Source organism: Xanthomonas hortorum pv. pelargonii (genome assembly GCF_024499015.1).
Taxonomy (GTDB): domain Bacteria; phylum Pseudomonadota; class Gammaproteobacteria; order Xanthomonadales; family Xanthomonadaceae; genus Xanthomonas; species Xanthomonas hortorum_B.
In genome coordinates this window covers 3,623,111-3,738,453 of sequence record NZ_CP098604.1, presented here as the reverse complement: position 1 = coordinate 3,738,453, position 115,343 = coordinate 3,623,111, and the positions used below count along the sequence as shown (strand labels likewise).

Genomic DNA, 115,343 nt, shown 5'->3' with positions numbered 1-115,343 from the left:
TTGACCTGCTCCACCACATCGCTCACCGCAGCGGTCAGCGCTACCGATTCGCGCGCACGCACGGTGGCGATCGACTGCACGGTCGAGTTCCAGGGCTGGGTGGTCACCGCCTGCACAGAGACCGGAATGGGTTTGGCAACGGCGGGCGCCGCAGCCTGACGGCTGCAGCCGGCCAACGCAGCGGCCAAGAAGAGCGCGGCACAAAAGCGCGCGCTGGGCAGAACAAGCATCAGAACATCCTGGCGAGGTACGTCGAAAGTTTAACGACCTAGCCGCCAGGGTGTTGACAGAAAGGCGTGCTTTGCACCATGACCAAAGACCCTTGCCGTCGTCAGCGCGATGCGCTGGTCAACGTTCCAGTTCAAGAAACTTGAGGACATGGCGCGCCAGCGCCTCTACATTCTCACCATCGGCGTGAAGATGGATCTCCGGCGCTTCCGGTGCCTCGTACGGCGAATCGATACCGGTGAAGTTGGGAATCTGCCCGGCCCGCGCCTTGCGGTACAGCCCCTTCACATCACGCGCCTCGGCGACCTCGAGCGGCACGTCCACAAACACTTCGACGAATTCACCCTGATCGAAGCGCTCGCGCGCCAGTTGCCGCTCGGCACGGAACGGCGAGATGAAGCTCACCAGCACGATCAGGCCGGCGTCGGCCATCAAGCGCGCCACCTCGGCCACGCGGCGGATGTTTTCCACGCGGTCTTCGTCGGTGAAGCCCAGATCGCGGTTGAGCCCGTGGCGCACGTTGTCGCCGTCCAGGATGAAGGTGTGATACCCCAGCGCATGCAGCCGCTTGTCGACCAGATTGGCAACGGTGGATTTGCCCGCGCCCGACAAGCCGGTGAACCACAGCACGCGCGGGGTCTGGCCCTTGATGCGCGCACGCGCGGCGCGATCCACATCCAGATGCTGCCAGTGCACGTTGCCGGCGCGGCGTAGCCCGAACTCCAGCGTGCCGGCGGCCACCGTGGCATTGCTCTGCCGGTCGATCAGGATGAAGCCGCCCAGCACGCGGTTGCGCGCATACGGCGAGAACGCGATCGGCTCGTCCAGCGCCAGATTGCAGTAGCCCACTTCATTGAGCTCCAGCCGCTTGGCGGCCAGCCGCTCCTGCGTGTTCACATCGACCTTGTGCTTGATCTCGCTGATGCTTGCGGTGACCGTGCGTGTGCCGATCTTGAGCCAGTACGGGCGGCCCGGCAGCAACGCAGCATCGTCCATCCACAGCAGATGCGCGGCGAACTGGTCGGCCACTTCCGGCGGGTCGTCGACCGCGGCGATGATGTCGCCACGGCTGATATCGATCTCGTCGCGCAAGGTCAGGGTGACCGCCTGGCCGGCGCGTGCGCTATCCACGTCGCCATTGGCATCCAGCACCGATGCCACCTGCGTGCGCCGCCCGGAGGGGACTACCACCACCGCATCGCCAACCCGCACCTGCCCGGCCGCGATGGTGCCGGCATAACCACGGAAATGCTGGTTGGGACGATTGACCCACTGCACCGGCAAGCGGAACCCGCTGCCCGCTTCCGGCGCCTCCAATTGCACGGTGTCGAGATGCTGCAACAGATGCGGGCCGCTGTACCACGGCATCCGCGTCGAGGCGCTGGACAGATTTTCGCCATCCAGCGCCGATAGCGGAATGCACTGCACATCGGCAATGCCCAGCTGCGCGGCCAGCACGCGATAGGCATCGGCGATCTCGGCGAATACCTGTGCGTCGTAGTCCACCAGATCCATCTTGTTGACCGCCAGCACCACATGCCGGATGCCCAGCAACGACACGATGTAACTGTGCCGGCGCGTCTGCACCAACAAGCCCTTACGCGCATCTACCAGGACTACCGCGACATCGGCGGTGGATGCGCCGGTGGCCATATTGCGCGTGTACTGCTCATGCCCTGGGCAATCGGCCACGATGAACTTGCGTTGGTCGGTATCGAAATAACGGTACGCCACATCGATGGTGATGCCCTGCTCGCGCTCGGCGGACAGGCCATCCATCAACAATGCATAGTCGATGCCCTCGCCCTGCGTGCCATGCCGGCGGCTATCGCTTTCCAGCGCGGCGAGCTGGTCGTCGAACAAGCGCTTGCTGTCGTACAACAAGCGCCCGATCAACGTGCTCTTGCCATCGTCCACGCTACCGCAGGTGATGAAGCGCAGCAGCGGCTTTGATTCGTGTTGATGCAGGTAGGCGCCGATGGCGCCGGGAATCGGGAGTGGGGAATCGGGAATCGCAACGGCGGTCTCCTCCCTCATTCCGTGCGCGGTGAACTGCTGTTCCGATTCCCCATTCCCGACTCCCCATTCCCGGCCCACTAGAAATACCCCTCAAGCTTTTTCTGCTCCATCGATGCACCCGGCGCATGATCGATCATGCGGCCCTGGCGCTCGGAGCTGGTGCTGACCAGCATCTCGGCGATCACCGCTTCCAGCGTGTCGGCGGTGGATTTGATCGCACCGGTCAGCGGATAGCAGCCCAGCGTCCGGAAGCGCACCGAGCGTAGTTGCGGCGTCTCGCCTGCGTGCAACGGCAGGCGATGGTCATCGACCATGATCCATGCGCCGTCGCGCTCCACCACCGGGCGCGGTGCGGCGAAATACAGCGGCACCACCGGAATGCGTTCACGGTAGATGTACAACCAGATATCCAGCTCGGTCCAGTTGGAGAGCGGAAACACGCGCACGCTTTCGCCGGGTTTGGTACGCGCGTTATAGAGATTCCACAGCTCCGGGCGCTGGTTCTTGGGGTCCCAACGATGCCGCGCATTGCGGAACGAGAACACACGCTCCTTGGCGCGCGATTTCTCCTCGTCGCGGCGCGCGCCACCAATGGCCGCATCGAAGCCGCCTTGCTCCAGCGCCTGCTTCAGGCCCTGGGTTTTCATGATGTCGGTATGCACCGCCGCGCCATGGCTGATCGGGCCTATGTCCTGGGCAATGCCGTCGGGGTTGATGTGCACGCGCAGGTCCACGCCGGTCTCGGCCGCACGGCGGTCGCGGAAGGCGATCATCTCGCCGAACTTCCAGCGCGTGTCCACGTGCAACAGCGGAATCGGCGGCGGCGATGGCGCGAAGGCCTTGAGCAGCAGATGCAGCAGCACCGAACTGTCCTTGCCCACCGAATACAGCATCACCGGGGCCCGGAACTCGGCGGCGACTTCGCGCAGGATGTGGATGCTTTCGGCTTCGAGCCGGTCGAGGTGAGACAGGGGCTGCAGAGTCATCGGGGTATCGTGGCGTCGGCGGGCAGACCAGCCGATGGTAGGGCAAGGCGCCGCAGTGTGTGGCGCAAGCAGCCCGCACCCAAATAAGCAGCCGGCATAACGCGATAACGGCTCATCCTTTCTGGCCGCCGCAACGTTTCCATAACATCACTGGTCTCATCAACGCCCCCGGATCCAAATGACCGCCGCCAGTTCCGCGCTACCGCCCAGCCCCTTGCCCGACGAGCGCAAGGCGCTGCTGGAACGGTTGGTGGATGGCCTGGATTCTGCGTCACTGTGGTGGCTGTCTGGTTACACCGCCGGGCTGGCGCATGGCCAGCCGCCGCGTTCGCTCGCCGTCTTGCCGGGCGGCCAGCCCCACGCGATCGCGCAAGCGAGCCAACGCCTGACCGTGCTGTACGGCAGCCAGACCGGCAATGCGCGCCGCGAAGCCGAACAAATCGCTGCCGAGGCAGAGGCTGCGGGCTTGAGCGTGCGCTTGCTGCGCGCCGACACCTACGCCACCCGCGAACTGGCCAGCGAGCGCTTGCTGTATGTGGTCATCAGCACCCAGGGCGAAGGCGACCCGCCGGACGATGCGATCGGGCTGGTGGAATTTCTGGCCAGCCGGCGCGCGCCCAAGCTGCCCGAGCTCAAGTACGCGGTGTTGGGGTTGGGCGATTCCAGCTACGCGGATTTTTGCGGCATTGCACGCCGCATAGACGAGCGCCTGGCCGAACTCGGCGGCAGCCGCGTGCAGCCGCGTGGCGAAGCCGATCTGGATATCGACAGCGTCGCCGCGCCCTGGCGTACGCAGGCACTCACGCACGCACGCGAGCACCTCAAGAGTGGCCCGCCTTCGGCCACCATCACGCCATTGCGCAGCAGCGCGGCCGCAGCAGTGTGGTCGCATCAGCACCCGTTCGCTGCAGAGGTGCTGGCCAACCAGATCATCAGCGGGCGCGACTTCAAAGGCCCGCAATTCCGAGTTTATGCATTGCCCGGCAAGCGCGTGCGTCATCTGGAATTTTCGCTGGAAGGCAGCGGGCTGAGCTACGAGCCCGGCGATGCGCTGGGCATCCGTCATCGCAATCCGCCCGCACTGGTGGATGCAGTGCTGGAGACGCTGCGCCTGGATGGTCATGCCGCGGTCACCATTGGCGAAGAGACTCTGGCCTTGAACGAGTGGCTTGCCACCCGGCGCGAACTCACCAAGCTGTCGCGGCCGCTGTTGGCCGCACACGCCGAGCGTGCGCGCGCCGAGGAGCTGCAGACGCTGCTCACCCCGACCCAGACTGCCGGCCTGGCGTCGTTGCTCTCCGATCACCAGTTGATCGACGTGCTGCGACGCTGGCCGGCGGATTGGGACCATGGCGGCCTGCTGGCCGCCCTGCGTCCGCTCACCCCACGCCTGTACTCGATCGCCTCCAGCCGCAAGCGCGTGGGCGAGGAAGTGCACCTGGTCGTGGACGAACTCACCTACCAGGCGCATGGGCATGCGCATTTGGGCTCGGCCAGCGGCTTTCTTGCCGCCCTGCGGGAAGGCGACACCGCGCCGGTCTACGTCGAGCCGAACGAACGCTTCCGCGTGCCGGCCGACCCCGATCGCGACATCCTGATGATCGGCCCGGGCACCGGCGTGGCACCGTTCCGCGGCTTCGTGCAGGAACGCGCCGAAACCGGCGCCAAGGGCCGCAACTGGCTGTTCTTCGGCGCCCAGCATTTCAATACCGATTTCCTGTATCAGGCCGAATGGCAGCAGGCCCTGCAGCGCGGCGAACTGCATGCATTAGAAGTGGCGTTCTCGCGCGACCAGGCCGAAAAAATCTACGTGCAACACCGCCTGCGCGCACGCGGCGCCGAGGTCTACGCCTGGTTGCAAGGCGGCGCGCATGTGTATGTGTGCGGCGCCATCGGCATGGGCAAGGACGTGCACGCCGCCCTGCTCGACATCGTCGCTACCCACGGCGCACTCGATGCCGAAGCCGCCGCTGCGTATCTCACCCAGCTGCAGGTGGAGGGGCGGTATGCGCGCGATGTCTATTAGTGCCGGGAATCGGGATTGGGGAATCGGGAATCGGTACAGCCCGCAACTGACCTTTCCTGGCAGACCAATCAGCTTTTTGCGATTCCCCATTCCCGACTCCCGATTCCCATGACTCACTCCGTCGAAGACATCAAATCCGAAAGCCGTCGTCTGCGCGGGTCGCTGGAACAGAGCCTGGCCGATGCGGTGACCGGTGCGTTGCGCGAGGACGATCAGACACTGATCAAGTACCACGGCAGCTACCAGCAGGACGATCGCGATATCCGCGATGAGCGGCGTCGGCAAAAGCTCGAACCGGCGTATCAGTTCATGATCCGCACGCGCACGCCGGGTGGGGTGATCTCGCCCACGCAGTGGCTGGCGCTGGATAGCATCGCCACGCGTTACGCCAATCATTCGCTGCGCATCACCACGCGCCAGGCATTCCAGTTCCATGGCGTGATCAAGCGCGAACTCAAGGCGACCATGCAGGCGATCAATGCGACCTTGATCGATACGCTGGCCGCCTGTGGCGATGTGAATCGCAATGTGCAAGTGGCAGCCAATCCTCTGCTGTCGCAGGCGCATGCCACGCTGTATGCCGATGCTGCGCGCGTGTCCGAGCATCTGCTGCCGAATACACGCGCGTATTACGAAATCTGGCTGGACGAAGAGCGCGTCTCCGGCTCCGGCAGCGAAGAAGAGCCGATCTACGGCGACCGGTACCTGCCGCGCAAGTTCAAGATCGGCTTCGCCGCGCCGCCGCTCAACGATGTAGACGTGTTCGCCAACGATCTGGGCTTTATCGCCATCCTGCGCGAGGGCCAATTGCTCGGCTACAACGTCAGCATCGGCGGCGGCATGGGCGCTAGTCATGGCGATGCAGACACCTGGCCGCGCGTGGCCAACGTGATCGGGTTTGTCACCCGCGATCAGTTACTGGATCTCGCGACCGCCGTGGTCACCACGCAGCGCGACTTCGGCAATCGCACAGTGCGCAAACGCGCACGCTTCAAGTACACCATCGACGATCATGGTCTGGACACCATCGTGGCCGAGATCGAACGCCGCGCCGGTTTCGCGCTGCAGCCGGCGCAGCGGTTCGCCTTCGAGCACAACGGCGATCGCTACGGCTGGGTCGAAGGCGAAGACGGGCTGTGGCATATGACTCTCTCGCTGCCGGCCGGGCGCATCGCCGATACCGAGGCCGCTGCGCACCTGAGCGGCCTACGTGCGATTGCGCAATTGAACGTCGGCGAGTTTCGCATGACGCCCAACCAGAATCTGGTCATCGCCGGTGTGCTGGCCAGCGAGCGCGCGCGCGTCGATGCCTTGGTTGCGCAGTACGGCCTGGATGCCGGCAATCGCGCGCCCACCGCACTGGCACGCGGCGCGATGGCCTGCGTGTCGCTGCCCACCTGCGGCCTGGCGATGGCTGAGGCCGAGCGGTATCTGCCCGACTTCAGCGCGGCCTTGCAGCCGCTGCTGGAGCAACACGGACTGGCCGACACCCCGATCGTGCTGCGCCTGTCCGGCTGCCCCAACGGCTGCTCGCGCCCGTATCTGGCCGAGATCGCACTGGTGGGCAAGGCGCCCGGTCGCTACAACCTGATGCTGGGCGGCGATCGCCGTGGCCAGCGTCTGAACACGCTGTATCGCGAGAACATCACCGAAGCGGACATCCTCGCCGCACTCGAACCGCTGCTGGCGCGCTATGCGGCCGAACGCGACCAGGCCGGCGACGAAGGCTTCGGCGACTTCCTGCATCGCAGCGGCCTGATCGCCCTGCCGCCCTACCCCACCCACCGTCACCTCGACCTGGAATTGCTCGCATGACCGCGCTGCCTGCTGCATCGATCGCACCTTCCGCGCTGGACGACCTGGACGCGCTCAACGCGCAGCTGGAAGGCCTGCGTGCCGACGAGCGTGTGGCCTGGGCACTGCAACACGGCCCGCAGGACGCGGCGCTGTCGTCCAGTTTCGGCGCGCAGTCGGCGGTCACGCTGCACCTGCTCACCCAGCAGCGCCCGGACATTCCGGTGATCCTGATCGACACCGGTTACCTGTTCCCGGAAACCTACCGGTTTGCCGACGCGCTGGCCGACCGGCTCAAGCTCAATCTCAAGGTGTATCGCCCGTTGGTCAGCCGTGCCTGGATGGAGGCGCGCCACGGTCGCCTGTGGGAACAGGGGATGGTGGGCATCGACCAGTACAACAACCTGCGCAAGGTCGAGCCGATGCGGCGCGCATTGGACGAGCTCAATGTGGGCACCTGGTTCACCGGCCTGCGCCGCAGCCAGTCCGGCGGCCGCGCGCAGACGCCGATCGTGCAAAAGCGCGGCGAGCGCTACAAAGTCAGCCCGATCGCCGACTGGACAGACCGCGACGTGTGGCAATACCTGCAGGCGCACGATCTGCCGTATCACCCACTGTGGGAGCAAGGCTACGTGTCGATCGGCGACTTCCACACCACGCGCCGCTGGGAACCGGGTATGCGCGAAGAAGACACGCGTTTCTTCGGATTGAAGCGCGAGTGCGGCATTCACGAAGATATCTGAGCACAGCAGCGCGTCGTGATTTCTTCGCGAAAGTTTCAAGCGCTGTGGCGCGCTGAATGTTTCTGCTGGCCATCCCAAGAAGTAAGGCCTCGCCGCAGCGAATGCTCAGCGCGATGCAGCCGCAGACACGCCGACCCTCATGGCGCTGCGATGCCAGTTTGATCGCGCTGCATCCAGTAGCGATCGAACAGCCACATCAACAACAACGACAGCCCGACCAACGGGAAGATCAGCCCGCATAGCACCAGCAGCACCATCAGACCGCGCAGCGTACGTGGATCTGCCGGCAGCGGCGGCACGCCCAGCCCGCCGGCCGGGCGGCGCTTCCACCACATCACCGCAGCGCTCACGCACAACAACACGATCGCCGCGCACGCCAGCAACAGGATCAACTGATTGGCCGTGCCATATTGCTGGCCCAGGTGCACGTTGATGCCCCATTCCAGCGCGCGCCCTATCAGCCCGTAATCGCGATAGGTCATGTCCAGCAGCACCGCACCGCTGTACTGATCCAGATGGATCACGCGCTGCCGTTGCAGGTCGGCCGGATACACCGAGGCGGTGTACACCCCGGTAGCGCCACGCGGCGGCGAGATGCTGTAGCCCGGCACGATGCCGAGCGCATCGAAGCGCGCCATCGCCGCATCCAGCCCTATCGCACCATGACCGGGCGCAGCGACGCTGCCGGTGCCGCCGTGGGCTGCATGTTCCGACTGGCTTGGGTGTTCGGAGTGTTCGGAGTGTTCGGAGTGTTCGGGTGTTCGGAGTGTTCGGAGTGTTCCGGGTGCTCCGGGTGTCCCGGGTGTCCCGGGTGTTGTGAGTGCGCTATGTGCGCTATGTGCTCTATGTGCTCCAGATGTTCTGCATGAGCAGGATGGAAGTTAGCCCCTCTCCCCTCGGGGCGATCAGGCACCGCTTGCGCGCTACTGGCGGGCGAGCCTTGGAGCGCCGGCGCTGCTGGCGCGGGCCGGGGCGCGGAGCCGGGGTTGGAGTGAGGGTCGACCGCACGCACCGCATCCGCCCGCGGCACACGCACCCGCCCGTCATGCAAACCCTCATCCACCCCCACGGCTCCACGCCCAGGCACAACAGACTCCGGCACGCGCGCCTGCCGCAACGACCACGCCGGATCGGTCGTCTCGGTCAACCGCTGCTGCGACATCGGCTGCTGCACCCGCAGCCCTGCCGGATACCCGAAATCATGCCCATTGACCCAGCGATTGACCTGCGCGCCCCACAACCACGACCACGGCATGCCGGTCAGCGCCAGGAACAGCAATACCGCGCCCACACTCGCCCCGGTGACCGCATGCAGATCGCGCCAGAACAGCCGTTGCGCCGGCTTGCCGCGCACGCTGACCACCCCGCCGCGACGCCCGCGCGGCCACCACAGATACACACCGGTCAGCACCAGCACGATCGCCCAGCCCGCCGCCATTTCGATCAACCCGCGCGCAAACGGCCCGATCAACTCCAGGCTGTGCAGCCGACGAATCGTCCAGGCCAGGGTGCCATGCTCGGGCAGAGTGCCGAGCACGCGTGCCCGATACGGATCGACATAGACCACCTGCCGCATGCCGTGCGCATCGACCAGCCCGATCTCGGCGCTGGCATCGGCACGACTCGGCGTGGTGTAACGGAACAAGGTGCCGCCATCGCTGCGCTGCGCCGCATCGACCAATTGCTGCGCAGACACCCGCAGCGCGCCCACCGGCACGACCTTCAACCCGTGGTGCACGCTACGATCGATCGCGTCCTGATACAGAAACGCCGCACCGGTCAGCGCCAGCCAGATGATGAAAGGCAGCACCAGCAAGCCGGCATAGAAGTGCCAGCGCCACACCGCGCGATAGAAGCGCCAGCGGCTGTCCTGACGCAGCTCGGCACCAGCACCCCGAGCAGTCGATACGCGCATCAGAAGCTCCAATCCCACGACAGCGACAACGCACGCCCATCGCCCGGCGAATAACCGGAACTTCCGGTGTCGTACCACGCGTACACATATGCACGATCGGTCACGTTGCGCAGCTGCAGGCTGAGCGCATTGCGCGCATCCACGTTCCAGCGCGCGCCCAGATTGAGCAGGGCGTAACCACCGGTGCGGCCCAGCGTATTGCTGCGCTCCAGATAGTAATCGCCTTGCGCATTGCCCCAGGCGCTCAGCTGCACGGCAGAAGTGAGCTGCCACTCCAGCCCGGCAGTCGCCAGCCAATGCGGCACGTTTTCGATCTCCTTGCCGCGCGTGGCCGACGCGCTCGGGTCGGGCGTGGCGATGCTCGCCTTCTGCCGCGAATACGAGACCCAGGCACGCCAATGTTCGGCCGGCTGCAGATTCAGTTGCGCATCCCAGCCGCGCCGCAGCGTGCGCCCCACGTTGGCCACATCGCCGACACCGGCCACGCCGTTCACTCCCAGAATGGTGGCGACTTCACCGGACGCGCGCTGTTCCCAATACGCCAGGCGCCCGTCCATTACAGCCGATGGAGCGAACTTGAAACCGGCCTCCCAGCCATCGTTGATCGATGGACCCAGATTGCCGGGCTGGCGACGATACGCGCCATCGCCGCTGCCGATCTGGAAGCTGCGGCCCCAATTGGCGTACATGCTGCTCTGCCCGACAAGCCGATAGCTGGCGCTGAACTTGGGCTGCTTGATGGTGCCGTAGTCGTAGGTGGGCGCGTAAATGCCGGCGCGCACATCGTGCAGCTGCCCATCGACGCGATCGATGCGATAGCCCGGCACCACCTGCAGGCGCTCGAACGGTGTCAGCACCGCCTGCACATAAGCTCCGCGTGTGCGCAGGTCGTAATCCCAATCGCGCAATTGCGCACCGCGCACGCGCGCCACGGTGCGGTAACGCTGCGACTGGTTGTCCTGCCACTGCGCATCCACACCGGCTTCCAGGTTGGCGCTCAGCGCGCCCCAATCCGGCTGCCAGTTGCCACGCAACAGCAGGCCGCGATGGGTTTCGTCGGTATCGCGTTCCTGCTGCAGGCCGGCTGCGGAAAACCGCACCCAGCGTCGATTGCGATAGTCGTTCTGGTAGGCCTTTGCGCTCCACTGCGCATCGGCGCCCAGCGTGCCGTCCGCATGCAATGCGGTCTGCCGTAGCTGGCGTTCGCTGCGATCGTCCTGCGCATAGTCCGGCGAACTGCGCGGCGCAGCGCGTGCGCTTGCCGCATCCAGATAACCCGCTTCCAGCGCGTGATTGTCGTAGTAACGCGTGGTGAGCCCGGCACGGAACGCACCATCCGGGTCGGTGTAGAACCACTTGCCGGCCACGCTGCGCTTACGCGCGTCGGCATGGTCGCGATAGCCATCGGAATCGCGCCACGCTAGTACATAGTTCTGGCTCCATGCGCCATGTTCGAAGCCCTTGCCCAGCTGCACCTCGCGCGCACCGAAGCTGCCGCCCGTCACGCTCAGGCGGCCATCGTTGCCGCCGGTGCGGGTCAGCACGTCCACGCTGCCGGCAATCGCATTCAGACCGTAGCGTGCATCGTTGGTGCCGCGCACGATCTCGATCGCACTGATGTCCTGCGGAAACACCGCATCCAGATACGGCATGCCACCGGCATTGTCGTTGCTGGGGATGCCGTCGATCAGCAGCTTCACCGCATTGATCCGCCCCTCGCCGTTGAAACCACGGAACGAGAACCGCCCCGCATCGGTGCCCATGCGGAACTGGGTGACCTGCACGCCCGGCGCGCGCATCAACAGCTCCCAGCTGTAATCCACGTGCTGATCGTGCAGCAGCTCGCCGCCGATCACATCCACCGAACTCAGCACGCGCGCCTTGTTCGGGCTGCGCTGGGTCTGGCTCACCTGCACCTTGCCCAGCGTCAACGCCGCATCCTGTGCCTGCACCTGGCAGGCAGGCCACCACACCAACGCCAACGACGGCGCATACCACATCGTTTTCAATAACCGCAGACGCATGACCAACCCTTCGCCGTGCCGGCACGGCAACACCGCCATGCGCCGCGGCATAGCAGCGGGCACAGGCATCACTTCAGGAAAGCGGGCCGTCCATGCAGCGGCAGGCGGGCACGCCGGAAGACCAGGCGTGCAATCAACACAACGCAGCGGACGCCCGCGATGGGGCCAGACTCACGCGTGCAGCGGCGGCCCACGTGCCCCGAGTGCGGCCCAGCGCACGACCGACCACGCCCGTGCATGGGTGTGCATGGGCGCCGGCGCCGACCGGAGTTGCAGCAGACACAGCACCAGCAGCGCCAGCCACGGCAGCAGCCGCGCGGCCAGCACGCAGTAATCGCAAGCTTCGCCGTGCATGCCGGCAGCGTGTTCGCCAGATGGAGGCTTGGCTGACGACGCGGCGCTGTCGTGATGATGCGCGGCAGTCTGCGCCGGCATGGCCTGGTGGCCTGTGTGCGACGAACCGCCTGCGTCCAATGCCGGCCCGCTCATGCACATCGGTTCGACCGACTGCGCCTGGCTCCAACGGCTGATCAGCGGCGCCACCAGCATCAGCGCCACCGCCAGACAGACAAGCAGGTGCAGCCAACGGTGATGAGGTAACGAACGCATCGCGCGAGTGTAAGCCGCCGCCCGCCGCGCGGCGATGCTTGCGGCCGGTGCGCGACCGGATGTCGCACCCTGATGTCGCATCCTTGAGTCGTCGCACCCCCTTCGTACTGATCCTTGCTCCGCCGCAACACACCGCGCAATCTGCATCACGACATCGCAAACAAACCAAAACGCCACCCCTCCACTGTCGAGGCCGGCAGTCACAGTTCCATCCACGAGCGTGATCGCACCCACATGCCAGCCCCTGCCATGCCCTATGCTTATCTCTTATCCAATTAATTCTGCGCGCGCATGAGCGTCTTGTTCGATCCAGCGGCTGAGCCCTTTCCCTGCGCGCCCAAACCAGTGAGCGAAGCGTTGCGCCTCCAGGCGCTGCGCAGCTACGGCATTCTCGATACGCCGCGCGAGGCGGCATTCGAAGACATCACCAAGTTGGCCTCGATCATCTGTCAGACCCCGATCGCGCTGATCAGCCTGGTGGACGCCGACCGCCAATGGTTCAAGAGCGAGCGCGGCATGGGCGAGCGCGAGACGCCGCTGTTCAAGTCGATGTGCGCGCATGCGCTGCTCGACAACGACGTGCTGGTGGTGCCCGACACGCGCGAAGACATCCGCTTTGCACGCAACCCGCTGGTCACCGGCGAGGTGCCACTGCGTTTTTATGCCGGTGCGTTGCTCAAGACCAGCGAAGGCCTGTCGCTGGGCACGGTCTGCGTGCTGGACCGGCAACCGCGTCAACTCACTGACGAACAGGTCGAAGCGCTGCGCGCACTGGCACGCCAGACCATGGCGCAGCTGGAACTGCGCCGCGCGCTGCAGACTGCCGAAGAGTCCGACCGCTATCGCAGCCGACTGATGGCGATCGCCGGGCACGATCTGAAAACTCCGCTGCGCACTGCGGCCTATGCCATCGACAAGATGCGCCGGCACGCCAATGTCGATTCCATTCCCACCCTGGTCACTGCACGCGATGCGATCGGCGTGGTGGCACGCAGCCTCGACGAACTGGCCACACTGGCCGCCGCGAGCAAGAGCTCCACCCCGGATCTGCAGCCGCTGGCACTGGAAGACGTGCTGCACGCGGTTCTCGGCGTGTGGCGGCAGCCGGCGAGCGACAAATGCCTGGCCTTGCGCCACGTGCCCACTTCGCTGCGCGTGCGCAGCCACGCCACGCTGCTGACCACGCTGATCGGTAACCTGGTCGGCAACGCGGTCAAGTACACCGAACGCGGACGCGTGCTGGTCGGCGTGCGCCGCCGCCCCGGCTATGCCGAGGTGGAAATCATCGACAGCGGCATCGGCCTGAACCTGGACCACCCCGAACAGGTGTTCCAGGCGTTTCGCCAAGCCGACCCGAACAGCGAAGGGCTGGGCATCGGTCTGTGGATCGTGCACCGCACTGCCGAAACCCTGGACTGCGAGGTGGATGTGCGCCCACGCCCGGCAGGCGGCACCTGTTTCTCGGTGCGCATCCCGCTGGCCTGAGCGCGGCAATGCGTCGCGCATAAAAAAAGGCGGACCCGGGCTCCCGACCCGGATCCGCCGCCAAGCACGCCAGGTCTCTCCCCAGGGACCCGGGTGCGCCAGCCGCGCCATCGCGCAGCCTCGCGCAATGGTGATGCGACAGCGCTGGCAACCCCTCGACGACACCGCCAAACACACCGGCCATGCGATCACTGCATCGCCGGTCCTGCGCCGTCCACCCCTAGACGTCCGAAAGTGTCGCGTTATGGTTGCTATAAGGATTTACGACAGCGCAGCGCGCAACTTGATACGGACCGATGACGCCGATCCGGCAGCCCTGACACGTGTAGGGAGAATCACTGACAGCGTGTTTCCGGGTAAGTGCAAGCCTGCGCGCAGGCTGTTGATCGCATTGGGATTTTTCGCAACCACGTACGCTGCAGTGCAGCATCCAGAGCAGTCGCGCGTGCAACAGATGAGGCCGTCAAAGCTCAGGTTCGGCCGCATCCTGCCGCGCAAACCACTCGGCCGAATGCACCTCTTCGGCTGCGACCTCCAACAGCTGACGCAGCACCGCCAGCGGAATCTGCACCCGGGTGTCGCCGGCCTGCACTGCCACCCATAACGCTTCGTCGTGCGGGTCGGCCAGTACCGTCAGCAACGCATGCTCGCGTCCGTCGACGTTGGCCGACAGCTGCAACGACATGCCGCCGTCCTGGTCGGGCGACCACAGCCGGCTCAGAGGCGGACGCAGTGGCTCGGTCAATCGCTCGGTCATCGGTTGCAGCGCCTCACAGTGGCGAACGGGGATCTCGCGCGCGCAGCAAACCGGAATCGGTACACCCCGCGCGCAGACCGCAGTGTACGAACAGTCCCTACCGATTCCGAACACCGACCGCCAGCATGATGCAGTTGCAAGGTTTCGACGTGGACGTACTTGCGGTGTGTCTCATTCTGGTTACGCATGCAAGCGCCATTAGTGACCGGAGCATTCGCGTAAAACTGGCAGGCACCGTGAGCGGCGATAGTCGATGCGCAGTGCCGCATCCGGGAGCGGGACACGCCGCAAGTACGTCCATGTAGGCTCGGTGGCGGCATCCATGCCGCCACACGGTCCCGCACCCGGATACGGCACCACGCTTCCACTCTTTGCGGCTGCTGATGGGCAAGCAATGATTTCAGGTACGCATAATGCTTGCGGGTTCCACAGTCGATTTCTGCAGTCGATGTAGTTGGCATCCATCCATCGTTTCGCCATTGTGAGGTCATGATCCGAAGAAGGGCCAGTGAACCAGACACCGTTTTTCCTTCAACCACCGACAACACCTGGTGGTGCTTGCGCGCGTACCGGCGTGGGACCTTACGCGGCATGGATGCCGCGTAAGAGCCTACATGGACGTACTTGCGGCGTGTCCCACGCTGGTACGCGAGCAAGCGCCCTTTAGTGACCGAAGCACTCTCACAAAACCGGCAGACGGTGGGTGGGGGATTGGCCTGTGCGCGGCCGCTGATCGGCAGGTAATGCCTTCGCTTTCCTGCAGAACATGCATCGCATCGATCCGGCAAACATGCAGCTTTCGATAGCCGCTCAACCAGCGCTCATGCGGCCGTCGCCAGCCGCTCAGCTGGTAATGGTCTGGGTCAGCGATTCCCAAGTCGGCGGCAGCGGCCAGTTCGGCGCCTGGTTGCCATCCAGCACACGCCGCAGATCGCGCTTGTCGATCTGCGGCGCCAGCACATGCACCAGATCCAGCGCGTAATCGCGCAGAACGCGGTCGCGCGGCAGCACCGCCCAGGCGATGCAATCGGCAATGGGCGCCGGCGCTGGCCAGGCGCGCAGATCCTCATCGTTGGCGCTGACCGCCATCTCCGCCACCAGGCCAACGCCCAGGCCGGCACGCACATAGGTCTTGATCAGGTCCGCATCCAGCGCGGTCAACGCGATGCTCGGCTCCAGCCCGACCTGCGCAAATGCCCGCTGCAACGACGAACCTGGCCGCGTGGACGACTCGTAGCTGATCAACGGGTATTGCGACAGCGCCTGCATGTCCGGCGCGGTACGCGCCTGATCCAGCGGATGACCGCGCGGCACGATCACCAGCCGACGCCAGCGATACAGCGGCACCGCAATCCCGGCGCTCGGCTCGCCACCAGCGGTGCTGACCACCGCAATATCCGCATCGCCCTGGCTGAGCAGATCCAGCGCCGCACTTTCGGCGGCCTGCTGCAGATGCACGCTCACCTGCGGGTAGGCGTGCTTGATCTGCGCCACCGCCGGCGGCAGCACGAAGCGCGCCTGGGTATGGGTGGTGGTCAGGGTCAGCTGGCCCTGGCTCTCGCGGCGCTGGTTGGCCGCATAGGTGCGGATGTTATTGGCTTCCGACAGCACCGAACGCGCACGCTCGATCACTTCCACGCCCGCCGGCGTGACCGCATCCAGGCTGCGCCCCTTGCGCACGAACAACAGAAAGCCCAGTTCGTCCTCCAGCTGTTTGAGCTGCTTGGACAGACCGGGCTGGGTGGCATGCACACGCGCGGCGGCCAGCGTGATGTTCAGCTCGGCATCGGCGATGGCGACCAGATAACGAAGTTGGGTCAGCGTCATGGGCTTATATCCAAAAAAGCGCGAGGCGCCACAGGGACTCGACTGTAGAGGAGTTCTATGGGCCAGCTTATAACCGAACGCTATTTCCAGGGTGTATGAAGTCATTTCCGACGGCTATATGCCGGCGTTACGGTCTGGCCCTCCCTTCTCGATGCCCCTGCCGTGCCCCCTGTGTTCCCGCTCATTGCCGACCTGCGTGGCCGTGCCGTCTTGGTGGTCGGCGGCGGCGCCGATGCCGAGCGCGCCACCGCCGGGCTGCTGCAGGCCGGCGCGCTGCCGTTGGTGGGTGCACCGGAACTCACCATGCAATTGCGCAACTGGGTGCAGGCCGGGCAGGTGCGCTGGCTGCTGGGCGGGTTCGACCCGGCGTGGCTGGAACTGCCCGACCAACCGGTCTGGCTGACCATCGCCGCCAGCGCGACAGCCGAACTCAACGAAGCCCTACGCGCTGCAGCCACCGCGCGCCGCCTGCTCACGCACGACGCTACCCCGGCCGCTTCAGCAGCGACACCCGCAGCATCCCCCACGCCCCGTACCGCAGTCGGCACGCTGGCCCCCGGCAGCGTGACCCTGGTCGGCGCCGGCCCCGGCGATCCCGGCCTGCTCACCCGGCATGCGTTGCGCGCACTGCGCCAGGCCGATGTGCTGCTCTACGATCGCCTGGTCAGCCCACAGATCCTGCGCCTGGCACGTCGCGACGCACTGCGCGTGGAAGTGGGCAAGGCCGCCCAAGGCCACAGCACCCGCCAGGAGCAGATCCACGCGCTAATGCTGGAGCACGCTCGCGCCGGGCGCCGCGTGGTGCGGCTGAAAGGCGGCGATCCGTTCGTGTTCGGCCGCGGCGGCGAAGAGCTGGAGTTCCTGCGCGCGCACGGCATCGGCTTCCAGGTCATTCCCGGCATCACCGCCGCGATCGCCTGCGCTGCCTACGCAGGCATTCCGCTCACCCATCGCGACCACGCGCAATCGCTGCGGCTGATCACCGCGCACTGCAAGGATTCGCTGGACACGCTGGACTGGCAGGCGCTCGGCCAGGAACGCCAGACCCTGGCCTTCTACATGGGTGTGGCGGGCCTGGACGGCATCCAGCAACGCCTGTTGCAGGCCGGCCGCGCGCCCGCCACACCATTCGCGCTGGTGGAAAACGGCTCGCGCCCGCAGCAACGCGTGATCACCGGCACCCTCGCCAGCCTGGCCGCCACCGCGCAGCAGCACGCCGTGCGCGCACCGGCCTTGCTGATTCTGGGCGAGGTCGCCGGGCTGGCCGCCAGCCTGCACTGGTTCGGCGCACCGCCGTTGACCGCCCGGCCGCCCCCGCACTCACCCATCGCAACGCCCGACGCGCCCACACTCGCCCACGCAGCCTGATTCCGACGGAGACCCCATGGCCCTGTACGACAACATCCTCGACACCATCGGCCGTACCCCGGTGGTCAAGCTCCATCGCCTCGCGCCCGAGCACGTGACCCTGTACGTCAAGGTCGAGGCGTTCAATCCGGGCGGCTCGGTCAAGGACCGGCTGGCGCTGGCGATCGTCCTGGACGCCGAGCAGCGCGGCCTGCTCAAGCCCGGCGACACCATTGTCGAGGCCACTTCCGGCAACACCGGCGTGGCGCTGGCAATGGTCGCCGCCGCGCGCGGCTACAAATTCGTCGCCACCATGGTGGAAACCTTCTCCATCGAGCGCCGCAAGCTGATGCGCGCGTATGGCGCCAAGGTGATCCTGACCCCGGCCGCCGAGCGCGGTAGCGGCATGGTGCGCAAGGCCAAGGAACTGGCCGAGCAGCACGGCTGGTTCCTGGCCAGCCAGTTCGCCAATCCGGCCAATCCGGCCTACCACCGCAACACCACCGCGGCCGAAATCCTGCGCGATTTCGCCGGCCACCGGCTGGACCATTTCGTCACCGGCTGGGGCACCGGCGGCACGCTCACTGGCGTGGGCGAAGTGCTGCGCGTGGCCCGCCCGGAAGTACGCATCACCGCCACCGAGCCGGCCGGCGCCGCCTTGCTGCAGGGCCAGGACTGGAAGCCGCACAAGATCCAGGGCTGGACCCCGGACTTCGTGCCGGAGGTGCTCAATCGCGATGTCGCGCATGAAGTACTGAGCGTGGAAGACACCGATGGGATCACTGTGGCCCGTCGCCTGGCCGCCGAGGAAGGCATCTTCACCGGCATCTCCGGCGGCGCCACCGTCGCCACTGCATTGCGCGTGGCCGAAAGCGCGGTGCCCGGCGCCGTCATCCTGGCAATGCTGCCCGATACCGGCGAGCGTTACTTCTCCACGCCGCTGTTCGCCGACATCAACGAAGGCTCCGACGACGATTGGTTGGCCGGTCTGCCCTGATCGTCGCGTTGTGTCTGCATGCAAGGCCGCGCCCACAGCGCGGCCTTTTTGTTTGTGGTCGGTCCAATCATCGGCCTCGCCTTCCTCGGCATGCGATCGCGTCATGCAATCGCATGGTGCCGCAGATACCTCGGACATCGCAAAGCTTTTTGTAGATCGTTGTGTGCGGAGCAGCTCGCACTACGGCACCCGTGCACTCCCGTCCATATCAAGGAAACGTTAGGATGGCGGCCGTGATGCAGGGAGACACAGTGTGAGCAACCGGCCGTACGGACACAGCGACACCCGCACCGCGCGGGCGCCATGGCTGGTCAAGATCACCTCGCCTGCTCATTTTGCGCTGGCACTGGGCCTGGGTGCCTGGCTGCAAAGCGCATTGAACCTGCCTGTGCCTGCGCCAATCCCGTTGGCGTGGATCGAGCTGGCCGGCGGCGGCATCGCCGGTCTCGGGCTGGCGCTGGCGGTGAGCTGCTTCATCCTGTTCGCGCGCCGGCGCACTACCATCATGCCCAGCGGCCATCCCTCGCGGCTGGTGCTGGACGGCCCGTATCGCTTCACCCGCAATCCGATGTATCTAGCGCTGGTGCTGAGCTACGTCGGCCTATGTCTGCAGCTGGGTCTGCTGTGGGCGGCTGCGCTGTTGCCGCTGCCATGGCTGGCCTTGCAGCTCTACGTCATTCCGTTCGAAGAAGCGCGCCTGCGCAGTGAATTCGGCCGCCATTACAGCGCCTATTGCGCGCGCGTGCGGCGCTGGTTGTAGCTCTCGATTGTCGGTGACATCTGCGTTGCGATTGATCCGATCGATCACATCGGTACCTTCGCACAGTCGCAGCATGCCATCGACGCGCGGCATCGACGTACGCGCGCCGGGCGGTCGCAGCAGATGAGATGAATGGGCGATAGCGTGCCTATTCCGCAACGCGCGCCCCATCACGCGTTCCTCATGCAAATCCGTTAACTATCGCGCTATGAAGATCGAAGTCTGGCAAGGCGACATCACCGAACTCGACGTCGACGTCATCGTCAACGCCGCCAACGAATCGTTGTTGGGCGGCAGTGGCGTCGATGGGGCCATCCATCGTGCTGCCGGCCCGCGTTTGCTGGAAGCCTGCGAAGCGTTACCGCAAGTGCGCCCGGGCGTGCGCTGCCCGACCGGCGAAATCCGCATCACCGACGGCTTCGATCTGAAGGCGCGCCATGTGTTCCATACCGTCGGTCCGGTGTGGCGCGACGGCAAGCACAACGAGCCGGAACAACTCGCCAATTGCTACTGGCAGTCACTGAAACTTGCCGAGCAGATGATGCTGCATTCGATCGCCTTTCCGGCGATCAGTTGCGGCATCTACGGATACCCGTTGTATCAGGCCGCACGCATTGCCGTGACCGAAACGCGCGACTGGCAGCGCTCGCACAAGGTGCCCAAACACATCGTGCTGGTGGCCTACAACGAGGCGACCTTCAAGGCGTATCAGCAGGCATTGGCCGCGCAGGAAATTGCGGCTGCCTGAGGCGCGATGCAAAGGTTGAAGTGACGAGCGCCGCGAGGCGCTCGTTGCGTTTTGGCAAGGCGATTGACGTGCAGAGCCATCACTGCCGCCGACAGTCTTTCAACGACTTCAGTGCCGTATGAAGGTGTGGCCCGGAATCGCGCCCGATCAGCGCTATCGCTCCTGATCGAGGCAAATAAAAACGCCGGCATTGCTGCCGGCGTTTCGTCTTATCGATGCGACGGCCTTGCAGCCGTCGTCAACCGATCAGCCCTTCCACTTGCCCAGCGCGGCCAGGCCATTTTCCTTGGCGCGCTCATAGATGATCTGCTGCGCCTTGGCGAAGTTGCCGGTCATGTCCTTGGCCCACAGCTTCAGTGCGGCCTGCTGCATCGCACGGCCGTAGGAGAAGCTCAGCGGCCACGGCAGATTGCCGAGCTGGTGCATCTCGTTGAGGTGCGCGGTGGACTGCTCGTCGCTCTGGCCGCCGGACAGGAACACGATGCCCGGCAGGATCGCCGGCACGGTCGACTTCAGGCACATCACGGTGGACTCGGCCACTTCTTCGATGCCGGCCTGCTCTTCGCAGCCCTTGCCGGAGATGACCATCGAGGCCTTCAGGATGGTGCCTTCGAGCACGACATTCTGCTCATACAGTGCGCCGAACAGCGAACGCAGCGTGGCTTCGGTGACTTCGTAACAGGTCTCAATGTCGTGGCTGCCGTCCATGATCACTTCCGGCTCGACCATCGGTACCAGGCCCTGCTCCTGGCACAGCGCGGCGTAACGCGCCAGCGCATGCGAATTGGCCTCGATGCAGGTGCCGGACGGGATGTCTTCGCCGATGTTGATGACCGCACGCCACTTGGCGAAGCGTGCGCCCAGCGTGTAGTACTCCTCCAACCGCGCGCGCAGACCGTCCAGGCCTTCGGTGACCAGCTCGCCCGGCATGCCGGCCAGCGGCTGCGCACCCTTGTCGACCTTGATGCCCGGAATGATGCCGTGGGCGGTCATGTACTCGGCGAACGGCACGCCGTCCTTGGTCTTCTGACGGATGGTCTCGTCGAACAGGATGGCGCCGGAGATGTAGTCGCTCAGCTTGGGCGTGGTCAGCAGCAGTTCGCGGTACGCACGACGGTTTTCTTCGATGTTCTCGATGCCGACGCTGGCAAAACGCTTGGCGATCGTGCTGGTCGATTCGTCGATGGCGATGATGCCCTTGCCCGGGGCGACCATAGCCTGGGCGGTTTCGGCAAGCTGTTCGATGCTCATGTAGTTCCTGTGGCAGCTGCGGGGGAGAACGAAAGTATAGCGACGAAAGTCGCAGACATTCCTTCACGGAATGTCTGCAACCGATTACACGTGTCCTGCGTGACAGGATGTGTGGCGCGGCGCGCATCGCGATGTGCACGCATGCCGACGATGCCGGTGGCCGCGCATCGGGCGGATGCGCGCATGGGTCTTGTCTGGCGTCTTGCGTGCGCAAACGGTCCGCAACAGACCTCACCCGAACATGCCACACAGCACAACGGCGACCCGCAGGCCGCCGTTGTGTTTGTCCTCGCGATCACCACACAGCGCGCGTTTCGCACGCGCGCTGCGGCATCACCAAACAGGCGTGACTACAGCTCGCCCAGTCCGCTGGCGCGGCCGTCTTCGCCCACTTCCAGCAGGCGCAGCGTGTTGGTGGCGCCGTGGGTTTCCATATGCTCGCCGCTGGTGAATACCACACGGTCGCCAGGTCCCATGCGCTCGTTCTCCACCAGCAGACGGATCGCCGCACGTGCGGCTTCGCGCGGGGTCAGGCCGCGGCTGTCGAAGCTGATCGGGAACACGCCACGCATCATCGCCATGTGGCGGCGCGCGCCATCGTGACGGGTGAAGGCGTAGATCGGCATGTTGGAGCGGAAGCGCGACAGGTAACGCGGCGTGCCGCCGGATTCGGTCAACGCGACCACACCGGCCAGACCGATGTGCTCGGACAGGAACATGGTCGCCATCGCGATCGCCTGGTCGGCGCGCTGCAGGTTGCGTTGCGCGGCTTCGAAGTCGGTGTCGAATTCGAACTGGCGCTCGGCACCCAGACAGATGCGCGCCATCGCTTCCACCGCACGCACCGGATAGGCACCGGCCGCGGTTTCGGCCGAGAGCATTACCGCATCGGTGCCGTCGATGACCGCATTGGCAACGTCCAGCACTTCGGCGCGGGTCGGGATCGGGCTTTCCACCATCGACTGCAGCATCTGCGTGGCAGTGATGACCACTTTGTTCTGCGCCAGCGATTCGCGGATGATCTTCTTCTGCAGGCCCGGCAATTCGGCATCGCCGATTTCCACGCCCAGATCGCCGCGCGCCACCATCACCACGTCGGAGGCTTCGACGATTTCGACCAGGTTCTCGATCGCTTCGGTGCGCTCGATCTTGGACACCAGCGCGGCATCGCAACCGTGCTGACGCGCGATGCGGCGCGCATCGTTCATGTCTTCGGCGTTGCGGCAGAACGACACCGCGATGAAGTCCACGCCGATCTTGGCGACGATGCCGATCAGTTCCTTGTCGCGCTCGGTCAGCGCGCCGAGCGACAGGCCGCCGCCCTGCTTGTTCAACCCCTTGCGATCGGACAACACGCCATCGTTGAGCACGGTGGTGACGATGCGCTGGCCCTGCACTTCGGTGACCTGCAACTGCACCAGGCCGTCGTCGAGCAGCAGCACGTCGCCTGCAGTGACGTCCTGCGGCAGGCCCAGGTAGCTGACGCCCACCTGATGCTGATCGCCGGCCGGGGCATTGGCATCGGCCACCAGGTCGAAGCGCTCGCCCATGATCAGCTTGATCTTGCCTTCGGCAAAGCGCTCGATGCGGATCTTCGGGCCCGGCAGGTCGGCCAGGATGCCGACCTCGGCACCGACACGCACCGCAGCGGCGCGTACTTCGGCCGCACGCTTGGCCTGGCCGGATGGGTCGCCGTGGCTGAAATTGAGGCGCACCACGTTGACGCCCGCCTTGAACAAAGCGTCCAGCACACCGGGCGGATCCGTGGCCGGTCCGAGCGTTGCGAGGATCTTGGTGCGGCGTTGACGTTCTTTCATGATGGCCTCCCTGTAAAAGCCGCGAAACTTAACACACGCGTCACGTACCAAGGATGGCATTGCGGCATAGCCACCCTTGCATTCCGGCATGTCCTGAAGACAGTGCGGGACAGTACGTACGCTTTCCGCACCACGCTGACGCGCTGCGGGCTGAAACTGTGGGCTGCCACCGTAACGCGGCGGCGGTGAAGAACAGACTTTTCAAGCGTCACTTAGTTGCGTCGATCAATTCAGGCAACTCGGCCGGGCTGTGTGCGATTGCGCCGGCACCGGCGGCGCGCAGTTCGGCTTCGTCGCCGAAGCCCCACAACACGCCGATGCTGTGGATGCCGTGGTGATTGGCGCCATCGATATCCATGCGGCGGTCGCCGATCATCACGCAGCCGGTTTTTTCGATCTGCAAACGGCGCAATGCTTCGGCGATCAGGTCGGGCTTGAAGCGGCGCTCGCCGTCTTCGCTGGCGCCGATCACGTTCTCGAAGCACGCACCGAAGGGCAGATGCTCGACGATACGGCGCGCGTAGCGCTCGTTCTTCGAGGTCACGACCGCCAGGCGATGGCCGGCGCGCTGCAGGTCGATGACGACCTCACCGATACCGTCGAACACGCTCAGTTCGGTCCAGCCCACCGCGTCGTAACGCGCGCGGTAGGCGGCCAAGGTGCGCTGCACCAGCTCCGGATCATCCGGAAAGCACTCGGTGAAACTGTCGCGTAGTGGCGGGCCGATCCAGGCGCGCAGGGTCTGCGGCGACGGACGCGGCTGGCCCACCTCGTCGAAGGCATGCACGATGCTACCGACGATGCCCGGTTCCGAATCGACCAGGGTGCCATCCAGATCGAAGAACAGCGTGGCTGCACTCACTTACCGCGCGCCTCGAGTGCGGCCACCGCCGGCAGGGTCTTGCCTTCCAGGAACTCCAGGAACGCGCCGCCGCCGGTGGAGATGTAGGTGACGTCTTTGGCGATGTCGTACTTGTCCACGGCGGCCAGGGTGTCGCCACCGCCGGCAATCGAGAATGCCCTGGAGCTGGCGATCGCACGCGCCAGGGTTTCAGTGCCATGGCTGAAGGGCTCGAATTCGAACACACCCACCGGGCCGTTCCACACCACGGTGCCGGCGCTGGCGATCAGCTCGGCGTAGCGCTTGGCGGTCTGCGGGCCGATATCCAGAATCAGATCGTCGGCCTCCACGGCATCGAGCGACTTCACGGTGGCCTGCGCATCGGGCAGGAACTGCTTGGCAACCACCACATCGGTGGGCAACGGAATCTCCGCGCCGCGCAGCTTGGCATCGGCCACGATCTGGTTGGCAGTGGGAATCAGGTCCGGCTCGTTCAAGGACTTGCCCACGTCATGCCCGGCTGCGGCGATGAAGGTATTGGCGATGCCGCCACCGACGATCAGCTGGTCGACCTTGTTGACCAGGTTGGACAGCAGCTCTAGCTTGGTGGAGACCTTGCTGCCGGCCACGATCGCCAGCAGCGGCTTGGCCGGGTTGTCCAGTGCCTTGGCCAGCGCATCGAGCTCGGCCATCAACAGCGGGCCGCCTGCAGCCACCGGAGCGAAACGGATCACGCCATGCGTGGAGGCCTGCGCGCGATGCGCGGTGCCGAAGGCGTCCATGACGAACACATCGCATAGCGCGGCGTACTTGCGCGACAGGGTCTCGTCGTCCTTGCCCTCGCCGACATTCATGCGGCAATTTTCCAGCAGCACCACCTGGCCCGGCGCCACCTCGACCCCGTCGACCCAGTCGCGCACCAGCGGCACGTCCACGCCCAGCAGCGCGCTCAAGCGCGCCGCCACCGGCGCCAGCGAATCTTCTTCGGTCCAGCTGCCTTCCTTGGGGCGGCCCAGGTGCGAAGTCACCATCACTGCAGCGCCCTTTTCCAGCGCCAGCTTGATGGTGGGCACCGAGGCGGTGATGCGCTGCTCGGAGGTGATCTGGCCGTTGTCGATCGGCACGTTGAGATCCTGGCGGATCAGCACGCGCTTGCCGGAGAGATCGAGGTCGGTCATGCGGACGATGGACATGGGGTCAGCTCGCTAGGTCTGGGGAATGGAGAATCGGGAATGGGGAATCGAAGAAGCCGCCAGTGCGCAGAGCGCTGACGTCTGCGCGCTGCGCAGGTAGGTGGCTTGGTTGGGACAGCCGTTGCACGCTGCCGTTGCGTCCCCGTGCAGATCGCTGGGATCGCACATTGCCTGTCACGCATGTCGCTGCCAACAGGGCTGGCGACGCGGGAGGTGGTCGGTCGAAGACGACGGGCAATGCGGATGCCTTGGCGACGGGGAACGCCCATTGTCGGACCTTCGCGCCGCAGCGGCAAACCGCAGTGCGGCGCACCTCGTTATCAGGCGTTGCGATTGGCCGCCGAGCTACGCAGCAGACTCACTGCGAAACCGCCCACCAGCAAGGCGCCGCCAACCAGTAGGCCCCAGAGCAACCACTGCTTCCAGTCGCGTGGGGTGGCGGCCGGCTGCAACGCCACGTCACCAGCCAGCGGCTGTGCCTGCGCAGCGACGCTGGCCTGGGCCGGTTGCCACTGCGCACCGCGTTCGCGGCGCAATGCCTGCAGCATTGAGGCCAGCGGCGCTTCACCGCGTTGCACGCGCGCGCTGCCGGCAACCACGGCATACGGCGGCTGGCCCTGCGCGAGAAACATCACCCGCTCCGGCTGGTAGCCCACACGCAGCGTCGGCACCGCAGTACTGCGCCCTTGTGCGGCGAGCAGCCGCCACTGACGATCGCGCACCGGTGCAGACAGCACTTGCGGCGGCGAGGCGGCCGCCGCGCCATTGCCCAGGCGATAGGCCAACCACGGCCCGGCCCGGCGCTGCCACGGCGCATCGTCGGCGTCGCGGCTTTCCACGATCCATTCGACCGCTTCGGCCTGACCACCGCCGACATCGATCTGGGTGATCGGGAAGCGCCCCGGCAGGACGTAGACCACGGCTGCGTCCTGCGCAGTGCCCGGCAGCTCCAGCCATTCGGAGTGGGTGGGCGCGGCGATGCCGTCCAGTTCTGCATCGACCACCCGCAAGGCCGGCAACTCGCCCGACACCGGCACGATGCGCAGATAACGAGCGCCCTCGTCCAATGCGATGCGCCGTTGCTGCAGGCGCTGCGCCTGATTGTCCAGCGCCATCACGGTGGCGTCGGAAGCGAGCACGCGCCAGTCGCGCAGATCGTCGCTGCCTTCCACGCGCAGTTGGGCTTGCACCGGTGTGTTGCCGTCCCAGTCCAGCCACAGCGCACGCACACGATCGCGCAATGCGCTGGCATCGATCAGCCAACTGCCGCCGGCGCCCGCAGCTACCGATGTGCCGGTGGCAAAACGGCCTTCCAGCCGGCGCACCGCGCCACTGGCATCGCGCTCGGCAATCAGCTGCAGATCGCCGTTGGCAGGCGCCGCACCCGCCGGTAGCGCAAACAACGGCAAGCGCTGCCGGCGTGGCGCGACGGCTGGCGCTGCGTCCACGGCGAGTAATGCAGTTGGCACCTCTTCGCCACGCGCATCGATCACCGTGACATCACGCAACCCTGCGTCATCTGCGCTGCGATAGAGCGCATCGTTCAAGCTCAGCTGATACATGCCGGCATCCGAGCCGGCCACCTGCAACGGCCATTGCTGACGATAGTCCTGGCGCACATCGGCTGCTTGCGCCATCAGCGGCACCAGCAGCAGCCATCCCCATTGTCTCGCTTTCATGCCTGATCCTTTTCGACGCCATCGTCTGCGACAGCATGTTCTTCAGCAACCGCCTGACGCGGCGGCGCCGGTGCCAGATAGCCCACCACGGTGCACAACAGGCCGTAGGCCATGAACGAGCCGATGCCGAGCAAGTTGCCCAGATGCTGGCGATCGACCAACACCAACTTGGCCAATACCAGGCCCATCAACAACGCCCCACCCAACCACAGACCGCGTTGACCGCGACGCGAGCCGATCACCCAGCCCAGCACGCCCAGCACGCTCCACACGATGGTCAGGCTGGTCTGCGACAAGGTGGCGTTGATCAAGGACACATCCCACGCCACACCACCCCAGTGATGCACGCTGTGCAAGGTGCTGCCGGTGATCAACACCCAGCCCAGCACACCCAGCGCCGTCACACGCCACCGTTGCAAGGCCAACGGCGCTTGCGCAGACCATGCCCAACGCGCAAGCAAGGCCAGCACGGCCAGTTGCGCCAGCTCGGCCGGGTTGAGTACGGGCAGCCACGGCAATGGCGCGGCGCTCACCGGATCCAGCAACACGATCAACCAACCGATGCCCAGCACTGCGAACACACAGCTCAGCAAGGCATTGCGCGCAGGATCGAAGCTTGCCCCCTGCGGCCACGCCAGCCACGGCCAACGCAGCAGACCCACGGCCGCCACGGCAAGCCAGGGCGCGGCGAGCAATGAGCAGCGCCAGCCGTTGGCAAGCAGGAATGCATCGGCCAACCAGGCTGCGCCCAACGACACCACCAACGGCCACAGCAACCACCAGATGAACTGCGCGGCCACAGCGCCGGCACCGTGCTGCATGCGCAAGCACCACAGCGCACGCGCACCGGCCAACGCAAACGCCAACCACGCCAACGCGCCCCAATGCGCGAACGGCTGGGTATGCGCATGGCTCTGCCAAAGCGCCAGCGGCACGGCCAGCGCCAGCCCGGACATCACTGTCCACACCAACGCCGTTGCGGGGCGACGACGATGCACTTCGGCCGCAATCCACAGCGTAAGCGCGGTAAAGCCCAGCAGCAGATCCGGTTCGCTGCGCAGATCGCCAGCAAAACTGAAGATCTCGTGCATGCCAAAGAACGCCCACCAGCCCAGCCCCCACAGATACGCAACCAGTGCACGCCGTGGCTGCCCTGCATCGCGCAGGAACCAGGCACTGGCGCAGCCGGCAATGGCAAGCAGCAAGGTGCTCATGCAGGTGGCATTTGCAATGGCCAACACGTCGTAACGCCACGCATCCACGCCGAAGGCGACGCCGACCGCCGCAAGCAACTGCAGCGCCACACCGCTGAACTGCGAGATGCGTCGCTGCTGCCGCAAGCCCCACCACAACAAGCCCACACCTTCGAGTGCGAACACGCTGGCGGTGGCACGCGCCGACAATGCCAACGGCACCGCCAGCGTTGCAAAGCCCACCGCCAGCATCGCGTGTGCTTCGCCCAGCAAGCGCGTGGAGGCACGCCGCAGCAGCCAGCTCGCCAGACCTGCATACAGCACTGCCACGGCCAGCGCGCACAAGGCCAGCGGCAACCGATCGCCTTCCAGCAGACGCGCCTGCAACGCGAACGCCACCAGCGGTGTGCCGAACAACAGGCTGCCGTCGATGACCTTGCCTGCACTGCCATCGCCGCGACGCGCATGCAGCACCGGAATCGCCACATACATGGCGAAGAACAGCAGCAGGAACGGCTCGGTACTGGCGAATTTTGCCGGGCTGTATTGCAGCGCGCCCCACAGCGTGCCGATGCCGAAGGTGAAAGCGAATCCGAGCAGGTTCAGCACCCGCCACGGACGCGTCCAGGCGATCGCCACGATGCCGGCGTTGAGCACGGCGTAATACGAGAACAGTGCAACATGATTGCCGCTGCCGGTTGATAGCCAGATCGGCGCGAGGAAGCCGGCCAATACACCGAGCACCGCCAGCGTGCGCGAATCCTGCACCACCGCCAGCACGCACATGCCGGCAATCAGCACCACGCTGATCCCCATCGCCAGGCCGGCGCCCAGCAATCCATACAACTTGAAGGCGGCGAACACGGTGAGCAACAAGCCGCCGATGGCGCCACCCTGCAAGGCCAACGCAAAGCCCGGGCGCTGCAGCCGTTGCTTCCAGCCGAACACCAGGCCGGCCAATGCCAGCACGCTGATCCCGGCCAGCCGCAGCTCGACCGGCATGCGCATCCAGCCCTGGTCGCTGGCGTACTTCAACAGCGACGCCACACCGGCCAACAACACCAGCATGCCGACCTTGACCGGCACATTGCCTTCGGTGAACCAGCGCTTCACTGCGCTGGCGGCACGCGAGATCGGGCCGGGTTCGGATGGGATGTAGTGCGGTTGCTGCTGTGGATCAGACTGTGCAGGCGCAGTGGACGAAGTCGGCGCATCGCCAGTGCTGCGCGCTGCCGAAGACGCGAGAGCTTCTGCCGGCAATGATGGCGGCATCGTCACGACAGGCACCGGTGCAGCTTGCAGGTCTGCTGCGCGAGGCGAGTCGGGTTCGCCAAATGTAGACACACCGACGTCGGATGCGTCTTGCTGCGGCTCCCACGCCCTGAAAGGCGTTGGCATTGGCGAATGCACCGCCGCCGCATCCGCGGCCCCCGCCCCGTCCGCTGGCCTGCCACTGCGCAAGCCGCTGCTCCAGCGAATCCACGCGTCGCCGCAACCCGGCAATCCACACCAGTGCGATCACCAATCCCACCGGCAACGCAAGCAGAAACAGCACTACCAGCCCGATCATCGTTTCCAACGCAGCAACCCCCTGAGTCGGCATCCGGCCGAATGCGCGAACCATACAGGCTCAGGACGCGTCTGGGCAGCCAAGCCGGGGGGAAAGCCCTGCAACGCGATGACGTCAGCAGCTCCGGGACGCAATGGCTGCACGTACGCAAGCGCGCCAAAAAAAACGCCCGGAGAACCGGGCGTTTCAAACTTATTCGCGGTAGCCGCTGTCGTTCTTGTTATGGATGATCCAGACCAGGTTGCCGCCGGTACCCATCGACTTGCCGGCAAACACCAGACGGCCCTGGCCCTTGTAGGCCATCTCGTACCGGTAACGGTCCCCACCGAAGAAGAACGGAATGAACGCCTTGCCAGTCACATAGGAACCCTGGTCGTCCGGCTGCCCGATCAGATCGGTCACCTGCTTCATCGGCATGCCGATCTGCAACTGGGTGAACTTGCTGCCCGGCGCAGGCTTGCCGGTGATTTCGCCTTCGTAATCGTTGACGCCCTTGACGGTCTCGCCATAGCCGGCCTCGACGTCGGACGACTTGATCACTTCACCATCGGCATTCATCCAGGCCGGCGTACCGCTCTGCTTTTTCGCCGCCCAGCTGTTCAACGGAGCCGAAAACGCAATCACCACACCGAGCGCCAATGCGCCCGCCAGAAATTTATTCATCGTTATGTTCTCTCGATCCATGGAGTTCCCCGATCCTTCGTACACGACACGGGAACGGCCGCCGTGCGCGCAAATTAGCGCACGTGAGCCTCTCAAAGTCCACATCTTGTACTGGCGACGAAGCGGTGACGGCGCATGTGCACATCACATTCCGACAGACAAAAAACGAAAGGCCCCGGCATGCCGGGGCCTTCAACGCGTCGCCTAAGCGCGCGATTTACTTCGCCACAACCCGCACCATTTCCAGGCACTTGTTGGAATAGCCCCACTCGTTGTCGTACCAGGACACCAGCTTGACGAAGGTGGAATCCAGGGCGATGCCGGCGTCGGCGTCGAACACCGAGGTGCAGGTCTCGCCGCGGAAATCGGTCGCCACCACCTTGTCTTCGGTATAGCCCAGCACGCCCTTCAAGGCGCCTTCGCTCTGCGCCTTCACTTCGGCGCAGATCTCGGCGTAGGTGGCCGGCTTTTCCAGTTCGACGGTGAGGTCGACCACCGAGACGTCGGAGGTCGGCACGCGGAAGCTCATGCCGGTGAGCTTCTTGTTGAGCTCGGGAATCACCACGCCCACGGCCTTGGCAGCGCCGGTGGAGGACGGAATGATGTTCTCCAGGATGCCGCGCCCACCGCGCCAATCCTTGTTCGACGGGCCGTCCACGGTCTTCTGCGTTGCAGTGGCCGCGTGCACGGTGGTCATCAGGCCGCGCTTGATGCCCCACTTGTCGTTGATCACCTTGGCCAACGGCGCCAGGCAGTTGGTGGTGCACGAAGCGTTGGAGACGATCGCCTCGCCCTTGTAGGTCTTGTCGTTGACGCCGAACACGAACATCGGCGTGTCGTCCTTGGACGGTGCCGACAGGATCACCTTCTTGGCGCCCGCGTCGATGTGCTTCTGCGCGGTTTCCTTGGTCAGGAACAGGCCGGTGGATTCGATCACCACCTCGGCACCGACGGCATCCCACTTGAGGTTGGCCGGGTCGCGTTCCTGGGTCAGACGGATCTTGTTGCCGTTGACGATCAGCGTGTTGCCGTCGACCGATACATCGGCCTTGAAGCGGCCATGCACCGAATCGTACTGCAGCATGTAGGCCAGATAGTCGGGCTCGAGCAGGTCATTGATGGCCACGATCTCGATGTCATTGCCGAAGTTCTGCACCGCAGAGCGCAGCACGTTGCGGCCGATGCGACCGAATCCGTTGATGCCAACCTTGATTGCCATGTTCACTAGCTCCTGCGGCCGCGACAGCGCGGCGGATGGAAAGGGACGGCTATTCTAGCAGCGTCGCACTCGCGCAGCCGTGCGCTTGAATGCTGCGCAGTACAGCGTGCAAAGACGTTGTGGTCAGGTGCAGCCGCACCCGTCGCAGTCATCCCCGAACCACTGCCGGTAGACGCGGTGCCGGCTCTGGATATCTGCGCTCGCTGCATGCGCGATGCAAGGCCCCACATGCAACGAGAGACCTGCTGATCCAGCGCCAGCATGCACCGCACTGGCAGCGGGCTCGGCAATAGCCTGTGTCCTTTAAGAAGGCAACGGCGCATCGCTCTCAAATGGGCATCCGCACGCGTTGCTCAGCGCTCGACGCTCGGCGCAACGAACATTTGTCCGCACAACAGGCAAAACCTGAAGATGGCCATAAATCCTCATTAAATTATTTATTTTCAATCTCTTAGAAATATCCAAACTACGCCATACAGCATACTCAAGACTATGCCGAACAGCAGAATTTCGGCGCTCCGTGGATTTCGATACTGGCCCTGCCTGCTGAGGCACCCATCAATCACAACGGAGATTCCCCCATGCGTCGCACCCTTCTCTCTCTGGTTCTGGCTCTGGCCGCCACCCCGGCGCTGGCTGGCGGCGTGATGCATTACACCGAAAAGGCAACGCTGCCCGCCGATGGCGAAGCGCGCGAAGTGGCTGCACTGTTCGACACCTGGAACGCGGCGCTGGCCACCGGCAACCCGCACAAGGTTGCCGACCTGTATGCACCGGACGGTGTGCTGCTGCCGACCGTCTCCAACGAAGTGCGCGCTTCGCGGGCGCAGATCGAAAAGTACTTCGAGATGTTCCTGACCAAGAAGCCGCAGGGCGTCGTCAACTACCGCACCGTGCGCGTACTCGATGAAGACAGCGCGGTGGACGCCGGTGTCTATACCTTCACGCTGACCGACAAGGACGGCAAGAAGAGCAAGGTGCAGGCGCGCTACACCTTCGTGTACGAAAAGCGTGACGACAAGTGGCTGATCATCAACCACCACAGCTCGGCGATGCCGGAAGTGGATGCGCCCCAGGTCGCCAAGGTCAAGTAAGTGCTCGATCCCTGCAGCCATCCGCTCGCGGCCTGCTCCATCGCGCACGCAAGCGTCGGCGCTCCTCCCCCGCCGCCGCTTGCGCCAAGCGCATCGCGTTGCACCTCGGACGCGATGCGCCGGTGCGATCACCGCCACGGCGCGCACCGCTGTTGTCAATGCCAGCTCCTGCTCACACCGCTGCATGACCCACAGCGTCATGGCGCCAACGGATTGATCAGGATCAAGGCAGCCGTCGGGCAAACCCACAAGACTTACTCCATCTTCTGCACACAACGAGAATTTCTATGCGCATGCGCTCTACCCTTCTGCTCGCCGGCCTGGCCGCCAGCTTTGCCAGCGTCCCCGCATTGGCTCAATCCAAAGGCGACTGGACGGTTGCCGTCGGCGCCCACCAGGTCGCGCCCAAATCCGATAACGGCCGTCTGGTCGGCGGCACGCTCGAAGCAGACGTCGGCAAGGACATCAAGCCGACCTTCACTGCGGAATACTTCATCGCCGACAACCTGGGCATCGAAGTTCTGGCTGCGCTGCCGTTCGAGCACGACATCGCGCTCCGCGGCATGGGGCGCGTCGGCAGCACCAAGCATCTGCCGCCGGTGATTTCGCTGCAGTACCACTTCAACAGCCAGGGCAAGCTCTCGCCGTTCGTTGGCGCGGGTATCAACTACACGCGGTTCTTCAGCACCGACACCCGCGGCGCGCTGGCCGGCAGCGATCTGGAACTGGACGATTCCTGGGGTCTGGCGCTGCATGCAGGCGTGGACTACAAGCTCAGCGAGCGCGGCGCACTGCGCGTGAACCTGCGTTGGATCGATATCGACACCGAAGCCAGCCTCGATGGCAACCGCATCGGCACGGTCAACATCGACCCGCTGGTCTATGGCGTGGCGTACGTGCACCGGTTCTGATCCACTGCGTACGCGGTGCATCTCTGGCACACTGGGCGTCCAGGGACGTGCATCCACCGCCGGAGTTGCGGACAGGTTGGTCACGTCGACCGCCTGTCCGACCTACCGGGGATTCCATGAGCATGCTGATCCGTACCGCCCTCGCCATCGCACTGGCCGCTTCGGCCACACCCGCCCTTGCACAGTCGGCCGGCCACTGGACGACCGGCTACGGTGCCGGCTATGTCTCGCCCAAATCCGACAGCGGCACCTTCGGCGGCACGCGTGCCGAGATCAAGGGCGCACCAGCGCTGTCGTTCACCTACGAATACTTCATTCGCAACAATCTCGGCATCGAGGTGCATGCCGCCGTAGCGGGCAAGCACGATCTGGAACTCGACGGCATCGGCAAGGTAGGGAGCTACTGGTCGGTGCCGCCGAGCGTGCTGTTGCAGTACCACATCAACGGCTACGGCACGGTGTCGCCGTTCGTGGGTGTGGGCATCAACTACACCACCTTTCTCGGTGAAGACGTCGATGATGCATTCGGCAATGGCGATCTGAGCTTCGACGATTCGGTGGGCGCCACCGCGCATGTCGGCGTGGACTTCATCTTCAACGAACGCAGCGGCCTGCGCGTGGATGCGCGCTGGGCCGGCTCGCAAAGCAACGTCGACTTCAACGGCGCGCGGCTGGGCAAGGCGAAGATCGATCCGCTGACCTACGGTGTGTCGTATCTGGTGTATTTCTGATCGTATTGCAGACGCCGCGCTGAGGCGTGGCTGTCGTGCGATGGGGACGGCCATCAAACCGTCCCAAAGCGATGCGTACAATTACGGGATGAAGACTTTCTCCCCTTATGTTGTCGTTCTTGCCGCCGCCGTTGCGGCACTCCAGCCCATCGCCGCATTCGCCTGGGGCCCGCAGGGTCACCGCTTGGTGGCGCGCGTTGCAGAAACCGAACTGACGCCGCAAGCGCGTGCGCAGGTGGCGCAATTGCTGGCAGGCGAGTCGCATCCGAGCCTGGCCGGGGTCGCGACCTGGGCCGATGAACTGCGCGAACACGATCCGGATCTGGGCAAGCGCTCCGGGCCCTGGCATTACGTCAACCTGGGCGAACACGAGTGCGGCTACGTGCCGGCGCGCGACTGCCCGGATGGCAATTGCGTGATCGCCGCGCTCGAGCAGCAAACCGCGTTGCTTGCCGATCGCAGCCAGCCGTTGGACGTGCGGCGGCAGGCATTGAAGTTCGTGGTGCATTTTGTCGGCGACATCCACCAGCCCATGCATGCCGGCTACGCGCACGACAAGGGCGGCAACACGTTCCAGCTGCAGGTCGATGGCAAGGGCAGCAACCTGCATGCGCTGTGGGACAGCGGCATGCTCAACGACAGCCACCTCAGCGACGATGCATATCTGCCACGTCTGCTGGCGTTGCCGGCTGCCGCTGCAATTTCTCCGGTGCTGCCGCCGCCCGCTGCTGCCTGGGCGCAGGCGTCGTGCAAGATCGCGATCACGCCGGGCGTGTATCCGAGCGAGCATGTATTGCCGGATAACTACATCGCCACCTATCGTCCGATCGCCGAGACGCAATTACGGCTTGCCGGCGACCGACTCGCCGCCGTGCTCAATGCGGCGCTGGCTACCCCCTGAGATGGAGACGCCGATGCAGCCCGAAGTCCTTGCGTTCTTCCACGCCGACAGCAATACCTTCACCTATGTGGTCGCCGATGCGGCAACCGGTGCAGCGGCGGTGATCGACCCGGCGCTGGACTATGCGGCCGACACCGGCGAGGTCAGCACGCACGCCGCGCAGGCCATCGTCGATGCCATCGCCGAACACGGCTGGCAGGTGCAATGGCTGCTGGAAACCCACGCGCATGCCGATCACCTGTCTGCCGCGCAATGGCTCAAACAACACTGGCCACAGGCGCGCATCGGCATCGGCGAAGGCATTCGGGATGTGCAACAGACACTCGCACCGCGTTATGCCTTGCCAGAGGACTTCCGCGCCGATGGCTCGCAGTTCGATCACCTGTTCGCAGATGACGAACGCTTCCAGCTCGGCGGCATCCAGGCGCGCGTCATCGCGGTGCCCGGGCATACCAGCGACAGCATTGCGTATCTGATCGGCGATGCGCTGTTTCCCGGCGATTCGTTGTTCATGCCCGACGCGGGCACGGCGCGCTGCGATTTCCCCGGTGGCGATGCGCGGCAATTGTTTGCCTCGATCCAGCGCCTGTATGCGCTGCCGGAAGACACCCGTGTGTTCGTCTGCCACGACTACGGCCCGGGCGGCCGCGCTGTGGCGCATCAGACCAGCATTGGCGAACAGCGGCGCGGCAATATCCATGTGCGCGATGGCGTCGAGATCGAGGCGTTCGTGGCGCAGCGGCAGGCGCGCGATGCCACCTTGCCCGAGCCCAAGCTGATCCGGCCGGCACTGCAGGCCAATCTCCAGGCTGGCCGATGCGGTGGCGTGGATCGGTAACGTTCCAGTGCGGTCGCCACGCGGCGCACGGGGTGCAGCCGCTATGATCGGTGTCTGACCCTGCTGGAGCTCACCCATGCGCACGATCGGTTTTTGGCAGCGCGCGCTCTGCGTGCTGATGCTTGCCCTGCCCGTCCTGGCCACTGCGCAGACCGCGCCGGTAACCGTGTTTGCCGCGGCAAGCCTGAAGGAATCCATGGACGAGGCCGCGGCCGCTTACGAAAAGGCGACCGGCACGCCGGTACGCGTGTCGTATGCCGCCAGCTCCGCACTGGCACGCCAGATCGAGCAAGGCGCACCGGCAGACGTGTTCTTCTCGGCCGATCTGGAATGGATGGACTATCTGCAGCAGCGCGGCCTGGTGCTGCCGGCGCAGCGTCACAACCTGCTCGGCAACACGCTGGTGCTGATCGCCCCGGCTGCCAGCAAGATGCACGTGGACCCGCGCAAACCTGGCGCGATTGCCAAGGCGCTCGGCGACAGCGGCCGGTTGGCGGTTGGTCAGACCACCAGCGTGCCGGCCGGCAAATATGCCGCCGCATCGCTGCGCAAGCTTGGCCAGTGGGACGGTTTGAGCAACCGCCTGGCCGAGTCGGAGAGCGTGCGCGCGGCGCTGATGCTGGTCTCGCGTGGCGAGGCGCCGCTGGGCATCGTGTACGGCTCTGACGCACGCGCCGACCCCAAGGTGCGCGTGGTCGCCACGTTTCCCGACGACAGCCACGATGCGATCGTGTATCCGGTCGCTGCATTGAAGAACAGCAGTAATCCCGACACCGTCAAGTTCGTGCAATGGCTGAGCAGCAAACCGGCCAAGGCGATCTTTAGCCGCCGCGGTTTTTCGTTGACCGATTGAGGCGCGCCGTTGTCGATGTTCACCCCGCAAGAGCTGACCGCGATCGGCTTGAGTCTCAAGGTCGCGATCGTTGCCGCCATCGCCAGCCTGCCGCCGGGTATTGCCTGCGGTTGGTTGCTGGCGCGGCGCCGCTTTCCGGGCAAGGCCCTGTTGGACGCGTTGCTGCACTTGCCCTTGGTGATGCCGCCGGTGGTGACCGGCTACGCGCTGCTGGTGGTGCTGGGCACGCAGGGGCCGGTCGGTAGCTGGCTGCTGGAATACTTCGGCATCCAGTTCGCGTTCCGTTGGACCGGCGCGGCGCTGGCATGCGCGGTGATGGGCTTTCCGTTGATGGTGCGCGCCATTCGCTTGTCCATCGAAGCCACCGATCGCCGCCTGGAAGCGGCCGCCGCCACGCTCGGCGCCGGTCCGTGGCGGGTGTTCTTCAGCATCACCTTGCCGCTGGCCTGGCCCGGTCTGGTCGCTGGCACGGTGCTGGCCTTCGCCAAGGCCTTGGGCGAGTTCGGCGCAACCATCACCTTCGTCTCCAACATCCCTGGCGAAACCCAGACCTTGTCGTCGGCCATCTACGGCTTGATGCAGGTACCGGGCATGGAATCGGGCGTGTGGCGGTTGGCTGGCGTTGCGTTGGCGATTTCGCTGGCCGCGCTGCTGCTGTCCGAATGGCTGGTGCGCAGGCCAAACCCGCGTGAGGACGACTGATGCTGGACATCGATCTGCAACTACAGCGCGGCAACTTCCAACGGCATATCCGGATTCAGGACGCTGCGCGCGTGGTGGCCGTGGTCGGCCCGTCCGGTGCAGGCAAGACCACGGTGCTCAACGCGATCGCCGGGCTGGTGCAACCGCAGGCCGGGCATATCCGCATTGATGGGCGGTGTCTGTACGACGCCCGGCAAGGCGTGGACCTGCCTACGCACAAGCGCAGCATCGGCTACGTCTTTCAGGATGCGCGGCTGTTTCCGCATTTGGATGTGCGCCGCAATCTGCGTTACGGCCGGCATGCGCGTGGCGCGGCGCCGTTCGGTTTCGACGATGTGGTGGCATTGCTGGGGATTGCGCCGTTACTGCAACGCCGGCCGCGCAATCTGTCCGGTGGCGAAGCGCAACGCGTGGCGATCGGCCGCGCCTTGTTGTCGCAACCGGCGATTCTGTTGTTCGACGAGCCCCTGTCGGCGCTGGATCAGGCGCGCCGCGAAGAATTGATTCCCTACTTGCAACGCGTGCGCGACGAGATCCGTCTGCCGATGCTGTACGTCAGCCACAATCCCGATGAAGTGCAGCGCATTGCCGATAGCGTGCATGTACTGGAGTAAGCGCAGCCGGCAGCGCTGGTGCGTTGCGTCCACCCGCTGACGCAAGGCCTGCGTCAGCGTGCAACCTTGCCGGTGCGCACGCTGACCTTGCCCTGCCGCACCTCGAAGGTGAATGCGAACGACAGCGTCACCGGCACCGGTTCTTCGCCGGTTGCGCCGGTGCAGTCGTCCAGCGCCGCCGGTTGTGCCACACCAGGCGCAAACGTGCACATCGCGGCCGGCACGAACTGCCATTGCTGCACCGTGGTACGCACCGCCTGCACCAGATCGGCATTGCCCTGCAGCAGACCGGCCGCGCATTCGTCGCGATCGGACATCGGATCGACGCGCTGCACCGCGCCTTCGGCAGTCAGGATCACATGCGCGCAGACGGTGGTCGGCGGCAAGCTCTGCCGTGGCGAATCGGCCGGCAGCACCGGCGCCGCGCTGCGTAGCGCGCGCGGCATGCGGAAGCGTTGTGTCGGTGCCAGCGTATAAGGCTGGATCGAAGAATCGCCGTCGCCGCCCGACTGCGCGCTCAGCATGCGCTGGTCCACCGAATCTTCGCGCTGGCTGCGCTGCTGTTCCTGCACACGTGGCGTTGCGCATGCGCCAAGCGACAGCGCCAGGACTGCGGCGCAGATCGGAGCACCTCTCATCGCAGCGCCTCCTGCATCGCGCAGCCTGGCCAAGCGCAACCGGCAAGACGCTCGGACGGTGGCGCATCCGATCGTGCGGCGCTGGCGCTGGCATTGGCGGTCTTGGTGGTTTGCTCAGGCGCATCCAATTCGAACTTCACCGGCACGCGCACGTTCGATGCAATGGCCTTGCCCTGTGCGTACGCAGGTTTCAGTCGCCATTGGCGCGCTGCATCCAGCACCGCTTGATCGAAGACACCAGCTGGCGTGCTCCGCACGACGGCGATGTGCTGCGGTACACCGCCTGGGTCGACCTCCATCTGCAGTTCGACAAAGCCCTCGATGCCGCCATCGAACGCAGGTGCAGGATATTTAGGCGGTCGCATCGTGGTGAAATCCGCATAGTTCGACTCACGCATGCGAGTGACACCCGCCGCATCGTTGTCTGCAGGCGCGGCGTAAGACGCTGCTGCGATACGCGCTGGCTGCAGGGCCCAAGCGGCGGCACTGAGTGTTACCGCGAGCAACAGCACACCCCCACCGCTCCAGCGCGAACGCCTGGCATCTTTCAGTGGCTTGCGCAGCGCTGCAATGCGTTGCGTCAACGGATGCGAGGCAGCCCAGTGACAGGCGAGCGGTGTGCACCCAGCACCCAGCTGGGTCTTGAGCATTGCCGTGGCATAGCTGCGGCGCTTGCCTGGATGCTGTGCCAGCACGGCCGCATCGCAGGCCAGTTCCTGATCCAGCCGGAACGCACGCCAGGCCAGATGCATCAGCGGGTTGAACCAACCGATGCAGAGCATCAGGGCCGCAAGCAGATTGGCATGCAGATCGCCGCGGCGCAGATGCAGCCGTTCGTGCGCCAGCACCAACGCACGTTCGGCAGCGCAATAGCGCGTAGTGAAATCCGACGGCACCACGATACGTGGGCGCCAGATTCCCAATGATGCCGGCAGCCCGGCGTCATGCGTTGCCGACCACACGGCATTGTCCAACGCGTACAAAGGCCCAAGGCTGCGCACGAAACGATGCTGCCGCCGCCACAGCATGGCTGCCATGAGCGCGGCGCCAGTCAGCCATACCGCCAATGCCAGCGTCGTCCACGCAGTAGCACCGTCATGCGCGTTGGAGAGCGCCGGCATCGCAGCAAGCAGCGGCACCTTCAATAGCGCAACATCCGATTGCGGGCTTGGCAGCACGGCGGCCAGCAAGGCGAGCGGAACGCATGCCCAGATCGCGTACGCCGCCGTTGCACCAAGCCAGCCGCGCAATGGGCGCCGCAGGAGCAGACAGATCGATAGCGCGGCCGCGGTGTAAAGCGTTGGGCGCAGCAGCAGCGGGACCAATGTGTCAGGGCTCATCGTCCAACTCCTTGATCAGCTTTTTCAATTCCGCGATGTCGGACGCGCTGAGCTTTCCGCGTTCGCTGAAATGCGCCACCAATGGCGCCACCCGCCCACCGAAGAGCCGTTGCAGCAATCCTTCGCTCTGTTGCTGTACCCACTGCTCGCGTTGCAGCAGCGGGGTATAGAGATATTTGCGCCCCTCCTTCTGCGCGGCGATGGCGCCCTTGTTGAGCAGGCGATTGAGCAGCGTCTTGATGGTCGGCTCGGCCCAATCGGTCTGTGCCAGCGCTGCGACCACCTCTTCTGCCGTGCGCGGAGCGCCGTCCCAGAGCACTTGCATCACCACCGCTTCCGCATCGCTGATCGACATCCGATTACATCCGTAATTTTTACTGATTACATGCGTAAACCCCGGGGTTGTCAAGCCTGTTCCTCCTCGGGCTTCGAGCAGCGATTGCAGCGACCAACCGCAACGCCAACTGCTCAAGCAACCGGCTCGCCATCGGCTCGGCTACCCTGCACGGATGACCGAACATCTCACTGACCTGCCCTCTGCCGTGGAGCGGATCCTGCAACGTATCGAAGGCCCATTGCGCGTGGGTGCGCCCTTGGGCATCGGCAAGCCGCATCGGCTGTTGAACGCCTTGTATGCGCAGCTCAAGGACACGCCGTCACGACCGCTGGCGCTGTACACGGCGTTGTCGCTCAATCCGCCCAGGCCAGGTGCGGGGCTGGAGGCGCGCTTTGCCGCACCGTTTGTTGCACGCCATTTCGGTGACGACTTTCCGCGCTTGGCGTATGTCGACGACATGCTGCGCGACGCATTGCCGGCGCATGTGCAGGTGGAAGAGTTCTACATGCAGTCCGGCGGCCTGCTGCACTCCACCCAGGCGCAGGCCGACTACACGAGTCTGAACTACACGCACGCCGCTGCGGCGGTGGCGCAACGCGCGCCCAACCTGATCGTGCAAAAAGTCGCGCGCGAACCGGGCGGCACGCGGCTGTCGCTGTCGTGCAACAACGACATCACCCAGGACACGCTCGATGCGGTGCAGGCACTCGGCCTGCCACGTCCGCTGTTGGTGGCGGAAATCGATACGCAACTGCCGTGGATCGGCGGCACTGCAGCGGTGGACGAGGCGTTCTTCGATCTGGTCATCGACCTGCCCGGCCCGTCGCCGCGCCTGTTCGGCTTGCCGCGGCAACCGGTGAACACCATCGACTACGCGATCGGTTTGTATGCCAGCACGCTGGTGCGCGATGGCGGCAGCTTGCAGATCGGCATCGGCACGTTGGCCGACGCGCTGAGCCATGCCCTGGTGCTACGACACACCGAGAACGCCACCTATCGGCGCGTGCTGCATGCGCTGGATCCGGAGCTGGAACAGCATCCTGCGGTGCGCACCAGCGGTGGTCTGGCACCGTTCGAGATCGGCCTGTACGGCTGCAGCGAAATGCTCAACGAAGGGTTCAAGCAGCTGGTGGACAGCGGCGTGATCCGGCGCAAGGTGCATGACGATCTGCCGCTGATGCAGCGCATCGCCGACGGCAGTGCCGATGCAGCCGATCACGCGCGGCTGGCACGCGAGGGCGAGTTTCTGCATGGCGCGTTCTATCTTGGTTCGCCGGACTTCTACCAATGGCTGCGCACTCTGGATGCGGAGACCCGCGATGCCATCGGCATGCGCCGCATCAGCGAGATCAACCAGCTCTACGGCGGCGATGAAACATTGGAGCGCTTGCAACGCCATCAGGCACGCTTCTTCAACTCCTGCATGATGGCCACCGCGCTCGGTGCGGCGGTGTCCGATGGGCTGGACGATGGGCGCGTGGTCTCCGGTGTCGGTGGCCAGTACAACTTCGTGGCGATGGCGCATGCCTTGCCGCAGGCCCGCAGCGCGCTGATGCTGCGGGCCACCCGCGATGCCGGAGCACATGCGGCCAGCAATGTGCGCTGGAATTATGGGCACACCACCATCCCGCGCCATCTGCGCGATCTGTACATCACCGAGTACGGCATCGCCGATCTGCGTCACCAGACCGATCAGGACTGCGTGCTGGCGATGGCGGGCATCTGCGATGCACGCTTCCAGGACGCATTGCTTGCCACAGCAAAGACATCGCGCAAGCTGCGTAGCGACCCTGCACTGCCTGCCCGCGCACAACGCAATACACCGCAAGCGCTGGAACAGGCATTGGCGCCGTTTCGCCGCGACGGCAGCCTGCCGGACTACCCACTCGGCAGCGACTTCACCGAGGTCGAGCAACGCGTGCTACGCGCCCTGACCTGGCTCAAACGCGCCACTGCCAGCAACAGCGCGAAACTGACGACGGTGTGGCGCGCACTGCTGTCACGCAATGCGGGCGATGCGAACGACGCTACCTGCCTGCAACGCATGGCATTGGACACGCCACGCGGCATCGGTGAGCGCGTGCAGGCGCGGCTGCTGGCATAGGCCTTGCGCAAGACCAGATCGCACTGAGAGCGGCTTTGCCGGGATGTGCCCAGAAACGATGTCATGGCGCGTTTATCGCGCTGTGACCCACGACGGCAACACTGCGGAAAGCGTTGCGTCAAATTTGGCCGGGATGATGGCGACCACCTTCTTTCCGGCATCGGTGCATGCGCTTTCTACACGCTTTTTCGGCTTTGAATCCAGGCGATGACAGCAAAGCGAAGCCATCGCGTGCCAAGCGAAGCAATTCGAGACATGCTGCATTTTTCGGCGTGTTGATGATGGCCAGCGTCACTTCACACGCCGCACCTCGCCTCACCGATCTGCAGTACATCGGTAGCCACAACAGCTACCACGCCGGCTTCGCCCACAGCGAAGCGGCACTGCTGAAACAACTGAGCCCGGAATTGTTCGCAGCACTGGATTATCGCCATCCAGCGCTGACGCAACAGTTGGACGATGGCGTCAGACAGCTAGAACTGGATGTGTTTGCCGACGCGAACGGTGGCCGCTACGCGCACCCGGCGATCGTCGCGCAAGTTGCCAAGGCTGGCCTCCCGCCAGCGCCGGCGAGTGCACCTGCCGGCGTGATGGACAAGCCGGGCTTCAAGGTCATGCATGTGCAGGATGTGGATCAGCGCAGCAACTGCCAACCCTTGATCGCCTGCCTGCAGGAAGTGCGCGCGTGGTCGAAGCAGCACCCTGGGCACGTGCCGATCTTCATCCTGCTGGAAACCAAACAGGCAGCGGTGAAGCTAAGCTTTCCGACCGTGCAGCCGGAGCCGTTCGATATCGCGGCGCTGGATGCCTTGGATGCCGAACTGCGCTCGGTGTTTAAGCCCGGCGAGTACCTTAGCCCCGACCAAGTCCGTGGCACGGCAGCTACGCTCAACGCCGCTGTGCTCGCGCATGGCTGGCCATCCTTGCACGAAGCACGCGGCAAGGTCGTGTTCCTGCTCGACCAGCGCGCGGCCGGTGCCAGTTACCTGCCCGGGCATCCCTCGCTGCGCGGACGCGTGTGCTTCACCAACGCCGTGCCGGGCGAAGACGATGCCGCGTTTACTGAACTCAACGATGGCCCCGTCGAGAAGATCAACCAGCTGGTGAAAGCCGGCTATCTGGTGCGCACGCGGACCGACGCAGACCTGAAAGAAGCGCTGCACAACGACACTACGCGCCGCAACAGCATGCTGGCCAGTGGTGCGCAATTGCTCAGCACCGACTTCCCCGCACACGAGCCAGCCAGCAACGGTTACGTGGTGCGCTTCGACGGCGATGCGGTCGCACGCTGCAATCCGCAGCTTCCGCACGCGCATTGCAAGGGCGTCGACCTGACGCATTGAGTGGGGTCACGTCCGCAATCGCACCACCCACGCCAAACCACACAGACCTGTCGCAATGGAAGGCGTCGGCGATGCACGCCTGCGCCCGCGTTATGGGGCCTGGCACCCCACGTTCTCCAACTACGCGAGCCAACTGCATGCAGCACCCCCGCACTTTTCATCGTCTGACCTGCGCCATTGCGCTGGCGCTGTCCGCACCCGCGTTCGCCGAGACTCCTGAGCCCGCTACCACCACATTGGATTCGGTCAACGTGCAGGCCAAGCACGCTGCCACACCGGGATCGCTCAACGAGCAGCGCTTGTCCAGCAGCGTCAACAGCGTGATGAGCAAGCAGCAGATCGATGCCATCCCGTCGGGCGGCATCGCCGATGTCGTGTCGCACATGCCGGGCCTGTCGGCATACAGCGACATGCATCTGGGCCAGGCCACCACCGGCGAGAACGCCTACGTCAGCATCCGCGGCATGGATGCCAGCTACAACGCCTACACGCTCAACGGCTTCGGCATGCCCGAGACCGATTCGTCCACGCGCGCCATCTCGTTGAACATGCTGGCGCCGTTCGGCGTCCAGTCGGTGCAGGTTTCCAAGTCGCCCACACCCGACATGCCCGGCGACTCGATCGGCGGTGCGATCGATATGCGCACGCCCAACGCTTTCGACTTCGATCGTGATGTCTATGCCAAGACCACCGCGCAAGGTCAGTTCAACGCGCTGGCCTCCGACCTGGGCGGCAAGGACACCGGCGGCACCTTCCAGCAGGAGCTGGCCTGGAAGTTTGGCGACGGCCATGCCTTCGGCGTCTACGCATCTGCCTATTACGGCAAGAACAACAACATGGCGCAAGCGCCGGCGCCCAACAGCAAGTACGTGCCGGCCGATCCTGCATTCGCCAGTGCAACGGACCTGCGCGATGTCGGTCCATTGATCAGCACCCGCTACAAGTACAGCCTCTACACCAGTCAGATCGAACGCTATGGCGGCAATCTCTCGCTCGACTGGCAAGGCGACAACAGCGCACTCTATGCGCGTGCCATCTACGGCAGCTACGGCGTGACCGGGCAGCAGGATCAGTCCAGCGCGCGCCTGGAAACCTATCGCAACCAGCCAACCGCCGTGCGCGGCGGCTACTTCAACACGCACGATATCGACGAGAAGCTGGCAACGCTGCAACTCGGTGGCCAGACCACGCTGGATCGCTTGCGCTTCGACTACGGCGCTTCGGTCGGTCGCGGCACCCGCAGCCGTCCGGACTATGTGTCGGCCAGTCTGTATGGTTTTACGCCCGGTAGCTTCGCCTTCGACCTCAGCAATCCACGCTATCCGAGCATCGCGCCAAGCTCGCCTGCATTGAAGGACTTCTTCTACAACCTGGATTCGTCGCTGTTGTGGAAGGTGCAGGGGCATGACGCCGGCAGTCACGACAACCGCGTCAACGCGCACACCGATATCACCTACCAGGTCGATGGCGATGTGCTGGACAGCGTCAAAGTCGGCCTGTCTGCCGATCACTCCGACCGCGGCGCCTACGATCATCCGTTCTTCCACAAGGACGGCAACTTCGTCACCAATGGTCCTTACTTTGGTGGGCCCAATTACGCGTTTCCCACTGCTGGCGGCCCGCCGCTGAGCGCGATCCCGGGACGTGTCACCAATAACGCGTTCGATGGCCGTTACGCAGGCCCGTTCAAACTGCTCAACCGCAACTGGATGCTCGCGCAGGCGTTGCCCTACAAGTACGTCAACGATCCCAATGGTGCAGGCGTCTATACGGCCAACGACTACAACGCCAACACCACCTCCAGCACCGAGGCGATCTATTCCGGTTACGCGATGGCCGCGCTGCACATCGGTTCGGTGAGCGTGCTGCCCGGCGTGCGCTACGAATTGACGCGCTACTCGGCCCAATCCTGGCAATCCAGCGGCGATGGCAATACCGGCAGCTTCGTCGGCACCGGCAGCACCTATGGGCAAGTGTTACCCGGCATCAGCGTCAACTATCGGCCCGACGATCTCACCTTATATCGCGCTTCATTGCGCCGCAGTTTCAGCCGCCCGGCGTTCGGCCTGATTTCCGGCGAGACGGTGTACACCATCGACGACACCCAGCAGGTGGTCGGCATCTCCAAGCCCAATCCCGATCTGCATCCGAGCAAGGCCGACAACGCCGATCTTTCTGCCGAGTTCTACGACCACAACGGCGGCGTACTCAGCGCATCGACCTATTACAAGCGCATCACCGGCTTCATCTACACCTCGCAATCGGCGACCAGCAACGACAACACGCTGGGCGGCCTGGTACCGACCGGCACCACGTTCGAAAACGGCGTGCCGGTGACGATGCCGCAGAACGGTGGCACCGCCAAGCTCTATGGCCTGGAGTTGGCGGCGAGCAAGCGCCTGCAGGACTTGCCGGGCATCTGGAGCAATTTCGGCGTCACCGCCAACCTCACGCTGCAACACAGCGAAGCAGACAGCAAGCGCAGCGATCAACCGGAAAAGACCTGGCTGCCGCGCGCACCGGAGCGCATCTACAACCTGGATCTGTTCTACGACGATACGCATCTGCGTACCGACCTGAGCTACAACTACACCGGCCTGCAATTACTGGGCTTGACCAGCGACCGGCTCAACTATTACCTGCAACCGGTGAAGTCGTTGGACTTCAATGCCACCTACCATTTGCCGCACCATATCGATGTGGGTGTGTCGGCCAAGAACCTGCTCAATGCCGCAACGTTTTACGAAACACAGGGCAAATCAAAACGCTACATGGCCTACGATCCCGGCGCCGATGGTGCGTATGTACAGACCGGCCGGGTGTACATGCTGACGTTGGGCTATACCTACTGACGGCAGACATGCAGACAGATGCGGCACGATGTCTGCAGCTGCAACGACCAGGTTTCCGCTGATCCAATCGATCGCCTGACTGACATACAGGCGATCGATTATTGCGCGGTGCACGACTCCCTACGCCGCCCGGGTGGACACATGAGCAGCAGGCGAACGCGTCGACTCGGCAGCTGCGCAGAGGCGAGATAGCAGGTATCCACTTCTGACCCGCATCGATACTGCGTTTTCAGTCAGTCCCGGTGCAGCCATTTCACGCAGACCACGCAGGCAGCTCGGGCAAGGTGCGCACATGCCTCTTTCGGACCTGCTCATGCCCTCACGCTCCTACGCTCGCGCCTGCCTGCTCACTCTCGCCCTGAGCGCTTCACTGTCTGCACTGGCGCAAGCGCCGCAGCCCGCCGCTGCACCTGCGCCTGCAGCAACGCCAGCGGCGAAAGTCGTGCCGAGCGGCCCGCGTTCGGATCTGCACGCGCAGGTACTGCTGGATCGCGCGCATTTTTCACCGGGGCAGATCGATGGCGAGCGCGGCTCCAATCAAAAGCGTGCCGTCTCCGGGTTTCAGGCCGCGCACAACATCAAGGTGACCGGTGAGCTGGATGACGCGACCTGGCAGGCCTTGCAGGCCGACGCCACGCCGGCGCTGGTGCAATACACGCTCACCGCTGCCGATGTCGCCGGACCGTTCCAGCCCATTCCCAAGGGCCCGGCCGAACAGGCCAAGCTGCCCTCGCTCGGCTACACCTCGGTGGATGAGGCACTAGGCGAGCGGTTTCATGCCGACCCCGAACTGCTACGCCAACTCAACCCCGGCGTGGACCTGAGCAAGGCCGGGGGCGTGATCCAGGTTCCCAACATCGACGGTGTCCCGCCACTGGCCAAGCCGGCTAAGCTTGTGGTCGACAAGTCCGAGTCGACGCTGCGCCTGTTTGATGCCGACGGCAAGGTCTATGCGCAGTTCCCGGTGTCTTCCGGCAGCAAGCACGACCCGCTGCCGATCGGCCGCTGGAAGGTCCTGGGCGTCGCGCGCGATCCGGTGTTCAAGTACAACCCCAAGCTGTTCTGGGACGCGAAAAAGGGCGATCAAAAGGCGACCTTGCCGTCGGGTCCGAACAATCCGGTCGGCCGCGTGTGGATCGACCTGTCCAAGCCGCATTACGGCCTGCACGGCACGCCGGAACCCGGCCATGTCGGCAAGACCGAATCGCATGGCTGCGTGCGCCTGACCAACTGGGACGTGGTCAATCTGGCCAGCGTGGTCGGCCCGTCCATGCCGGTGGTGATGCAGGAGTAAGCATGAAACTGCTGATGATGCTGGTCGTGGGTGTGCTGCTGGGTGCAGCCGGCTATTGGTGGCTGGAACGTGAGGCGCCGCAGGCGGCAGTAGAGCCAACGCCCACTGCTGCACCCGTGGCAACACAGCGCGACGCGGCGCATGCCGAACTGGCATCTGCTGCTCCGGCATTCGCGCCACCGCCAGCCGTTGCCGCTGCGCCGGCAACCGCTGCGGCGCCAGCAAATACGCCTGCGGCAGCAACGCCCGTGCCACCAGCTGACGCCGCAGTTTCAGGTGCTGGCTTGTTGATTCCGGTACAAGGCATCAGCAGCAGCCAGCTGCAGGACACCTTCACCGACGCACGTAGCGAAGGCCGCGTGCACGATGCCATCGACATCCTCGCACCCACCGGAACAGCGGTCCTCGCAGTGGCAGACGGCACGGTCGAGAAACTCTTCAACAGCGAACGCGGCGGCCTGACGCTGTATCAGTTCGACCCGAGTGGCACGTATTGCTACTACTACGCGCATCTGGAGCGCTACGCCGATGGTCTGGCGGAAAAACAGCCGATCAAGCGCGGTCAGATCATTGGCTATGTGGGCAGCACCGGTAACGCAGATCCTGCGGCACCGCATCTGCATTTCGAGATCCATCGCCTCGGGCCGGAAAAAGAATGGTGGAAGGGCGAAGTCGTGAATCCGTATCCCGTCTTGCATGGCGATCAAACACTGCAGTGATGCACTGACGCGGTGGCGCACACAAAGGCCTGCGCGTCATGCGCAGGCCTTTGTACTTAAATCAACATCCCACCAGACACCTCAATGCGCTGCGCATTGATCCAACCGGTGCCCGGCGCCAGCAATGCAGCCACCACCGGCCCGATATCGTCCGGCAGCCCAGGGCGGCCTAATGCAGTGACCGAGGAAACCATCGCGTTGACCTGCGCGTTATCACGCACGCTGCCGCCATTGAAGTCGGTTTCGATCGCACCCGGTGCCAGCGTATTGGCACGAATGCCACGCGCGCCCAGCTCTTTGGCCAGATAGCGGGTGAATACTTCCACCCCGCCCTTCATCATCGCGTAGGCCGACGAACCCGGCAGTGCAAAACGTGCAAGGCCGCTGGACACGTTTAGGATGCGTCCGCCATCGGCAATCAGCGGCAACAACGTCTGGGTCAGAAAATACGGGCCTTTGAGATGGATGTTGAACAGCGCATCGAATTGCGCAGGCGTGGTCTCGGCAATGGGCGCATGCAAGCCGGTGCCGGCGTTATTGACCAATGCGTCGAAGTGGCTGCGACCCCAACCGGTCAACACTTCCTTCAGTTGAGCGGCAAATGCAGCGAAGCCCTCGACATTGGCAACATCCAGCTGCAAGGCATGCGCGCGACGCCCCAGCGTCTGGATGTCTGCGACGACTGCAGCAGCCTCGCCTGCTTCGCTGCGATAGGTCAGCACAATGTCGCTGCCGTCGGCAGCGAGCGCGAGCGCGGCGTTGCGGCCCAGGCCGCGGCTGCCGCCGGTGATCAACGTGATGGGGGTGGTGTTCGACATGCTTTACTCCGAGGGCGAGGGATGATGCCGAGAACGACCGCAGGCCTGTAAGGATGTCAGGCGCGTCGGTGCTTGGCATCGGTGTCTGCCAGTGATGTTGTAGCGCGCGTTTGCGCGCCAGCCTGCGACGGTATGGGTATCGCGTCGTTGCAAAGACTATTGCGCTTGCCGCGCCGCATAAATCAGCTCAGGCTGATTGCACCGTTCAAAAGTATCGACCAATCGATGGACACCATGGAGTCGTTGCGCGCCTTCCTGCGTGTGGCCGAGCTCGGCAGTTTCACTCGCGCCGCCGAAACCTTGGGCCTGCCCAAGGCCAGCGTCTCCACTGCCGTGCAACGGCTTGAAGCGTCGCTCGGTACCCAGCTGTTGCATCGCACTACACGCCGTGTGCAACTCACTGGCGACGGCACCGCGTTCTATCAGCGCAGCCGCGATTTGCTCGATGACATGGACGAGTTGCAAGGCATGTTTCAGCGCGACCGTAGCCAGTTGCGAGGGCGCTTGCGGGTGGACATGTCGTCCGGCATTGCGCGCAATTTCGTGATTCCCGCCTTGCCGGTATTTTTGGCACTGCATCCACAACTGGAAGTGGAGATCAGCGGCACCGACCGCCGCGTGGATGTGGTGCGCGAAGGCTTCGATTGCGTGTTGCGCGTGGGCACGCTCGAAGACACCAACCTGGTCGCGCGACCGCTCGGCGCGTTTCGCATCATCAACTGCGCCAGTGCGGATTACCTCGCACGACGGGGCACGCCGCAGCGCCTGGACGATCTGGCACACCACGACTTGGTGCATTACGTGCCGACGCTGGGCCAGCGGTCGCCCGGCTTCGAGTACCACGACGGGCAGACCTATCAACTGCTGCCAATGCGCGGCCCCGTGACGGTCAACAACGGCGATGCGTATCTTGCTGTCGCATTGGCGGGCCTGGGCATCATCCAGGCGCCGGCCAGCCCGTTACGTGCGCACCTGGATAGCGGCGCCTTGATCGAGGTGCTGGCCGCCATCGCGCCCGAACCGATGCCGGTCACGCTGCTCTACGCGCAGCGTCGCCACCTGCCGCAACGCGTGCGCGCGTTCATGGATTGGGTGGCAGAAGTGATGGCGCCGCATCTGGAACCGCTGTAGCCCTGGGCTACCGTCGATGCGATTGCCGGCACGCCTTCGCGTGTGCGTGCGTGTGCAGGCAAGTCTATGCAACGTGCCGACACTTGCGGGAAAGGCTTCCGCTTGCGCGCCAGCTCGGCACCACCGAAGCAAACTGATGTCAGCACGCAGCGCAGGCGGTAGAAAGCGCAGCAGATCTACGATCACCCAGCAGGGATGCAGACACAAAAAAAAACAGGCACCTTTTGCAAGGTGCCTGCATCGTTGCAACAACAGGCCAGCCGCTGAAATCGCGCCCAGCCTGGTCTACGATCAGAACGTGTAGTTGAAGGTCAGCATGCCATTACGCGATGCGCCCCATGCGCCATAGCCGCCGTTGAACTGCGAGTAGTAGCGCTTGTCGAGCAGGTTGTCGACATTGAGCTGCACCGAAAACTGCGGCGACAACCGGTAGCGCGCGAATGCACTGACCAGCGCATAGGCGCTCTGCTGGAAGGTGCCGTACACCGGGTCCACGTAGTACGAACGGTTCTGCCAGTTGACGCCGCCGCCCACCGTGAGATCGCTCCACACACCTTGCGGGGTGTAGCTGTTGAACAACTTGATGGTGGTGCGCGGCAGATGCGTATTGATCGACGTACCGCTGTCGTCACGGGCGGTGTAGTGCGAGGCACCGAAGGTGGTATTCCAGCCAGCGGTCACGCGGCCGGAAATCTCGAAATCAAAGCCTTCGCTGACCACGCCGTTGGCGGCCTGGTACGCCGATTCGCTGCTACCGGGGACGAAGCCGCCGGTGGCAACGCCCAGGTTGTCCTGCTCGATGCGAAACACCGCAAGCGAGGCGTTGAGCTTGTCGTCGAACCACGCTGCCTTGACGCCGGCTTCGTAGCCCTTGCCGCTCAACGGGTCCAGATAGCCGCCATTGGCATCGCGCAGAGTCTGCGGGTTGAAGATTTCGGTGTAGCTGACGTAGGTCGACCACACATCGTTGATGTCGTACACCAGGCCGGCGTACGGGGTGACTTCGGTCTGGGTGTCGGAGAACGGCACCAGGCCTTGCGTCGTCGAATCGAAGTTGCGGCCATCGATCTGCCAATCGGTATAGCGCGCGCCCACCAGCAGCGTCAGCGGATCGGCCAGCGAGAACCGTGCGGCCACGTAAGCGGCCTTCTGCTTGATGGTGCCGTCGCTCTGCACCGTGCGCGGGCTCCAGTTGGGTTCCGGGTACGCGCCGGTCCAGCCGAGGTAACTGTCCAGCGGCGCCGGGAAATCGAAGGTGCCGTTGTTGACGTATTCGCGGCGGTTGTAACTGGCGCCGGCAACCAGATGATGCTCGCGGCCGAACAGCTGGAACGGGCCTTCCGCATAGACATCGGCGCCATCGGCCTTGCGCTCGGTCAGGTAGTTGCCCGAATACGGCACCACGCCGCCACCGGTGGCGCGGTCGAACCCAAAGATCGTATAGAACGGGTAGAACAGGTGATTGGCCGCTTCGGTCTTCTCATGGCTCAGATTGGCCTTGAGGTTCCAACCGTTGTCGAAGCTCTGCTGCAAGCTGGCGAAGGTGCGCTGCAGACGCGTATCCCAAAAGGTCCAGTCGGCCGCCGGGTTGAACGAGCGGTCGTAGTTGGTGCGGGTGCCATCGCTGTAGAACAGCGGGAAGCCGCCCCAGGTGACATCGTTCGATTCCTTCTTCTGGTACTCGTAGCCCACGCTCAGCAAAGTGCTGTCGGTGAGGTCGGCATCGATGATCGCCGAGCCGATCTTCTTGCGCATGCTGTAGCGGTCCATATCCGACTCGCCATCCTGATACACGCCGATCACGCGCGCGCGCACGGTGCCTTCTGGGCTCAGCGGCACGGTGACATCGGCCACGCTGCGGGTCTTGTTGAAATCGCCGCCGCCGACCGACACGGTGCCGGTGAAGTCGCGGCTGAGCGCGTGCTTGCGCACCAGATTGATCGAGGCCGACGGATTGCCCGAGCCGGTGAGCAGGCCGGTGGCGCCGCGCACCACTTCGACGCGGTCGTACAGCGCCACGTCCAGCGCCGAATCGCCGTAGCTCCAGGCCTGCTCCATATAGGCCGGGATACCGTCGAACTGGTAGTTGTCGATGTAGAAGCCGCGCGAGAAGAACTCCAGCCGCTCGCTGTCGCTCTGCGCCACCGAGATGCCGGTGACGTTGTTGAGTACGTCGGTGATGCTCTGCAGGTTCTGGTCGTCCATGCGGTCACGGGTGATCACGGTGACCGACTGCGGAATCTCGCGCAGCGACAGATTCATGCGCGTGCCGGCGGTGGTCTTCTCCACCGTATAGCCCTTGGCCTGCTCGCCCTGCACGATCATCCGGTCCAGCGTGGTGACCTCGGCATCGGCGGCGGCAACGGGCGTTTCGGCCAGGGCCTGGCTGGCGGCCAGCGTGCACAGCGCAGCGAACAGCGCGCGCGGCAGGGCATGGCGACGCGCGCCCACGGAAACAAGACGCAACTCGGTACTACGGATCATCGGGAACTCCAACGCAGACGGAACCAGACCACGCGCTGCGAAGACGCTGCGCCGGCAACAAGGGGGAGGAAACGGTGTGCCCTACCAGCGGCAGTGCGCCATTTTAATGGGAATGATTCACATTTTAAATAGCTGGATTGACATTTTTTTAGCATTTGCTTGACATAAGCGAGCGCTACCTGGATGAGAGCGCGTTTCGCAGGATCTGGTCCAGCGGAGATCAGCAAGGCCTATTTCGATGGTCTTTCTGCCCCGAGCAAGCAATTCCTGCTGCTGCCACGCACCGGGCACGATCCCAACCCGCCGATGATGGACGCACAGTTGAAGGTGCTGGCCAGGATCCGCGCCTCGGCGCTGGCCAACGACGCGCACTGAAGCACGCCACGCTTCCGTTGAACGATGACGCACCCGCGCATCGCTCACGAGATTCAACAAAAAAGCCGGCTTTCGCCGGCTTTTTCTTTAACGCAACACGCCAGGTCTTACAGCGCCTTGGCTGCCGCCACTACATGCTCGGCGGTGATCTTGAAGTACGCGTACAGCTGATCGGCCGGCGCCGAGGCACCGAAGGTGTCGATGCCGACCACATCGCCATCCAGGCCAACGTACTTGCGCCAGAAGCCGGTCACGCCCGCTTCCACCGCCACGCGCTTGCGCACCGCGTTCGGCAACACAGATTCGCGATAGGACGCATCCTGACGATCGAACACATCGGTCGAGGGCATCGAGACCACACGCGTCTTCAAACCGGCCGCATCCAGGGTCTGCTTGGCTTCCACCGCCAGACCGACTTCCGAACCGGTGGCGATCAGGATCACGTCAGGCACGCCGCCTTCGGCATCGGCCAGCACGTAACCACCGCGTTCGATCAGCTTGAGCTGCGCGTCGCTGCGCGGCTGGTGCTGCAGGTTCTGGCGACTGAACACCAGGCAGCTCGGGCCGTCCTTGCGCGTGATCGCTGCCTTCCAGCTCACTGCCGATTCCACCGCATCGCCCGGGCGCCACACGTCGTTGTTGGGGATGTAGCGCAGCGAGGCCAGGTGCTCCACCGGCTGATGGGTAGGGCCGTCTTCGCCCAGGCCGATCGAATCGTGCGTGTACACGTGGATGGCATGCGCCGGATTCAGCGCACTCATGCGCACGCCGTTGCGCGCGTAATCGCTGAACACCAGGAAGGTGGCGTCGAAGGGAATAAAGCCGCCATGCAGCGCCAGGCCGTTGGCAATGGCGGTCATGCCGAACTCGCGCACGCCGTAATACACGTAGTTGGCATCCGGGTCGTCGGTGGCCACCGACTTGCTGGCCTTCCACAAGGTCAGGTTGGAATGCGCCAGATCGGCCGAGCCGCCGATCAGTTCCGGCAACAGCGGCGCGAACGCTTCGATCGCCAGCTGCGAGGCCTTGCGCGAGGCGATGGTCTGGCCATCCTGCTGCGCCTTGGCGATGTAGGCATCGGCCTGGGCGATGAAGTCGGCCGGCAGCTCGGCGTGCGAGCGACGGGTCAGTTCGGCAGCTTCGGCCGAATACTGCTTGCCGTACTTGTCGAACAGCTGCTCCCACTCGGCCTGACGCAGTGTGCCGGTGCCACCTGCGCGCCAGCCGGCGTAGATCTCTTCGGGAATCTCGAACGGGCCGTACGGCCACTCCAGCGCCTTGCGTGCGCCTTCCAGTTCTTCCTTGCCCAGCGGTGCGCCGTGCGAGGATTCCTTGCCGGCCTTGCTAGGTGCGCCGAAGCCGATCTTGGTGCGGCAGCAGATCAGCGTGGGCTTGTCGGTGTTCTCCAGCGCGGTCTCGATGGCGGCCTTGATCTTCTCGGCGTCATGTCCGTCCACATCGCGGACCACATGCCAGCCATAGGCCTCGAAACGCGCCGGCGTGTTGTCGCTGAACCAGCCATCGGTGTTGCCGTCGATGGAGATGTGGTTGTTGTCCCAGAACGCAACCAGCTTGCCCAGACCCCAGGTGCCAGCCAGCGAGGCGGCTTCGTGCGAGATACCTTCCATCATGCAGCCATCGCCCATGAACACCCAGGTGCGGTGGTCGACGATTTCCAGCTCCGGGCGGTTGTAACGCTGCGCCAGCAACTTCTCGGCCAGCGCAAACCCGACCGCATTGGCGAAGCCCTGACCTAGCGGACCAGTGGTGGTCTCGATGCCGGGGGTTTCGCTTCGCTCGGGGTGGCCGGCGGTCTTGCTGTGCAGCTGACGGAACTGCTTGAGCTGCTCGATCGGCAGGTCGTAGCCGGACAGGTGCAGCAATGCGTATTGCAGCATCGACCCGTGGCCGTTGGACAGCACGAAGCGGTCGCGGTTGAACCACTGCGGGTTGTTCGGGTTGTGCCGGAAGAAATCGTTCCACAGCACTTCGGCGATATCGGCCATGCCCATCGGCATGCCGGGATGGCCGGATTTGGCGGCTTCGACCGCATCTGCGGCAAGAAAACGGATGGCGTTGGCCAGCTGGCGGCGGGTGGGCTGGGTCATGGGCGTCTATGGAAGCGGAGGGGAACACCGCTGAAAGCGGAGCCGCTTATTCTCCCACAGAGCGCGTTAGGGAGCCGGGATTGGGCAGTCGGGATTCGGGATTGGTGAAGCCGGAGCCGGAGCCTCTGCAGCCTCGTCCGCAGTGCAATAGTGCAGCAGGCGGCGCAGACGCTGCCACGACACCGCAAGACCTGACCTGGCACCTGCCGGTCGCAACAGCCCGCTCCAACAAATCCCCAATCCCCAATCCCGACTCCCTACTCCTCGCCCTTCGCCACCAACGTCGTCAGCGCCAGATCCCCGGTCACATTCAGCGCTGTCCGGCACATATCCAGGAAGTGATTGACGCCCAGGATCATGCCGATGCCGACCGGGTTGACCCCGACCATCGCGCAGATCAGCGCCACCACCGGCAGCGAGCCCGACGGCACACCCGCGGTGCCTATGCCGCCCAAAATGCAGACCAGCATCACCATGAACTGCTGGCCGATGCTCAGGTCCACATTGAAGAACTGCGCCAGGAAGATCACCGTCACCCCCTCGAACAACGCGGTGCCGTTCTGGTTGGCGGTGGCGCCCACAGTGAGCACAAAGCGCGACACCCGCGGCGGCAGGCCCATCTCGTCGGCCACGCGCAGGGCGGTCGGCAAGGTCGCGTTACTGGACGCCGTCGAGAAGGCCATCATCGTGGCCTCCTGGGTCTGCTTGAAGAACCGGATCGGCGAGTGCCCGGCAAACTTCACCGCCAGCCCGTAACTCACCACCATGTGCAGACCCAGCGCCAACACCACCACGCCCACATAAGCGCCCAGGCGGATCAACAGATCGAAGCCGAACAGCGCAGCCAGATTGAACATGAAACAGGCCACCGCATACGGCGCCAGGCGAATCACCAAGCCGATCAAGGTCATCGAAATTTCGAAGATGCCCTCGATGCCGCGCTTGAGCGTGGCGACCTTTTCATCCGCGGTCAGCACCATGCCCACGCCGAACATCACCGCAAAAAACATCAGCGACAAAATCGCGCCATTGCTGGACGCCGCAGCGATCACGTTGCTGGGCACGATCGACAACAGCATGTCCATGCCCTGCGGCTGGGTGCCGGAGCTGGAAATGATCTCGCGGGTGCGCTCGGCGTTTTCCTGGATCAACTGATTGGCCAGTTGTGGATCCACGCCAGCCCCAGGCTTGAGCACATTCACCAATACCAGGCCGAGCAACACCGCCACACCGGACAGCACGACGGTGTAGCCCAAGGTGCGCCAACCCACACGGCCGAGCGCACGGATGTCGCCCATTTCGGAAATGCCCATCACCAATGCCGAAAACAGCAGCGGCACGATCAGCATGAAGATCAGATTGAGAAAAATCTGCGAGAACGGGGTGGTGACGTACTTGGTCACCGTGCGCACCCAGTCGGCATCGCTGCCGGCAAGGTAGTAGACGGCCAATCCCAACACCAGGCCGACGGCGAAGCCAATGCCCATCTTCCAATGCAGGGGCAGGCCCGGGCGGCGTGCGGCTGGGGATGCAGTCATTTGGTCGGGCCTTGATCTGTACACAAAGGCCGGAGCTTAACAAACGCCATCGATGCGGCCACCTACCCGATGTGCCGCTGCGCGCCTGCCCGAGGGTAGGTGTCCCTCTCGACGTCAGGTGATGCAAGCGTTGGCGCGGGAGCGGGCGAGAGTCCTGCAACCAGTCTGCTGCCCTAATCGATCTGCAATTGGCGCATCCACATCATCTAATCAGCTTGAAGTGGCAAAGATTTCGAGTCTTGCCATTGCTAGATGCAGCCAAAAGCCTGGTTGGTCGAGGGCGCGGTGCCCTCGCCGCTCGCGGGACACGCCGTGAATCCGTCCCTGGAGGCTCGGTGGCGGCATCCATGCCGCCACACGGTCCCGCAATCGGCGAGGACACCGCACCAGAGAGTCTGCAGGTTGCTTCGTTGAAAGCCTGCCTTCCGTTTGCCTTGCGTTGAAAAGCTGATCGGACAAGCCGTTATTGAACCAACGCACGTCTTGCCCCGCTTGTAACCGTGCACACCGACCATCGCGACTGGTCCTTGCCCGCCCACCGTCGCGGGACCTTACGCGGCATGGATGCCGCGTAAGAGCCTACATGGACGTACTTGCGGCGTGTCCCGCGAGGGTGGGCGGGCAAAGGGCCCTGCAGCCAAACCGCAGCCCCAACGCTCTGTTTTCAGCAACACAGTTAGCAAGCCACGCACAACCGGATCGACGAGTCGCAGCACTACACGGCCTGGCGACCATCCAGGCCCCATTAGCAACTGTCGCTGCAGCGCAGCAGATCAACGCGCCGGCGGATACAGCGGCGCCAATACCTCCGGTTCGGCAGCGGTTGCATGGCGCCAACGCGGGCCTTTGGAAAACGCCTCGCGCAACGCCGCACGCGCAGCGGCCACATCGCCATCGCCGCCCCAGCGCGCGCGCTGCATCTGCGCCACTGCTGCGCGCTGGGCCGGGTCGCTCAACGCGGCCAGCACGCTGTCGATGTCGGCAGCACCGGCCATGCCGCAGAGTACCGCCGCCACATCGTCCATCCCGCCGGTATCGAGCGCACGCCGCAATTCGGCCACACCATGGGTGGCACGCCGACCGGAGGCGGGTGCATCGCTGCCATTGGTCACCGGCGCACCGCGCGAACCGCCGCGACGCAGCAGCAACGCCCACGCAAGCGTGGCGACCCACAACAACGCGAAACCGATCGCCGCACCGATCCAGCCCCACGGCCGTTGCGCAACGGCGGGTTGCTGCAGGCTCAGCGTACTGGGAGCTGGAGTTGGGGCAGCGTTATCCGGCGACGGATTGGCAACCGGCGCAGGCGCGGGCGCCGCAAACGCACCGCTACCCGCAGCCACATCCAACGTGAGATCCGGCACTGATGCAGTCTTGGCCGCCGCTGCGCCCACATCCCACCACGCCACCTGCAAACCCGGTACCACCAGTGGACCGGCGCGGTTGGGCACGATCGAATAGCGCCGGGTCAGCCGCAGCTGCGGCGAACCGTCCACGAAGCGTTCCTCGTACTGCGCCGGCTCGGCGAACACCTGCGCGTCAGGCACGCTAGGAGTAGGCAATTCAGGAAACTGCGCCTGGGTGGCGCCGCGTGCGCTGGCTTCCACCACGATCTGCGCCGCTTCACCAGCAGTCGCACGTTGCGGCGTGGTGGTGTAACGCAGTTGCAGACTGCGCAGCGGCAACCACGGCTGCGGCGCGTTGGCCGGCTGCGCACGCACCTGCAGCGGAATGCTGGCGCTGCGCGCGGTCAGCTCGCCATTACCGCGACCGAAGTAATCATCGAAAAAACCACCGACCGAACGCCCATTGAAACGCGCCGACGGCAACAGCAAGCGCCCACTGCGCTCGGGCACCAGCAAATAGCGCCGCTCCACCACGTTGTATTGACGATTGTTGACCAGCTTGACCGAACTGACGTCATCGCCAATGCGCTGCAGCGATGCGCCATCGGGCGCTTCCAGATCCAGCTCGCCGGAGGCCAGCTGCGTAGCGAAGTACAAACGCACCACCACGCCCACACTTTGCTGCACGTAGGGCTGCGGGTCGTCCACCTGCGTTTCAACGAAGGCGTCTTCATTGCCCTGCGCCGCGCTCGGCCCGCCTTGCGCGCTGCCACCAGCGCTGCTGGTGCTTCCGGTGCTGCCGGTGCCCGCATTGTTTGCAGCCCCAACCACCTGCAACCGCAGCGGCTCGGTGCGCTCGTTGCCGACGCGTATCGCCGGCACGATCAGCTCGCCGCTCTTGCGCGGCGTCAACACCACGCCGAACAACGCACGCACCGTGACCGATCCATTGGTCACCTGCATCTGCTGGTTGGCGCTTTTGGCACCCAGTGCGAAATCGTTGCGCAACGGCGTGTAATCCGGATCGACACCGCGTTGATCGGTTTCGATATTCAACATCACCACGTCGCCGGCATTGGCGCTGTCGCGGTCCAGCCAGGCGCGCGTCACCGCACCGACGGGGGCGCAGGCGAGCAGCATCACGCTGGTCAATATGCCGATCGCCGCGCGGCGTAAGTGGTGTGTGCCGATCATCGTCCGTCCCGTTGCCTGCGTTCGTGTTCCAGCGTGAATTTGGTGCGCAGCAAGCTGCCCGGATCGTCCGGAACGCGCCGCAACCAGGCGTCCACCGCCTGCCGTTGCTCGCGCTGTTCCGGCGTCTCGCTGACGGCTGCGGCTTCGTGCTTGCCGTTTGCATCGGCGCTCTTATCGCCGGCCTGCGCCATCGCCTGCTGCATCTTTTGCCGCTGCGCGGCATCGGCCTGCTGCTGCGCCTGCGCATCGGCCGATTGCGGCGGCGCGTCCTGCTTGCTCTGCTCGCCTTGCCCATTCTTGGATTGCTGGTCTTGCGACTTTCCATCCTGCGGCGTCTGCGCCGGAGAGGGCTGATCCTTGCTGTCCTGTTTGCCTTGGGCGTCCTGCTTGCCCTGCCCGTCCTGGCCAGCGTTTTGGTTGTCTTGTTTGTTCTGCCCGGACTGATTTTGGCCGGGCTTGTTCTGACCGGATTGCTTCTGCTCTTTGGACTGGCTTTTGCCGTCCTGACCTTTGCCGTCCTTGTTGTTCTGCTGTTGACGCTTGCGCGCCGCATCCACCGCCGCACGATTGGCGATGGCGTCCTGCTGGTCGGGGTGTTGCTTCAGCGCACGGTCGTACGCCGCAATCGCTTCGTCGTACTGCCCCTGCCGGGCCAGCGCGTTGCCAAGGTTGTACAGGCCCTCATCGGTGGGCACACCTTCAAACGCTTTCTGTGCCGCGGCGAAATCGCCTTTGCGATATGCCTGCACGCCTGCATCCAGACGCTGTTGTTGCACCTGATCGGCGCGTTGCCACAACGTACTCTCTGCAGCGTGCGCGGGCTGGGCCAACGGCAACACACCCACCAACGCGAGTACCGCCACAACCGCACGACGTCGGAACGCCAGCAGCGCCAACAGCATCACCGGCAGCAGCAGCCAGTAGCCTTCGTCCAGCCAGGTCTTGCCGCCATTGGACTCGGTCGCTTCATCGGCCAAGGGCTGCTGCGTAGGATCGAGCACCCCCAGCGCACGCAAATCCGAATCATCCGCTGCAATGCGCGCATAACGCCCGCCGCCCTGCCCGGCCAGATCGCGCAGGCTGGCTTCGTCCAGCTTCGCCTGTGCGATTTCGCCGGTACTTGTGCGATAGGCAGCGCCACGCTCGCTACCCACACCGAGCGCAGACACGCTGAATCCACGCGAATGCGCCAGCCGTGCAGAACTGCCAGCCCCACGATCCGCACTATCGCTGACCAACAGAATGTCGCCTTGCTTGAAGCCCGCCTGCACCAGCAACTGCGTGGCCGCATCGATCGCCGCATCGGCGCGCTTGCCATCCACCGGCATCACCGATGGCGACAACGCGTCCAGAAACAACGCCACATTGGCCGTGTCTTCAGTGAGCGGTGCAACGGTGAAGGTTTCGCCTGCATAGACCAGCAGCGCGACTTCGCCACCGGCGCGCTTGCGCAACAGCGTGGCCAGTTTCGCGCGCGCCTGCAGCAAGCGCGATGGCGGCAAATCGTTGGCATTGATGCTGGAGGACAGATCCAGCGCCACCACCAGCGGCATGCTGGAGTGATACACCGGCCGCTCGACCTGCCGCCAACTCGGCCCGGTCATTGCCACCACTGCAAGCGCATACGTCAACGCAGCCAGCACGAAGCCGAGCCATCCGCGCTGACCACCGGAGACCAGTAACTTGGGCAACAGATGCGCATCCACACTGTGCCGCCATACCTCCGCATCGCGTCGGCGCAGGTGCCAGAGCAGCGCTGCCGGCACGATGGCCAGCAGCGCCCATAGCAAGGTCGGGCGCAGCAGATGCAACGACTGCAATGCCGCTGTCAGCTCGGTCAGCGCGTTCATCGCCATCTCCGCGGCAGCACGTAGGCCAGCAGTGCAATCACGATGGCAGCGCCCAACGGCCAGTAATAGCGCTCCACACGCGGCTGCACCGACGGCCCCATTGCCTTTACCGGTTCCAGCCGATCCAGTTCGGCATAGATGCCGGCCAGTTCCTCGGTGTCGCGTGCGCGGAAGAAACGCCCGCCGGTCTGTTCGGCGATCTTGCGCAACCCGGCTTCATCGATATCGTCATTGCCACCGGCCGGAATCGGCACGCCGAACAAGGAATACCCGCCGCTGCCACCAAACGCGATGGTATGCACGCGCACGCCTTCGGCCTTGGCAAGTTCGGCGGCTTTCAGCGGATTGAGCACGCCAGCGGTGTTGACGCCATCGGTGAGCAGCACCACCACGCGTTGCCCCTGCTTCTGCTCGCGCAGCCGCTTGACCGACAATGCAATCGCATCGCCAATTGCGGTTTCGCGCCCGGCCAAGCCCACCACACTGTCGGCTAGCTGGTCGCGCACGGAGGTCAGATCCGCGGTCAACGGCGTCAGCGCATAGGCGCGTTGGCCGAACACCAACAAGCCGACACGATCGCCTTCGCGGCGATCCAGAAAGTCCGACAACACCGCCTTGGCCGCCGTCAGGCGATCGACCACGCTGCCGCCAAGCACCATATCCGGCTCGCTCATGCTGCCGGACAGATCCACCGCCAGCATCATCTGTCGCGCCTCGCGCGGCGGCTGGATCACCTCACCCAGCTGTTGCGGACGCGCAAGCGCCGCACACAACAAGAACCAGCCCAACCATGCCAACCAGCGCGGCATCCGCAATGCCGGCACACGTTGCGCCTGTGCAACCGCATGCAATTGATCGGCGTAGGGCACGCGCAGCGCAGCCGCATCGGCACGCCGCTGCGGCCAGAACCACATCAGTAACGGCAGCGGCATCAACCACCATGCCCACGGCCACGCACAGTGCGCAAGCGCGTCCTGCCATTGCGACCACTGCAGCCAGTTCATCGCTGGCCTCGCATCAGACTCAGAAAACGCTGTCGCGCCAGTGTCTGCACGGCATCCATATCTGCAACCGCTGGCGCGCGTTGAAATCCGCCCTCAAGCACCGCGCGGCCTGGCCCTTGCGAAAACGCATGGGTCTTGCTTTTGCGGCCATCCAGAAACTGCAGCCACGCCTCGCCCTGTAACCGATCGGCCTGCGCATCAACGCTGCGCGCCGCACGCCGCAACAACAGCGATACCGTCGCCAAGCGCTGCGCGGGAGTTGTCGCGCTCTGCAGTTCGGCATCGAATGCCGCCAACCAACGGCGCTGCTGCCGACGACGACGCCACCACCAGAACCATGCGGCACCGAACACCAGCACCACTGCGGCGATCACCAACCACCACCCCATCGCCAACGGCCACCACGACGGCGATGGCGGCAGATGGACATCGCGTAACGGGAGCGATTGCGGCGCCATCGTCATCGTCCCCGCACGGCAGTACCGCCGCCCAACCAGGCATCGCTGGCATCGTCGGTAGACAGGCGATGCCAGCGCACACCGCGTGCCTGCAATACCGACGTCAGTTGTTCCAGCGGCGCGACGAATTCGGCCTGCCAGCGCGCGCGTCCGGCCTGCGTGGAGAGATCGATCGCAATGCGCTCGCCCCGCACATCGAAGGTGAGTGCACGTGCAGGTGGTGCCAATTCCAACGGGTCGACCAGCACGATCACCACGACTTCGTGATGCAATGCCAAGCCCGACCAGCGCGCCTCCGAGATCTTGCTGGCGCTACGTGCATCGGCCAACACGGTCAGCCGCGCACCGGGGCGCAGCAAGCGTGCAGCATGATCCAATGCGACATCCAGCCCGGCATCGCCCGACGGCGGCTGCGCATACCAGCGCGCCAATGCGTCCAGCACCGGCAACACGCCGCGCTGGCCCGAACGCGGCGCGATCGGTGCTTCATTGCCAGTGCCACGCAGTGCGGCAATGCGGTCGCCCTGCCGCTGCGCCAACCACGCCGCAACGGCCCCCGCACGCGCGGCCTGCACCGATTTGTAGCGCACCCGCGTGCCGAAGAACAGCGATGGCGCGGTGTCGGCCACGATCAGGCTCAAGCGTTCGCGCTCGGCCTGGAAGAGTTTGGTATGCGCTCGCCCGGTGCGTGCGGTGACGCGCCAATCGATATGCCGCGCATCGTCGCCAGCGACGTACTCCCGCGATTCGGCGTATTCCATCCCACGCCCGCGCGTTGCCGCCGGCACCGGCCCCACCAAGCCATGCCGGCCACGGCCTGGCTGACCGCGATGGGTCACGGTGCCGCGCAGCGCGATCAACTCCGCAAGCATCGGGCGCAGACCATCGCCGGCGACGGACGACGGAACAATTGCAGGGGGCGGAGACGGCATCGAAGACATCGGATTCTGGCGAGAGGGCGGCATACCTCAGCGACACGCTACCCGATCAGGGCAGCGGAATCTTTTCCAGCAGGGCGGCGACCAGGCGTTCGCCATCCCAGCCTTCGGCGGTGGCCTCGTAGCTGGGCAGCACGCGATGACGCAGCACGTCCGGCGCAATCGCGCGGATATCGTCCGGCGTCACGTAGTCGCGCCCCGCCAGCCACGCACGCGCACGTGCGCAGCGCTCCAGCGCGATCGAACCGCGTGGGCTCGCGCCCCAGGCAATCCGCCGCGCCAATGCCGGGTCGTAGCGCTGCGCATCGCGCGAAGCGAGCACGATCTCGATCAGATAGCGCTCAAGCTGCGGCGCCAGATGCACATCCAGCACCACACGTCGCGCAGCGAAGACGTCTTCCAGCGGAATCTTGTCGGGCACCGTCTCGTGCTTTTCCAGCGTATCGCGTGCGGCTTCGCGCGCCAGGCGCAGAATCTCCGCCTCGGCGTCGGCCTGCGGATAGCCGATGCGCACATGCATCAGGAAACGGTCCAGCTGCGCCTCGGGCAACGGGAACGTGCCCTCCTGCTCGATCGGATTCTGCGTCGCCATCACCAGGAACAGCTGCGGCAACGCATAGGTATGCCGGCCCACAGTGACCTGGCGCTCGCCCATCGCCTCGAGAAGCGCCGACTGCACCTTGGCCGGCGCACGGTTGATCTCGTCGGCCAGCAGAATCGGATGGAAGATCGGCCCCGGCATGAACTCGAAACGGCTGTCCTGCGGGCGCCAGATCTCGGTACCGGTCAGATCGGAAGGCAGCAGATCCGGGGTGAACTGCACCCGCGCGAAATCCGCTTCCAGCCGCGAGGCCAGCGCCCGGATTGCAGTGGTCTTGGCCAACCCGGGCGCGCCTTCGACCAGCAAATGACCATCGGCCAGCAAGGCGATCAGCAGCCGTTCGACCAGCGCAGACTGGCCCACGATGCGCTGCGTCAGCGACTCGCGCAGCAAGGTGAATTGACGATGCAGCCGGTCCTCGGTGGGCGCGGCGGCGGCTTCTGGGGGTAGCAGCGGCGGTGCGTTCATAGGCTCAGTGTGACCGATTCGAGCGCGATTGGTTCACTCAATGGCATCGGGATGTTCAGTGAGCGACTAAGGTCACGCTGCCGGCCATACCGCGTCTGGCCGGCTCTCCTGGGCACATCACAGAAAAAACCACGGCGTCGATCGCCTATTGTTCCAGCCAGGTAAGCCTCTCAACTTGGAACGCAGATGAGCGCACTGCGCATAGAATTCGAGTGCATGAACTGAAAAGAAGAAGGCCGCTTTCGCGGCCCCCCTCACATCCAGCACGCTTACCGTGCTGCGTTTGCGACCCGCAATACCTTTGGAGTCACAAAGACCAGAAGCTCGGCTTTCTCCTTGCTGCGCCCACGTTTCTTGAACAGGTTGCCCAGGAATGGAATGTCTCCCAAAAACGGAACCTTTGAAACACTTTCCCGATCGGTAAATTCGTAAACGCCACCGATCACCACCGTTTCACCGTCGGCCACCAGAACCGCGGTATTGACTTCCCGACGATTGATTTCGGGCACCGTGCCGTATTGCGGCAAAGTGATGAAGCGTGCGACTTCGTCCTTCTTGACATTCATATTGAGGAAGACACGATTGTCATTGGTAATGGTGGGGGTCACTCTCAGCTCAAGCAGAACTTCCTTAAACTGCACGTTAGCCTGCGACCCACCGCCTGCAACACCCGCACCGCTGATGGTCACATAGCCGATCTCTCGACCCTGCTTGATGACGCCTTCGCGCTGATTGGCAGTCACGATGCGCGGATTGGATACGACTTCGCCGCGCCCCTCTTCCTGCATTGCCGACAGCTCGATATCCAGATTGAAGTTGGAGCCCAGCAAGGTATAGGCGAGCCCAGCCGCACCACTGTTGGTAAAGCCGCCAGCTCCCAGATCGACATTCAGACCAGAGGGAAACAGATGCGCCGGCAGTGTCGTAACCGTACCGCCGTTGGCTTGTTCCAAACGAGATTGTGCAGAGGTATTAAGGTAGTTGACGTTACTTTCCAGGGAGCCACTCAAAATACCCCGACCCGTCGCACCGGTGACTCCAAAGCGTGCGCCCAAGTCACGCGCAAACGTATCGGTCGCGATCACGATGCGGCTTTCGATCAACACCTGATCCACTGGACGGTCGATATGCGAGATCAGCTCGCGCATCTGCGCGACCTTTTTCGGGATGTCGCTAATCATCAACGTATTGGTGCGCTCATCGGCAACCAACCGGCCACGAGGAGATAGAAAACCATTGTCCTGCTGACCTGCACCGCCGCCGCCCTGGCCACCGCCCTGACCGCCACCACCGCCACCACCAATCCCCTTCGCCTCGGTCAGCGCTTTGAAGATCACAGCTGCATTGTGATAATTGATCTGCACGTAATCGGTAATCAGATCCTCGCGATTCTCGATCGCGATGCGTGCGTCTTCTTTGTCCTGCTCGAACTTGGCCAGCTCCGGCTGCGGGGCGACCCACACCACGCCGCCGTCGCGGCGCTTGTCCAGGCCCTTGGCGCGCAGCACGATGTCCAGCGCCTGGTCCCACGGCACGTTCATCAGGCGCAGCGTGACATTGCCCTGCACGGTGTCGGAGGCGACTATATTGAGATTGGATTCCTCGGCGATCAGCTGCAGCACGGTGCGCACCGGCACGTCCTGGAAGTTGAACGTCACCGGGCGGCCGCTATAGCCGCGCGCAGCGATCTGCGCTGCTGCCTGGGTGACCGCTGCGGGGCTCACGCCGCCAACCGCAGGCTGGCCTTTGCGCGGGGTGATCTCGACCACGTATTCGTTGCCGGTCTGATAGGCCAGCGAATCGAACGCACCCTTGGTCGACAGCACCAGCTGCGAACCGGAACCGGACGGCTTCACTTCGACGCGCTGCACCGGCGTTGCGAAGTCGGTGACGTTGAGCGGGCGCTGCAGTTCGGCAGGCAGCCGGGCGTTGCTGATGTCGACCAGCACGCTGTCGCCCTGCGTGCGCAGATCCGGGCTGGCGCCCTGGCCGTCGAACTGCAGGATCAGACGGCCAGAACCATCTTCACCACGTTTGAAATCGATCTTGGACACCGCCAGACTCGCCGGAGCGACCTTGGCCGGATCCTGCGCAGGCTGCTTCAGCGCCGCCGCTGCGAACGCGCTGCCGCTCGCCACTGCCAGCGCGAACCCCAACGCACAGGCCTGGAACATCGCGTGGCGTCGAACCGGACGCAGCCGCCGGGCATTGGAAAACGTCATCGTGCTATCCCCTATCACTTTATTGATCATCCAATGCGAGTGCGGCCGGCCGTTCAAGCCATCCACCCGCACCGTCCGGCACAAGTTCAATCAGCTCGATGCGGTCTTCGTAGACCCCGGTCACCCGGCCATCGCTCTGTCCCAGATACACACCCGGCCGCACCCGGTAAGTCACCTTGTCAGGCGCCATCACCAGCGCAATCAGGCCCGACCCACCGCCAATGGTCCCCACCATGTCGAGGGCGTCGAGCGGATAGGCTTCCAACGGTTCCTTGCGCCGGTTCGGATCCGGACGCGTACCGTTGCTGCCTTCCGCAGTGACCCAGGCATCGCTGAACGGGTCGCGCATCACCTGCGCGGCATACTCGAATGTCTCGAACTGCTGCATCACCGGCAATGGCTCCAACGGCGGCGCCGGACGTGCGCGCACCTCGGCAACCCAGGCTTCCAGATTCGGCGCATTGCCCGGTGTGCTGGTCACACCGCGCGTGCACGCCGGCAATACAGCAAATAACGCCACGCAGGACAGGATCTTGAGCAGTTTCATGGTCATTGGCCGCCCTTCTTCGCAGCGTCGGCCGCAGCCTTTTCCTGCTCGGCCATTTCCTCATCGTCCAGATAACGATAGGTCTTGACCGTGCCGGAAAGTTCCAGAGCCCCGCGCGGGGTGATACCGGCCTTGGGGTCCTTCGGCTTGAGGTTGATGTCGTGCATGGTCAGGATCACCACGCGCGGCAGCGAGGCGACACCGCTGACGAAGGCACCGAACTGGTGGTAACTGCCCACCATGCGCAGCGCGATCGGCTTTTCGGCATAGAACTCCTTCGGCGATTCCGGACCCGGCTGGAACAGCTCGTTGGACAGGCCGCTGGACAACGCGGTCTGCGAGATGTCGATGATCAGGTCCGGCATCTCGGTCTTGCTGGGCAGCTGACGCAGCATCTGCTGCAGCACCTGTTCCATCTGCGCGAGCTGCTGCTTGAGCGGCTCCAGATTCACCGCGCGACCCTGCTGGGTCTCGAACTCGGTGCGCAGCTGCGTTTCGGTGCCTTCCAGGCCTTCGAGTTCATCGCGCTTGCCGCTGATCAACAGGAACCAGGCCAGCACCAGGATGAACAGACCAACCACCACACAGAACACGATGCGTGCCTGCTGCGGCCAACCGCCGATGTTGTTGAAGTCCAGATCGCTGAGCTTGAAAGATTTCTTGCTCGTGACGCTGCCCCCTGCTGCGGCCGATTGGCGGGCGCCGGCGCTGGCGGCTGCGGTGCTGCCGCAGGTGCGCTCGCCGGCGTTGCAGGCGCAGGCGCCGCTGCAGGAGCAGCAGGCGTCGTACCAGTAGGCGTTGCACCCGGCGCAGCCGGATCCACAACCGCGGGCGCGGTGCCGTTCTTGTCGGCCTCATTCGGATTGGCCAACTTGACCTTGAGCGTGAACACGTACGGCAGCGCCTTGGTTTCCATCGACGATCCCGCAGGTTGCCCGGCCTTGTCCTGGCTCTTGGCCTCGATGATCGATAGATCAGGATTGGTCATCCAGCCCGAGCCTTCCAGGTTGCGCATGTAGGCACTGACGCGCGCATTGGATTGCGAGCGACCTTCCAGGGTCAGGATGTCGCCGTCCTGCTTGATATTGGTCAGCGCCACGCCATCGGGAATGGTGCGCACCAGCGAATCGAACAGATGCACCATCTGCGAGCGATTGGCCTGCAGCTCCTCGATGACCTTCTTGCGCGCAAGCAGGCGGTCCTTCTTCTTGTCGAGTTCCTTGATCTCTTCGTTCTGCGCCTTGACCTTGTCGATCTCGGTGGTCAGGAACGCATTTCGTTCGGTCTGACCACTGATCTGCGCGTCGTAATAGAACCAGATCAGTCCGGACAGCAGCACGCCAGCAAGCGCTGCGAAGCCGAGCATCGAATAGAACTCACGCTCACGCGCCTTCCGGCGCTCGGCGCGCCAGGGCAATAGATTGATTCTTGCCATCAGTCAAAGCTCCTCAGGGCCAGGCCGGTGGCAATCATCAATGCAGGCGCATCCAGCGCCAGCGCATGGGCCTGAACCTTCGGGCCGAGCGTCATCTGTGCAAGCGGGTTGGCGACCACGGTGGTCACGCCGAGCTGCTCTTCCACCATCTCCGGCAGGCGCGACAGCGCGGCGCAACCGCCGGCCAGCACGATGCAGTCGACGCGATTGAATTCGCTGCCCGCGTAGAAGAACTGCAACAGGCGGCTGATCTGCTGCACCGTCGCCTCTTTGAACGGCTCCAGCACTTCGACCTCGTAGCTCTCCGGCAACCCGCCCTGGCGCTTGGCCAAGCCGGCTTCTTCATAGGTCAGGCCGTAACGGCGCATCACTTCATCGGTGAGCTGCTTGCCGCCGAACACCTGCTCGCGGCTATACAGACTGCGACCGGAACGCAGCACGCTCAGCGTGGTCATGGTCGCGCCGATGTCCACCAGCGCAACCACTGCATCGGCGGCCACCGGCAGCTCGCTGGCGACCAGGGCAAACGCGTTTTCGACCGCAAATGCCTCTACGTCCATCACCTTGGCAACCAGGCCACCGAGTTCCAGCGCGGACTGGCGCAGTTCCACATTCTCCGAACGCGAGGCAGCCAGCAGCACCTGGACCATGTCCGGGCTGTTGGGCATCGGGCCAAGCACCTCGAAATCGAGATTCACTTCCTCGATCGGGTACGGAATGTAATTGGTGGCCTCGAGTTCGACCTGGGCTTCCATATCGCTGTCGTCCAGATCGGCCGGCATCGGGATCAGCTTGGTGATCACCGCCGACCCGGCCACGGCCGCAGCCGCGTTCTTGGCCTTGCTGCCGGAACGATTGATGGCGCGGCGAATGGCTTCGCCCACCGCCTCCACTTCGACGATGTTCTTTTCCACGACCGCGTTCGGCGGCAACGGTTCCACCGCGTAATGATCCACGCGAAAACGATTCCCGCTACGTGACAGCTGCAAGAGCTTGACCGCAGTGGAACTGATATCGACACCAATCAGTGGCGATTGACTCTTGGGTAGAAGCCCCACGGAAACTCCCCTGCCGACGGGCACTTGGACGCATGTCTGCGCCCGCGTATTAATAATCAAATTTTAACAGTTGACAAGCCCTTCACGCGCAAAGCAATGGCCCCGCGACGTGATCCCCAGCGCTATCCTCTGCGATCCCCAGAGTTCGGCCCCAGCCAAACTCGGCGTCATCTATACTCTGTGACCAAGAAATCTGCAATCGGAATCTCTCTTACATGCCCCGTATTCGCCGTTGGTTGGGCTGGATCCTGGCCACGCTCGTCGTGCTCGCACTGCTTGGCGCTATTGCTGCCGGCGGCCTGTATTACGCCATTTCCTCGAAGTTGCCGGACGTGCAGTCGCTCAAGCAGGTCGAGCTGCAGGAGCCGATGTACGTCTACGCCAGCGACGGCCGCCTGATGGCCGTGTATGGCGAGACCCGGCGCTACCCGATCCAGATGAAGGACGTGCCGCTGCGCCTCAAGCAGGCCTTCCTGGCCACCGAGGATGCGCGCTTCTACCAGCACGGAGGTGTGGACTACAAAGGCATCGGCCGTGCGGTCTGGCTGCTGGCCACCACCGACGCCAAGCGCGTGCCGGGTGGGTCGACCATCACCCAGCAGGTGGCGCGCCAGTTCTTCCTCAGTTCCGAGTACAGCTACACCCGCAAGCTCGCCGAGATCCTGTTGGCGCGCAAGATCGAGAGTGAACTGAGCAAGGACGAGATCTTCGAGCTGTATCTCAACAAGAGCTTTTTCGGCAATCGCGCCTACGGCGTGGGTGCCGCGGCCGAGTACTACTACGGCAAGAAGATGAGCGAGTTGAGCCTGGATGAGATGGCTTCGCTGGCCGGTATCCCCAAGTTCCCGTCCAGCGGCAACCCGATCAGCAACCCGGAGCGTGCGCAGGAACGGCGCGATTACTATGTGTTGCAACGCATGGCCGAGCTGGGCTTTGTCACTCAGGCCGAAGCCGATGCCGCCAAGGCGGTGCCGATGCACGCCAAGCCGCACGAGCCGCCGGTCGAGGTGTATGCGCCTTACGTGGCCGAGTTGGTGCGCCAGGAAATGATCGCCAAGTACGGCGGCGATGTGCTCAACAAGGGCTACCACGTCACCACCACCATCGACGCAACGCTGCAGACCGGCGCCGATGCGGCGATCAGCGAAGGCCTGCGCCTGTACGACCACCGGCATGGCTGGCACGGCGTGGAGCAGCATTTCGATGTCGCCGCCGATGCGGATGCACCGGCCCTGGCCAAGCATCTGGCCGGCGCGTTCACCCAGGGCGGTATGCGCGCGGTGATCGTGGCGCGCACCAATGCCGATGGCGGGGTGACGGTCGTGCAGAGCGACAAGACCGAGCTGATCTTGCCGGCCAGCGCCAGCCGCTGGACCAACAAGACGCCGGCCAAGCTGCTGACGCGCGGTGACCTGACCCGCATCCGCGCCGGCGAAAAAGACGGCGAGTGGATCATCGACCAGTTGCCGCGCGGCCAGGCCGCGCTGGTATCGCTGGACGCCAGCAGCGGCGCCCTGCGTGCGCTGGTCGGCGGCTTCAGCTTTGCCGGCAACAAGTTCAATCGCGCCACCCAGGCGCGTCGCCAGCCGGGCTCGAGCTTCAAGCCGTTCGTGTATGCGGCCGCGTTCGAGAAGGGCTTCAATCCGGCCTCGATCGTGCTCGATGCGCCGGTGGTGTTCCGCGACCGCCGCGGCAAGACCTGGTCGCCGCAGAACGACGGCGGCGGTTTCCGCGGCCCGATGCGCCTGCGCGAGGCATTGGTGCAATCGCGCAATCTGGTGTCGGTGCGGCTGTTGGATGCAATCAGCGTCGATTTCGCACGCAAATACATCAGCCAGTTCGGTTTCCAGGAAGCTGAGCTGCCGCCCAACCTGTCGATGTCGCTGGGCACCGCATCGCTGACGCCATTGTCGGTCGCGCGTGGCTATGCGGTGTTCGCCAACGGCGGCTCACGGGTGGAGACCTGGATCGTGGACGAGGTCAAGGACCGCGACGGCAACGTCATCTTCAAGGAAGTTCCGGCCGTGGCCTGCCGCACCTGCGCGACGCAGGGCGGCACCGCCGCACCGGTGAGCCAGGTGGTGGACGGCTTCAACTTCGGCGCGCCTGCGTTGCCCAAGTCGATCGAACCGGCGACCGCAGCGCCGGCCACGCCAGCGGAGACCACCCCGGCAGCCGTTGCCGAAACCAAGATCGCACCGCGCGCCATCGACGAGCGCACTGCGTATCAGTTGGTCTCGATGATGCGCGACGTGGTCCAGCGCGGCACCGGCACTGCGGCCAAGGTGCTGGGGCGCGAGGACGTGGGCGGCAAGACCGGCTCGACCAACGATCACCGCGACGCCTGGTTCTCCGGTTTCGGCGGCCCCTACGCCACTACGGTATGGGTGGGTCGCGACGATTTCCGCTCGCTCGGCTATCGCGAGTACGGCGGCAAGGCCGCACTGCCGATCTGGATCGACTACATGCGCGTGGCGCTGAAGGACAAGCCGATCGCCGCCAACGACCCGCCCGACGGCATGACCCAGGCCACCATCAACGGTGCGGTGGAATGGGTGAAGAACGAAGATCTGGATCGTCTGCAGGATTACGACTACGGCCTGCAGGAACAGCAGGACGAGAAGGCATTCGATATTTTTTAAGAGCCGGGATTGGGGATTCGGGAATCGCGGCGGCATCGCGCCCGCCCGGTTCCCCGAACGGTTTGGCGACATCGACTGTCCCCGGCCGCAGAGAGCACACTGGGCAATCATCGTTACGTGTGATTGCCCTTATCAGTGAAGACACGCCGCATTCGCCACGCCGTCATGCGGCTGTTGTAGAGTCGAACCAGGTTCATTAGGGGAGCCCGGTCATGCACCACGCGCGCGAGCACGCCGATACGCGAACCCGAGAGCGTCGCCATCGATTGGCGCACGAAGCCGCCCGGCTGATGGCCGAAGGCGGCATCCGCGATTTTCATCAAGCCAAGCTCAAGGCGGCCAGCCGGTTGGGTATCCACGACGATGCATCGCTGCCACGCAACCGCGAGATCGAAGACGCATTGCGCGAATATCAACGCCTGTTTGCCGGCCCAGCGCATGGCGTGCGACTACGCCAGCGGCGCGAAGCCGCATTGCGTGCGCTGGAGTTTCTCGGCCCGTTCCAGCCGCGACTGACCGGCCCGGTGCTCGATGGCACCGCCGACGCCAATGCGCCGGTGCAGTTGCAGCTGCATAGCGACGATGCCGACGCAGTGCAGCGGTTTCTCGAAGAACACCGCATCCCGGCCGAATTACGTAGGCGCCGGCTGCGTCTGGATCGCGAACGCAATGGCGAGTTCCCGGTGTGGCTGTTCAGTGCAGAGGATCTGACCTTCGACCTGACCGTGCTGCCCTACGACGCGCTGCGCCAGGCACCGCTATCGCAGCTGGACGAAAAACCGATGCCGCGCGCATCGGCCGCGCAGGTACGTCAGCTGCTGGCCGACGAGGACGGTCGCGACTCTTTGCAACAGCTGCGCTGACCGCAGCTCGCCGTAACGACCGGCGACCGACCGCAACGCCCCACCCATCAAAGCAAACGCCCCGCAATGCGGGGCGCTGGTTCAAGCAGACAACCGCAAGCGCTTAGCGCTGGCCGGCGTCCTTATAGTCGCGCTGGTCGTAGCCGGTGTAGATCTGGCGCGGACGGCCGATCTTCATTTCCGGGTCGACCTGCTGTTCCAGCCAATGCGACACCCAGCCGGCGGTGCGTGCGATGGCGAACATCACGGTGAACATTTCCACCGGGATATTCAGCGCCTTGTAGATCAGGCCCGAGTAGAAGTCGACGTTCGGGTACAGCTTGCGCTGCACGAAGTAGTCGTCCTTCAGCGCGGCTTCTTCCAGCTTCAGCGCCACTTCCAGCAGCGGGTCGTTGACACCCAGCTCGCCCAGCACCTTGTGGGTCATCTCGCGGATGATCTTGGCGCGCGGGTCGAAGTTCTTGTAGACGCGGTGACCGAAGCCCATCAGACGGAACGAAGAGTTCTTGTCCTTGGCCTTGGCCACGGCGGATTCGACATTGTCGGCGGTGCCGATCTCTTCCAGCATCTTCAGCACGGCTTCGTTGGCGCCTCCATGTGCCGGGCCCCACAGCGCGGTGATACCCGCTGCGACCGAGGCGTACGGATTGGCACCGGTCGAACCGACCAGACGCACGGTCGAGGTCGAGGCATTCTGCTCGTGATCGGCATGCAGGATGAACAGCAGATCCAGCGCCTTGGCGACCACCGGATTGATCTCCAGCGGCTCGCTCGGCACTTCGAACATCATGTGCAGGAAGCGGTCGACGTAGTTGAGGTTGTTGCGCGGGTAGCGGATCGGCCAGCCGATCGAATAGCGATACGCAGCAGCAGCCAACGTCGGCACCTTGGCGATCAGACGGATGGCAGCCTGACGGCGCTGCTCCGGATCGTTGAGGTCCAGGGTGTCGTGATAGAACGCCGACAGCGAGGCGACCGAACCGGCCAGCATGGCCATCGGGTGCGCGTCGTGGCGGAAACCACCGAGGAAGTTCTTCAGCGACTCGTGCATCATCGTGTGATGCGTGACTTCGTGGTCGAACTTCTGGAACTCATCCGCCGTCGGCAGTTCGCCGTTCATCAGCAGATACGAGACTTCCAGGAAGCTGGACTTCTCGGCCAACTGTTCGATCGGGTAGCCGCGATACAACAACACGCCGTTGTCGCCATCGATGTAGGTGATGGCCGACTTGCAACTGGCGGTGGCGGTGAAGCCCGAGTCGTAAGTGAACAGACCGGTTTCTTTGGTCAGCTTTGAAATATCGACGCAATCATTGCCAAGCGTGGGCTTGAGTACCGGCAGAACAACCGACTTGTCGCCGGCGTTGAGCGTGACCTGATCAAGATCGGACACTGTGTACGCTCCTTCAGTGGAAGGCGCCTGTCACCAAATGGGCAGGCACGTGATGGAAGTCCAGGGCATCGCCCCGGATCACGTCATTATCGCACAGCAACATTTTGGCCGTCGCTTGGACAGAAGTCGTAGACGCACCCCGTCCGGGGCGTAAAAAACGAAGTTGTCACCGCCCAAAAAACAACGGCCGCGCAATGCGCGGCCGTTGCCGGTACAGCCCGTCCTGCAAGTTCAGCGCGCGTAGCGCTTCTGGAACTTGTCGATACGGCCGCCGGTGTCGATCACCTTGTGCTTGCCGGTATAGAACGGGTGCGATGCCGAGGAGATATCCACCTTGATCAGCGGATAGTCCTGGCCGTCTTCCCACTTCACGGTCTCTTTCGAGCTCATGGTGGAACGGGTCAGAATCTTGAAATCGGACGTCACGTCGTGGAAGACGACGTCGTTGTAGCTGGGATGAACGTTATCTTTCATGGACTTGGCGCCGGGCTGCCTGGATAGGCCGGTCATTATAGCGGCCTACCTTTGCCCGGCGCAAGCTGCGTCCTAACCGGCTGCCAACGCGGCCTCGACCAGGCCATAGAACCGCTGGCGGTCGTAGTCCAGTAGCAGGTTGGCGTTGTCGGGCGCGCCATCTCGGCGATTCCAGTCCACCACGGTCATGCCACGGGTGTGGGTGCCGGTCAGCTCGATATGGACCGGCCGCCGCTCCAGCCGCTGCGCGCCCTCCGGATGCAGCGCGAAGGCCATCGCCAGCGCATCGGCGGCGTACCAGTGCTCGCCACGGCTGTCTTCGGACCACAAGCGGGTTTTGCGCGAGATTTCTTCGTAGAACTTCGCGCGTGCCGAGTCCGTTGCCAGCCATTGCTCGACATCCCGATGCAGCAGGCCGTGCGCGATGGTGGCCTCCCAGTCGGCGACATCGAACTGCGGAAAACCGCGGAACACGATATGCGCCGCCTCCGGGTCGAAGCCGATATTGAATTCGGCCGCCACGGTGATATTGCCGTGCCCGGTCAGCGCCCCGCCCATTACCACCAGCCGCGCCACGCGCTGCGGCAGTGTCGGGTCCAGGGTAAGCGCCAGGGCAAGATTGGTCAGCGGGCCGAGCGCGACCAGCAACAGCTTGCCCGCGTGCTCATGCGACAGGCGCAGGATGGCCAGCGCAGCGTGCTCGGCCTCGGCGGTGCGCCTGGCCGGCGCCAGGCAGACATCGCCAAAGCCATCGATGCCGTGCACATGCGCCGCATCCACCGAGGGATGCAGCAGCGGCTGCGGGCAGCCCGCGTAGACCGGCACATCCTCACGACCCGCAATCTCGCAGACCTTCAAGGCGTTGCGCACGGTATGTTCCAGGCCCACGTTGCCGGCGGCGATGGTCAGGCCGACCACCTCATGACGGGTGTCGTTGAACGCCATCAGCAGCGCCAGCGCGTCGTCCACGCCCGGGTCGGTGTCGATCAGCAGCGGTATCTTTTTTGTCATGGGATTCGGGATTGGTCATTCGGGATTCGTTACCGCATCTTCGCAAGGATCAGCCGGCCAAGCGAATCACCGGGCCGCCCAGGACGCAGCAGCCGCGCTTTTACGATTCCCGATTCCCGATTCCCCAATCCCCGCCGCTCACGCGGCGGCGTAACGCACCGCACTGCCGATCCAACGCGCGACGACACGATCGGCGATCTCCGGCGCTTCGGCCAGCAGCCGCTCGGCAAGCACCTGCACGCGCGGCAGCAGCCCGGCATCGCGGGCCAGATCGGCAATGCGAAAACTCGCCAGACCGGTCTGCCGGGTACCCAGCAATTCGCCCGGGCCGCGCAACTCCAGATCCTTTTCGGCGATCACGAAGCCGTCGTTGGTCTGGCGCATGGTTTCCAGACGCTGGCGCGCCATCATCGACAACGGTGCCTGATACAGCAGCACGCAACTGGACGCGGCCGCACCGCGCCCGACCCGGCCACGCAACTGATGCAACTGGGCAAGACCCAGGCGCTCGGCGTTCTCGATGATCATCAGCGAGGCGTTGGGGACGTCCACGCCCACTTCGATCACGGTGGTGGCGACCAGCAGATCGGTGTGGCCCTGCTTGAAATCCAGCATGGCTTTTTGTTTTTCGGCCGGCTTCATGCGGCCGTGCACCAGCGCCACGCGCACGCCCGGCAACTGTGCCGATAGCGCTTCAAAGGTGACCTCTGCGGCCTGCGCTTCGATCTTTGGCGGGCCAGGCGGCGCGCCTTTGCCGGGCTCTTCGCTTTCTTCGATCAAGGTGCACACCCAATACGCCTGGCGCCCTTCGGCGCAGGCGGCGCGGATGCGCTCCACCAGGTCCGGGCGACGTTCTGCGCTCAAGACAATCGTCTGCACCGGCGTGCGCCCGGGCGGCAATTCGTCGATGGCCGAGACATCCAGATCCGCATAGGTGGACATCGCCAGGGTGCGCGGGATCGGCGTGGCGGTCATCACCAACTGATGCGGCACGCTGCCGGCAGCCGCACCCTTGTCGCGCAGGGCAAGCCGCTGATGCACACCGAAGCGGTGCTGCTCATCGATGATGGCCAGCGCGAGGTCGTGAAAGACCACCGCCTCCTGCATCAATGCATGCGTGCCGACGACGACCTGCGCCTGGCCGGAGGCCACCTCGGCCATCGCCGCAGCACGCGCCTTGCCGGTGACCTTGCCGGCCAGCCAGACGATGCGCACGCCCAGCGGTTCCAGCCAGCCACGCAGGTTGGTGAGGTGCTGCTCGGCCAGCAGTTCGGTCGGCGCGGCCAGCGCCACCTGCTTGCCCTGCTCCACCGCCAGCATCGCCGCCAACGCGGCGACCACGGTTTTACCGCTGCCGACATCGCCCTGCACCAGCCGTAGCATCGGCGATGGCTTGGCAAGATCGCGCGCAATCTGCTCGAACACGCGCTGCTGCGCGCCGGTGAGCTGGAACGGCAATGCCGCGCGCAGTTGCTGCACGAGGTTGCCATTGCCGGGCAGCCTGGGCGCATGAAAGCGCTGCAAGGCGATGCGTTGGCGGCGCAGGCTGAGTTGATGCGCCAGCAGTTCCTCGATCGCCAGGCGTTGCTGGGCCGGATGGCCGCCCGCGAGCAGTTGCTGCGGGTCGGTGTTGACCGGCGGGCGATGCATGGTCAGCAGCGCCTCACGCAAGGAGGGCAGTTGTTCGTCCTGCAGCCAATGCGGCGGCAGCAATTCCAGCGCGGCCTCCGGCGGCAGCCGCTCCAACGCCTGGCCGATGAGCTTGCGCAGCGTGGCCGGCCCAACGCCCTCCAATACCGGATAGACCGGATCCAGGCTATCGCCCAGCCCGGCGTCTTCGCCCTCCGCCAGCACACGGTAACTGGGGTGAACGATTTCCCAACCGTTCTGCCCCGGCTTGGGCGTGCCGAACACCCGCACCCGCGTGCCCGGCGCGAACTGCGCCACCTGGGCCGCGCGGAAATGGAAAAAGCGCAGCACCAAAGTGCCGTGCGAGTCGTCCGACACCGCTACCCGCAGCACCGGCCGGAAGCGGAAGCCGCGCTCCATCGCATCGACGCGGCCTTCGATCTGGGCCGGCACGCCGCCCTGCAACTGCGCGATCGTGGTCAGCCGCGTGCGGTCTTCGTAACGCAGCGGCAGATGCAGCCACAGATCCTGCAAAGTAAAAATGCCACGCGCAGCGAACTTCTCGGCCACTTTCGGGCCGACCCCGGGCAGGCTGGACAGCGATGCCTGGCCTGCAACGGCCAGGCTCGGCGTGACGGTGAGCGCGCGTGGCACGGCAGATCGAATCGGATCAGTCGAACTGGATCACTCGAGCACCATCACCGCATCGACTTCGAAGCCGGCACCCTTGGGCAGACCGGAGACTTCGATGGTGGAACGCGCGGGGAACGGCGCCTGGAAATACTCCTGCATCACCGCGTTGACGGCGGCGAACTGGCCGAGATCGGTCAGGTACAGGCCCAGGCGCACGATCTTGTCGAGCGAGCCGCCGGCTGCTTCGGCCACCGCCTTGAGGTTGTCGAAGCAGCGACGCGCCTGCGCACCGATGTCACCCGGCACGATCTCGCCGGTGGCCGGATCCAGCGGGATCTGCCCGGAGAAATACACCGTGTTGCCGGCACGCACGGCCTGCGAGTACGGGCCAATGGCGGCAGGCGCCTGGTCGGTATGGATGATCTGAGACATGGAAACTCCGCTGCAAAGGTGTGTGCAGCAGTTTAGGCGTTTGTGCGGATTTGCTCGACTGCTGCGCGCGCTTTACTGACGGCCGACGCTTTGCACCACATGCAAGCGCCGCAACCGGCGCATCACTTCGGCCAGATGGCGGCGATCGCGGACCTGGATGTTGAAGCGCAGCACCGCGGCATTGAAATCGCGGTCCAGGTAATCCACACGCTCGATGTTGGACTGGCTCTGCGCAATCGCCGCGGCAAGCTGCGCCAGCACGCCGGTGCGGTTTTCCACCTCGACCACCAAGGCGGTGTCGTAATCGCCGGTGACGCCCGAATCCCAATCGATCGGCACCCAGCGTTCGGGCGATTTGCGCAGTTCGGCCAGGTTGGTGCAATCCAGCCGGTGCACCACGATGCCCTTGCCGGCGGTGTGGTAACCCATGATTTCGTCGCCGGGAATCGGCTGACAACAGTTGGCGAAGCTGATCACGCCGCGCTCGCTGCCGTCGATCAGGATCTTTTCGTGCGAATGCTTGGAATGACCGCCGCCGCGCAGTTCGGCATAGGCCATCAAGGCCTGCGCGGCCTGGTTGGGCATCCAGTTGCCCAGCGCCACGTCGGCCAGCAAGGCTTCCAGGCGCGGATAGCGGTGCTCGCTGAGGAAGGCGTCCAGGCGGCCCTTCGGCAGCCGTTCCAGCGAGCTGTCCATTGCTTCCAGCGCGCGGTCGAGCATGCGGTGGCCGAGCTGCACGGCGTCTTCGTGTTCGAGCTGCTTGAGCTGGTGGCGGATCGCGGTGCGCGCCTTGCTGCTGACCACGAACTCCAGCCACTGCGGTTTGGGCGTGGCCGAGCGCGCGGTGATGATTTCCACCGCCTGGCCGCTGACCAGCTTGGTGCGCAGCGGCACCAGCTTCTTGTCCACGCGCGAGGCGACTGCGCGATTGCCCACATCGGTATGCACCGCGTAGGCAAAATCCAGCGCGGTGGAATTGCGCGGCAATGCCAGGATCTTGCCCTTGGGCGTGAACAGGTAAACCTCGTCCGGGAACAGATCGACCTTGACGTTGTCCAGAAACTCCAGCGACGAGCCGGCGGCGCGCTGCGAATCGATCAACTCCACGATCCAGTCGTGCGCGCGGCTCTGCGCGCTGTTGGGCGATGTGGAACCGACCTTGTAGGTCCAGTGCGCGGCCACGCCGCGTTCGGCGATCAGGTCCATCTCTTCGGTGCGGATCTGTACTTCGATCGGCGAGCCGTAAGGACCGAACAACACGGTGTGCAGCGACTGGTAGCCGTTGGCCTTCGGGATCGCGATGAAATCGCGAAAGCGCCCGTCCAGCGGCTTGAACGTGGCATGCACCGCGCCGAGGGCGTGATAGCAATCGGCCACCGAACGCACCACCAGACGGAAGCCGAACACATCCATCACCTGATCGAAGGATTTGTTCTCTTCGTGCATCTTCGAATAGATGCTCCAGGGCGTCTTGATGCGACTGACCAGCCGATGTTCAAGCCCTTCCTTGGCCAGCCGCTGCGACAGCTGCACTTCCACCTGCGCCATCGATTCGCGCCGCACCACCGGCTGGCTGCGGATGTGCTTTTCGATGATGGCGTGACGCCATGGATACAGTGCGCGGAAGCCCAGGTTCTGCAACTCGGACTTGATCAGGCTCATTCCCAGGCGCTGTGCGATGGGCGCATAGATTTCCAGCGTTTCGCGCGCGATGCGGCTGCGCGCCTCGCTGCTCTGCGCGCCCAGCGTGCGCATGTTGTGCAGGCGGTCGGCCAGCTTGATCATGATCACGCGCAAGTCGCGCGACATCGCCAGCAGCATCTTGCGGAAGCTTTCCGCCGCCGCTTCCTGGCGGTCGCGGAACTTGAGTTTGTCCAGCTTGGTGACGCCATCGACCAGCTCGGCCACCGCTTCGCCGAACTCCGAGGCCAGCTCTTCGCGGGTCAGCGGCGTATCTTCGATGGTGTCGTGCAGGATCGCGGCGATCAGCGATTCCATGTCCAGGCCGAGTTCGGCGAGTACGCCGGCCACGGCGACCGGATGGGTGATGTAAGGCTCGCCGGACTTGCGGGTCTGGCCGGCATGCGCGGTGGCACCCACTTCCCAGGCACGGCGCAGGATCGGCAGCTGCTCCTTGGGAAGGTAGCTGGCAGCGCGTTCGAGGTGCAGGACGTAATCGGGGATGGCCGGGTCGGGAGACGAGGACGTCACGACGGTCGCCTGGGCAGTGGGGCCTGGGTTCATGGCGGAAGACTATGCCAGCGGCGCGGTCACGGCAAACGTTTGCGCACTACGCGCGCGAAAGCGGCCCGCAAACGAAAACAGCCCGCACAAGGCGGGCTGTTCGGATCGATCGCAGCGATGCGAGCAATCAATCGTCGTTTTTGGACATGTCTTCGTCGGCGACCACTTCGGCGGCGGCCCATTCCAGCGCTTCGCGCTCGGCGCGCTCGCGTTCGGCCTTCTCGACTTCATCGATCAGCGCGTTGTCGATCCGGCGGGCGGCGATCTCGCGCAGCGCCATCACGGTGGGCTTGTCGCTGGCGTCTGCGTTTTCGATCAACGGCTGGACGCCGTTGGCGAGCTGACGGGCGCGCTTGGAGGCCATCATGACCAGCTCAAAACGGTTGTTCACGACTTCCAGGCAATCTTCTACGGTAATGCGGGCCATGCGGGCTCCCGGCGACCAGCAACGGCCGCGCATCGAATGAGGGAAAGGGGGCGGAGTGTACGCCCGGGCCGCTGGGCGGGCAACCGGCTGTCGTTCAGTTTGCTTTGGAATCAGCCACTTGGAACAAATCGATCGAGACGCAGCGCCTCCTGGTGCGCAGAACAGCCCCGCACGCCTGGCCCGGCCGTTCCCCTAAGCCGCAGCGACACGCAGGCCGAATGCGATGTTCAGCTGCAGCGTCATCGCGCCGTGACACCGATGATCGCCGCTCCACCTACCACACCAGGAACTCAGTCAAGCAGCGCCTGGATCAGGCCGGCATGCCGCTGCTGCTGCGCCTGCCGACGCAGCCGGCTGGCGGTGAAGATCGCGCACATCTCCGACACCGCCGTCTCGAAGGTCTCGTTGATGATCACGTAATCGAATTCTTCGAAGTGCAGCATCTCTTCGCGTGCGGCGGCCAGGCGCTGCGCCATCACGTCTTCACTGTCCTGGCCGCGCTTGCGCATGCGCTCGTCCAGCGCCTGGCGCGAAGGCGGCAGGATGAAGACGCTGACCGCGTCGGGGACTTTCTGGCGCACCTGGCGCGCGCCCTGCCAGTCGATTTCCAGCAGCACATCGTGGCCGGCAGCCAGCTGCGGCTCCACCGACTGCCGCGCGGTGCCCTTCCAATCGCCATGCACCAGCGCATATTCGAAGAAGTCGCCCGCTTCGATCATGCCCTGGAACTCGTCGGCGGAGACGAAGTGATAGTGCTCGGCATGCCGCTCGCCGGGCCGCGGCGCGCGCGAGGTGAACGAGATCGACAAGGCAATCTTGGGATCACGCGCCAGGGTGGCGTTGACGATGCTGCTCTTGCCGGCGCCGGAGGGAGCCGCAACGATATAGAGGGTGCCGCGCATTTTTAGGGAATAGGGAGTCGAGAATAGGGAATGGGGCACCGCGCGGAGCAAGCAGGCCGAGGGGAATCGTACCTGCTTTGACGATTCCCCATTCCCGATTGCCTATTCACGGCTATTCGATGTTCTGCACCTGCTCGCGGATCTGGTCGATCAGCACCTTCAGATCCACCGCCGCGTTGGAAGTGCGGCTGTCCACCGACTTGGAGCCCAGCGTATTGGCTTCGCGGTTGAATTCCTGCAGCAGGAAGTCCAATCGACGGCCGACCGGTTCGCGCTGCTTGAGCACGCGGCGGATCTCGGAAATATGGCTGGACAGGCGATCCAGTTCCTCGTCCACGTCCAGCTTCTGCAGCCACAGCACCAGTTCTTGCTCGGCGCGCCCCGGGTCCACCGGATGCGGCAGATCGGCCAGGCGTGCGGCGAGCTTGGCGCGCTGGCCTTCGCGAATGGCCGGAATCAGCGTGCGCACTTCGGCGGCGATGCGTTCAATCGCATCCACCCGCTCGCTGATCGCCTCGGCCAGCTTGCCGCCTTCGCGCTCGCGCGCGGCGACGAAACTGTCCACCACCTCATCGAGCAATGCCAGGGCCTGCGCCTGCAACGCCGGTGCGTCCACGTCCTGCACCTGCAGCACGCCGGGTAGCTGCAACAGATCGGTAAAGCCGACCTGCAACTTGGGAAACACACCGTCGAGCCGCGTGGCCAGTGCGCCCAGTTCCTGCAGCAGGGATTCGTTGACGGCCAGGGTCTGCGCGTTGTCCGGCGCGCGCAGGCGCAGCGCCAGATCCAGTTTGCCGCGGCTGTTTTTTGCCGCCACGCGTTCGCGCAGCATCGGCTCCAGCGCGCGCAGTTCTTCGGGCAGGCGCACGCCTATTTCAAGAAACCGGTGGTTGACCGAGCGCAGCTCGCAACCGAGCGTGCCCCAGGGCGTGATGCGTTCGCCGCCAGCAAACGCGGTCATGCTTCGAATCATCGTCAGTCCCGTGCCTTCAAAGCGCGAATGGTACCCTAGCCGCCCGCGCTGGCTGACCGCCTCGCCACGCGCTGACCCAGACCCACCTCCCGACTTCCGGACTCATCGCATGACCTTTTCCCGTCCCAGCGGCCGCACGGTCGACCAGCTGCGCCCGGTGCGCATCGAACGCGCTTTCACCCGTCACGCCGAAGGCTCGGTGCTGGTCAGCTTCGGCGACACGCGAGTGCTGTGCACCGCCAGCGTGGAAAACCGCGTGCCGGGGTTCCTCCGCGGCAAGGGCGAAGGCTGGGTGACCGCCGAATACGGCATGCTGCCGCGCTCCACCCACACCCGTTCCGATCGCGAAGCCGCCCGTGGCAAGCAAGGCGGGCGCACGCTGGAAATCCAGCGTCTGATCGGCCGCGCATTGCGCGCCTGTGTGGATCGCAATGCACTGGGCGAGCGCACCATCACCCTGGACTGCGATGTGCTGCAGGCCGATGGCGGCACCCGCACCGCTGCGATCACCGGCGCCTACGTGGCGCTGGCCGATGCGGTGAACCTGCTACTCAAGCGTGGCGACATCAAGAAGCATCCGCTAATCGGTGCGGTGGCCGCGGTGTCGGTGGGCATCTATCGTGGCGAGCCGGTGCTGGATCTGGATTACCCCGAAGACAGCGACTGCGACACCGACATGAATGTGGTGATGAACGATGGCGGCGGCTTCATCGAGCTGCAGGGCACCGCCGAAGGCCACGCGTTCCGCCGCGACGAACTCAACGCGCTGCTCGCCCTGGCCGAAAAGGGCATGGGCGGATTGTTCGCCCTGCAACGCGCTGCGCTGGCCGGATGAGCCGTCGCATCGCCCTGACCACCTTGCTGGTCGCCGACTACGATGCGGCGATTGCCTGGTACACCGGCGCGCTGGGTTTCCAGGTGCTGGAAGATCGCGCACTTGGCGACGGCAAACGCTGGGTGGTGATCGGCCCGGGCGACGCGCAGGAGGCCGCACTACTGCTCGCGCAGCCGGCCGACGCCGCGCAGCAGGCGCGCATCGGCGACCAGACCGGTGGGCGGGTGGATCATTTTCTCTACACCGACGACTTCTGGCGCGACCACGCGGCCATGCAGGCGTTTGGCGTGGAATTTCTGGAAACCCCGCGCGAGGAACCGTACGGCACGGTCGCTGTATTCCGCGACCTGTACGGCACCAAGTGGGATCTGCTGGAGCCCAAGCAATGAAACAACTGGTCCTGGCCAGCGGCAACGCCGGCAAGCTGGAAGAACTGCGCGCCATGCTCGCAGAACTTCCGCTGCGCATCGTGGCGCAAGGCGAGCTGGGTGTCGAAGACGTGCCGGAAACCGGCCTGACCTTCGTCGAGAACGCCTTGATCAAGGCGCGTCATGCCAGCGCGGTCACCGGCCTGCCGGCACTGGCCGACGACTCCGGCCTGATCGTCGATGCCCTCGGCGGCGCGCCCGGCTTGTACAGCGCGCGCTATGCCGGCAGCCCGACCAATGCGCAGGCCAACAACGCCAAGTTGCTCGAGGCCATGCGCGATGTATCGGCCGAGCGCCGCAGCGCGCGGTTTTATGCGGTGATCGTGCTGCTGCGTCATCCGGAAGATCCGCAACCGCTGATCGCCGAAGGCAGCTGGGAAGGCGTGATCACCACCGAACCGCGCGGCGATGGCGGCTTCGGCTACAACCCGGTGTTTCTGGACCCGGTGTACGGCCTGACCGCTGCGGAAATGGAGACTGCGTTGAAGAACCGGCTGAGTCACCGTGCGGTGGCGTTGGCCACGTTGCAGCACAAGCTGCACGCCCTGTCGCTGTGAACGATGGCCTGATGCAGTGTCCGACCTGATTCCACCGCCGTTATCGCTGTACGTGCACCTGCCCTGGTGCGTGCGTAAATGCCCGTACTGCGATTTCAACTCGCATGCGGCCAAGGGCGTGCTGCCGTTCGAGGAGTACGTGGATGCGTTGATCCGCGATCTGGACAACGATTTGCCGCTGGTGTGGGGGCGCGTGGTGCATTCGGTGTTCTTCGGCGGTGGCACGCCGAGCCTGTTTCCGCCCGAGGCGATCGATCGCTTTCTGCAAGCCGCGGCTGCGCGGCTGCGCTTTGCACCAAATCTCGAGATCACCCTGGAAACCAATCCAGGCACCGCCGAGCATGGCCGCTTCGATGGTTATCGCGCCGCTGGCGTAAACCGCCTGAGCTTCGGGGTGCAGACCTTCGACGATGTGGCGCTGCAGCGGCTCGGTCGCATCCACGACAGTGCCGAGGCCGAGCGCGCGATCAAGCTGGCGCAAGATGCCGGCTACGACAATTTCAATATCGACCTGATGTACGCGCTGCCCGAGCAAACCCTGGCACAGGCCGAGCGCGATCTCGAGCGCGCCTTTGCGCTGCAGCCCACCCACATGTCGCATTACCAGCTCACGCTGGAGCCGAACACGGTGTTCTTCGCGCGGCCGCCCAAGGGCATCCCCGACGACGACGCGGCCTGGGATATCCAGGAACACTGCCAGCGCCTGCTTGCCGAGGCCGGCTATGCGCAGTACGAAGTGAGCGCCTACGCCAAGCCCGGGCGGCAATGTGCGCACAACCTCAATTACTGGCGCTTTGGCGATTATCTGGGCATTGGCGCCGGTGCGCACGGCAAGATCAGTTCCGGCGCCGAGCAGCACGTACTGCGCCACTGGAAGCACAAACATCCGCAGAGTTATCTGGCCAGCGCCGGCAATGCGGCATCGATCGGCGGCGATGAGGTCGTGCCGCGCGCGCGGTTGCCGTTCGAATACATGCTCAATGTATTGCGCCTGCACGAAGGCTTCCGGCTGAGCGATTTCGAAGCCTCTACCGGTTTGGAGGCGTCAGAGATCGCAGCGCCGTTGGCGCGCGCGGTCGCGCAGGGTTGGATGACCGAGCAGGACGGACGCGTGATACCGACCGAACTGGGCCGCCGCTTCACCAACGACGTGGTCGAGTTGTTCCTGACCTGACGCTGGCCAGCAAACTCTCGCGAGCGTCCGTCATCCGCGCGTGACCGGCACGGCAGGTCTGGAGTGTTCGAGGGGTCCATCGCACCGAGCAATGGCCGCGCCTGGCCGCTCCAATGTCGCGCGGCAATGCGAAAAACATGCTACATAGCTCACGCTTCGAACCGAGCACACCTCCACGGATGTCCACGCCCGCCTCTTCCCTGCAGCACACACTCAGCGGCCCGATTGCCGATGCGCCGGTGTCCGCGCGCGGCCGGCATCTGCTCGCGGCACTGCATGCGCACTGCGTGCAGGCGCTCAGCGGGCCGCTGCGGCTGACCATCGTCGAGCTGGAACGCGAGTTGCTGCATCAGGCCGAACATGCGCGCAACAGCCAGATCCATGCCGAAACCTACGCGCAGACGCGTGGCCTGCGCGATCATATCGATCGGTTTCCGCAAGCCTTTCTGCAGCAGCTGGCGCAGGATCTGGCCAACCTGCGCGAGCGCCCGTCGCTGACACCGCTGGCCGATGCGCCGGCGCATCCGCAGATGCTCACGCTGGTGGAAGACACCGATATCGACCGCGACATCGTGCTCAGCGAGATCGCGCGCCGCGAAACCTCGCGCCGTGCCGATGCGCTGCAATTGCTGGCGCAACGGTTGGCGGTGATCGGCGTGGTTGCCGAATTCGAACTCGAAGAAGTCCCGCTCGGTCCGTACGCGCTGTGCCGCCTGCTGCGCCAATGCGGCGAAACGCTGGGGTTGAGCCTGGATGGGCAACTCACGCTGTACCGCGTGTTCGAGCGTCAGCTGATCGAGCGTTTGAACGATCTGTATGAGCGTGTCAACAGCGTCCTCGCACAGGAAGGCATCCTGCCGGGGCTGATCTATCACCCGTATCTGGTCAAGCCCACGCAGGTGCAGACGCGGCGTGCGCTGCCTGCATCTGCCACTGGATCGCAGGATGCTGCACCCACCAACGCGCGCGCGATGCCGCCGCGTGGCGGGCAACCGGCGACCGGCTGGAGCGGACAGCCCGCACCGACACCGTGGCAAAGCGCCTTGCTGGATCCGTCAGATTTTCCGATGACACTGACTGCGGCTACGTACGGTGAGCAGGCAACACCTGCATTGAGCGATGCAATGCAGGCGCTTGGCGGCCTGATGTCGTCGGCACGTCAATCGCAGGCGGCCGGCAACACAGGCCCATCTGCGCCTCACAGTGCATCGAATCACGGCGCTGCCAATCGCGGTACAGCGCCCGCAACAGGCTCGCAGGCGACAGCTGAAAGAGCATTTCCCCAGCTTGCTTCCACGGCAGTGCCCAAAGCCGCGCTCAGCGACGCGCTGGCCAGCCTGCAAGGCGCGTTAGCCGTGCAATCAACTGCAGCGGCCGGCATCGATGCGGTGCAGCGGCAGGTGCTGGAACTGCTGCGCGCCCAGCACGGCCCGGACGCGGCGCTATCGCCGCAGGACACCGACACCTTCGACCTGCTCGGCCTGCTCTACGCGCAGATGCAACGCGAAGTGCGCGAGCAGACCCCGGCGCAGACCTTGCTTGCCAAGTTGCAGGTACCGGTGGTGCGCGCGGCATTGGCCGACACGCATTTTTTCGTGCGCGATCAGCACCCGGTGCGCGAATTGCTCAACACCGTGGCCGAGTCCGGTGCGGTGTGGCTGGGCGAGGACGATGTCGACCCGCAGTTGCTGCACAAGCTGGGCAATGCGGTCGACAAGATCGTCAACGACTATCACGGCGACGAAAGTGTCTTTGCTGCGGCCAACGACGAGATCCAGACGCATCTACGCGCACTGGCGCGCAAGGCCGAGGTCGCCGAGCGGCGCCATGTGGATGCCGCACGCGGCAAGGAGCGGCTGGAATCGGCCAAGCAACAGGCGGCCGAGCGAATCGAAGATCTGTGCGAGCAGAGCGCGCCGCCGCGTTTCGTGCAATCGCTGCTGCGCCAGGCGTGGTCGGACGTGCTCACGCTCACGCTGCTGCGGCAAGGCGAGCAATCGCCCGAATGGGATGAGCGCCAGGCACTGACGGCGCGTATCGCCGAGGTCACCTGTCTGAGCAAGGGTCAGCCCACCGACACCGCGCTCGGTGGCGATGTCCAAACCGCGCTGCTGCAGATCGGCTATCACCAGGACGAAGCGGCGGCGATCGCGCGTCGCCTGTCCACGCCCGGTGGCGAAGACGAGATGACCTCGCGCACCGAACTCACCGCCAAACTCAGGGCGCGCACGCGGCTGGGCGACCAGGGCGAGACAGCCCCGCGCAAGGACATCGCCACACCGCGCTCGTCGGCCGAAGAGGAGTGCTACACGCAGTTGCGCAGCCTGCCATTCGGCACCTGGTTCGAATTCGTGGTCAACCAGCAGGGCGATCTGCGCCGGCAACGGCTGTCCTGGTACAGCCCGATGACCGACAACGCGTTGTTCGTCAATCAGCGTGGGCAAAAGATCGGCGAGCAGTCGCTGGATGGTCTGGCGCGGATGATGGCCGGCGGCCAGGCGCGCTTGCTGGTTGAAGAAAAATCGCGTCTGATCGACCGCGCCTGGCATGCCACCGTGCGCACGTTACGTCACCTTGCCGGCCAGTCGCCTGCTGCAGAGGTCGCCCCATGATCCAGGACACCCGTCGCGCGCCGCGCCGTCAACCGACCGATCTGGTGCCGGTCACCGACATGCTCAGCGAGGCGCAGATCGGCCGCGTTGGCAATGTGTCGGAAACCGGCATGCTGCTGCTGGCTTCGGTTCCGCTGCATGACGACGCCTTGTATCAATTGCGCTTCACCCTGCCCGAGCGCGTGGGCCGCGCCACCGAGATCGATGTCGGCGTGCACCTGCTGTGGTCCGAAGCCGCGCACGCCCCCGGACAGGCCTGGGCCGGTTTCCGCTTTCTGACCATGTCGGAGCCACATCGGCGACGCCTGCGCGCCTGGATCGCCGAGGAACACATGGCCGGCTGAAGGCACAGCGCCGCTGCCAGGATTGCGGCAAAATTGCGCATTGCCTTTGCATTGCCGATCGAGCCCCGCATGACCCAGCCGTCCTTGAGCCACCTGTATTCCGACCACCTGCGCACGCTGACCGCGCGCGCCGATCAGGCGCTGCAGCGCGGCGGCTTCGATCACTTGGTCGTGCCCAGCGGCAGCCTGCATTACCAGGTGTTCGACGACCGCGATTACCCATATGCGGTCAATCCGCAGTTCAAGGCCTGGGTGCCGCTGACGCGGGTGCCCAACAGCTGGCTGATCTACACCCCGGGCAAGCGCCCGACGGTGATCTTCTACCAGCCGTTCGACTACTGGCATGTCGTGCCCGACGCCCCCAGTGGCTGGTGGGTAGAGCACTGTGACATCCACATCATCCGTACCCCGGACGCGGCCTTGACGCTGCTGCCCAAACAGCCCGAGCGCTGCGCGATTCTCGGCGAAGCGCAGAGTGCGCTCGGCGCCTATGTGCCGAACAATCCGCAGCCGGTGCTTGATTACCTGGACTACCAGCGCGCCTTCAAGACCCCATACGAACTCGCACTGCTGCGCATTGCCCAGCAGCTGGCAGTGCGTGGCCATCGCGCCGCCGAAGCGGCATTCCGTGCAGGCCAGAGTGAGTTCGGCATCCACATGGCGTATTGCGCAGCCGTGGGCCAGGACGCCAACGAACTGCCGTACGGCAACATCATCGCGCTCAACGAACACGGCGCAGTGCTGCACTACACCGAACTCGGCCAGCAGCCGCCGCAACCGCTGCGCAGCTTTTTGATCGATGCCGGCGCTTCGGCCTACGGCTACGCCAGCGACATCACCCGCACCTATGCCGCCGACCCGGGCAGCGAATTCCAGGCACTGATCGATGCGGTCGATGCCGCACAGATCCGCATGGGCCAGAACGTGCGCGCGGGCGTGGATTACAAGCAGCTGCATGTGGAGGCGCATCTGGCGTTGATGGGCATCCTCAAGGACTTCGGCATCCTCACCGTGTCGCCGGAGGCCGCGCTCGCCACCGGTGTCAGCGCCGCGTTCTTCCCGCACGGGCTGGGCCATCTGATCGGCTTGCAGGTGCACGATGTCGCCGGCTTCGCAGCCAGCGACCGCGGCGGCCGCATCGAGGGCCCCGCCGGTCACCCGTATCTACGCCTGACCCGCGTGCTCGAACCGGGCATGGTGGTCACCATCGAGCCGGGCGTGTATTTCATCGACATGCTGCTGGACGAAGTGAAGAAGAACGGCCACGCCGCCAGCATCGACTGGCAGCGCGTCGACCACTTCAAACCCTACGGCGGCATCCGCATCGAAGATGAAGTGGTGTGCACTGATGGCGCTCCCGAAAACCTGACACGCCCAGTGTTTGCCGCACCATAAATTATTCTGCACAGCACGGAGCATCGCCATGAACGATCCACGCCAACCCTCGCACCCGGACCATCCGATGTATCAGCAGATCGAGCGCGGTGTGCACGCGATCGACGCCGCACACGGGCGCGAGCCCGACCAGACCAGCGCGCGGCTCACCGCCGCGTTGCTGCCGCTGGCCAAGGAAGGCGGTTTGTCGCGCGTGGATCACGTACTGATGAGCGAGGCCAACAACAAAGGTGTGCACGGCGGCGAGAATGTGTTCGTGGTGCAAGGCGATCCGGCCAATCCGGCGCATCTGCGCGCGCATATGAAGACCGAACAGGCGCTTGGCATGCCGGTAGAACAGTCGTTCGAGCGTGCGCGGCAGCTTGCGTCGCCGGGCGAGCAAGTCCAGCCACCCGAACCCACGCAGACACCGCGGCTGGGGCGGTAAGATCGGCTCAAAACGACTGCGCGGATGCCTAACGGTGAGCGCAGGGTTTTGTTAGCCGCATCTTGGTGAATGCCGTCAGAAGTCCAGGTCAACCGCTGAGTCGGTCGAGGGCGCGGTGCCCTCGCCGCTCGCGGGACACGCCGCAAGTACGTCTATGTAGGCTCGGTGGCGGCATCCATGCCGCACACGGTCCCGCAATCGGCGAGGACACCGCACCAGAAGATCAGTCGGTTGCTTTGTTGAAAACATGCACACCGACCATCTCCACTGTCCCTTGCCCGCCCACCGGCGCGGGACCTTATGCGGCATGGATGCCGCAGAAGAGCTTCCAGGGACGTACTTGCAGCGTGTCCCGCGATGGTGGGCGGGCAAGGGCCCTGCAGCCAGGCCGCAGATCAGCCGCCCTGCAGCAGGCCGGCATGAAGTCGTTCTGTTAGCCGCTCTAAGTAAGGCGATAAACCCGATTCGACGCGTTGTCGATGCGACGCGCGTTGGACGCAACATTACGCAACGCTGCCGGCCATCTCCGCTTCGATCTCGTCGGCACTGCGCGCCAGCGCATCGGTCAACACGCGATGGCCCTCTGCGGTGATCAGCACGTTGTCTTCGGTGCGGATGCCGATGCCGCGCCACCTGGCCTCCACGGCGGTGTCGTCGGCGCTGATGTACAGCCCCGGCTCGATGGTGAATACCATGCCGGGTTCGAGCAGACGCGAGTCGCCTGCCAGCCGGTAGTCGCCCACGTCGTGCACATCCAGGCCCAGCCAGTGGCCGGTTTTGTGCCGATAAAAGCGCTTGTAATGGCCGTCGGCGATGTTGCGTTCCAGCGTGCCCTTGAGCAGCCCCAGGCGCAGCAATCCTTCGGTCAAGGTTTCCACTGCGGCCAGATGCCCTGCTTCGTACGCCACGCCCGGGCGCGCCTGCGCGAGTGCGGCAGCCTGCGACGCGCCGACCAGATCATGCAGCGCGCGCTGTGCCGGCGTGAAGCGGCCATTGACCGGAAAGGTGCGGGTGATATCGGCTGCATAGCCGCGATATTCGGCGCCGGCATCGATCAGCACCAGCTCGCCATCGCGGCTGCGCGCATTGTTGGCGCGGTAGTGCAGCACACAGGCATTGCTACCGGTGCCGACGATGCTGCCGTACGCCGGCCACGCATCGGCGGCGCGAAATTCGCGCTCGACCTCGGCCTGAAATTCGTACTCATGCACGCCCGGCCGTGCCAATCGCATCGCGGCGCGATGCGCACGTACGCTGATGTCGGCGGCCTGCTGCATCAACGCGATTTCATCGCGCGATTTGAACAGCCGCTGCTCGTGCAGTAGATGTCCCAGTTCGAGGAATTCGTGCGGCGGCTGCGCGCCGTGGCGCACCTGCTCGCGCACGCGCTTGAGCCAGCCGATCAACTTGAGATCGAAATCGACATCGCGCCCGAAGTGGTAGTAGACGCGGCTACGCCCTTCCAGCAGGCCCGGCAGGATCTCGTCGACATCGTCGATGGGATACGCATCGTCCATGCCGTAATGCGCCACCGCGCCTTCCTGGCCCTCACGCGGGCCATCCCAGGCTTCGCGCTCGGCACTACGCTCGCGGCAGAACAAAATCGCCTCGCCATGCTTGCGCCCGGGCACCAGCACCAGCACCGCTTCCGGCTCCGGAAAGCCGCTCAGATACCAGAAGTCCGAATCCTGCCGGTACGGGTAATGGGTGTCGTGGCTGCGCACCCGCTCGGGTGCGGCCGGCAGGATCAGAATCGCCTGCTCGCCGGCCATCTGCATCAGCTGCTTGCGCCGGCGCGCGTACTCGGCGGCGCCAATCCCGGTGAGCTTTTTCATATCGGTTGTGCGATCAGTTCAAGCGTTGGCGGAAGCGCGGCCCCATCACGCAGTCGCCATGCAGCAACAGCACCGCCACGCGCACGAACTCTTCGATCTCGGCCAGCGCGGTGTCGTCCTCGTCGGCGGCATCGAAATCGTCGCTGGAGGCCTGCGCCAGCCGCGCCAGATCCTGCAGCGCTTCTTCGCCCTCTTCGGTCAGTGCCGGGCGCTGCTTTGCAGCCAGACCGAACCCGCCCAGGAAGGCACGACACCAGTCGAACAAGGCATCGGTGCGCGCCGCCAGCGGTGCGCCGTCATCGATCAACAGGAGCTCGAAGGCGAAATCGCGGTCTTCGAGCTGCGCCACCGTGGCCTGCCGCATCTGGTCCAGTGCGCCGCCCTGCTTGGGCGGTACCTGCGCCACGTCGGCCAGCACGTGCCCCAGCCAGTCGCCGCTGTCGGCGCCACCACCGGAGAGCCAGCCGCACAGCCCGCCGTGCAACTCCGCCGCAGAGGACGCCAGCGCCAACTGGCGACTCTCGTTTTGCACAGCGGTTACGTCAGGCAGATCCATCAGGTCATCCAGGCTAAGAACAGAAGGGGCCGGCACACCGGCCGGCGATCAGACTTCCCAGTGTATCAAGGCACCCCGCCCCGGCTGCTACTGCCGCGTTCCATGCAGCGTTCCACGCGCACGGGGCCGGCTCGGCTCGGGGCAGCGACAGCCCTTGTCGCGATTGGCCTGACGGCGGGTGAGCGGCCCGTGATCGCACGCTTGACCGCCGCGCGCACGCGCCCCTATCGTGGGCGTATGGACAACGCTGCCGCCCTCGCCCAACTCAGCGCACTTACCGCCCGCGTGGAGGCGTTGGTCGAGCGCACCCAACGGTTGACCGACGAGAACCGCAGCCTGCGTCATCAGCAAGAACAGTTGATCGGCGAGCGCGCGCGGCTGCTTACCAAGAACGAACAGGCGCGCTCGCGCGTGGAAGCGATGATCGTGCGCTTGAAGTCACTGGAGCAACACACGTGAGCAACAACGAGCCGGTCAGCGTGCGTATTCTGGATCGTGAATACACGGTTGGCGTTACCGCAGACGAACGCGAGAGTCTCACTGCTGCGGCACGCCTGCTGGATCTGCGCATGCGCGAGATCCGTGGCAGCAATCGCATGGCGGCGGTAGATCGCGTTGCAGTGCTGGCCGCGCTCAATCTGGCGCACGAATTGCAGCAACTGCGCGAACAGCAAGCGCTCTACGAGCGTGAATTGGCGAACACGCTGGACAACTTGAATCGTCGTCTCGACAGCGTGGCCGACACACCGCGTTGAGTGCAATTCGCACTGTCGTCGCAAATATGAATTTTCAATCTCGCCGGCCGACGAATGGGCTAGCCATCGCGCAGCAGAGGTTTATACTTCACCTGCGTTCTCTGCTGTAAACGACAGCGTGCAAAACATTCGCCTTGTCCCTTAATTACGACCACGGGGGCGCGACGAAGCCGGGAGTGCAAGTCCGCCTTGTAGCGGGAAGCCCGATGGCCTCACAACGTCCCCACTTGAACCCCGGGTTCAAGGTCGTTTCGCCCGCATCGTTCATGGCGGAGAATGCAAATCTGAAACGGCGCCTTCGGGCGTCGTTTCTTTTTGCGTGTTTGAAACAATGCGTCATCCCTTCCGCCATGAGACACCCATGACCGACGACCGAGATGCATTGCGCCAGCAGTTGCGTGCGCAGCGCCGCAGCCTGCCGGCGACGCAGCGATTGGCGGCCGCCGATGCGCTGGCCGAACGCCTGCTGGCACTGCCGTTCGCGCCGCAGACCGGTGCCGTGGCCGGGTACTGGGCGATGGATGGCGAAATCGCATTGCACCGCTGGCAACTGAGCCTGCCGGCCGGCGTGCGCTATTGCCTGCCGGTGCTGGACGGCCGCGTGCTGCGCTTCGCGCCGTGGAGGCCAGGCCAGGGCCTGGTCAGCAACCGCTACGGCATCCCCGAGCCGGACGTGGAGCGCGCCCAGCTGCTTGCACCCGAGGAAATGGCATTGGTGATCACGCCGCTGACCGGCTTCGACGCGCAGTGCCGGCGGCTAGGCATGGGAGGCGGCTGGTATGATCGCAGCTTCGCGTTCCGGCATCGCCAGGCGCCGCCGCCCTGGCTAGTCGGCGTCGGCTTCGCTGCGCAACAGGTTCCCGCCTTGCCCGCCGAATCCTGGGACGTGGCGGTGGATGCCGTCTGCACCGAACGCGCCACCTTCCTGAAAGACGACACCCTCTCTGTATGACTGCCCGCAAGCGCTATTGGTTGATGAAGTCCGAGCCGGACACGTTTTCCATCGATGATCTGGAGCGCGTCGGCACCGAGCCGTGGAACGGCGTGCGCAATTACCAGGCGCGCAATTTCATGCGCGACGGCATGCATGTGGGCGATGGGGTGTTCTTCTACCACTCCAACTGCAAGGTGCCGGGCATTGTCGGCATCGCCAAGGTCGCCAGCGCGGCCTACCCGGACGACACCCAGTTCGACCCCAAATCCGATTACCACGACCCCAAGGCCAGCCGCGAAGATCCGCGCTGGATGCTGGTGGACGTGTCCTTCGAGCGCAAACTCAAGCGCACGATTGCGCTGGACGAAATCAAGCAGCAGGCCGATGCACTGGGCGAAGGTTTCCCGCTGATCGCACGCGGCAATCGCCTGTCGATCCTGCCGGTGACTGCCGCGCAGTGGAAATTGTTGCTGGCGATGGAGTAGCCGGGAGTAGAGATTCGGGATTTGAGATTTGCAAATCCCGGCTCAGCCCAGCCGCTCTTGCGATTCCCCAATCCCGATTCCCTCCCCAATCCCGAGCTCTTACCCCATGTCCGAAGCAAAACGCCTGGCTGCCGAAAAAGCGATCGATTACGTGGAAGACGGCATGATCGTCGGCGTGGGCACCGGCTCGACGGTGGCCTACTTCATCGACGCCTTGGGCCGCATCGGCCATCGCATCAAGGGTGCGGTGTCCAGCTCCGAGCAGAGCAGCGCGCAGCTCAAGCGCCACGGTATCGAGGTGCTGGATCTCAATCACACCGGCAACCTGTCGCTGTATGTGGACGGCGCCGACGAGTGCGACCCGAACCGCTGCCTGATCAAGGGCGGCGGCGCGGCGTTGACGCGCGAGAAGATCATCGCCGAGGCCAGCGAGCGCTTCATCTGCATCATCGATCCGAGCAAGCAGGTGCCGGTGCTGGGCACCTTCCCGTTGCCGGTGGAAGTGATTCCGATGGCGCGCAGTCTGGTGGCCCGGCAGATCCTGGCGCTCACCGGCGGCCAGCCGGTGTGGCGCGATAACGTGATCACCGACAACGGCAATGTGGTGCTGGACGTGCACAACCTGCAGATCACCGACCCGGTGGCGCTGGAGCGCAGTTTGAACCAGATTCCCGGCGTGGTCTGCGTGGGCCTGTTCGCGCGTCGCCCGGCCGATGTGGTGATCGTCGGTGGCGAACCGCCGCGCGTGCTCTAAGCGGTGACCTGCGCGCGTTCGCGCGCGCATTTCCGGCCTGCGGCGCGAAGCCACTGCGGGCCGCCCACCTACTGCACGCGATGACCGGCCCAACCCACCACGCCGGCTTGACGCACGCGGCCGCTTGGCAGATGGTGCGCCATTCCCGTCCGTTGGTACGCCGCATGCGCCATTTTCGCTTTCTCGCCCTCGCCTGCCTGATCCTGCTGAGCGGCTGCGCCAGCGCCGGTAGCGCGTGGGTGGAACTGGCCGGCACGCGTTACCAGGTGGAACTGGCGCAGAACGACGCCGATCGCGCAAAGGGCCTGATGTTCCGCGATGCCATGGCCGAAGATCACGGCATGCTGTTCATCCACGACCGCCAGGAGCCGCTGGCGTACTGGATGAAGAACACCAAGATCGCGCTGGATATCCTGTATTTCGACAACCAGCGCCGGCTGGTGTCGCAGCAACGCGACGTGCCGCCGTGTTCGGCCGGCGATGCCTGCCCGCCCTACCCCAGCAAGCAGCCCGCCCGTTACGTGCTGGAGCTCAATGCCGGCCAAGCCGCCAAGCTCAATCTGCAGGACGGCGCCACGCTGAACTTCAGCCCGGACATCCCGAAGCTCAAGTAAATCTCACACCACAGGCCATTCCTGTCAGGAAGTACCGGACTTGAACCACGCGCCGCTTGCCGACACTCTTGGCAGCATGGTCGACATGCTCCCACTTCCCCATTGGACCGCGCTCGCCAGCCTGGACGACGACGCGGTGCCGTTGATGTCCACCGCGCTGCTGATCGCGCGCGACGAGTATCCGCAGCTGGATGCCGAGCTGTACGACACGCTGGTGCAGAGCCACGTGGAGCATCTGCGCCGTGAAGTAGAGGCGATCGACTTGTGGCCGCTGAAGATGGCCGCGGTGAATCGCTATCTGTTCGACGAGCTGGGGTACTCGGGCAATCACGACGAGTATTACGACCCGCGCAACAGCTACCTCAATCAGGTCTTCGAGCGCCGCCTGGGCAACCCGATCTCGCTGGCGATGGTGCAGATCGAAGTCGCGCGCCGGCTAGGCATTCCGCTGGCGGGGGTGTCGTTTCCAGGGCATTTCCTGGTGCGTTTGCCGGTGGACGATGGCGTGCTGGTGATGGACCCGTTCAACGGCGGCCGCCCGTTGGGTGTGGACGAGTTGCGCGAGCGTGCGCGTCCGCATCTGGGTGGCGAGGTTCCCGACGACCGCGCCCTGGCGCAGATTCTCGACCCGGCGCCGCACCGCGCGATCCTGATCCGTATCCTGCGCAATCTGCACGGTGTGTACGCCGATGCCGAGCACTGGGACCGCGCCGCCCGTAGTGCCGACCGCATCCTGAAGCTGGTGCCGGATCAGCCAGAAGCGCTGCGCGACCGCGGCATGGCCTATCTGCATCTGGGCCACCGCAACGGCGCCCGCCACGATCTGTCGCGCTATCTGGTGCTCAATCCCGGTGCGCAGGATGCGGGCAATCTGCATGAGCATCTGGTCGAGCTGAACGGTCAGCGCGCGCACGCGCACTGAAATCACTGCCAGCTGCGCGTTCGTCGGCGTCGCGCGAGCGGGCGCAGGCGAGGTTTTGGCGACAAAAACGCAGTCACTCAACTGCGCTGCAAGCGCCTCAGCCGATCTCGATCATCTCGAAGTCGTCCTTGGTCACGCCGCAATCGGGGCAGGTCCAGGTCTCCGGGACGTCTTGCCAACTGGTGCCCGGGGCAATGCCTTCTTCGGGGATGCCGTCGGCCTCGTGGTAGAGAAACCCGCAGACGACGCACATCCATGTGCGGTAGGTGGTCGTGGATGTCTCGCTCATCGGATAATCGCGGTCACGCAACGGTGGGACTGCATTGTCCCATCCCACCCACCGCTTCCGGAAGCGCTGCCATGCCCGACCTGCACAACGCCCGCGGCGTCTACCTGATCACTCCAGACGAGCCCGACACTGCGCGCCTGCTCGCGCGCACGCGGCCGCTGCTGCCTGCCGTCACCTGGCTGCAGTACCGCAACAAGCAGGCCACCACGGCGCTGCGATTGGAACAGGCCAGCGCGCTACGCGAGGCCTGCGCTGCGCACGGGGTGCCGTTGATCATCAACGACGATGCGCGGTTGGCGTTGCAGGTGGGCGCGCAGGGCGTACATCTGGGCGAAGACGATGGCGAGGTGGCTGCGGCACGCGCGCTGTTGGGCGCGCAGGCCATCATCGGGGTGTCGTGCTACGACGAGATCGCGCGTGCGCAGGCGGCGGTGGCGGCCGGTGCGAGCTATGTGGCCTTCGGTGCGTTCTTCCCGACCACGACCAAGGTGACGACACGTCGCGCCTCGCCTGCGCTGTTGCAGCAGGCCGCTGCGCTGGGAGTGCCACGCGTGGCGATCGGCGGCATCGCGGCTGCGCAGGTGCCGGAGTTGGTAGCAGCAGGTGCCGCGTTGATTGCGGTGGTCAGTGGCGTATACGCCGCGCCGGATCCAGTCGCAGCAGTGCAGGCATATCGGGCCGGGTTTGCGCAGTAGCGCTGCTGGCAGACGACAGAGCTGCCGGCGACACGTGCTGTCCAAGACGCAAGACCATCAAGATTTCGAGTCGTAGCAATGTTTGATGCAGTCGCAAGCTCAGGTCAAAAGCTTGGTTGGTCGAGGGCGCGGTGCCCTCACCGCTCGCGGGACACGCCGTGAATCCGTCCCTGGAGGCTCGGTGGCGGCATCCATGCCGCCACACGGTCCCGGTCCCGCAATCGGCGAGGACACCGCACCAGAGAGTTTCCTGGCTGCTTTGTTAAAAGCCATGCAAACCGACCAACTCGACTGGTCCTTGCCCGCCCACCGTCGCGGGACCTTACGCGGCATGGATGCCGCGTAAGAGCTTACAAGGACGTACTTGCAGCGTGTCCCGCGATGGTGGGCGGGTAAGGACCCTGCAGCAAACGCAAAGAACTCAAGTGCGCGCTGCTCTCGCCCCTCGGGGGACACGCCGTGACCCCGTCCCTGGGGGCTCAATGGCGGCATCTTTGCAGCCAACGGTCCCGTAATCGGCGAGGAAACCGCACCAGACAGTTTGCTGGTTGCTTGAAAACATGCACACCGACCATCTCGACGGGTCCTTGCCCGCCTACCATCGCGGGACCTTACGCGGCATGGATGCCGCGTAAGAGCCTACACGGACGTACTTGCGGCGTGTCCCGCGATGGTAGGCGGGCAAGGGCCCTGCAGCCAAACCGCAGATCAACCGCTCTACACCTGATCTATCCGCATCGTCCAACCCAATCAATACAACCGAATGATCGAGTCGTCGCGTCGGATAGATGCAGGCAAAAGCTCAGTGGGCCGGGGGCGCGCTGCCCTCGCCGCATCAGAGCGTTGGCCGTGACCCGGTAAAAAGTCGCGCGGGTCGCGCGCCTTATTCAGACGATTGAAGCTGGTTAGAGCCCCATCACCCAAAAAAACAGCGACGCGTGCCATCACGCGTCGCTGCCGGTTTTGACTCCATCGCCCAACGCGATTAGAAGTCGTAGCTCAGCGTCACCCGGCCCGAGCGCGGTGCCTGATAGGCGACGACCTGATCCCATAGCGGGTTGGTGGTGTTGTCGGGCAGCTGCGAGAACGGGTAGATGTTGGTCGCGGTCTGCTCGTTGGTGATGTTGAACACGTCGAAGCGTAGTGCCAGCTTGCCGGCGGCGAATGCCGGCTTGTAGGTCACCCCCATGTCGAGCTGCGCGATCCAGCCAAGACGCCCCTGCGAACCCGGAGGCGATGCCACGCCGGTGCCGGTTTCCGGGTTGTAGCAGTAGTGGTACGGCCCGCCGGTGATCGCGCTGCCACCGTAGCCGGCCGGATCCGTGCCGGGGTAGTTGTCGCCGTAGTAGTTGCCCAGGCAGTTATGCGGCGCGCCCGAAATCAGGCTGAAGTTGGCCGACGCGCCCCATTGCGGATTGAACTGGTAGAAGCCGAACAACTTGAGCTGATGGCGGTGATCGTTGGATTGATCGCCGTTGAAGTGTTCCATCAGCGCCGCATGATCCCAGCTCTGCGTCGTAGAGACCGACGCCTGGCCCTGATAGCTGCCTAGCGCACCGCCGGTACGCCACAGATCCGAACGCACCTGACCTTCGGTGGTGCCGTAGCTATGCGACCAGACGTAGTTGACCTTGGCGTACCACTGGCCGTCGAACGGGCGCTCCAGATTGAATTCGACCGCAGAGTAATTGCGCTTGAACTTCGGGAAGCCCGCAGCCTCGCGGCTCACCGCCACTTCATGAAACTGGCCATCGGTGCCGATCACGCCCCAGGTGTTGGTCTGGCCGGGATTGATCAGCGATGCACCGGCAACCTGCGAGAAGTCGATGGTCACGCCTTGCGCGGCGGCGGCAGCGATCAACGCAGTGTTGGAGACGTCGTAGTTCTGATCGTCGATACCCGCATTGAGGCGGCGATGCGTACCACGCACGCCCAACACCCAGCCGGTGTCCAGCTGCTTGGTGAAGCCAAGGATGATCTCGTCCTGGTTCTCGCCTTCGATGTCCTTGACCACCGCAGTACGTACATCGGCGATGCGACCGAAGCGCGAGTTGGCCGACACTGCCGAACCCAGCTGCTGCGCCACGATCGGCGTGCCATCAGCATTGATGCCGCTGTAGGTGAAATAGGTATCGGTGGTGGTGGCCGGGGTGAACAGGCTCACTGCCGACAGCGGCAGGCCCAGGTAGTAACGGCCGATGTTGCCGAACACCTTCAGGCTCGAATCGCCGTTGACGTCCCAGCTGAAGCCCAACCGTGGCGCCCAGGCATTGTCCACTTCGATATAAGGATCGCCAGACGGGGTGTAGTTGGTGAATTCGTCCTTGCGCAGGCCGATGCTCAACAGCAAATTATCGGTGACCTGCCACTTGTCTTCGATGTAGTAGGCGCGTTGCTTGGCCTCGTACGAATACAAGCTGGTGTTGATGTTGCGCACCGCGTAATAGCCGCTCGATCCGTTGACCGGATCAACCAGGCCCGGGCTCGGCGCGCCGATGCCGCCAGCTTCGTTGGCAGACTGGCTGACCAGTCCACCCGTCAGGAGGCCATTGGGATCGTTAGTCTGACCATAGGTCCACGCAAAGCCGGGGCCGGAAAGCACCGAGCCGACATCGATGCCTTCGGACTTCTGGTTATCGATACCGAAGTTGAGCGTGTGGTGGCCGATGCGCCATTCCAGATTCAGGCGCTGATTGTCTTTCTTGTACTCGCGATCCGGGGAGCTGACCGAGGTGACCAGCTGACTGCCGATGCGCGGTGTGCCGCCGGTATAGGCAGGATTCTGCAATGCGGCGCTGTTGATGACCGGGCCACCGGCCGCGTTGTAATTGAAGGGTGTCAGCTCGTCGGGCGTGCTCATCTTGCCGTACAACGCGGTTACGGTGAGATTGTCGTTGAGATAGCCGGTGTACTTGCCGGTGAACAGGGTCGGGCCGGTTTTCCAGGTGGATTCGTCGGTGAAATAGCTGCCGCGCGTACGATCGACATAGTTGTAGCGGTAGATGGAGCCGTTGGTTTCGGCCTCGTCGCTGGCGCCGGTCACCTCGATCAGATGATTGTCGGTGATGTTCCAATCCACCTTGGCGTACCAGCGCTTTTGCTTGTAGTCGTAATCGGTGAGGCCACCGGTACGGCCGTTGTCGGTGTCGCGATTGGTGCCGACGCGCACGCCGTCCGAATCCACCTGCTCGGCCGCCAGGAAGAAGAACAGCTTGTCCTGGATGATCGGCCCGCCGACATAGGCGCTGTAGGTGGTCTGGTTGGCTTCGGCCTCGCTGGCCGGCTGGTACAGGCCGTTGGCTGCGCGCGCATAGCGATAGGCGGCGTTGTTGACGGTGCTGGCCTGCGCATCCGGGCGCCAGTAGATGTCGCGCTGATTGGCGCGCAGGCCGTTCGGCTCCCAGATCACTGCGGTGCCGAACTTCCACTCGTTAGTACCGCGCTTGCCGATCTGGTTGATCACGCCGCCGTTGGCGCGGCCGTATTGCGCGCCGTAGCCGCCGGTAAAGATTTCCTGCTGGTCGATGGCGCCGTACGGCGGGGTCAGACCGCCAAGATTGTTGCTGATGGTGGTGGTGTTGAAGCCATTGAGGTAATAGGCGTTTTCGCTGGCGGCCGAGCCGCCGAAGCTGGGCAGCGAACCGCCGAGCGGGCCGTTGTCGAAGCCACCGCTGTTGACCACCACGCCCGGCGCCAGCAAGGCGATGGCTTCGGCAGTACGGCCCAGCGGCAGTTGCTGCAGCTGCTCGGCGGTGACCACGGTGCGCGTGTCCACGCTGCTGACGTCTATGGTGGTCAGGCCTGCGGCGGTAACGGTGACGCTATCCAGGGTCTGCATACCGCTCCCCGACGCGGCAGTGAACGAGACGTCGGTGTTGGCGCCAACCGTGATGGCGACGTTTTCGCGGGTTTCCACCACTGCGCCATCGCGCTTGACCGTGACCTTGTAGGTACCCAGCGGCAGATTGCCGGCGGTGTAACGGCCGCGCGCATCCACCGGCACTTCGCGGGTAAAACCGCTGTTGTTTTCCACCAGCACGCTGGTGCCGCTGCTCTGCCCCACGCTGCCGACGATGCTGCCGCTGGTGGACTGCGCGTGGACGCTCCCCATCGCCACGACCAGCGCCAACGCCAAGGCACGCTTCTGGATACTACGGTTCATGCTTTCTCCCCAAGTCTGGAACTGTCGGCAACGCGACAAAAATGAACGGCGCCAGTGGCTACCGGAATCACACTTACTGAACATCCGGATCGAAGCACCAATGACCACCCGCCATCAGCTCATGCCCCAAACCATCGATACCGTCCCGTTCGATCATAGGCAGCCGCGTTGCCCTACCCGCCGGCTCCGACGGGTAGGCAGGCACACGGTGGGTAGGCGGACAGGGTGCGCAAGCCTGACAATGGCGCGTGCGCTGCCCGTGGTCGGGCAGCGCCGCCCCATCGGCATCACTCAAGGATCTACGCGCATGAACCACTCCCGCTCCCACGCCCTGTTCGCCCAGGCGCAGACCCTGCTGCCCGGCGGCGTTAACTCACCGGTGCGGGCGTTCAAGTCGGTTGGCGGCGAGCCGTTTTTCGTGGCGCGCGCCGATGGCCCGTATCTGTATGACGTGGACGACAACCGCTACATCGACTACGTGGGCTCGTGGGGGCCGATGATCGCCGGCCACAATCACCCGGCGGTGCGCGAGGCGGTGGAGCGTGCGATCCGCGATGGGCTGTCGTTCGGTGCGCCGTGTGCGGCCGAAGTGACCATGGCCGAGACGATCAATCGGCTGGTGCCCTCCTGCGAAATGGTGCGCATGGTCAATTCCGGCACCGAAGCCACGCTGTCGGCGGTGCGCCTGGCGCGCGGCGCCACCGGGCGCAATCGCATCGTCAAGTTCGAAGGCTGTTACCACGGCCATGGCGACTCGTTTCTGGTCAAGGCCGGCAGCGGCATGCTCACTCTGGGCGTGCCGACCTCGCCCGGCGTGCCGCCCGGCCTGAGCGAGCTGACCGCCACCCTCACCTTCAACGATTTCGAAGGCGCCACGGCGCTGTTCGACGAGATCGGCGCCGATGTAGCGGCGGTGATCATCGAACCGGTGGTCGGCAACGCCAACTGCATTCCACCGCAGGCCGGCTACCTGCAGCACCTGCGCACGCTGTGCACGCGGCACGGCGCGCTGCTGATCTTCGACGAAGTGATGACCGGGTTCCGCGTGGCGCTCGGTGGCGCGCAGGCGCATTACGGGGTGACCCCGGACCTGAGCACCTTCGGCAAGATCATTGGCGGCGGCATGCCGGTGGGCGCATACGGCGGCCGGCGCGACCTGATGGAGCAGATCGCACCCTCCGGCCCGATCTACCAGGCCGGCACCTTGTCGGGCAATCCGGTGGCGATGGCGGCGGGCCTGGCGATGCTGGAGCTGGTGCAGGAGCCGGGCTTCCACGCGCGCCTGAGCGCGCAGACCAGCGCGTTGTGCGAAGGCCTGGAAGATGCCGCCCACACGGCCGGCATCGCGGTCACCACCAATCAGGTCGGCGGCATGTTCGGGCTGTTCTTCACCGACGAGATCGTGGAGAGCTACGCGCAAGCCACCGCCTGCGATATCACCACCTTCAACCGTTTCTTCCACGCGATGCTGCAACGGGGCGTGTATCTGGCGCCGTCGGCGTACGAAGCCGGCTTCATGTCCAGCGCGCACGACGCTGCGGTGATCGAAGCCACGCTTGCAGCGGCACGCGAGGCATTTGCGGAAGTGGCGCGCTGAGGCGCATTCATGCGGGTCGCTGCTGGATGTGATTTGCGCAGCGACCACCGCAAACTTTGCTTTTGTCTTGTGGCTGTCATACCTTTCTGAAAGGTGTCCACGGACGGGCATGGGTGGGGACCCTCGAAGCAGCGGATGTGTCGTCGTCGCCGGTCACGGTGACGCCTGGTGCGTCGCCGCTGTTTCATCACGATCTGCAGTGCGTCGAGTCGGCGCGCTGCCGACGCTTGCCACGGCCGCCCTCGCCTCATGCTCAAGCCTGTTGCGTTGCTTACTCCGCGCCCGTCACCGTCGCGCGATTCCGTTCTTCCCGATTGGCTGCTTGCCAGCAAGCTGGAGCCGCCGCTGGCGCGCCCTGGTGCGGTGGTGCGTGGCGCGTTGCTGGCTGCGCTGGATCAGGCACACGCCCGCCCGCTCACGCTGTTGCTGGCGCCGCCAGGGTTTGGCAAGACCACCCTGCTGACGCAGTGGCATGCGCAGCTGTGCGCGCGCGATCACGCCGCTGTGGCGTGGCTGTCACTGGATGAAGAAGACGCCGACGCCGCGCGCTTCCTCGGCCATCTGGCCTTGGCGCTGCAGAGCGCAGGGGCGGATCAGGCACTGTGCGCAGCGGTGCTGCATAACCGCGATCAGGACCCGCGCGAGGCGGTGACGGTGCTGATCCGCGCGCTGCGCGCCGCGCCACGGCGCATCAGCGTGATTCTCGACGACTACGACCGGCTCGGCAGCGGCATCGTCGACGAGCTGGTGTTGCGCCTGGTCGAACACAGCGGCGGACGTCTGCACCTGTTGCTGGCCACCCGACGCATACCGGCGCTGCCATTGGCCCGCCTGGATCTGCAGGCGCTGCTCAGCCGCGTGGGCAGCGCGCAACTGGCGCTGGACGAGCGCGAAGCGCAGGCATTGCTGGGGCCGCAGGTACCCGCGCCGGTCGTGGAAGAATTGCTGCGTTACACCGAAGGCTGGCCGGTGGCGCTGCATCTGGCGCGGCTGTGGCTGGAAGGCGGCGCGCAACGTCAGCAGGAAGTGGCCGCGCGTTTCTCCGGGCGCAGCGCGCAGATCGCCGCGTACCTGGCCGAGCAGGTGGTCAACGATCTGGATGCCGACACGCGCGATCTGTTGTTGCGCACCAGTGTGCTGGAGCGCGTCAACGCCGCGCTGGCCGATGCGGTGCGCCAGCGCGACGACAGCGGCCGGCTGCTGGCGCGGCTGGAACATTTCCACGGCCTGCTGGTGCCCATGGATGGCGAGCGCGAGTGGTTTCGCTATCACCCGTTGTTCGCCGACTTTTTGCAGCAGCTGCTGGACCGCGAGCATCCTGGCCAGGCCATGCAACTGCATCAACGTGCCGCGCGCTGGTTCGGCGATCATCAGTATCTGGCCGAAGCGGTGCGGCACGCATCGCGCGGCGATTGCGGCGACCTGGCGGCCAGCTACATCGCGCGTGCCGGTACCTGGCAACTGCTGCTGACCCACGGCACGCATGCAGTGCGCGCGCTGCTGCGTCACTTCGAACACCGCACCATCCGCGACACCCCGGCGCTGAATCTCACTCAAGCGCATCTGCATGCGAAGCTTGGCGAATTCAGCCACGCGCGGTTGTTGCTGGAACGTTTCCGCGACTTTCCCGCTGCACTGCGTGAGCCCTTGCAGCGCGATTACACCGTGGTGGTGGCGGCACTGCGCGATCGCCTCGATGAGATCTGCGGCAATCCGCATGGCCTGACCCAGATCGCCGCACAAGCCTCCGCGCTGGACGAAGACGACCATCTCGGACGCGGCATGCTGCTGTGCATCTGTGCCACCACCGCCATTGCGCAAGGCGCCTTTGTACTAAGCGAACGCTATGCCTTGAACGCACGCGATGCGATGCAGCGTGGCGGCAGCGAACTGGGCGCGAGCCAGGCGCTGTTGTCGTTGGGCCAGAGTTTCTTCTATCGCGGTCGCCTCAGCGACGCCGAGGCCTGTTACCAACAGGCACTGAGCGGGTGCGCACGCACGCCGCAACTGGATCGCGTGCTGGAAGCAGCCGCCAACTGTCTGCTGGCGCAACTGCATTACGAACGCGGGCATCACGACGATGCGGCCGATCTGCTGCATCCGGCGCTGGAATTGCTGGAGCAACACGACGGCGGCATGGACGTGCTGGCGGCCGCTTACGACACCGCACTGGGATTGGAGCGCGTGCGCGATCACAGCGGGCGCAGTGCCTTGGCGCTGCTCGAGCACATCGAACAGATCGCGCATGGGCGCAAGCTGATGCGGCTATCGGAACTGGCCGCAGCCTGGCGCCTGATGCTGTTGCTGGAGCATCCAGGCAATGCCGCCATCGATGTCCTGATCGCGCGCACCGGGGGTGAATCCGGATTGGCGCATACCCTGCGCTCGGCGCACCGTTGGCGCGACCGCGCGGCGATGGGCTTTGCGCTGGCACGCTGGCATCGCCTGGCCGGCCGCAGCAGCGCGGCGCTGACCATCCTGGGCCAGATCGAACACGCCTGCCTGGCCAACGACAACCTGTGCCATCTCGCCCGCACCCGTGCGCGCATCGCCCTGGTGCTGCAGCAGCGCGGCGAACTGGTCGCTGCGCTGCCGCATCTGTACAGCGCGCTGGATCATGTGGCGCTGACGCAAAGCTGGCAGGCGATCGTCGAACTCGGCCTGCCGGCCAAGGCGATGCTGCGCTCGCTGCGTCAACACGACCCGCATACCGTGGGCGGCACCACGCGTGCGCTTACCATTCAAGCCTTGCTCGAACGCCTCAGTGGCGACGAAGACCCGGCCGGCGATATTTTCAGCGAACGCGAACTGGAAGTGCTGGCACAACTGGCGCGTGGTTATTCCAACAAACAGATCGCACGCTGTTTGCACCTGTCAGAAAACACCGTCAAGTTCCATTTGAAAAATCTCTACCGCAAGCTCGACGCGCGTAGTCGCGAAAGCGCCTTGGCGCAGGCCTTGCAACGCGGATTATTGCGGGCGGCCGATCCGCATACTGGCTCGGATGCGGCACCGAACTGATCCGAGCGCGCGTATAACAGCCTGCGCTTGACGCGCATGTGCATGCGTTGCGACATCGCCTTTCAGGCGATGTCGCAGACCCCATCAGCCAAAACTCAGCGTGCCTTTCATCATTGCCCAATGACCCGGGAATGAGCAGAAAAAGGTGTAATCGCCGCCCTTGCTCAACTTGCTGGTCGCAAAGCTCACCGTGGTGCTGTCGCCGCCGCCGATGACCTTGGTATGCGCGATCACGCGGGGGTCGGCTTTGGGTAGATAGCTGTCGGCGATGCTGGAGCGTACGCCGGCATTGGCGACGGCTTGAAAATCGGCAGCCTTGGTCAACACCCAGTTGTGGCCCATCACCGTGGCGGCCATCTTGCCGGAGTGCTTGAGGGTGAGGTCCACCTGCGTGCAGTCGGGCGCCAGCTTGATCGCGCTCTGGTCGAACTTCATCTGATCGTTGCCAGTGATGGTCACCGCGCAAGTACGCGCCCATGCCGAAGGTGCCAGCAGCACCAGTCCAAGCACCGCAATCGTCGAAAACAGCTTCAAAGGAACACTCCTGCGATAAAAGATGCGCGACACCCAGCGCGCCTGGTCACCCCAACGCGTTCGCATGCGCCGGTGTGACCAGAGTAACGCCTCATGCGTATCGGAAAAAAGCATCCATCGGATCCTGCACATCGGCGCTGGCTTCCGTCAGCGGCAATGGGCCGCGCTTGCCGGCCATCACCTGCACGAACGCCTGCTTGAAGCGTGCCATCTCCACTTCGGTGCCAACCGTGATCCGCGACCAGGTCGGCCACACCGGCCAGCTGCGGCCGATGAACACGCCATGGGTGGCCATGTCGTCCTTGAAGCCGGCAGCCGGGCGCTTCACATCGACCATGAAGCAGTTGCTCTCCGATGCGCTGCAGGCGTAGCCCTGCTTGGCGAGAAACTCCATCACATCCTTGCGCGTGGCCGCCGTGCGTGCGCGGCGCTGCGGCACCAATGCCGGATCCCGCAGGCTGGCCAGGCCTGCAGCAGCGGCGGTCACCGGCAGGCTGTTGACGCTGTAGAACATCAGCTTGGCCAGCAGGTCCGGGCGTGCAGCTGCATAGCCCAGGCGAATGCCGGCCATGCCGTAAAGTTTGGAGAAGGTGCGCAAGACCACCACGTCCTCGCCTGCAGCGACCATGTCGACCACGCTGCTGGTGCTGTTCGCAAAGTGGATGTAGGCCTCGTCCACCACCAGCACGCTGCCCTTGGGCTTGTGCGCCAGTGCGTAATCCAGATCCTTGCGCGCAGTCACCGAGCCGGTGGGGTTGTTGGGGTTGCAGATGTAGATCACGCCCGGGCTGGCGTCGGCGGCGCACATCGCCTGCACGTCGTGCGAGAAGTCCTTGCGCAACGGCACCTTGATCAGTTTGGCGCCATTGCGGGTGGCGGCGCGCCAACCGGATTCGTAGGTGGGATCTGCGGTGACGAGCGCTGCGCTGGGCGAGGTGAACGCCAGCATCGTGTAGTCCAGCGGCTCGGTGGAACCGGCGTAGGCCATCAGGTGATTGACCGGCAGCTTGAGCTCGGCGGCCAGGGTATTCATCAGTTCCATCTGCACATCGCGCAGGTAGCGCCCACCTTGCGGTGCGATCTGTGCGATGGCTCTCACCGCTGCCGCCGATGGACCATCCGGGAATTCATTGGAGCCGATCATCACCGGCGACAACGCGCTCGCCGGTGTAGGCACGATGGCGGCGGAGCGTTCGGCGGCGCTGGCCAACAGCGGCAGCGCACTTGCCCCTGCAGCGCCGGCAAACAGCGCGGAGTCACGTAGAAACGTGCGGCGCGAAAGAGCAGTTTTCATGACAACCTCCAACAAAATGGCAATGCGGATTCAAGGACGAACGGCGACCACTTCGATTTCCACCCGATACAGCGGATTGCCCAGCGCGGCGATCTGGAATGCAGAGCGCGCCGGCAGATTGGGCTGCTCCTTGGTGCCGAAGAACTGACGGTAGCCTTCCATGAAACCGTTGAAATCCATCTTGCCGCCCATCGCTGGATCGCCGACCAGAAACACCTGCATCTTCACCACATCGCCCATGCCCAAGCCCAGCGCTGCGAGTTGCTGCTTGATCTGATTCAACACGCTGACCGTCTGCGCCTTGGTGTCGCCATACGCAGCAGCCGAGTCTTTCGGCGCGCTGGTGTCCACCACGGCCGGTACCTTGCCACTGACGTAGACGGTGGCCTTGCCGGCGGGAATTTCCACCGCGGCAGCGATGGGGAAATCGCTATTGGGAATCTTGTGGCGGATCACCTCTGCAGCATGCGCGGCGGTGAGGCCTGCGGACCACAGCATGGCGGCGGTGAGAACGGCAGTCACTGGACGGAACATGGCAACTCCTTGCATGAGAGACAAAGAATCAGTGGCGCAGCAATTTGACGTCGTCGGCGGTGACGACCTCGGTGTGATCGTTGCCGAAGTGGGTGCGCACATAGCTCACCACTTCGGCCACCTGGCGGTCGTTGAGCATCTCACCGAAACCGGGCATGCCGGCGTGGCCGTCGAGCACCATCATGGTGACGTAGGGGCCGGCGGCGAGCTTGGGATTGCCGGCAAGCGCGGGATAGTCGCCCGCGCCTTGTGCGCCGCGCCCGGCCGGCATGTGGCAGCCCTGGCAGATCGCCTGATAGACATCCTGGCCGGATGCCTTGGCAAAGCCCTGCTGCGGGAACAGCTGCGTGGCATCGGAACTCTGCGCCTGGGCGTCGTATGCGCCCGGTGGCAGCAGCAATGCAGCCATCGCAACGACGAACGTGGCAGCGGCCAAACGTGGCAACAGACTCATGCGCGCCCTCCTCCGGCCAGCACTTTGCGATGCAGACGGCCCACGACATCGTGCGCAGACAAAATCGCACCTTCCTGCCAGGCCGGAATATAGGACACGTGCTCACCAGCCAGCGCCAGGCGCCCGTCGATCTGGCACAGCGGCGTGTAATGTTCGGCACGCGCCTGCTCGCTCCACATGCCGAAACAGCCATGGGTGAACGGCACGCGGTGCCAGCCGACCGAAATACCATTCTCGAACTCGCGCGGATATTGCGGATGCAATTGCGTGCCGTATTCGACCGCCTTGCGCACGCGCTGCTCCGGGGTCATCGAGGTGAACTGGTAAGCGTCCAATCCCCACACATACGCACCGAGGAGCACGCCCTTGCCGGGGCTGTGATAGTTGGTGCTGGGATAGCTGATCAAGGTGATCGGCAGATCGGTGTAGCTGATGCCGCCGTAAATGGCTTCGTCCTCTTCCCAGAAGCGGCGCTTGAATTGCAGGCCCACTTTCACCGATGCCGCATACGGCACCTGGCCGATCGCGGTGGTCATTGCGTCGCTGGCGGTGACCGGAATGCGGCTGAGCACCGATAGCGGAATCGTGCAGATGCACCAATCGGCACTGGCGATGCGTTCTTCACCACCGTGCGCGGCATCCTGCCAGGACACGCGCACGCCGCTGCCATCCTGATCGATCTTGGTGACCTTGGCGTTGTAGGTGATGGCATCGCCGAGCTGGCCCGCGAATGCCTTGCCGATCTGGTCCATGCCGCCCACCGGCTGAAACATGGTGGTCTGCATTTCGTAGTTGTTGCCGGCCGCCAGCGTGGTCCACAGGCGCGAGCGCAACACATCCTGCACGCTGAAAGGATCGGAGAATTCCGGCTTGCCGGACAGACCGCCGCCGGGATAACGCGCAAAGCCGCGGCGCTCGCTGCTGTCCTTGCCTTTGACGTAGCCGAACTTGTGATCCAGCGCGCCCCAGGTCCGCAAGGACTCCAGCAACACTTCCTGGTCTTCGCGGCTCACGCTCTTGTCCAGGGCCTGCTGCTGCGTGCACTTGGCCAGCAGCTCGGACACGTGGCCTTTGTAATCGGCATCGATTGCGCGAAAGCGCTGCGGTTTGCCGCCGAAGCCCTTTTCGCTATGCAGCAGCGCGTTGTAGTTGACCTGATTGAACGCTTCCAGCGCCACGCCGAATTGCTTGCAGTAACTCAGCACCGCCTTGTGGTGATGCGGAATGCGCCACGGCCCGGGATTGAGATACAGCCCCTCGTCGAACTGGCAGTGCTGCGTCGCCCCGCCCAGTTCGGTGTAACGGTCGCCGCCACGCAGCGTCCAGTTACGGCCGCCGGGGCGATCGTTGTATTCCAGCAACTGCACGCGATACCCGGCCTTGCGCAGTTCGAAGGCCGCCGCCATGCCGGCCAGCCCAGCACCCAGAATCAGCACCGAGGCGCCCTTCGGGTCGCCATCCAGTTGCAGCGGCCCTTTGAAATTTGATTCGGCTGCCATGCCCAGGCTGCTCATCGCCTGATACATCATTGCGCCGCCAGCGGTCATGCCGATGCGCGCCAGCAATTGCCGCCGCGTCATCGCCCCAGAGTGGTTGCCTTGCATCAACGCGTAGTCCTTGCATGTCATGGATCGAGTACGACCGACAAAAACAATGGCGCGGCCGGCAGCGACGCCGGCCGCATCACTGGCTCAGAACTTGTAGGCCAGGCTGGCGAACAGCTGGCGTGGTGCGATCAACTGGTACGAGCCGGAGCTTTCGTTCGGGAACACCGCACCGATCGCATCGTCCTTGTCGAACAGGTTGTAGACCGACAACTGCAGCCGCCCACCGGCCAGAAAACCCGCATCCTCGCCCTGATAACCCACGCTGCCGTTGACGATGAAGGTGGCATCCACCTGATCGGTGTTGAGCGTGTCGCCGTAGCGCTTGCCGGTGTATTTGGTATCGAGGTTGACGAAGAAATGTTCGCCTTCCCAACCGCCGTTGACGCTGAACATCACCTTGGGCGAATCCGGCACTTCGTTGCCTTCCACCTGCACCAGGTTGCCGCTGACCGGGCCGAAATAGTTGTCCTGGAATTCGGATTTGTTCCAGGTCAACGAGGCGCCCAGCCGCCAGCCCGGCGCCGGCTTCCACATGCCGGACACCTCCGCACCATAGGTCTGTACGTCGCCGACATTGGCGTAGACGGTGGGCGCGACCACCAGCGGATCCGGGTCGGTCAGCGCGATGATGCGGTTTTCGTAATCGATCTTGTAAGCGGCGATGTAGCCGCTCCACTGGCTGGATTCGGCGCGGATGCCGATGTCGATATTGGTGGATTCTTCCGGCGCGATATCCGGATTGAACGCACCGGAGGTCAACGCCAGCCGCGGGGCGGAGCTGAAGTTTTCTGCGTAGTTGGCGAACAGTTGCACGCCTTCGGCAAGCTGGAAGCTGGCGCCGACCTGCGGCTGGAACCAGTCGCTGTTCTTGATGGTGACATCGCGGCGCACGCCGACATTGAAATCGTCCAGATTGGCGATGCCGTTGTAATCGCGTTTGACATCCAGGCCCTTGGCGCCGAACTCCATCGTGAGCCGGTCATCGAGCAGACGCAGCGTGTCCTTGATGTAGAGCTGCTTCACCTCGGTGGAGAAGTGGTTGTCGTAGTAGATGACGATCGGCAGCGAGCCCTTGAGCAAGGCGCCGGTGGCAGGGTCCAGGTTGTACAGCGGGCGCACCTGATCGAAGTCGTAGTTCTCGTACCAGGCGCCGACTTCGAGCTTGTTGTGCTCGGTCTCCCACGACACTGCGGTGGTCACACCATAACGATCGCCACCCATGATTTCTTCGCGCCGGGTCATCGCACCGACGCTAGTGACATTGCCGTTGGCATCCACGATCTGGGGGTCGTTGATGGCGATATCGGTACGCCCCGGCGTGCCGACGATGGCATCGTTGTATAAGCCGGTAGCCGTACTTGGCGGCGTGCCGCCGACACCGTAACCATGCTTGTTTTCGTAGTAGCCGGTGAAGGTGAAGCCGACCGCATCGTTGAACAGAAAATCGCCGTGCAGGCTGAGCAGCGAATCGCGGCGGCCGTTCTGCCATTCGCTGTAGTGCTCGGCATCTACCTCCGGGTTGCCGGTGATGCGTTCGTGCAGATCCCACGCCACCGAGCCGTCGGAGTTGTACGACTGCACGTCGTAGTCCTTGCGGTTGTTGTAGATCCAGCCCAGCGTCAGGCTGCCCGCATCCCAGGCCTGACGGATCTTGGCTTCGAAGTGATCGCTCTTTTGCGTGGCCGGTTCCATGTCCCACACCCCGCCCTGCGTGCGAGATGCGGAGAGGTACGCGCTGGGGCCGCCTTCCCACCAATCCGGCGTATCCAGGCGCACGAAGCTACGCACTAGATCGTCCGAGCCAATGGTCTGGGTGAGATTGCCGCTCCAGGTATCGCCCCCCTTCGGTGGCAGGCTGGTGTAGCGGATCGCACCGCCGAGTGCGTGATACGAGGGCTGGGTGACATCGCCGGAACCTGCCGACACGGTGACGTCGAGCAGGTTCTCGCTGGACACGTAGCGGGTGATCGGCCCGCCTTCGCGGGTGTCGAAGGTTTCGATCGGGATGCCGTCCAGGGTCACGCCGATCTGGTTGGCAGAGAAGCCGCGGATGGTCATCGAGTCGCCGAACTCGTACAGCCCGAACGGATCGGTGGTCTGCACATTCACCCCGGGCAGGCTCGCCAGTAACTGCTGTGGCGCCACGCCGGGCACCTGGGCCTGGATGTCGGCCACCGAGATCGACGCGGTCGTGCGTGTGGAACCGGTGCCCACCACGCTGACCGCATCGAGCGTGCGCGCTTCCTGTGCCAATGCGGGCAGGCTGTGTACGCCGGCCAGCAACAAGGTCATCGAGGCAAGCGTGTGGCGACGCGTGGCGGTGGTGAGAATGGCGGCGACCGAGACCGCCAGCTGATCGGTTTTGAAGC

93 protein-coding genes, 1 other RNA gene and 4 pseudogenes (2 of these 98 running past the window's edge) are annotated in these 115,343 nt (G+C 64.5%); 44 read left to right on the top strand and 54 right to left on the bottom strand.

Annotated elements, in window-relative coordinates:
• From NDY25_RS16140 to cysD, 3 genes are all read right to left on the bottom strand, one after another.
• A protein-coding gene (locus NDY25_RS16140) for an efflux RND transporter periplasmic adaptor subunit (RefSeq protein ID WP_168958796.1) crosses the window boundary here: on the bottom strand, positions 1-230 show its start. The gene continues 856 nt to the left of window position 1, outside the view; the window shows 230 of its 1,086 coding nt (coding positions 1-230); its start codon is at positions 228-230; its stop codon lies off the left edge, out of view.
• A 118-nt stretch (positions 231-348) separates the two neighbouring features.
• Positions 349-2,265, bottom strand: a complete 1,917-nt coding sequence (gene cysN / locus NDY25_RS16135) for a sulfate adenylyltransferase subunit CysN (protein ID WP_180336566.1) — start codon at positions 2,263-2,265, stop codon at positions 349-351.
• A gap of 59 nt (positions 2,266-2,324) precedes the next feature.
• Entirely contained in the window at positions 2,325-3,233 is a 909-nt protein-coding gene (cysD, locus tag NDY25_RS16130) for a sulfate adenylyltransferase subunit CysD (protein WP_168958794.1), read from the bottom strand.
• Between the two features lie 178 nt (positions 3,234-3,411).
• Between cysD and NDY25_RS16125 the strand changes: the two genes are divergently transcribed.
• The 3 genes from NDY25_RS16125 (at position 3,412) to NDY25_RS16115 (ending at position 7,796) form a co-directional block, all read left to right on the top strand.
• Positions 3,412-5,259, top strand: a complete 1,848-nt coding sequence (locus NDY25_RS16125) for an assimilatory sulfite reductase (NADPH) flavoprotein subunit (protein ID WP_168958793.1) — start codon at positions 3,412-3,414, stop codon at positions 5,257-5,259.
• A 108-nt stretch (positions 5,260-5,367) separates the two neighbouring features.
• A complete protein-coding gene (cysI, locus tag NDY25_RS16120; protein WP_168958792.1) occupies positions 5,368-7,074 on the top strand; it encodes an assimilatory sulfite reductase (NADPH) hemoprotein subunit in 1,707 nt (568 codons plus the stop codon).
• Positions 7,071-7,796, top strand: a complete 726-nt coding sequence (locus NDY25_RS16115; protein ID WP_023904953.1) for a phosphoadenylyl-sulfate reductase — start codon at positions 7,071-7,073, stop codon at positions 7,794-7,796. Before cysI ends, NDY25_RS16115 begins: the two co-directional genes overlap by 4 nt.
• Positions 7,797-7,960: 164 nt before the next feature.
• Here the strand turns inward: NDY25_RS16115 and NDY25_RS23205 are convergent.
• From NDY25_RS23205 to NDY25_RS16100, 3 genes and pseudogenes are all read right to left on the bottom strand, one after another.
• A pseudogene (locus NDY25_RS23205) lies at positions 7,961-9,711 on the bottom strand (PepSY-associated TM helix domain-containing protein); the annotation flags it as partial.
• Positions 9,711-11,711: a TonB-dependent receptor gene (locus NDY25_RS16105; RefSeq protein WP_168958803.1), complete on the bottom strand. Its 2,001-nt coding sequence runs from the start codon at positions 11,709-11,711 to the stop codon at positions 9,711-9,713. The pseudogene NDY25_RS23205 and the gene NDY25_RS16105, both read right to left, overlap by 1 nt.
• A 195-nt stretch (positions 11,712-11,906) precedes the next feature.
• Positions 11,907-12,344 (bottom strand): DUF2946 family protein, encoded by a 438-nt coding sequence (locus NDY25_RS16100; RefSeq protein ID WP_168958790.1) that lies wholly within the window; start codon positions 12,342-12,344, stop codon positions 11,907-11,909.
• 291 nt (positions 12,345-12,635) lie between these two features.
• On the opposite strand from NDY25_RS16100, the gene NDY25_RS16095 reads away from it, so the two are divergent.
• Positions 12,636-13,829: a sensor histidine kinase gene (locus NDY25_RS16095; RefSeq protein WP_168958789.1), complete on the top strand. Its 1,194-nt coding sequence runs from the start codon at positions 12,636-12,638 to the stop codon at positions 13,827-13,829.
• A 463-nt stretch (positions 13,830-14,292) separates the two neighbouring features.
• Here NDY25_RS16095 and NDY25_RS16090 read toward each other — a convergent pair whose 3' ends face one another.
• Both NDY25_RS16090 and NDY25_RS16085 read right to left on the bottom strand, forming a co-directional pair.
• Complete coding sequence (locus NDY25_RS16090; RefSeq protein ID WP_168958802.1) at positions 14,293-14,574, bottom strand: hypothetical protein; 282 nt, start codon at positions 14,572-14,574, stop codon at positions 14,293-14,295.
• A gap of 855 nt (positions 14,575-15,429) precedes the next feature.
• Complete coding sequence (locus tag NDY25_RS16085; RefSeq protein WP_006451421.1) at positions 15,430-16,413, bottom strand: LysR family transcriptional regulator; 984 nt, start codon at positions 16,411-16,413, stop codon at positions 15,430-15,432.
• A gap of 162 nt (positions 16,414-16,575) precedes the next feature.
• On the opposite strand from NDY25_RS16085, the gene cobA reads away from it, so the two are divergent.
• The 4 genes from cobA to NDY25_RS16065 all read left to right on the top strand — a co-directional run bounded on the left by cobA (position 16,576) and on the right by NDY25_RS16065 (position 20,265).
• Positions 16,576-17,781, top strand: a complete 1,206-nt coding sequence (gene cobA, locus NDY25_RS16080; protein WP_168958788.1) for a uroporphyrinogen-III C-methyltransferase — start codon at positions 16,576-16,578, stop codon at positions 17,779-17,781.
• 16 nt (positions 17,782-17,797) lie between these two features.
• On the top strand, positions 17,798-18,757 hold the full coding sequence (gene cysK, locus NDY25_RS16075) for a cysteine synthase A (RefSeq protein ID WP_006451419.1): 960 nt from the start codon (positions 17,798-17,800) through the stop codon (positions 18,755-18,757).
• A gap of 253 nt (positions 18,758-19,010) precedes the next feature.
• Positions 19,011-19,517: a methyltransferase family protein gene (locus NDY25_RS16070; protein ID WP_168958787.1), complete on the top strand. Its 507-nt coding sequence runs from the start codon at positions 19,011-19,013 to the stop codon at positions 19,515-19,517.
• Between the two features lie 208 nt (positions 19,518-19,725).
• Positions 19,726-20,265: an O-acetyl-ADP-ribose deacetylase gene (locus tag NDY25_RS16065; protein ID WP_168958786.1), complete on the top strand. Its 540-nt coding sequence runs from the start codon at positions 19,726-19,728 to the stop codon at positions 20,263-20,265.
• 246 nt (positions 20,266-20,511) lie between these two features.
• Here the strand turns inward: NDY25_RS16065 and NDY25_RS16060 are convergent, their stop codons facing one another.
• From NDY25_RS16060 to gap, 9 genes and pseudogenes are all read right to left on the bottom strand, one after another.
• The gene (locus tag NDY25_RS16060) at positions 20,512-21,516 is read right to left on the bottom strand and encodes a class I fructose-bisphosphate aldolase (protein WP_006451416.1); all 1,005 of its coding nucleotides are present in this window, start codon (positions 21,514-21,516) and stop codon (positions 20,512-20,514) included.
• Positions 21,517-21,866: 350 nt separating this feature from the next.
• Positions 21,867-23,333: a pyruvate kinase gene (gene pyk / locus NDY25_RS16055; protein WP_168958785.1), complete on the bottom strand. Its 1,467-nt coding sequence runs from the start codon at positions 23,331-23,333 to the stop codon at positions 21,867-21,869.
• A 208-nt stretch (positions 23,334-23,541) separates the two neighbouring features.
• Positions 23,542-24,195, bottom strand: coding sequence for an HAD family hydrolase (locus NDY25_RS16050; protein ID WP_168958784.1), 654 nt, complete (start codon positions 24,193-24,195; stop codon positions 23,542-23,544).
• The gene (locus NDY25_RS16045) at positions 24,192-25,367 is read right to left on the bottom strand and encodes a phosphoglycerate kinase (RefSeq protein WP_168958783.1); all 1,176 of its coding nucleotides are present in this window, start codon (positions 25,365-25,367) and stop codon (positions 24,192-24,194) included. The genes NDY25_RS16050 and NDY25_RS16045 overlap by 4 nt, the downstream gene beginning before the upstream one ends.
• 320 nt (positions 25,368-25,687) lie before the next feature.
• Positions 25,688-27,046: a DUF3999 domain-containing protein gene (locus tag NDY25_RS16040; protein WP_256627560.1), complete on the bottom strand. Its 1,359-nt coding sequence runs from the start codon at positions 27,044-27,046 to the stop codon at positions 25,688-25,690.
• A pseudogene (locus NDY25_RS16035) lies at positions 27,043-29,517 on the bottom strand (DUF2339 domain-containing protein); the annotation flags it as partial. The pseudogene NDY25_RS16035 and the gene NDY25_RS16040, both read right to left, overlap by 4 nt.
• An 89-nt stretch (positions 29,518-29,606) precedes the next feature.
• Positions 29,607-29,818: pseudogene (locus NDY25_RS23200) on the bottom strand (hypothetical protein); the annotation flags it as partial.
• A 183-nt stretch (positions 29,819-30,001) separates the two neighbouring features.
• Positions 30,002-30,472, bottom strand: coding sequence for a hypothetical protein (locus NDY25_RS16030; RefSeq protein WP_168958780.1), 471 nt, complete (start codon positions 30,470-30,472; stop codon positions 30,002-30,004).
• A 217-nt stretch (positions 30,473-30,689) separates the two neighbouring features.
• Complete coding sequence (gap, locus tag NDY25_RS16025; protein ID WP_006451409.1) at positions 30,690-31,691, bottom strand: type I glyceraldehyde-3-phosphate dehydrogenase; 1,002 nt, start codon at positions 31,689-31,691, stop codon at positions 30,690-30,692.
• 581 nt (positions 31,692-32,272) lie between these two features.
• Here gap and NDY25_RS16020 point away from each other — a divergent pair.
• The 8 genes from NDY25_RS16020 (at position 32,273) to modC (ending at position 38,335) form a co-directional block, all read left to right on the top strand.
• The gene (locus NDY25_RS16020; RefSeq protein WP_046932169.1) at positions 32,273-32,785 is read left to right on the top strand and encodes an SgcJ/EcaC family oxidoreductase; all 513 of its coding nucleotides are present in this window, start codon (positions 32,273-32,275) and stop codon (positions 32,783-32,785) included.
• A gap of 287 nt (positions 32,786-33,072) precedes the next feature.
• Positions 33,073-33,696 (top strand): OmpW/AlkL family protein, encoded by a 624-nt coding sequence (locus NDY25_RS16015; RefSeq protein WP_023902612.1) that lies wholly within the window; start codon positions 33,073-33,075, stop codon positions 33,694-33,696.
• Between the two features lie 116 nt (positions 33,697-33,812).
• Positions 33,813-34,427 carry an OmpW/AlkL family protein gene (locus NDY25_RS16010; RefSeq protein ID WP_168958779.1) on the top strand — a complete coding sequence of 205 codons (615 nt, stop codon included), beginning with the start codon at positions 33,813-33,815 and terminating at the stop codon, positions 34,425-34,427.
• Positions 34,428-34,467: 40 nt separating this feature from the next.
• The gene (locus NDY25_RS16005) at positions 34,468-35,328 is read left to right on the top strand and encodes a S1/P1 nuclease (RefSeq protein WP_256627559.1); all 861 of its coding nucleotides are present in this window, start codon (positions 34,468-34,470) and stop codon (positions 35,326-35,328) included.
• Between the two features lie 13 nt (positions 35,329-35,341).
• A complete protein-coding gene (locus NDY25_RS16000) occupies positions 35,342-36,166 on the top strand; it encodes an MBL fold metallo-hydrolase (RefSeq protein ID WP_168958777.1) in 825 nt (274 codons plus the stop codon).
• Positions 36,167-36,242: 76 nt separating this feature from the next.
• A complete protein-coding gene (modA, locus tag NDY25_RS15995; protein ID WP_168958776.1) occupies positions 36,243-37,019 on the top strand; it encodes a molybdate ABC transporter substrate-binding protein in 777 nt (258 codons plus the stop codon).
• Between the two features lie 15 nt (positions 37,020-37,034).
• Positions 37,035-37,721 carry a molybdate ABC transporter permease subunit gene (gene modB, locus NDY25_RS15990; protein ID WP_180336565.1) on the top strand — a complete coding sequence of 229 codons (687 nt, stop codon included), beginning with the start codon at positions 37,035-37,037 and terminating at the stop codon, positions 37,719-37,721.
• Entirely contained in the window at positions 37,721-38,335 is a 615-nt protein-coding gene (modC, locus tag NDY25_RS15985; protein WP_168958774.1) for a molybdenum ABC transporter ATP-binding protein, read from the top strand. Before modB ends, modC begins: the two co-directional genes overlap by 1 nt.
• Positions 38,336-38,388: 53 nt before the next feature.
• Here modC and NDY25_RS15980 read toward each other — a convergent pair whose 3' ends face one another.
• Genes NDY25_RS15980 through NDY25_RS15970 form a run of 3 tightly spaced genes read right to left on the bottom strand, consistent with a single transcriptional unit; the run spans position 38,389 to position 40,668 of the window.
• Positions 38,389-38,973: a hypothetical protein gene (locus NDY25_RS15980; RefSeq protein ID WP_168958773.1), complete on the bottom strand. Its 585-nt coding sequence runs from the start codon at positions 38,971-38,973 to the stop codon at positions 38,389-38,391.
• Entirely contained in the window at positions 38,970-40,313 is a 1,344-nt protein-coding gene (locus tag NDY25_RS15975; RefSeq protein ID WP_168958772.1) for a TonB family protein, read from the bottom strand. Before NDY25_RS15975 ends, NDY25_RS15980 begins: the two co-directional genes overlap by 4 nt.
• Complete coding sequence (locus NDY25_RS15970; protein WP_168958771.1) at positions 40,303-40,668, bottom strand: BlaI/MecI/CopY family transcriptional regulator; 366 nt, start codon at positions 40,666-40,668, stop codon at positions 40,303-40,305. The genes NDY25_RS15975 and NDY25_RS15970 overlap by 11 nt, the downstream gene beginning before the upstream one ends.
• Before the next feature lie 154 nt (positions 40,669-40,822).
• Between NDY25_RS15970 and NDY25_RS15965 the strand changes: the two genes are divergently transcribed.
• The 5 genes from NDY25_RS15965 (at position 40,823) to NDY25_RS15945 (ending at position 48,962) form a co-directional block, all read left to right on the top strand.
• Entirely contained in the window at positions 40,823-42,754 is a 1,932-nt protein-coding gene (locus NDY25_RS15965; RefSeq protein WP_168958770.1) for an acetyl-CoA hydrolase/transferase C-terminal domain-containing protein, read from the top strand.
• Between the two features lie 167 nt (positions 42,755-42,921).
• A complete protein-coding gene (locus NDY25_RS15960; protein WP_168958769.1) occupies positions 42,922-44,097 on the top strand; it encodes a phosphatidylinositol-specific phospholipase C1-like protein in 1,176 nt (391 codons plus the stop codon).
• A 137-nt stretch (positions 44,098-44,234) separates the two neighbouring features.
• Positions 44,235-46,949 (top strand): TonB-dependent receptor, encoded by a 2,715-nt coding sequence (locus NDY25_RS15955; protein ID WP_168958768.1) that lies wholly within the window; start codon positions 44,235-44,237, stop codon positions 46,947-46,949.
• A gap of 370 nt (positions 46,950-47,319) precedes the next feature.
• On the top strand, positions 47,320-48,243 hold the full coding sequence (locus tag NDY25_RS15950; RefSeq protein ID WP_176339301.1) for a L,D-transpeptidase family protein: 924 nt from the start codon (positions 47,320-47,322) through the stop codon (positions 48,241-48,243).
• Between the two features lie 2 nt (positions 48,244-48,245).
• Positions 48,246-48,962: a M23 family metallopeptidase gene (locus NDY25_RS15945; protein ID WP_168958766.1), complete on the top strand. Its 717-nt coding sequence runs from the start codon at positions 48,246-48,248 to the stop codon at positions 48,960-48,962.
• Between the two features lie 56 nt (positions 48,963-49,018).
• Here the strand turns inward: NDY25_RS15945 and NDY25_RS15940 are convergent, their stop codons facing one another.
• Complete coding sequence (locus NDY25_RS15940) at positions 49,019-49,780, bottom strand: SDR family NAD(P)-dependent oxidoreductase (protein ID WP_168958765.1); 762 nt, start codon at positions 49,778-49,780, stop codon at positions 49,019-49,021.
• Between the two features lie 159 nt (positions 49,781-49,939).
• On the opposite strand from NDY25_RS15940, the gene NDY25_RS15935 reads away from it, so the two are divergent.
• Complete coding sequence (locus NDY25_RS15935) at positions 49,940-50,911, top strand: LysR family transcriptional regulator (RefSeq protein ID WP_168958801.1); 972 nt, start codon at positions 49,940-49,942, stop codon at positions 50,909-50,911.
• 291 nt (positions 50,912-51,202) lie between these two features.
• On the opposite strand, the gene fhuE is transcribed toward NDY25_RS15935, so the two are convergent.
• Positions 51,203-53,395: a ferric-rhodotorulic acid/ferric-coprogen receptor FhuE gene (gene fhuE / locus NDY25_RS15930; protein ID WP_168958764.1), complete on the bottom strand. Its 2,193-nt coding sequence runs from the start codon at positions 53,393-53,395 to the stop codon at positions 51,203-51,205.
• 210 nt (positions 53,396-53,605) lie between these two features.
• Here fhuE and NDY25_RS15925 point away from each other — a divergent pair.
• A pseudogene (locus tag NDY25_RS15925) lies at positions 53,606-53,770 on the top strand (alpha/beta hydrolase); the annotation flags it as partial.
• Between the two features lie 107 nt (positions 53,771-53,877).
• On the opposite strand, the gene tkt reads toward NDY25_RS15925, so the two are convergent.
• From tkt to NDY25_RS15860, 13 genes are all read right to left on the bottom strand, one after another.
• Complete coding sequence (gene tkt / locus NDY25_RS15920) at positions 53,878-55,878, bottom strand: transketolase (protein WP_168958762.1); 2,001 nt, start codon at positions 55,876-55,878, stop codon at positions 53,878-53,880.
• Positions 55,879-56,135: 257 nt separating this feature from the next.
• Positions 56,136-57,416: a dicarboxylate/amino acid:cation symporter gene (locus NDY25_RS15915; RefSeq protein ID WP_180336564.1), complete on the bottom strand. Its 1,281-nt coding sequence runs from the start codon at positions 57,414-57,416 to the stop codon at positions 56,136-56,138.
• 773 nt (positions 57,417-58,189) lie between these two features.
• Positions 58,190-59,956 (bottom strand): BatD family protein, encoded by a 1,767-nt coding sequence (locus NDY25_RS15910; protein ID WP_168958761.1) that lies wholly within the window; start codon positions 59,954-59,956, stop codon positions 58,190-58,192.
• Positions 59,953-61,806 carry a tetratricopeptide repeat protein gene (locus NDY25_RS15905; protein WP_168958760.1) on the bottom strand — a complete coding sequence of 618 codons (1,854 nt, stop codon included), beginning with the start codon at positions 61,804-61,806 and terminating at the stop codon, positions 59,953-59,955. The genes NDY25_RS15910 and NDY25_RS15905 overlap by 4 nt, the downstream gene beginning before the upstream one ends.
• Positions 61,803-62,810, bottom strand: coding sequence for a vWA domain-containing protein (locus NDY25_RS15900; protein ID WP_074058172.1), 1,008 nt, complete (start codon positions 62,808-62,810; stop codon positions 61,803-61,805). The genes NDY25_RS15905 and NDY25_RS15900 overlap by 4 nt, the downstream gene beginning before the upstream one ends.
• Complete coding sequence (locus NDY25_RS15895) at positions 62,807-63,268, bottom strand: DUF4381 domain-containing protein (RefSeq protein ID WP_168958759.1); 462 nt, start codon at positions 63,266-63,268, stop codon at positions 62,807-62,809. Before NDY25_RS15895 ends, NDY25_RS15900 begins: the two co-directional genes overlap by 4 nt.
• Positions 63,269-63,270: 2 nt before the next feature.
• Positions 63,271-64,233 (bottom strand): DUF58 domain-containing protein, encoded by a 963-nt coding sequence (locus NDY25_RS15890; protein ID WP_168958758.1) that lies wholly within the window; start codon positions 64,231-64,233, stop codon positions 63,271-63,273.
• A gap of 22 nt (positions 64,234-64,255) precedes the next feature.
• Entirely contained in the window at positions 64,256-65,275 is a 1,020-nt protein-coding gene (locus tag NDY25_RS15885) for an AAA family ATPase (protein WP_023902584.1), read from the bottom strand.
• Between the two features lie 269 nt (positions 65,276-65,544).
• A complete protein-coding gene (locus NDY25_RS15880; RefSeq protein ID WP_074058175.1) occupies positions 65,545-67,497 on the bottom strand; it encodes a type IV pilus secretin PilQ in 1,953 nt (650 codons plus the stop codon).
• Positions 67,498-67,516: 19 nt separating this feature from the next.
• Positions 67,517-68,050 (bottom strand): pilus assembly protein PilP, encoded by a 534-nt coding sequence (locus NDY25_RS15875; protein ID WP_168958757.1) that lies wholly within the window; start codon positions 68,048-68,050, stop codon positions 67,517-67,519.
• On the bottom strand, positions 68,047-68,682 hold the full coding sequence (locus NDY25_RS15870) for a type IV pilus inner membrane component PilO (RefSeq protein WP_256628002.1): 636 nt from the start codon (positions 68,680-68,682) through the stop codon (positions 68,047-68,049). Before NDY25_RS15870 ends, NDY25_RS15875 begins: the two co-directional genes overlap by 4 nt.
• Positions 68,583-69,479 (bottom strand): PilN domain-containing protein, encoded by an 897-nt coding sequence (locus NDY25_RS15865; RefSeq protein WP_256627558.1) that lies wholly within the window; start codon positions 69,477-69,479, stop codon positions 68,583-68,585. Before NDY25_RS15865 ends, NDY25_RS15870 begins: the two co-directional genes overlap by 100 nt.
• Positions 69,479-70,537 carry a pilus assembly protein PilM gene (locus NDY25_RS15860; protein WP_043909467.1) on the bottom strand — a complete coding sequence of 353 codons (1,059 nt, stop codon included), beginning with the start codon at positions 70,535-70,537 and terminating at the stop codon, positions 69,479-69,481. The genes NDY25_RS15865 and NDY25_RS15860 overlap by 1 nt, the downstream gene beginning before the upstream one ends.
• Positions 70,538-70,752: 215 nt before the next feature.
• On the opposite strand from NDY25_RS15860, the gene NDY25_RS15855 reads away from it, so the two are divergent.
• Together NDY25_RS15855 and NDY25_RS15850 are read left to right on the top strand one after the other, a co-directional pair.
• Complete coding sequence (locus NDY25_RS15855) at positions 70,753-73,179, top strand: penicillin-binding protein 1A (protein WP_168958755.1); 2,427 nt, start codon at positions 70,753-70,755, stop codon at positions 73,177-73,179.
• 212 nt (positions 73,180-73,391) lie between these two features.
• On the top strand, positions 73,392-74,042 hold the full coding sequence (locus tag NDY25_RS15850) for a hypothetical protein (RefSeq protein WP_168958754.1): 651 nt from the start codon (positions 73,392-73,394) through the stop codon (positions 74,040-74,042).
• 103 nt (positions 74,043-74,145) lie between these two features.
• Here NDY25_RS15850 and NDY25_RS15845 read toward each other — a convergent pair whose 3' ends face one another.
• From NDY25_RS15845 to NDY25_RS15805, 9 genes are all read right to left on the bottom strand, one after another.
• On the bottom strand, positions 74,146-75,435 hold the full coding sequence (locus NDY25_RS15845; RefSeq protein ID WP_168958753.1) for a citrate synthase: 1,290 nt from the start codon (positions 75,433-75,435) through the stop codon (positions 74,146-74,148).
• Positions 75,436-75,666: 231 nt separating this feature from the next.
• Positions 75,667-75,909 (bottom strand): type B 50S ribosomal protein L31, encoded by a 243-nt coding sequence (locus NDY25_RS15840; RefSeq protein ID WP_043889669.1) that lies wholly within the window; start codon positions 75,907-75,909, stop codon positions 75,667-75,669.
• 72 nt (positions 75,910-75,981) lie between these two features.
• Positions 75,982-76,920 (bottom strand): nucleoside hydrolase, encoded by a 939-nt coding sequence (locus tag NDY25_RS15835; protein ID WP_168958752.1) that lies wholly within the window; start codon positions 76,918-76,920, stop codon positions 75,982-75,984.
• 138 nt (positions 76,921-77,058) lie between these two features.
• Positions 77,059-79,203 carry an ATP-dependent DNA helicase RecG gene (gene recG / locus NDY25_RS15830; RefSeq protein WP_168958751.1) on the bottom strand — a complete coding sequence of 715 codons (2,145 nt, stop codon included), beginning with the start codon at positions 79,201-79,203 and terminating at the stop codon, positions 77,059-77,061.
• Positions 79,204-79,233: 30 nt separating this feature from the next.
• Positions 79,234-79,614 (bottom strand): RidA family protein, encoded by a 381-nt coding sequence (locus NDY25_RS15825; protein ID WP_006451364.1) that lies wholly within the window; start codon positions 79,612-79,614, stop codon positions 79,234-79,236.
• Between the two features lie 72 nt (positions 79,615-79,686).
• On the bottom strand, positions 79,687-81,858 hold the full coding sequence (locus tag NDY25_RS15820; protein WP_006451365.1) for a RelA/SpoT family protein: 2,172 nt from the start codon (positions 81,856-81,858) through the stop codon (positions 79,687-79,689).
• A gap of 127 nt (positions 81,859-81,985) precedes the next feature.
• The gene (gene rpoZ / locus NDY25_RS15815) at positions 81,986-82,285 is read right to left on the bottom strand and encodes a DNA-directed RNA polymerase subunit omega (RefSeq protein ID WP_002812428.1); all 300 of its coding nucleotides are present in this window, start codon (positions 82,283-82,285) and stop codon (positions 81,986-81,988) included.
• 290 nt (positions 82,286-82,575) lie between these two features.
• On the bottom strand, positions 82,576-83,187 hold the full coding sequence (gmk, locus tag NDY25_RS15810; RefSeq protein WP_043888920.1) for a guanylate kinase: 612 nt from the start codon (positions 83,185-83,187) through the stop codon (positions 82,576-82,578).
• A gap of 112 nt (positions 83,188-83,299) precedes the next feature.
• Positions 83,300-84,160 (bottom strand): YicC/YloC family endoribonuclease, encoded by an 861-nt coding sequence (locus NDY25_RS15805; RefSeq protein ID WP_168958750.1) that lies wholly within the window; start codon positions 84,158-84,160, stop codon positions 83,300-83,302.
• A gap of 109 nt (positions 84,161-84,269) precedes the next feature.
• Here NDY25_RS15805 and rph point away from each other — a divergent pair, with 109 nt between their 5' ends.
• The 8 genes from rph to NDY25_RS15765 all read left to right on the top strand — a co-directional run bounded on the left by rph (position 84,270) and on the right by NDY25_RS15765 (position 91,932).
• Positions 84,270-84,995: a ribonuclease PH gene (gene rph, locus NDY25_RS15800; RefSeq protein WP_256627556.1), complete on the top strand. Its 726-nt coding sequence runs from the start codon at positions 84,270-84,272 to the stop codon at positions 84,993-84,995.
• Entirely contained in the window at positions 84,992-85,384 is a 393-nt protein-coding gene (locus tag NDY25_RS15795; protein WP_168958749.1) for a VOC family protein, read from the top strand. Before rph ends, NDY25_RS15795 begins: the two co-directional genes overlap by 4 nt.
• Positions 85,381-85,980 carry an RdgB/HAM1 family non-canonical purine NTP pyrophosphatase gene (rdgB, locus tag NDY25_RS15790; protein WP_168958748.1) on the top strand — a complete coding sequence of 200 codons (600 nt, stop codon included), beginning with the start codon at positions 85,381-85,383 and terminating at the stop codon, positions 85,978-85,980. Before NDY25_RS15795 ends, rdgB begins: the two co-directional genes overlap by 4 nt.
• Positions 85,981-85,996: 16 nt before the next feature.
• Positions 85,997-87,154, top strand: coding sequence for a radical SAM family heme chaperone HemW (gene hemW / locus NDY25_RS15785; RefSeq protein ID WP_168958747.1), 1,158 nt, complete (start codon positions 85,997-85,999; stop codon positions 87,152-87,154).
• Between the two features lie 179 nt (positions 87,155-87,333).
• A complete protein-coding gene (locus tag NDY25_RS15780; protein WP_168958746.1) occupies positions 87,334-89,766 on the top strand; it encodes a DUF1631 domain-containing protein in 2,433 nt (810 codons plus the stop codon).
• Positions 89,763-90,110 (top strand): PilZ domain-containing protein, encoded by a 348-nt coding sequence (locus NDY25_RS15775; protein ID WP_006451372.1) that lies wholly within the window; start codon positions 89,763-89,765, stop codon positions 90,108-90,110. Before NDY25_RS15780 ends, NDY25_RS15775 begins: the two co-directional genes overlap by 4 nt.
• Before the next feature lie 69 nt (positions 90,111-90,179).
• On the top strand, positions 90,180-91,505 hold the full coding sequence (gene pepQ, locus NDY25_RS15770) for a Xaa-Pro dipeptidase (RefSeq protein WP_168958745.1): 1,326 nt from the start codon (positions 90,180-90,182) through the stop codon (positions 91,503-91,505).
• 28 nt (positions 91,506-91,533) lie between these two features.
• Entirely contained in the window at positions 91,534-91,932 is a 399-nt protein-coding gene (locus NDY25_RS15765; protein WP_256627555.1) for an XVIPCD domain-containing protein, read from the top strand.
• Positions 91,933-92,435: 503 nt separating this feature from the next.
• Here NDY25_RS15765 and NDY25_RS15760 read toward each other — a convergent pair.
• Together NDY25_RS15760 and NDY25_RS15755 are read right to left on the bottom strand one after the other, a co-directional pair.
• A complete protein-coding gene (locus NDY25_RS15760) occupies positions 92,436-93,767 on the bottom strand; it encodes an aminopeptidase P N-terminal domain-containing protein (RefSeq protein ID WP_168958743.1) in 1,332 nt (443 codons plus the stop codon).
• Positions 93,768-93,780: 13 nt separating this feature from the next.
• Positions 93,781-94,323 carry a YecA/YgfB family protein gene (locus tag NDY25_RS15755; protein WP_006451375.1) on the bottom strand — a complete coding sequence of 181 codons (543 nt, stop codon included), beginning with the start codon at positions 94,321-94,323 and terminating at the stop codon, positions 93,781-93,783.
• 237 nt (positions 94,324-94,560) lie between these two features.
• Here NDY25_RS15755 and NDY25_RS15750 point away from each other — a divergent pair, with 237 nt between their 5' ends.
• The 8 genes from NDY25_RS15750 (at position 94,561) to NDY25_RS15715 (ending at position 98,787) form a co-directional block, all read left to right on the top strand.
• Complete coding sequence (locus NDY25_RS15750) at positions 94,561-94,782, top strand: TIGR02449 family protein (protein ID WP_256628001.1); 222 nt, start codon at positions 94,561-94,563, stop codon at positions 94,780-94,782.
• A complete protein-coding gene (locus tag NDY25_RS15745; protein WP_006451377.1) occupies positions 94,779-95,078 on the top strand; it encodes a cell division protein ZapA in 300 nt (99 codons plus the stop codon). Before NDY25_RS15750 ends, NDY25_RS15745 begins: the two co-directional genes overlap by 4 nt.
• Before the next feature lie 95 nt (positions 95,079-95,173).
• Positions 95,174-95,358: non-coding RNA, 6S RNA (gene ssrS, locus NDY25_RS15740), on the top strand.
• A gap of 81 nt (positions 95,359-95,439) precedes the next feature.
• A complete protein-coding gene (locus NDY25_RS15735; RefSeq protein WP_168958742.1) occupies positions 95,440-96,030 on the top strand; it encodes a 5-formyltetrahydrofolate cyclo-ligase in 591 nt (196 codons plus the stop codon).
• Positions 96,027-96,497, top strand: a complete 471-nt coding sequence (locus tag NDY25_RS15730) for an EVE domain-containing protein (RefSeq protein ID WP_167393509.1) — start codon at positions 96,027-96,029, stop codon at positions 96,495-96,497. Before NDY25_RS15735 ends, NDY25_RS15730 begins: the two co-directional genes overlap by 4 nt.
• A gap of 106 nt (positions 96,498-96,603) precedes the next feature.
• On the top strand, positions 96,604-97,251 hold the full coding sequence (rpiA, locus tag NDY25_RS15725; protein WP_168958741.1) for a ribose-5-phosphate isomerase RpiA: 648 nt from the start codon (positions 96,604-96,606) through the stop codon (positions 97,249-97,251).
• A 164-nt stretch (positions 97,252-97,415) separates the two neighbouring features.
• Positions 97,416-97,865, top strand: a complete 450-nt coding sequence (locus NDY25_RS15720) for a DUF192 domain-containing protein (protein WP_168958798.1) — start codon at positions 97,416-97,418, stop codon at positions 97,863-97,865.
• Positions 97,866-97,905: 40 nt separating this feature from the next.
• Positions 97,906-98,787 carry a SirB1 family protein gene (locus NDY25_RS15715; protein WP_023904979.1) on the top strand — a complete coding sequence of 294 codons (882 nt, stop codon included), beginning with the start codon at positions 97,906-97,908 and terminating at the stop codon, positions 98,785-98,787.
• Positions 98,788-98,884: 97 nt separating this feature from the next.
• On the opposite strand, the gene NDY25_RS15710 is transcribed toward NDY25_RS15715, so the two are convergent.
• Positions 98,885-99,124, bottom strand: coding sequence for a rubredoxin (locus tag NDY25_RS15710; RefSeq protein ID WP_023904980.1), 240 nt, complete (start codon positions 99,122-99,124; stop codon positions 98,885-98,887).
• A gap of 23 nt (positions 99,125-99,147) precedes the next feature.
• Between NDY25_RS15710 and thiE the strand changes: the two genes are divergently transcribed.
• Positions 99,148-99,771: a thiamine phosphate synthase gene (gene thiE / locus NDY25_RS15705; protein WP_168958740.1), complete on the top strand. Its 624-nt coding sequence runs from the start codon at positions 99,148-99,150 to the stop codon at positions 99,769-99,771.
• A gap of 985 nt (positions 99,772-100,756) precedes the next feature.
• On the opposite strand, the gene NDY25_RS15700 is transcribed toward thiE, so the two are convergent.
• On the bottom strand, positions 100,757-103,933 hold the full coding sequence (locus NDY25_RS15700; RefSeq protein ID WP_256627554.1) for a TonB-dependent receptor domain-containing protein: 3,177 nt from the start codon (positions 103,931-103,933) through the stop codon (positions 100,757-100,759).
• Between the two features lie 307 nt (positions 103,934-104,240).
• Between NDY25_RS15700 and hemL the strand changes: the two genes are divergently transcribed.
• Positions 104,241-105,530, top strand: coding sequence for a glutamate-1-semialdehyde 2,1-aminomutase (gene hemL, locus NDY25_RS15695; RefSeq protein WP_168958738.1), 1,290 nt, complete (start codon positions 104,241-104,243; stop codon positions 105,528-105,530).
• 249 nt (positions 105,531-105,779) lie between these two features.
• Positions 105,780-108,551, top strand: a complete 2,772-nt coding sequence (locus NDY25_RS15690) for a winged helix-turn-helix domain-containing protein (protein ID WP_168958737.1) — start codon at positions 105,780-105,782, stop codon at positions 108,549-108,551.
• Positions 108,552-108,635: 84 nt separating this feature from the next.
• Here NDY25_RS15690 and azu read toward each other — a convergent pair whose 3' ends face one another.
• From azu to NDY25_RS15660, 6 genes are all read right to left on the bottom strand, one after another.
• Positions 108,636-109,085: an azurin gene (gene azu, locus NDY25_RS15685; RefSeq protein ID WP_074058195.1), complete on the bottom strand. Its 450-nt coding sequence runs from the start codon at positions 109,083-109,085 to the stop codon at positions 108,636-108,638.
• Positions 109,086-109,176: 91 nt separating this feature from the next.
• Positions 109,177-110,379: a pyridoxal phosphate-dependent aminotransferase gene (locus tag NDY25_RS15680; protein ID WP_168958736.1), complete on the bottom strand. Its 1,203-nt coding sequence runs from the start codon at positions 110,377-110,379 to the stop codon at positions 109,177-109,179.
• 30 nt (positions 110,380-110,409) lie between these two features.
• Positions 110,410-110,913, bottom strand: coding sequence for a RidA family protein (locus tag NDY25_RS15675; RefSeq protein ID WP_023904987.1), 504 nt, complete (start codon positions 110,911-110,913; stop codon positions 110,410-110,412).
• Positions 110,914-110,941: 28 nt separating this feature from the next.
• Positions 110,942-111,367: a c-type cytochrome gene (locus NDY25_RS15670; RefSeq protein WP_168958735.1), complete on the bottom strand. Its 426-nt coding sequence runs from the start codon at positions 111,365-111,367 to the stop codon at positions 110,942-110,944.
• Positions 111,364-112,971: a flavin monoamine oxidase family protein gene (locus tag NDY25_RS15665; RefSeq protein ID WP_168958734.1), complete on the bottom strand. Its 1,608-nt coding sequence runs from the start codon at positions 112,969-112,971 to the stop codon at positions 111,364-111,366. The genes NDY25_RS15670 and NDY25_RS15665 overlap by 4 nt, the downstream gene beginning before the upstream one ends.
• Before the next feature lie 87 nt (positions 112,972-113,058).
• Positions 113,059-115,343, bottom strand: partial view of a TonB-dependent receptor gene (locus NDY25_RS15660; RefSeq protein ID WP_168958733.1) — the 3' portion only. 10 nt of this gene lie beyond the right edge of the window; only the last 2,285 of its 2,295 coding nucleotides appear in the window; its start codon lies beyond the right edge, outside the window; it ends in the stop codon at positions 113,059-113,061.

Bases quoted from the DNA above. Each gene is read 5' to 3' on its own strand.
- NDY25_RS15760 (WP_168958743.1), bottom strand. From the start codon at position 93,767: ATGAAAAAGCTCACCGGGATTGGCGCCGCCGAGTACGCGCGCCGGCGC.
- modC (WP_168958774.1), top strand. From the start codon at position 37,721: ATGCTGGACATCGATCTGCAACTACAGCGCGGCAACTTCCAACGGCAT.
- gmk (WP_043888920.1), bottom strand. From the start codon at position 83,187: ATGCGCGGCACCCTCTATATCGTTGCGGCTCCCTCCGGCGCCGGCAAG.
- modB (WP_180336565.1), top strand. From the start codon at position 37,035: ATGTTCACCCCGCAAGAGCTGACCGCGATCGGCTTGAGTCTCAAGGTC.
- NDY25_RS15665 (WP_168958734.1), bottom strand. From the start codon at position 112,971: ATGCAAGGCAACCACTCTGGGGCGATGACGCGGCGGCAATTGCTGGCG.
- NDY25_RS16100 (WP_168958790.1), bottom strand. From the start codon at position 12,344: ATGCGTTCGTTACCTCATCACCGTTGGCTGCACCTGCTTGTCTGTCTG.
- NDY25_RS15895 (WP_168958759.1), bottom strand. From the start codon at position 63,268: ATGGCGCCGCAATCGCTCCCGTTACGCGATGTCCATCTGCCGCCATCG.
- NDY25_RS15735 (WP_168958742.1), top strand. From the start codon at position 95,440: ATGACCGACGACCGAGATGCATTGCGCCAGCAGTTGCGTGCGCAGCGC.
- NDY25_RS15835 (WP_168958752.1), bottom strand. From the start codon at position 76,920: ATGACAAAAAAGATACCGCTGCTGATCGACACCGACCCGGGCGTGGAC.
- thiE (WP_168958740.1), top strand. From the start codon at position 99,148: ATGCCCGACCTGCACAACGCCCGCGGCGTCTACCTGATCACTCCAGAC.
- pyk (WP_168958785.1), bottom strand. From the start codon at position 23,333: ATGAAAGAACGTCAACGCCGCACCAAGATCCTCGCAACGCTCGGACCG.
- NDY25_RS15905 (WP_168958760.1), bottom strand. From the start codon at position 61,806: ATGAACGCGCTGACCGAGCTGACAGCGGCATTGCAGTCGTTGCATCTG.
- NDY25_RS15755 (WP_006451375.1), bottom strand. From the start codon at position 94,323: ATGGATCTGCCTGACGTAACCGCTGTGCAAAACGAGAGTCGCCAGTTG.
- rpoZ (WP_002812428.1), bottom strand. From the start codon at position 82,285: ATGGCCCGCATTACCGTAGAAGATTGCCTGGAAGTCGTGAACAACCGT.
- NDY25_RS15900 (WP_074058172.1), bottom strand. From the start codon at position 62,810: ATGAACTGGCTGCAGTGGTCGCAATGGCAGGACGCGCTTGCGCACTGT.
- NDY25_RS16115 (WP_023904953.1), top strand. From the start codon at position 7,071: ATGACCGCGCTGCCTGCTGCATCGATCGCACCTTCCGCGCTGGACGAC.
- NDY25_RS15885 (WP_023902584.1), bottom strand. From the start codon at position 65,275: ATGAACGCACCGCCGCTGCTACCCCCAGAAGCCGCCGCCGCGCCCACC.
- NDY25_RS15890 (WP_168958758.1), bottom strand. From the start codon at position 64,233: ATGCCGCCCTCTCGCCAGAATCCGATGTCTTCGATGCCGTCTCCGCCC.
- NDY25_RS15975 (WP_168958772.1), bottom strand. From the start codon at position 40,313: ATGAGCCCTGACACATTGGTCCCGCTGCTGCTGCGCCCAACGCTTTAC.
- NDY25_RS16030 (WP_168958780.1), bottom strand. From the start codon at position 30,472: ATGAATAAATTTCTGGCGGGCGCATTGGCGCTCGGTGTGGTGATTGCG.
- rpiA (WP_168958741.1), top strand. From the start codon at position 96,604: ATGTCCGAAGCAAAACGCCTGGCTGCCGAAAAAGCGATCGATTACGTG.
- NDY25_RS16040 (WP_256627560.1), bottom strand. From the start codon at position 27,046: ATGAAAGCGAGACAATGGGGATGGCTGCTGCTGGTGCCGCTGATGGCG.
- NDY25_RS15795 (WP_168958749.1), top strand. From the start codon at position 84,992: ATGAGCCGTCGCATCGCCCTGACCACCTTGCTGGTCGCCGACTACGAT.
- NDY25_RS15965 (WP_168958770.1), top strand. From the start codon at position 40,823: ATGACCGAACATCTCACTGACCTGCCCTCTGCCGTGGAGCGGATCCTG.
- hemL (WP_168958738.1), top strand. From the start codon at position 104,241: ATGAACCACTCCCGCTCCCACGCCCTGTTCGCCCAGGCGCAGACCCTG.
- modA (WP_168958776.1), top strand. From the start codon at position 36,243: ATGCGCACGATCGGTTTTTGGCAGCGCGCGCTCTGCGTGCTGATGCTT.
- NDY25_RS15690 (WP_168958737.1), top strand. From the start codon at position 105,780: ATGCTCAAGCCTGTTGCGTTGCTTACTCCGCGCCCGTCACCGTCGCGC.
- NDY25_RS16000 (WP_168958777.1), top strand. From the start codon at position 35,342: ATGCAGCCCGAAGTCCTTGCGTTCTTCCACGCCGACAGCAATACCTTC.
- NDY25_RS16045 (WP_168958783.1), bottom strand. From the start codon at position 25,367: ATGTCCATCGTCCGCATGACCGACCTCGATCTCTCCGGCAAGCGCGTG.
- NDY25_RS16065 (WP_168958786.1), top strand. From the start codon at position 19,726: ATGAAGATCGAAGTCTGGCAAGGCGACATCACCGAACTCGACGTCGAC.
- NDY25_RS15775 (WP_006451372.1), top strand. From the start codon at position 89,763: ATGATCCAGGACACCCGTCGCGCGCCGCGCCGTCAACCGACCGATCTG.
- NDY25_RS15910 (WP_168958761.1), bottom strand. From the start codon at position 59,956: ATGATCGGCACACACCACTTACGCCGCGCGGCGATCGGCATATTGACC.
- NDY25_RS15850 (WP_168958754.1), top strand. From the start codon at position 73,392: ATGCACCACGCGCGCGAGCACGCCGATACGCGAACCCGAGAGCGTCGC.
- NDY25_RS15955 (WP_168958768.1), top strand. From the start codon at position 44,235: ATGCAGCACCCCCGCACTTTTCATCGTCTGACCTGCGCCATTGCGCTG.
- NDY25_RS16015 (WP_023902612.1), top strand. From the start codon at position 33,073: ATGCGCATGCGCTCTACCCTTCTGCTCGCCGGCCTGGCCGCCAGCTTT.
- pepQ (WP_168958745.1), top strand. From the start codon at position 90,180: ATGACCCAGCCGTCCTTGAGCCACCTGTATTCCGACCACCTGCGCACG.
- cysK (WP_006451419.1), top strand. From the start codon at position 17,798: ATGGCCCTGTACGACAACATCCTCGACACCATCGGCCGTACCCCGGTG.
- NDY25_RS15945 (WP_168958766.1), top strand. From the start codon at position 48,246: ATGAAACTGCTGATGATGCTGGTCGTGGGTGTGCTGCTGGGTGCAGCC.
- NDY25_RS16105 (WP_168958803.1), bottom strand. From the start codon at position 11,711: ATGTGGTATGCGCCGTCGTTGGCGTTGGTGTGGTGGCCTGCCTGCCAG.
- cysD (WP_168958794.1), bottom strand. From the start codon at position 3,233: ATGACTCTGCAGCCCCTGTCTCACCTCGACCGGCTCGAAGCCGAAAGC.
- NDY25_RS16005 (WP_256627559.1), top strand. From the start codon at position 34,468: ATGGGGACGGCCATCAAACCGTCCCAAAGCGATGCGTACAATTACGGG.
- NDY25_RS15960 (WP_168958769.1), top strand. From the start codon at position 42,922: ATGCGCTTTCTACACGCTTTTTCGGCTTTGAATCCAGGCGATGACAGC.
- NDY25_RS16095 (WP_168958789.1), top strand. From the start codon at position 12,636: ATGAGCGTCTTGTTCGATCCAGCGGCTGAGCCCTTTCCCTGCGCGCCC.
- NDY25_RS16010 (WP_168958779.1), top strand. From the start codon at position 33,813: ATGAGCATGCTGATCCGTACCGCCCTCGCCATCGCACTGGCCGCTTCG.
- NDY25_RS15680 (WP_168958736.1), bottom strand. From the start codon at position 110,379: ATGAAAACTGCTCTTTCGCGCCGCACGTTTCTACGTGACTCCGCGCTG.
- NDY25_RS15780 (WP_168958746.1), top strand. From the start codon at position 87,334: ATGTCCACGCCCGCCTCTTCCCTGCAGCACACACTCAGCGGCCCGATT.
- cysN (WP_180336566.1), bottom strand. From the start codon at position 2,265: ATGAGGGAGGAGACCGCCGTTGCGATTCCCGATTCCCCACTCCCGATT.
- NDY25_RS15670 (WP_168958735.1), bottom strand. From the start codon at position 111,367: ATGAGTCTGTTGCCACGTTTGGCCGCTGCCACGTTCGTCGTTGCGATG.
- NDY25_RS15730 (WP_167393509.1), top strand. From the start codon at position 96,027: ATGACTGCCCGCAAGCGCTATTGGTTGATGAAGTCCGAGCCGGACACG.
- tkt (WP_168958762.1), bottom strand. From the start codon at position 55,878: ATGACCCAGCCCACCCGCCGCCAGCTGGCCAACGCCATCCGTTTTCTT.
- NDY25_RS15880 (WP_074058175.1), bottom strand. From the start codon at position 67,497: ATGACGTTTTCCAATGCCCGGCGGCTGCGTCCGGTTCGACGCCACGCG.
- gap (WP_006451409.1), bottom strand. From the start codon at position 31,691: ATGGCAATCAAGGTTGGCATCAACGGATTCGGTCGCATCGGCCGCAAC.
- NDY25_RS15750 (WP_256628001.1), top strand. From the start codon at position 94,561: ATGGACAACGCTGCCGCCCTCGCCCAACTCAGCGCACTTACCGCCCGC.
- NDY25_RS15840 (WP_043889669.1), bottom strand. From the start codon at position 75,909: ATGAAAGATAACGTTCATCCCAGCTACAACGACGTCGTCTTCCACGAC.
- NDY25_RS15675 (WP_023904987.1), bottom strand. From the start codon at position 110,913: ATGTTCCGTCCAGTGACTGCCGTTCTCACCGCCGCCATGCTGTGGTCC.
- NDY25_RS15980 (WP_168958773.1), bottom strand. From the start codon at position 38,973: ATGAGAGGTGCTCCGATCTGCGCCGCAGTCCTGGCGCTGTCGCTTGGC.
- NDY25_RS15825 (WP_006451364.1), bottom strand. From the start codon at position 79,614: ATGTCTCAGATCATCCATACCGACCAGGCGCCTGCCGCCATTGGCCCG.
- NDY25_RS15820 (WP_006451365.1), bottom strand. From the start codon at position 81,858: ATGAACCCAGGCCCCACTGCCCAGGCGACCGTCGTGACGTCCTCGTCT.
- rdgB (WP_168958748.1), top strand. From the start codon at position 85,381: ATGAAACAACTGGTCCTGGCCAGCGGCAACGCCGGCAAGCTGGAAGAA.
- NDY25_RS16125 (WP_168958793.1), top strand. From the start codon at position 3,412: ATGACCGCCGCCAGTTCCGCGCTACCGCCCAGCCCCTTGCCCGACGAG.
- NDY25_RS15875 (WP_168958757.1), bottom strand. From the start codon at position 68,050: ATGACCATGAAACTGCTCAAGATCCTGTCCTGCGTGGCGTTATTTGCT.
- NDY25_RS15720 (WP_168958798.1), top strand. From the start codon at position 97,416: ATGCGCCATTTTCGCTTTCTCGCCCTCGCCTGCCTGATCCTGCTGAGC.
- NDY25_RS16060 (WP_006451416.1), bottom strand. From the start codon at position 21,516: ATGAGCATCGAACAGCTTGCCGAAACCGCCCAGGCTATGGTCGCCCCG.
- NDY25_RS15865 (WP_256627558.1), bottom strand. From the start codon at position 69,479: ATGGCAAGAATCAATCTATTGCCCTGGCGCGCCGAGCGCCGGAAGGCG.
- rph (WP_256627556.1), top strand. From the start codon at position 84,270: ATGACCTTTTCCCGTCCCAGCGGCCGCACGGTCGACCAGCTGCGCCCG.
- NDY25_RS16020 (WP_046932169.1), top strand. From the start codon at position 32,273: ATGCGTCGCACCCTTCTCTCTCTGGTTCTGGCTCTGGCCGCCACCCCG.
- NDY25_RS16085 (WP_006451421.1), bottom strand. From the start codon at position 16,413: ATGACGCTGACCCAACTTCGTTATCTGGTCGCCATCGCCGATGCCGAG.
- cysI (WP_168958792.1), top strand. From the start codon at position 5,368: ATGACTCACTCCGTCGAAGACATCAAATCCGAAAGCCGTCGTCTGCGC.
- NDY25_RS15970 (WP_168958771.1), bottom strand. From the start codon at position 40,668: ATGTCGATCAGCGATGCGGAAGCGGTGGTGATGCAAGTGCTCTGGGAC.
- fhuE (WP_168958764.1), bottom strand. From the start codon at position 53,395: ATGATCCGTAGTACCGAGTTGCGTCTTGTTTCCGTGGGCGCGCGTCGC.
- NDY25_RS15855 (WP_168958755.1), top strand. From the start codon at position 70,753: ATGCCCCGTATTCGCCGTTGGTTGGGCTGGATCCTGGCCACGCTCGTC.
- NDY25_RS15700 (WP_256627554.1), bottom strand. From the start codon at position 103,933: ATGAACCGTAGTATCCAGAAGCGTGCCTTGGCGTTGGCGCTGGTCGTG.
- NDY25_RS15765 (WP_256627555.1), top strand. From the start codon at position 91,534: ATGAACGATCCACGCCAACCCTCGCACCCGGACCATCCGATGTATCAG.
- NDY25_RS15915 (WP_180336564.1), bottom strand. From the start codon at position 57,416: ATGACTGCATCCCCAGCCGCACGCCGCCCGGGCCTGCCCCTGCATTGG.
- NDY25_RS15940 (WP_168958765.1), bottom strand. From the start codon at position 49,780: ATGTCGAACACCACCCCCATCACGTTGATCACCGGCGGCAGCCGCGGC.
- NDY25_RS15805 (WP_168958750.1), bottom strand. From the start codon at position 84,160: ATGATTCGAAGCATGACCGCGTTTGCTGGCGGCGAACGCATCACGCCC.